Genomic DNA, 115343 nt, shown 5'->3' with positions numbered 1-115343 from the left:
GGTGTCGAGGCCGAAGGTGGCGTCTTCGATATCCGACAGTTCGCCGCCGAGCAGCGTCACGCGGTTGTCGTTGCGGCGGCCGAGCAGCAGCGCGATGCGCCAGTCGTTCGTGTACACCGACAACCGATGCCGGTCGAGCAAGGCACGCGCCACCGCTTGCGTGGTGCTGCCCGAATCGATGATGAGCGATGCGCCGTCCGGCACGAATTCGGCCGCGCGTTCGCCGATTGCCCGCTTGGCGCCGGCGTTGGCGGCTTCGCGCGTATCGAGGTCGGGCTCGCGCCGGTCGCTCGACAGCGCGCCGCCGTGGGTCGTGACCAACAGACCGCGCCCGGCCAGCGCGTTCAGATCGCGGCGGATCGTTTCGCGCGACACGTTCAATTCGCGGACCAGCTCGGCCACTGAGAGCGCGCCGGTTTTGGCAACTTGCGCCAAGATGTATTGGTGACGTTGTTCTGCGAGCATCTATTGAGGGCCGGGAGCCGGCACGCCTAGGTTTCACCACGGTTGAAGAAGGCCGGCGTATTGTATTACGCGTGGCGCGGGGATGCTCCGATTGACGCGCTTCCCTGCTAACCTGAACGCCCTGGCCGCGCGTCGACGTCACGCGGCCGCCAATAGAACTGCCGATGCCGCCACTGTTTCGCCGCTTACTGCTGCTGTTCCACGCGCTGCGTTATGGCGCGCGCCTGATCTGGCTCGCCGCCCCGTCCGATCACAAACTGCACTGGATGATCGAACTGATCAGCCGTGTGCACGCATCCGCGCGCAGCCGCGAAAGCCTGCATGGCCTACTGCCGGCGCTCGGTCCATTGGCGAGCAGCTTCGCACAGACGTTAGCCGAACGTCCCGAACTGGCGACAGGCACCTTGCACGAGGCCATCGACGCGATCGATCACCTCGAAACTCCGCTTCCGCCCAAGGAATCCGAGCAAGCCTTGGCGCGCGCGTTCGGTCGGCCGCTAACCACGATCTTCAGTGCGGTCGATCTGGTGCCGGTGCGCGGCGGCTTTGCCGAACAGACGCATCTTGCGCGGCTCGCCGTGCCGGTCAACGGTCATAGCGAAGTAGCCGTCAAGCTGGTGCGCGCCGATCTGTTGCAACAGATCGGCGACGAACTCGCGCTTTTGCGCTGGGTCGCGCGCTGGCTGGAAAAGTTCTCCGGCACCGCCCGCCGGCTGCAACTGCGCGCGCTAGCCCAATCGTTTTCCGACGACATCCTGCGCCGCTTCGACCTGCGCGCCGAGGCCGCCAACCTGAGCCAGACCGGCCATCATTTCGACGGCGACACGCGCATTGCCGTGCCGGCCGTGATCTGGGACCTGTGCACCAATGAAACGCTGACGATGCAGCGCATCAGCACCTTGCCGGTCAGCGATCTGCCCGGTCTGCATGCGCACCGCGTCAAACTTGCGCCGCTCGCCGCGCATATCGTCGAGGTGGTGACCGAACAGGCTTTCGAGCACGGCTTCTTTCACGCGACCCTCGATTCGCGCCGGGTACGCGTGAGCGTCGAGCCGGACACGCTGGGGCGCCTCGTGCTCGCTGAATTTTCGATCATGTCGAGTCTATCGACCGAGGAGCGCGAGTTCTTCGTACATGGCGCGACCGCCCTGTTCGACCAGGATTACGGCAGGCTTGCCGAACTGCATCGCGATGCCGGGCACGTGCCCCACGACACGCGCGCCGAGATGCTCGAAGCGGAACTGCGCACCCGCGCAGAAGCGCATTTCGCAGCCGCTCCCGAAGACCGCTCGGCAGGTTCGCTGTTTCATCATCTGCTGCACGCGGTGCAACCGTTCGACGGCGCCGTGTCCGGGCGCCTCGCCACCGCGCAGCGCTCGTTCCAGCAGGCGGAAATGCTGGCGCGGGCGCTGCATCCGGGCGTCGATACGTGGAATATCACGCGCAGTGTGCTGGCCGGCATCGCGCGGCGCGACCTCGATCATCGCGGCTGGATCAAGCGCATTTCGCGCGAGCTGCCGCATCTGGCGCAGATGCTGCCGCGCATGCCGCAACTCGCCGTTCGATACCTGCAACACGAGCATGATCGCGCTCGCACGCCGCGGCAGAATACTCAGTTGATGGACGAACTCAGCCGCGAATATCGGCGCACGCGCGTGTTGTTGTGGGCGTGCGCGGTATGCGGCGGCGTGCTCGGCGCGGGTACGGTACTGCTGATGTGGTGAACCTGCGGCGGCAGGTGGCTTAAGCGTACGCCGGCGATTGCAGCTTCGAACAAGACGCGCTTCGCGCGCCTCGGCAAGATGGCGGGCTTTCACATTTCCACCGCCGACGCTCGATGCTCGCTACCTTTACCGCCGCCGTATTCGTCGTGTTGTGGTCGACTGGTTTCGTGGTCGCCCGGGCGATCACGCCGTATGCCGATCCCAATCTGTTTCTGCTTGCGCGCTTTGGCGGCACCGCGTTGCTGTTCGCGCTGGCCGCGTTGCTCGCCCGCGCCGCGTGGCCGACCGGCCGCGCGCTCGGCAAGCATCTGGTGGCGGGCGCGCTGCTGCAAGGCGTCTATCTCGGCGCAGGTTATTGGGCGGTCGCGCAGGGCTTGAGCGCCGGCGCGATGGCCTTGCTCGGCGCGCTACAGCCGCTGGCGACGGCAGCCGTCGCCGCGCCGCTGTTCGGCGAGTGGCTCTCGCGGCGCAGCTGGGCAGGAATGGCGCTCGGGCTCGTCGGGGTCGCGCTGGTCCTCGAACCGAAACTGGCCGCCGCCACGCCGCCGACGCCGCATGGCGACGCGCCGCCCTGGCTGGTGGTGCTCGTCTCGATCCTCGCGGTCGGCGCGATTACCGCGGGCACGCTGTTTCAGAAGACTTCGCTCGCGAAGGCCGACATTCGCAGCGCAAGCGCGGTGCAGAATTTCGGCGCGGCGCTCGTCGCGGTGATTTTTGCGCTCGCGCTCGGCGAGCATCGCTGGATTGCTTCGCCGACACTGTGGACGTCGCTGGCGTGGGGCATCGTGATGCTGTCCGGCATCAGCGTGACTTTGCTGGTGTGGATGGTGAGGCGCGGAGACGCTGCACGCGCCACCGCGCTCGTGTTTCTGGCGCCGCCGCTGGCCGCGCTCGAGGGTTATCTCGGCTTCGGTGAAACGCTGCTGCCGGTACAGATCGCCGGTTTCGCGGTGGCGCTGGCGGGCGTGCTGCTGGCGCGCTCGTGAGCCGTTGAATGACGCACGGGCCGCGTCGCCGTTGGTCGTTCGCCGTTGGTCGCCTCTCGCCCTTGCGCCCTCTCACAAGATCGACTCGTTCGATACTCGCGCGATATCCGCTGATCAGTCAGCCGTGTCCGTGCCGGCCGGCACTTTTGCTCGCGCCTTGGTGCCGGGTGCCGGCGCCCACGCCGGGCGATTTTTGCGCCCCGAATCCACCACGACAACGTAGCGCCCCGCCCACGGCGTCACCTGGCGATCGCTTTTCAACACCCACAGCGATTTGCCGGACGCGACCAGCTCCATATATCCGGCGCCGAAAATACCGTAGTGATCGAGGAACGCGTTGAGCGACGCGGGGATGCGCACGCAGCCCTTCGAATGGCGAATGCCGAGCAGCGGCTCGAGCCGGTCGGGGTCGGTTGCATGCATCTGGAAGCGCATCTGCGACATACCGCCCTTACCCCAGCCGCGCTCGCCTTGCGCCCAGCCGAGATCGAAGATCCGCATATCGCGCTTGCCATAGCCGCGGATGTAGTTCTCGTTCATCGCGCCTTCGGAGCGGAAGTCCATGTTGGCGGGAGTATGTTCGAACACGCCAAGCGGTGTGATGAAGTGATCGTACTCGCCGGGCCGGCCGGTCGCGACCGGCGACGCGCCGATCATCCGCCAGGTATCGGACGGCGTCGCGCGAAAGTAGATGAACAGCGCCTGCACGTTGGCGTTGCGATCGACCAGCACGACATACTCGCCCGACAGGTTGCCGAGGATCTTCTCCCGGAGCGCCGTTTGCAGACGGTCGGCGTACGCGCGCTGCTCCGCGGCCGGCACTTTCAGCCGACGGCTGACCTCTTGAGCGAACACGCCCCTAACAGTAACGCCCGGCGCGGATCGACCACACCTACCGCATCAGACGCGACAACGTCAGACGCGTCGATCAGGAGCGCCGGACGGTCCGCCGGTGCGGGGGCCGCGATTGCGATGCTGCATGACAAGGCGCAGAAGACCGCGCTCACTGCGCGCCTCAGATAGTGCGTCAAATAAGCTGCGCGCGGAGAATGCGACGAACGCGGCGCATAGGCTGAAGCTGGCATACAGACCACTTCGCGCCGACGATCTACCGAAGCGGAAGTAATGCGCTCCGGAACAGGCTGGCCAGGCCGATTAGGGTGGTTCATCGCGAATTTGAGCAAAGCTGCTTATTATTGACTGCCCGCCGGCTCATGCGGCGCATGGATACGCGACGATATTACTAAGCACATTGCAATCTGTCGATGAAGAATCGGCCGGTTTATTAAAATCGCCATAATATTCGCCCATTTTTGATAATTCGCAAACCGATTTAACGGTACATAACAAACTGTATTTAAGGCCGATATTGGCAATAAACCCGATACTGATGTGTCACAGCATGCCGGCTGAACCGGCACGCTTATGGCTGCGCCGCTCGCGCATTTCGCATGCAAGCGCACGTCGTTTGACTTTGACACAACCCTGAATGGAGGAAGGAGAAATCATGGCGCAACCAGACCCAAGCGCACGCCAGACGCGCATCGCCGCGGAAATGCACGTCGGCGCCGACTTCGACGCGGTCCAGGAAATCGAACGCCGCATCGCCTTTCTGGCGAACTATCTGCGCAGCAACGGCCTGAAAACCTATGTGCTCGGAATTAGCGGCGGTGTCGACTCCACGACAACCGGGCGCCTCGCGCAACTCGCGGTCGAACGGCTGCGCGCCGAACATTACGACGCCCGCTTTGTCGCGGTACGCCTGCCCTACGGCATTCAAAAAGATGAGGCCGACGCGCAGCAGGCATTGCAATTCATTCGCGCGGATGAAAATCTCACCGTCGACATCAAACCAGCTGCCGATGCGATGCTTGCCGCGCTGAACACGAGCGGCGTGCTGTTTGCCGACGACTCGCAGCAGGATCTCGTTCACGGCAACATCAAGGCCCGTCAGCGGATGATTGCGCAATACGCGGTGGCGGGCGCACGGGCCGGCGTAGTGATCGGCACCGACCATGCGGCCGAATCGGTCATGGGTTTTTTCACGAAGTTCGGCGACGGCGGCGCCGACGTGCTGCCGCTCGCCGGTCTGAACAAGCGTCGCGTGCGCGCGCTGGCCGGCGCGCTAGGCGCCGCGGAAGCACTGGCGCACAAAGTGCCGACCGCCGACCTCGAAATGTTGCGTCCGCAACGGCCGGACGAAGACGCATATGGCATTCCGTACGACGATATCGATGACTTTCTGGAAGGCAAACCAGTGAGCGACGCCGCGCGCGAGACGATTATGCGTTTTTATGACGTCACACAGCACAAGCGCGCGTTGCCGTACACGCCGTTCGATTGGCCGGCGCAGACAGGCGGGGCATGAGAGAAGGAATGTGACAAACCGGGTGAGATTGTCACGCGCACCTGGTTCGAGAAAGGCGGCAGCGGCTATTCAGTTCGCGGTGGGCGGTTCGTCGCTGAACAGGTCGGCGCTCGCCTCGAGCGCCAGACCGCCCAAATGCTTGCCGTGAATCTGCCGCGCGATCACGTCGCCCACATACGGCACTTGCGCGTCCAGTTCGACAGTGGCGTACGCGCCGGGTTTACCGGCGTCGACCACATCGACATGTTTCGCGTAATGGCCGAGCTCGCGCTTGAGGAACTCCCGTACTTCCTGCTCGCTGCACGATTCCGCGATGTTGCGCACGATCAGGTTCATGCCGGCTACCCTCGGTGCGCGCGACGGTCCGCACCGCGGCCAGCGGTATGCACGCGCACCGGTCGCAGCGCCGCACGCTGTTTTGCCTGAGCGGCGGTGAGTTGACGAATGAATGCAGCGCCAGCGGCACCCAATGCGGCCAACGACAGATAGAAGGCAACCATTTAAATCTCCCCTTCGAATTTCGTCCTGTTTTCAGGATAGCCACAATCGACAGCAAAAGCGATGCGACACAATGTCGTGAAAACGACTTAAAACATCCGTTAATGCACTGTACCTGAATAAGCACCGGCAAAAATACAAAACAAATGCATATTCAGCGGTAGAGGCCCGGCGCAAGTGCCGAACGTCGATACCAGCTGCACAAACCGGGCCGTGCCGCGCGTCGAAACAGCCATCCTGCGGGGGATGGGCGTTGTGCGCAGCGGCGGGCTGATCGCGGGATCAGTCCGCCGATTGCACGTTGGCCGCGCTGACCCACCATGTGTTCTTGCCGTGCGGCACATGGACCAGCACGGCGGACGGATCGTCGACGCCGTCGTCAGCGACTTCACACACCGCAAGACCGTCAGGCAGGTGTTTCACCTCGCCGGCGGCCTGAAACAGCGCGACGCGTTGCGCGTTCAGCGGCCGCAGTTGCCGGTAGACGTCGAAGCTGATGGCCGCGGGCACGTCGCCGCGGATCTGCAACGCGTCGCCGCCGGCGCAGCGCGCCGGTTCGGCGGCCTGCGCGGCAGCGCTGCCGAATAAATTGCCGAGACAACCGGAAATGAGCGCAAGCACAGTGAAGCGTGCGTGAATCATGGTGATTCTCCGAGAATGAATTGGGGCCGCGGGCGGCGAGCGGCGCGGCTGAACGCGTTCGAATGAACGACGAGAACAATGAAAGCGACGGCGCGCCGCCTCATGGCGCGCTTTCGCGTTCGGAGCCGGTGGCGACATCGAGACGGCTCACGTCGCAAGACGTCTGACTGAAGCCCGAATAAACCACGGACCAATTGCCGGCAATCGCGGCTTGCGCTTCCGCGAGGCTCAGTTTGCCCTCGCAGACGCAGCGCTTGAGCATGACCGCCGCGCGCGCCTTGCGGCGTTCGCCCTGCTGGCCGGCCCATGGCAGAAGATCGAGATTGGAAGGCGCGTCCGGCGAGCCGCCGAGGACGATCGGCACGCGCCTATCGAGCGCGAAGGCCACACCGCTGTCGGCATCGATGCCGCGCGCGGCGAGCATTCTGTCCTTGTGCGCCATTAGTTCGTCGAACGGAGGCGCGACGGTATCCGCGTAGCCTGGGCGGCAAATGGTTTCGCCTACCGATTGCTGCGTGACGCGCTCGTCGAGCATCGCGGCATCCTGGGCACGGGCTTCGCCGATTCGCAAAGCGAGTACCGCGGTGAAGCCGAGCACGAGCGCGACCGCCAGGCGCCTTCGGCGTGTAAGACGCGCGGGGCCGCATTGACGCGCGAGCGTCGACGGAATTGCCTCATACGTGCTGTTGGTTACGCCGCTGCGATGGTTGCTGCGACGCCTGTCTGCAATGGCTGCTTTCATTCGTCGGCGCGCCGGGAAACGGCACGCAATAGTTCAATTCGCAGGCCAATTAAAACATACCAATATAAGACTGTGAAAAACGCCCTGCTCGCTCGCACCGTGAAGCGCGCGCTGCAGGGCGTTCAAAGACTCCGCGGCCTGTCCGGCGCGAATGCATTTCACGACACAGCGCCCACGCACCGGATAACGACGACGTATCCGGCGCGAACCACTCACGCGCCGGCCGGCCGGGCAACGCGAGCCTGCAATGCGCGGATGCGGACCAGCGCCTGGGTATTGGACACCGTCGTGTCGTACATTTTCGCGAGATCCGCTTTAAGCGCGGTTCGCGACCCGCCGTCGAGATAGACCATGTGACCCGACGGATAAAAGCGCGCCGACAGGTTTTGCCGGACCTGCTGACTGAGAAGCGGCATCTGCTGCAGGTCCAGCACCGTCTGATAGAACGGCGTGACGAAATCGAAAAAACCGTTCGCCGACAAAACCTTCAGATCGGGATTGAGCGCCATCACCGCGGCGAGGTCGCCGGCGGTGTACAGAATCACGTTGCCGTTCGCGTCGAGCCCCTTCTGCGCGCCGGTCGGGTCGATGTGGCCGAAGTCCCAGAACTTGAACGCCTGATCGTTGAGGTCGGTGAACGACGAATTCGACGTGTATTTCAACTGCTCGTTCAGATACACGTTCCACATGGTCGTGTAGACGCCGGAGACGGCCGTCATGGTCGGATCGTTGCCGCCGGAGTTCGGGTCGATCATGCCGGCGATGCCCGTGTCGATCGCCGTCACCCGCCCGTCATACGCGCCGAGCGCGAGACCTTTCGATTTCAGGAGCGTGGTCAGGAACAGCGAATTGCTGCGGCTGTCGTACGACGCGATATCGAGGCTCCAGGCGAGCAAGGTGGTTGTGTCGATGCCGGTGTATTCGCTGAGCTTTTCGACCGTTGCCGAATCGGTAGTCGGGAACTTGCGCAGTGCCGCCAGATAGTCGGTGCGGGCGAACTGCGCCACTTCTTCGGCGAACGTGCCGAGATCGGCAGGCCGCGGCGCGATGCCGAGCTTCTTGTGATACCACGCGTCCGCGGCAGCAGTGGGCAAGGCGCCGACCGGATTGCCCGACTGCGTGTAATCGAGAATCGACGATTGCAGCGTGATGCCGTTCAGATCGACGCCGTCCTCATGCAGCCGGTACGCCAGCACGCAACTGCGCGCGGTGCCGTACGATTCGCCGAACAGATACTTCGGCGAATTCCAGCGATTGTTCTTCGTCAGAAACCGCTTGATGAACTGTTTGATCGAGTCAGCGTCCTGGTCGACGCCCCAGAAGTCGCGGTTCTTCTTCGGCGCGATGGCCGCCGAGTAGCCGGTGCCGACCGGGTTGATGAAAACGAGGTCGCTCTTGTCGAGCAGGCTGTCCGGGTTGTCCTCCATCGAGTACGGCGCGGGCGGCGTAAAGCTCGGCATCGACGTCTTGATGCGGCGCGGCGCGAACGAGCCCAGCAGCACGAACACTGCCGACGAACCCGGCCCGCCGTTATAGAAGAAAGTCACCGGGCGGGTCTCCTCCTTCTGGTTGTCCTGCGTGAACGCAACGTAGAACATCCTGGCTTCGGGTTGCGAACTGCTCGGATCGACAATCACGAGGTGACCGGCGGTCGCCGTGTAGTTGATCTTGTGTCCGCCGATCGTGACCGAATGGTGCGTGATCGCGGCTGTTTCAGCGGTTTCCGTGACGGAATCGTCCGGCCCGTTGCCATAGGCGACCGGATCGAAAAATGGCTGGTCGCCGGCGTTGGGCGGCGCGCTCGCCGCCGCTGACCCGGGCGCTGCATGAGAGTTGTGTGACGACGGCGGACTAACGGAAGCTGACTCGGTATTTGTCATGATCGCTCCATGGATTCGTTAACGTCGTTAACGTCTTGTGTTGTCTTATCTCGTGTGTCTCTTGAAATGCAAGCGTAGCGCTTGCTGCGCCGACACGGCGCACATCGTTCGTTGTTACCGGGCGTGGAGACGGCTCGCAACCACTTTAGCGGGCCACCACCATGCCACCGCCCGAGCCGAACCGCCGCTCATCAGACTATAGTGCTGCCGCCACCTTCTGACCATTGGGACTGCCGAGTCCCGTGCATGCGTCCCAGCCCACCGACGCGGCAAAACTGCCGTTGTTGCCTTGCGTGATGTCGTTGCAGGCGTTCGTGGCCTTATACAGCTTCGGGTTGACGAAACCGGCCGGCTGCCCTTTCGCCGCATTGATGCGCGCAATCAGCGCCGCCCATAGCGGCGCGACCGCACTCGTGCCGCCGACCACCGTTTGCGTGCCGTCGATCAAGACGCTGTAGCCGGTGGCAGGAGAGGCGTCGCCGGCGACGTCCGGCACGCCGCGCCCGCTAAGCGGCGTCTTGCTGCCGTCAGAACTCGTCGACGATAAGCCTCCTTGCCACACCGGCACCGGAAACGCCTGGCTCACGCCACCGCCGCCCGCACCGCCGGGGCCGTCGTTCCACACCACTTCGCGCGAGATCGACGTGCCCGACGCGGTCACGCTCGTACCGCCGCACGCCAGCACATAAGGGCTCGACGCCGGGAAGTCGACGTGATCGCCGCCGCCCAGGCCGTCGCTCGAGCCGCTGTCGCCCGATGCGGCGCACACGGTCACGCCGAGCGTCGCCGCCGCTTGCAGCACGCTGTTGAAAGCCTGCAGCGACTGGCTGGTCCAATTCGACTCGGGTCCGCCCCAGCTGATCGAGATCACCGAGGGCTTATTGGTCGTGTCGTGCACTGCGCGGCTCACCGCGTCGATGAAACCGGCATCGCTGTTCTGCGTGAAATACACCGCGATCGTCGCGCCCGGCGCAATCGCGCCGACGATTTCGATGTCGAGCGTGACCTCGCCGTCCGGGCCGCTCGGGTCGCCGGTCGGCTGATTGCTGCCCTGGTCGACGCCAACCGGCTTGACCGTCGGCGAGTGGACGCCGAGGCTCGCGAAATAGGTTTTAAGGTCGGAGCTGACGTAGCCACCGCCGAGCTCGATGATGCCGACGCACTCACCGCTGCCGTCGCCTTGTGGAAATTGATAGAGCGACGCGAGCTGCGGCGGCGTAAAGGAAGCCTGCGGCGATCTGGCCGGCTGGAACGGCGGCCGGATGCGAAAGTGCGGCCGCGCCTGTGGCCGGTTGTCGAGACCCAGCACGGCCTCCACCACGCCGTGCAGATCGTCTGGCACGCTGATCGTGCCGGTGCGGCCGCGGAACTGGCCGGCCGAATGATGCTCGTAATGCTGCAGCTGCACACCGAACGCGATCTGGAATTGCGCGATCGTGCCGCTCAGCAATACTGAGCGCGCCACCGGATCTTCTCGCGCCACCGTCAAGCCATGCGCATCTGCGAAGGCTTTCACTTTGGCGATGTCGTCCGGCGCCGCGCCGTAATCCTTTGCAAACGCCTCACGCGACAGCGGTTTGACGCTCGGATCGCCCGCCTCGATCTTGCTCATCAACGCATCGAACTGTGCTTGCTGCTGACGGCGCAGTATCACGAAAACCTCGATCCGTTCAGCGGGATCGCATTGCCCTACGACTTTCGAACCTTGCTCTACCGTGCGCTCGCTGCCCGGCAGCGGATGCTTGTTGGCCATGGTACCGACTCTCCTGTTAGCGTGACGGCGCGGACCGCTGGAAAACCCAGGCAGACCCAGTCACGGCACGCGCCTGCACAATCTCCCCACCTCGAACCTGCGGAGGATTGCTGTTTCAAGAACTCCGTCAAGCCGTCCGACAAATGCATTCGATCACAGTTCCGGCTTGCGCGGCAGTTGTTCGAGTGGCTAACGTCGCGCCTCGTCAATTCGCATCTCGCACCGCTCGCGCTATGATGCTGCAGCGGCAATCCAGCCGTTACATTGCCTCGCGCGCCGCCCGCGCGCACGATCGAAGAATCAGAGGAACATCATGTCCATTTCGATGTATCAAGCATCAGTGCCCGTGCTGGTGCGCGGCCTGACCAACCTGCAAGCCATTCTCGGCAAAGCCGAAGCACACGCTGCCGAGAAACAGATCGACCCGTCCGTGTTCACGAACGCCCGGCTCGCTCCGGACATGCTGCCGCTAGTGCGCCAGGTCTATATCGTCAGCGACACGGCCAAGGGCTGCGCCGCACGTCTCGCGGGCGTTGAAGCGCCGAAGTACGAAGACGTCGAACAGACCTTCGACGAACTGCATGCTCGCCTTCAAAAGACGATTGATTATCTGAAGGAATTCAATGCGGAACAGATCGACGGATCGGAACAACGGGGCGTCACGCTGAAAATGCGCACCGGCCCGATCGAGTTCACAGGGCTTTCGTACCTGCTGGGATTCGTGCTGCCGAACTTCTATTTTCACGTCACGACGGCTTACGACATCCTGCGTCACAACGGCGTCGAACTCGGCAAGCTCGACTATCTGGGCGGCATCAAGTGAGCGGCGTGCGCGCGGTTGCGTGAGCGGTGCGCGATGGGTAAGCGATGGGTAAGCGATGGGCACATGTGCATCGCATGAACGATGTCAAACGCGCGGCTGGAAAGCGATGATCGCCATGCCGGCCAGCGTGAATGCGACGCCGGCCGCATCCCACAGCGTGGGGCGCACTTTGTCGACGCACCATAGCCACACAATCGCCACAGCTACGTAGACACCGCCGTACGCCGCGTAGATGCGGCCTGCGGCGGTGCCGTGCAGCGTCAATAGCCAGGCGAACAATGCGAGGCTGAGCGCGCCGGGCACCAGCAGCCAGACAGAGCCACCGTCTTTCAGCCAGCGCCACGGCAAATAGCAACCGACAATTTCGGCAACGGCGGTTACGGTGTAAAGCAGAAAAGTTTTCATCGATAGACAGGAAGCGAGTGGTTGAGCGGCCGCGTGCGTGCGTATGCGTTTGCGCGTCCATCTATCGGCTTTATTAACACAATCGCTTTGCGCGTGGGCATAGCCCATGCGACAGTCGCCGCAACCATCCCCTATTCACCGCACCTCATGAGCATCGAATCACCCTGTATCGACATCTGCAAGTTCGACGGCAAGACCGGCTTCTGCATCGGCTGTTTGCGCACCCGCGACGAATGCAAAAGCTGGAAGAAGATGAAAGACAAGCATCGCCGGACAATCATTGGGGACCGCTCGCGGCGCGAGCATAAACTGAGCAAGTGAGCCGCGGGGAAGATCAGTCCAGCGACAAGCGCAGCGCGAAGCCGATCAGCGCCGCAGAGAAAGTCCAGCGCTGCAGCGTTTGCGCGAGCGGATGAGCGCGCATCCAGCCGGCGATGCGCGCGGCGCCGATCGCGTACATGACATCGAAGCACACGCCGATGGCGAGCAGCACCAGACCCAGTTCGATCATCTGCAACGCCACCGGTCCGGCCTCCGGACGCACGAACTGCGGCAACAGCACCGAGCAGAACAGCAGCGCTTTCGGGTTCAGCAGATTGGTCAGCAAACCCTTGGTGAAATCGGCACGCAACGGCCGTGACCCGGTGCTCGCCGCGCCGCTTTCAGGCAACGCGAACACCGGCGAGCGAAAGATCTGGATGCCGACCCACGCGAGATAAACCGCGCCGCCGTAGCGCACCACTTCGTATAGCCACGGCGCGCTGCGCAACAGCGCGGCCACACCGCATGCCGAGAGCGTGACGTGCGTCGCGCGCGCCACCCCGAGGCCGCCGGCGGCAGCAAAGCCGCTGCGCACGCCGCGTCCAATACTGGTTTGCAGAACCAGCGCCATGTCCGGTCCGGGCACCGCGTAGACGACGAACAGTGCGGCGATATAGACAATCAGAAGATGTGCGGAAATCATAGGAGCCTCGCGTTTCAAGGCCTCTATGTTGCTATCGTCGACGGAGGGTTTGCTGGCGAATTACATGTTTTGACCCACAACATTTGGAGGAATGCGCTAATATTCGCCTCTTAATCCATGTTTCCCGCTAGTCCACAATCAACGACCAAAAGCGATGACCACCGAGCTCGATAAAACAGACCGCGCGATCCTCGCCGCGCTGCAAAGCGACGGCCGCATGTCGAATGCGCGGCTCGCCGAAACGGTCGGCCTGAGCGAGACGCCGTGCGCGCGCCGTCTCAAGCGGCTGGAGAACGACGGCTATATCGATCAGTACCGCGCGATGCTGTCGCGGTCCGCGCTTGGCTTCGGCGTGGTGGCGTTCGTCTATGTGCGCTTCGCGGTGCACGACCGCGCCGTAGCCACCCGCTTCGAGCGCGAAGTGCAGGCGATTCCGCGCATTCTGGCGTGCCACAACGTGTCGGGCAGCGCGGACTACATCCTGCAGGTCGTCGCGCGCGATCTCGACGACTACGGCACCTTCATGCGCGACGAGATGCGCAGCCTGCCGGGCGTGACGTCGGTGGAGTCGGCGTTGTCGTTGCGCGAAGTGAAAGCCAACGGCGGCTTGCCGCTGTCCTGAATGCCGTCGTGGCATAGTCATCCCTTTTGACACGGCGCGAGCCGACCAGACGAACACGGAGTTTTCATGGATCACGAACAGGCGCGAGCCGAAGAAACCGTAGCGATGGAGCGCGTCTTGACCGCCACCAGGCGGGTGCAGTCCGCATTTGCTTCGCTGCAATCGCAATTCCCGCCTGCCGGCAGCGGCAAGCCTTCGCAGTTCGCGCTACAAACCTTCGACGCCGCGTTGCAGGAACTCGAAGACGCGCAGGCCGCATTCGACGGCCTGCTCGGCGATCTGCTTGACGGCAATCGTTGAGTGGCGTAGCGGGCCCTTCACTGCGTAGCCGCTGCGGGGGACGCGGGCGGCGGTCGTCTCAAGTTTCCGCCTGGCGCGCCGCCGCGTTATTTGGAGGGGCTCGGCGGGCTTGACCGTTAGTTGCGTCTCTATGAAGCAAAGCCGAAACCATCCCACCTTCGCCGGCGAAAAGCACAACGGAGAAATTGTTCATCGCGAGGCCGACTTTTACGCAGGAGCCGTCGGCAAAATACAGTTCTCCCGTAGCGTCACTGCAGACGCACGAATAGCGATCCGCCTCCCCTACATACCCCAGCGCAATCCCGGCGTATGCACCGCACTGTCCCAGTGGCGCTTCATCTCATCGTCGAGGACACACAGCGTTATTGAAGCGCCGGCCATTTCGAGCGAAGTCGTCAATGCGCCGACCTGCGCGCGGCCGATCTTCAGACCGCGCTGCTCCAGCCACACACGCGTGGAGTTGAAGAGCAGATAAAGCTCGCCGAGCGGCGTGCCGCCGAGCCCATTGATGAGCACCAGCAACTCCGCATCAGCCGCCGGTTTCAGGTCTTCAGCGATCGCCGTGAGCAATTCGCCCGCGATCGCGTCGGCGGGCGCGAACTTCGCGCGCCGCCGGCCGGGCTCGCCATGAATGCCGACGCCCACTTCGATTTCGTCGTCGCCGATCTTGAACGTCAGCGTGCCGGCAGCCGGCACCGTGCAACTGGTGAACGCCACGCCCATTGACGCGGTGCGCTTGTTGATCCGGTCGCCGAAGGCCTTGCATTGCTCGAGGTTCGCGCCGCTCTCGGCCATGCTGCCCACCAGCTTTTCGACGATCACCGCGCCCGCGACGCCGCGGCGCCCCGTCGTGTAACTCGAGTTTTCGACGGCCACGTCGTCGTTGATCAACACCATCGCGTTCGGCACCTCGGACATCTCCGACGCCATCTCGAAGTTCATCAGGTCGCCGGAGTAGTTCTTCACGATGAACAGCACACCCGCACCGGTATCGACGGCCCTCGCGGCGGACATCATCTGGTCCGGCGTCGGCGACGTGAATATCTGTCCGGGACAGGCGGCGTCGAGCATCCCATAACCGACAAAGCCCGAATGCAACGGCTCGTGCCCGGAACCGCCGCCAGAAATCAGCGCGACCTTGCCGGGCTTCAACGCCTTGCGGCGCACGAACACGGGTTCATTGTTGAGCACCACCAGATCGCTGTGCGCGGCGGCGAATCCCGCCAGACTCTCGGCGAGAAAATCGTCCACATGGTTGATAAATTTTTTCACGGTCTCTCGCTCCTTCACTCGTTGTGTTGCGCCAGCCGCGCGCATACCGCCGCAATCATGATCTGACTGGAACGTGCGCCGGGATCGATATGTCCGCGCGAACGCTCGCCGAGAAACGACGCGCGTCCCTTGGTCGCCAGCATGTCGCGGGTCGCGAGCATGTTCTCCTCGGCGACCTGCGGCAGCGCCTCGCGCACCGCGCGGGCCGTTGCCCCTTGCGCGGCGAGTTCATCGAAGCGCCTCGCGACCGGGATCAGCACGTCCATCATCGTTTTGCTGCCGACGCCGGTCTTGCCGCGTTGACCGACTGCCTCCACTCCCGCAGCAAAGACATGCGCAAAGCCGGCCACGTCCCACGTATTTCCCGCGGACGCTTTCGCCATGCCGCTCAGCAACGAGAAAAACAAGGGCCCTGACGACCCGCCGACCGTCGACAACACCTTCGACGCCGCGAGTTCGAGCGCGGGACTGAATGCCTCGGCTTCTATATCCGCTCTCACGGCAAGCAGCGCTTCCATGCCTCGCAGCAGATTGAAGATGTGATCGCCATCGCCGATCTGCTGGTCGAGCAACGCGATCTCGTCGGTGTGTTCCTTCAGCGATGCATAGGCGGCGTCGATGCACGCCATGACCGTTTTGCCGTTCATGTCGGGATCCTCCTGCCGTCGGCACGGAAAAATAGAAGACTGCGCGCCGGCAGCGAAACACCGACCGATTGTCCTGGCGAAAAATTGCGCTCCGCAACCGTTGTCGCCACCACGGCAGTTCCGGCGCGATCGAGAATCAGCAGGTGGCGCAGCGGCGAATATTCGAGCACCTTCAGATTCATTGCATCCTGGGCGCCCGCAATGTCGCGCTGATCGTGTATATCCGCCTCATGCAGCACGATGTCCTCAGGGCGGATCGCGACGGTCGCCGTGCCCGCCGGCATATGCGCCGAGTCGAACAGCGCGGGCGGCAGCACGTTGATCGGCGGGGAGCCGAGCCGCTGCGCGGCGCTTAGCGACACTGGATTGCCATACACCTCGCGCGGTGTGCCGAGTTGCACGAGACGCCCATGTTCGAGAATGCCGATGCGATCGGCGAGCGTCGTCGCCTCGACCTGATCATGTGTAACGTAGACGATCGTTGCACCAATCGTGCGATGCAGGCGCTTGAGCTCGACGCGCAACTCCTCACGCAGCTTCGCATCGAGCGACGAAAGCGGCTCGTCCATCAGAAACGCCTTGGGTTGCCGCACGAGCGCGCGCCCTATCGCCACACGCTGCATTTCACCGCCTGACAGATGCGTCGCCATGTTGTCGAGCTTCGATTCCATATGCAACATCTCGGCGACCGCGTGAACTCGCGCGCGCACCTCGGCCTCGCTGCTGCGCCTTCTCGGCGAGCGCAAAGGAAACGCCAGATTGCCGAACACGGTCAGATGCGGATACAGCGAGTACTGCTGGAAGATAAACGCGACATCGCGATCGGATGGATGCACGCCCGTTGCAATCGCGCCGTCGATCAGGACATCGCCGGCATCCGGCCGCTCCAGCCCGGCGATCAGGCGCAGCGTAGTTGTCTTACCCGCGCCGCTCGGTCCGAGCAGCACCACGAACTCGCCGTCCTTCACATCAATCGAAAGATCGTCGACAGCGAGAATGTCGCCAAAGCGTTTCGACACATTGCGCAACTGGATTTCAGCCATGAGCTTCTCCGTGTGCGGGAATCGTGGGAGCGGCGCCCGGCAGCAGGCGGCCCGATTGCGCGTCGTAGAGCAGCGTGCGTTCCTTGCGAAACGACAGACCGACCGGCGATCCGGCAGGCAAACCGTCGTCCTTGCCCGCACGCACACGCACAATACCCAGTGCGGTTTCGATCACCAGCACCTGATGCGAGCCGAGATATTCATCGGCGATAACCTTGCCGCGCAGCGGACCGTGTTCGTCGATGACGACATGCTCCGGGCGGATCCCCAGCATCACGCGGGCAGCGGCCTGCTCGCACCGTGGCACCGGCACCGGTGCGCCATGCAGGCTTACTTCTTCGTGACCCACATCGATACCGCCATCCACCCGCAGGAAATTCATCGGCGGACTGCCGATAAAGTTGCCGACGAACACTGTCGCCGGAAAGTGATAGATCTCATGCGGCGGTCCCGCTTGCAGCACTTCGCCCTTGTTCATCACGACGATGTCGTCGGCCATCGCCATCGCTTCGCTCTGATCGTGCGTGACGTAGACGGTCGTTGCGGCAAGCGCGTTATGCAGCCTGCGCAGTTCGAGACACATCAGCTCACGGAAGTCCGCATCGAGCGTGCCGAGCGGCTCGTCCATCAGAAACGCCTTAGGCTGCCGCACGATCGCGCGGCCGAGCGCCACGCGCTGGCGGTCGCCGCCGGACAGCCCCCCGGTCTTGCGATCGAGAATGCTCTCGATGCGCAGCATGTGCGCGGCCGCATCGACCCGGGTCGCGATCTCCTTGCGCGACACGTGCTCGTTTTTCAGCGGAAACGCGATGTTGTTGCGCACGGTCATGTGCGGATACAACGCGAACATCTGAAAGACGAACGCGATATCGCGCTGACGCGCACGCAACGCCGTCACGTCTTCGCCGTCGATCAGGATTTGCCCGGAGGTGGGCAACTCGAGCCCGGCGATCATCCGCAGCGTGGTGGTCTTGCCGCAACCCGACGGACCGAGCAACACGACAAAGCGCCTCGCGCCGATCGTCAGACTGGTGTCGCGCACTGCGACGAAGTCGTCGAAACGTTTGTGGAGGTTGGCGAGAACGATCGTGGACATATCATCAGTCCGGGAAATGACTGGTGACGACGAACGCGAGCGCGCCCACCAGGACGACCGGAAACGACCACGTGAACAACGCCAGCGAAAACGGCTGCACCAGCATCGCCATGCCGAGACCGATCAGCGCGGTCGACGCGGCTTCGCTGTAGCCACGGCGTAGAAAATGCCTGCGCGGCAACACGGCGTCTCGTTTCATTTGCGCACCGCTCCAAAGGTGATGCCACGCAACAGATGCTTGCGCAGCACGACAGTGAAGATGAGGATCGGCAGCACGAACAGCGTCGTCGCCGCTGCAACGGCCGGCCAATCCTGGCCGCCTTCGCCGATGATGAACGGGATGAACGGCGGCATGGTTTGCGCATCGCCGCTCGTCAGCAGCGACGCGAACGCATACTCGTTCCACGCGAAGATCAGGCAGAAAATCGCGGTCGCGGCGATGCCGGTGATCGCCTGCGGCAGCACCACTTTGACGAAGGCCTGCAAACGCGTATAACCGTCGACCAGCGCCGCCTCTTCGTACTCACGCGGAATCTCGTCCATGAAACCCTTCAGCAGCCACACCGCCAGCGACACGTTCACCGCCGTATACAGCACGATCATGCCGACGTAGCTGTCGCTCAAACCCAATGCGCGGTACATCAGGTAGATCGGAATCGCGACCGCGATCGGCGGCATCATGCGCGTCGACAGGATGAAGAACAGCAGGTCGTCGGCGAGCGGCACCTTGAAACGCGAGAACGCGTAAGCCGCGAGGGTGCCGAGAAACACCGCGAGAAAAGTCGAGCCGAAACCGATCACGAGCGAGTTCATGAAACGGGGCAAAACCTTCGAAGGTCCCGCGATCACCATATTGCGCTTGCGCACATCACGCTCATACCAGGTCCGCGCGGGGGGCAAACTGGCAATGAACTCCGGCGTCTGCCGCGAACGGATCGTGAACAGATTCACATAGCCTTCCATCGACGGCTGAAACAGCACGACGGGCGGATAGGCGATCGCGTCTTCCTGCGTCTTGAAGCTCGTCAGGAAGATCCAGACCATCGGCAAGGTCGCGAGCAATGCATAGGTGATGACGGCCGCCGCGGCGAACCGCTTGCCGCGCGCCGACGACGCCACCACCGAATGTTGGGTAGTAGTCGGTCTCATCGCTGTTTCACCCGGTTGAGCGCCTTGACGTAGATGTTCGCCGCGCCGAACACCGTCACGAACAGGATGATGGCCAGCGCTGACGAATAGCCGGTCTGCCACTTCTCGAACGCGGCGCGCTTTAGCGTAATCGACACGGTTTCCGTTACCGAACCTGGTCCACCCGAGGTCAGCAGATTCACCATGTCGAACATCTTGAAGTTCTCGATGCCGCGAAACAGCACGGCGAGCATCAGGAACGGCAAGGTCATCGGCAGCGTGATCGACCAGAACTGCCGCCACGGCGTGGCGCGATCCACTTCGGCTGCTTCGTAGATGTAGTCGGGAATCGAACGCAAACCTGCGAGGCAGATGAGCATCACGTATGGCGTCCACATCCAGGTGTCGACCATCACGATGGTCCACGGCGCAAGCGACACGTCGCCGATCATCTGGAACGAGCCGGGCGCGATGCCGGTGAAGAAGCCGACGATGTCGTTAAAGAGACCCGTCTGCGGCTGCAACAGAAAGGTCCAGAAATTGCCGACGACTGCCGGCGACAGCATCATCGGAAGCAGGATCAGCGTGGTCCAGAAACTATGGCCGCGAAACTGCCGGTTGATCAGCAGCGCAAGGCCAAAGCCCAGAAGAACTTCGAGTCCGACCGACCAGAACACGAAACGCGCTGTGACCTGCATCGCGTACCAGATGTCTTCGTCGGTGAGAATGTCGACGTAGTTGTCGATACCGACAAAGCGCGCCGGCATGCTCGGCATATTCGATTTGAAGTTCGTGAACGACAAACGTAATGCCCAGATCAACGGAAAGATGTTGATCGCGAGCAGCAACAGGATCGTAGGGAGAATGAACAGCCACGCTATCGTTCTGTCCGATAGGCCGGCCAGGCGCGTGCGCACGCGCGCCGGCGCGCCGGATTCGAGACCCGTCGACGCAAAAGGCTTGTTTGCCAACATGCCTGACTCCTTTAAGCGGACCGGCGGCAATGTGCAAATGCACGAGCAGGCGCCGCCGGTCCAGTCCGGATACACGCTAGTTCTTGCCTTCGGCCTTGAAGACCTTGTTCCAGTCTTTGACCAGCAGATCGAGCGCGTCCTTGGCCGTGCCTTTGTCGGCCACCACATAGTCGTGGATGCGCTTTTGCATATCGAGCAGCAGTTCGGCATAAGCGGGCTCGGCCCAGAAGTCCTTCACGATCGCCATCGACTTCAGGAAAGCCGGTGCAAAAGGTGCGCTCTTTGGAAAGTCCGGCGCATCCACCACGGACTTGGCCGCCGAATAGCCGCCCAGTTGCCACCATTTCTGCTGAACCTCGGGCTGCGCGAACCATTTGATGTACTCGAGCGCGTCGTCCTTATGATCCGAGTATGAGACAACCGAGATGCCCTGCCCGCCCAGCTGCGTGTATTGCTTCGACTCACGCGGATTGACGAAGAAGCCGATCTTGTCGCCGCCGACATTCGGGTCTTTATAGAGTCCGGGGAAGAACGCAAACCAGTTCATCTGCATCGCCACCTGGCCGGACTTGAACGCGTCGAGTCCTTCCTGCATGTAAGCGTTGGTCATGCCCGGCGCCGTGCAGCACTTGTAGAGCGCCTTGTAGAATTCCAGCCCCTTGACCGCGCCCGGTGAATTCACAAAGCCGTCGAGGTGATAAGGCTTCTTGGGGTCCTCGTATTCGAAACCGAAGTTATAGAGCGCATTGGTCACGCCCATCGTGATACCTTCGGAACCACGCTCAGTGAAAATATAGGCGCCGTACACGGTTTTGCCGTCGATCTTGCGGCCCTGGAAGAACTCGGCGGTTTGCTTGAGTTCGTCCAACGTGGTGGGCGGTTCGAGTTCCCGTTTATATTTCTGCTTGAACTCCGCACGCAACTCAGGGCGCGCGAACCAGTCCTTGCGATACGTCCAGCCGACCGCATCGGCCATTGCCGGCAACGCCCAGTAGTTCGGCGTATTCTTCGGCCACTCCGAATAACCGACCACGGTCGCCGGCACGAAGTCGTTCATCGATATCTTGTTCTTCGCGAAGAAATCATTGAGTTTGACGTAGTGCCCATTGACCGCCGCGCCGCCGATCCACTGGCTGTCGCCGATGATCAGGTCGCACAGTTTGCCGTGCGAATTGAGCTCGTTAATGAACCGATCCGCGTAACTGGTCCACGGCACAAACTCGAATTTCATCTTGATGCCGGTCTTGCTCGTGAAATCCTTCGACAGTTCGACGAGTGCGTTGGCCGGGTCCCACGCCGCCCAGCATAAGGTCAACTGCTTGCCCTGTGCTTGCGCGCCCGTAGCCATGCCGAGTCCCAACGATACGATGGCTGCCGCCATTACCCTTGCTGACGTAAGACGAAACATGTGTCTTCTCCTTGTCTTTCCCGGGTCTCCAACCTGATATGGAACAGCGCCCATGCGCCGGGCACCGTGTTTCGGCTCCAGCGGATTCAGACCGCAATCCGCGTGTCGCGAGCGTCAGGCATGCGCATTCTCACGAAGATAAATTCGGGTTTCCGGCGTTGGGATGGCAAGCGCGCCACGCACGTCGTTAAGAAAATTAATTGCCGCGAGACCGGCCCAGTGAACAATGCCGCGCACGTCCTGATCGAGGATCACATCGATCGCGCGCTCGGATAACTGGCTGCGCGTTTCCGCGGTGCACTCATGGCCAATCAGAACGAGGCGGGACTTGTCGCCCGATTCCTGCAACGCCGACGCAATCCCGCAGATGCCGCCACCGGTTGCATAGACGCCGACCAGTTCCGGATGACGCGCAAGCAGGCCCTGCGCGGCGAGACCTGCGCCGTCGTCGTCTTCGGCAAAATCGGGCTCGGCGATCCAGCGCAGGTTGCGGAAATCCTCCTCCAGCACTTGCGAGAAGCCGGTGCGCCGCTCCAGTTGATCGTGCAAGCGCGACGATGCGGACAGCACCGCCACCGTGCCGATCCGAGAACCGAGAAAGCGGCCCATCAACAAACCGGCTGTGCGCCCGGCGATCCGGTTATCGACGCCGACATACGCGGCGCGGCGACTCGCGGGCAGATCGGAGAACACCGTGACGACGGGCACGTTCGCCACGCTCATGTCCTCGATCAGACGTTCGACCCACGGATAGTCGAGCGGCACGAGCACGAGTGCGTCGTAGTCGACCACTTGCTCGGAGAATGCGGCGGTATCGCGCTGGCTTGAGAAATCGCAGCGATAGAACGACGGGATGATCCGGTGTTCGCGAAAGAAGCTCGCGGACAGCGCGATGTTGCGCTCCACATGATCGAGAAAGCGCGAGTTGATTTGAGGAAGCACGAAAGCGACGCGAAACGAACTGAGTTTCGACGGGCGGCCGCGACTCGCGCGTTCGTCGCGCAGCGTCGCCAGCGCGAGGTGAACGCGTTCAGCGGTTTCCGGACGCACGGCCTGATCGTCGCGCAGCACACGATCGACCGTGGCCACGCTAACGCCCGCACGACGCGCAATCATCATACGTGTAGCCGGCATGTGTCTCCTCCGGTGCCGAACCAGAGTCATTTTGTTTAATCAAGGTAGCTTTTTCTGCACGGAATGCAAGTTTTTTTACTTCGATAAATCCATCATTCCTGATGGCATTGTGCGTTGCACACAAGGAGCGCGAAAAGTGACTTGCGAAGTGGGAAAATAGAGGAAATCGGCGGGACTGCGATATTTCTACCAGATGCAGGCGATAGCCGCGAATCAATCGCGGCGGCTGTTGTTGAGTGCTCCCGCCCTATCACACAAAAATCCAAAAAACCGTCACGCACGCGTCAAACCGCATCCGTCTCGATTGTCGGCTCACACAGGATAGGAAAGTTGACCGAATTCGCGATATAGCACTTCTCATGTGCGACATGATGCAAACGCTCGGCCAGGCTGGGATCGCCACCGGCCTGAATGACGACCTGCGGGTGCAGGATTATCTTCGAAAAGCGACCCGCCTTCGGGTCGTCGAGCATCGTGCCTTCGGCGTTGTCGCGATAGCGCAGAACCACGATGCCGGCATCGGCACAAAGATGCAGATACCAAAGCTTGTGGCATGCGCACGCCGAGGCGACCAGCAGATCTTCCGGATTCCAGCGGCTGGCGTCGCCGAGAAATGCCGGGTCCGATGATCCCGGAATGTCGGGCTTGGTCCCCGCGGCGATCACATGATCCCGCGCGTATTCACGGTACCCCGATGTACCGCTTCCGCGGTTACCCGTCCACTCCACCGCTACCTGATATTTGTGCTCGCCGTACGCCATGCCAATCTCCTCGATGTTGAACCGGACGTCACTTCCCCGCACCCGAATTCTATACGCCATCCGCCATTTGGTATACCATTATTCCAAATCACAAGGACACAGGCACATGGAAACCAAACTGGATTCAACGGCCGACGCAGTCGCCATCTCACTACGCGAACTGATCGCGGCGGGTGAACTGGGCGACGGCGCACGGCTAGTCGAACGTGAGCTAGCCGACCGATTTGGCGTGAGCAGGGTTCCGATGCGGGAGGCAATACAAAGGCTGGAGGGCGAAGGACTGGTCGAAATCCTCCGGAACCGCGGTGCGGTCGTGCGAACCCTCACCGAGGCCGACGTGGAGGAGATTTATAGTCTGCGCATGTTGCTCGAGGGAGACGCAATCTACCGCGCGGTGAAACGCATGGACAATGAAACGTTATCGCGTGCGGAACTCGTTCACCGGCTTCTAGGAGAAGCCGATACGGCGCAGAGACAGGGCGAACTCAATCGCGAGTTTCATGAACTGTTGTACCGCTCGTGCGGCAACAGCCGTCAGCTCAAAGCAATTTGGGCGTTGCGCGGTCAGGTTGAGCGCTATGAACGACTGCAAGCCACGCTGCTCGCCGATACGCAAGCCTTCCAGGACGAGCACCTGAAAATTCTCGAGGCGTGTCAGACCGGCAATGCGCGCCTGGCGCGGTCGATGACCGTGGAACATCTCGCGTCTGCAAAGCGGATTGTTCTGCAGCTGGTTGGAGAACTCTGACGAGATATTGACGCCCGCGCACAGCCACACGGTTGAGGTACGGGGCGCGAGTCACTCGGTGTATGAGTCGCGTTCCAAGGAAGTTGCCGCGTTGATCGAGCAGGCGTCTGAACACGCTCAGGATTGACTCGCGCATTCGCCGCTGCGCAACGCGGCGTTAACCGTAATATGTGCGTGGCTAAACAACCGGGTTCGCACGTCGCTGCGCGAACCCGGCAACGGCAAGCCGACTATCGCGGCGGTGCGAACGCGTTTCCCCCGACGTTAGGCGCTCGAGGATCGGGGTTCATATTCAGGCTCGTGCCATTTGCTCTCATGTTGTTGGCCGCAGGCGCGCCCGATCCAGTGCCGACCCCGCCGCCGAACGCTGTCGTGCTGCGCGCCGGCCCTACGCTCGGGCCTGTGCCTGCCACACCGGTTCCCAAGCCCGTTCCTGTGCCGGTTCCATTGGCGCCGCTCATATCACCGGGGGTAGCGCTTCCTGACTGAGCGTAAGCAGCTCCCGACAGGCACACAACCAAAACCGACGCCAAAATACTGTTTGCGATCTTCATAGCCGACTCCATCACGCCGTCGAATTCTCTGCCAGACACACACAACATCGTAATGCTGTTGAGCACATGACGCTCACGAGTGAAGTCGGTCGATGAGTAAGGCGGCGGCACGCCCTGCATTGTTCGCGCATAAAACACATTCGCATCGCTTGTGTCATGCCGCAAGCGATGCGTGGAAACGCGCCGTCCAGTTGTACAAATGCTTACAAAGCAGCGTGCTGGCCAAGTGCACCGCCCGCAGTGTTGCGGCGTTATTGCAGACACCTACCAGCGGAGTCCACAATGAACACGAACCTCACACCCAGCAACCCGCAGCGCAGTCGCATTCATCCTCTGGTCGCCGGCGCGGCGGTGGCGGTTATCCTCGCCAGCGCCACCGGCATCGCGGCGATGACCGGCATTCTGCCGACCTCGCGCGCTGTCACGGCGCCCACGCCGCCGGTCGCAGCAGTCGCGGCACCGGTTGCGAGCGCTCCGCTGGCCGCTAACCCGGCGAACACGGTACAACATACGGCGCAGGAAGCCGCCCCTGCCCGGCCGCGCGTCCATCACACGCACAGCACCACGGCAGGGGACGCGCCGCGCTACTCGAACAATCAGGGATATCAGGCGCCTTCGGAATCTGCGTCGACGAGACCCGTCGCCGACCCGTACGCGGGAGAAGTCGTCGCGATCAACACAGTCGAGGCACCCGAGCCGACGACAGGCCTCGGTGCGGTGGGTGGCGCGGTCGCAGGCGGGCTGATCGGCAATCAGATAGGCGGCGGCCGCGGTAAAGTCCTGGCGACCATTGCTGGGGCAGTGGGTGGCGGCGTGGCCGGTAACGGCATCGAGCACGCGGTGCGCAAGCAGACGAGTTATCAGGTACAGGTGCGCATGCAGGACGGCAGCTACCGGAACTTCAACTATCCGACCCAACCAGCCGTACAGGTTGGCGAGCGCGTCCACGTCTCCGGCGATTCCCTGACGGCTTCGTGACCTGCTTCGTGAGCCCGGGTCGGGCGGCCCGACGGGCAACTTATGGGCGGCGGGCCGTGATGTTACCAGTGGTTACACAAGTGACAATGGTGGCGTACATACCGAGCCTAAGCCGCCCTACAATCCAGCTCGTCCGTCACCGCTCGGCGCCCGCCTGAAGCGAACGGGTCAGGAGAAACACAATGAAACGTCCCATTCTTTTATTCGCAGCAGGCCTCTGCGCTGCGAGCGCATCCAGTGCCGCCATGGCGCACGTGGACGTCGGCGTGTTCCTTGGGGTGCCGGCACCCGTGTATGTCCAGGAGCCCCCAGTCATCTATCAGCCGCCTGTGGTCTATGCACCGGCGCCGGTCTACTATGGTGGTTATGGATATGGCGGCGAGTACCGCGACGAACGCCGCTGGCACGACAACGGCAGGCACCGCGGCTGGGAGCACCATCGTCATGAAGATGACGACGATTGATCCGTGGTTCCGCACGAATGCCATGCACAGCAATCATTGATGAAATTCGTTAGCGCGCGACGCAAATACACGTGCATGGCGTTCGTGCCGTTCCTGCTTCGACTTCGCGGATGGCCGGAGGAGCGGGTAAGCCGTAGCGCAACGGCCTATCGCGCGAGACCTCGATGCCACTTCGCGCCGATGGCCAGTGCGCACAGGATCAGCACACGAAATGCCGCGTCTGCATAGAAAGTCGCCGCGGCGCTAAAGTGGTCCGACAGTCCGCCTGCAACGACACTGGCTACGAGCATCGCTAGCCCGCTCATCAAGTTGAAGAACCCGAACGCAGTGCCTTTCAGGTCGGCCGGCGCTGTATGCGCAACCATCGTGGCGAGCAGTCCTTGCGCGAGTGCAATGTGTCAGCCCCACGGTGCGACGCCGAGTATTACCACCGGCCAGTGACTGCCGTATGCCAGCACGATATCCGACGCAATCGGCACCGCGAGTTCAATCGCCAACAGCCTGGTGTGGCGCATCGAATCGGCCAGTTTTCCGAACGGATACGCCGATACGGAATACACGAGATTCATCGCCACCATGACGAGTGGCACCAGGGCCACCGGCACGCCGCCCCGCATCGCGCGCAGGACGAGGAATGCCTCGCTGAACCGCGCGAGCGTGAAAACCGCGCCGATGAGCACCGCCCACCCAATCAATGTTAGGGCAATGATCCATTGCCTGACCCTGACATGCGCCGATAGTGCCATCCGATCGTGCGCGTTATCATCAACCGTTACGTCAGACCGGTTCATAGCGCACGATGGAACACGCGTACGTCCAACTGTTGCATCTGCTCGCCGGTCACCCGGCATGGACGCTCACGGTCGTTTTCCTTGCAGCGTTCCTTGAGGCCATTGCCGTAATCGGCACCTTCATCCCTGGCAGCACCGCAATGTTCCTCGCCGGCGCACTGGTCGGCACCGGATCGCTGAGCCTTGGCTGGGTGTTCGTATCGGCGATAGCCGGCGCGGTCGCGGGAGACGGCATAAGCTTCTTGCTCGGCAGCCGTTACAAGGACAGGATCGTCCAGGTGTGGCCTTTCCGTAAGCATCCGCAGGTGCTCGATGCAGGCCACCGCTTCTTCGAAAAGCATGGTGCGAAGAGTGTCGTGTTCGCCCGCTTCGTCGCACCGTTGCGGGCGATCGTGCCGGTGGTTGCGGGGATGCTCGGCATGACGCCGATGCGCTTCTACGCCATGAACGTCCTGTCGGCGCTGCTCTGGGCGCCCGCCCATATCCTGCCGGGCGTGGTGTTCGGCGCATCGGTGCTGTTGGCCGGCGCGGTGTCGTTCCGACTCGTCGTCATCATCGCGCTGCTGGTCGGCATCGTATGGCTGAGCTTTCGAGCCGCGCGCTTTCTGCTGTCGCACGCCAATGCGTGGTCGAGCGCGGCGGGCCGCCATCTGGCGAACTGGGCCAGTCGGCACCCGGGCCGAGTCGGCCGTCTCGCCCAGAGCATGCTGGATCCCGATCAGCCGGACGCCGGCAGTATTGTGGCGACCTCGTTCGTTGTGCTGCTTTGCGGCGCGCTCTTCTTCGTCGTTCTCGAAGATGTCATCAGCGGCGATCCGCTGGTGCGCATCGACCTATCCGTCTATCACTTCCTGCAATCGGTGCGCACTCCCTGGAGCGATACCGTCCTCGCGGGTCTCGCCACGCTGGGCAGCGTCGTCACGCTGGCAACACTGGTCGTCACGGTCGCGCTGTGGATGCTGTGGGAACGACGCTGGCGCACCATCGGCTACTGGCTGGCAGCGGTTGCATTTTCCCAGTTGCTGATCTTCGCTCTACAGTTCGCGATGCATCGCGCGCCGCCGGATTCGCTCGTATCCGCCGCCTACGTGTTTCCGAGCAATCACGTCGCCGCTACCGTGATCGTCTATGGCTTTCTGGCATTTCTGCTCGCGCGGCGAGTCGGCATGCTGGAGGGTTTGCTCGTCGCAACCGCGAGTGCGGTCGTCGTGGTCGTCGTCGCGCTGGCGGGACTTTACTTCGGCAGGTTCTGGGTTTCCGATGCGATTGGCGGCGCGGCGCTGGCGTACGTCTGGGTCGCCATCGTTGCGCTGACAGCCATGTGGCGGCATCCGGAACCACCACCGTCACGCAGGTTCCTGCCAGTGGTAATTCTGCTGGTCGTGCTGGTGACCGTGGGCGTGCAGCTTGGCGTCAACCCGCCCGCCGCGCCGCCGGATAGTACGCGCGCCCCGCCACCCGTATTGGTCACGCAATCGCAGTGGACCGTTTCCCTCTGGAAGCGTCTGCCGTGCTATCGCTCCGATATGGGCGGCGACCGCAAGGAACCCCTCACGCTGCAGTGGGTGTCGAACCGCGAGGCGATAAGGGGACGACTCCGCGCTCAGGGGTGGGTCGAAGGCACGGACCTGTCGGCGCGCAGCCTGCTTTCTCTCGCTTCGCCCAACGTCGCGGCCGTGTCGCTGCCGGTGTTGCCGAAGCTGAACAACGGTGTGCCCTCGTCGCTCGTTTTCACGCGTCCCGGTGGCACGCGCGACGAACGCGACGTACTGCGCTTCTGGCCAAGTGGCTACGCAGTGGCAAACGGCACGTCATTCACTCCACTCTGGGTCGGTGCGCTGGCGCATGAACGGCTGTTCCGTCCGTCGTGGCCAATCAATATCCTGCGCGCCGACAGGCAGGCTGCGGCACTCGATGCTCACGGCAACGGGAGCGCAGGCTTCGGAGCCGCTGTAGTGGCAACGGTGAGTTGTCATGGCGTGCCGGTGTCGCTCCTGGCGTCGTCCGAGGAATAAGTGGATTTCCCGCTGTTGATCGGACCATTGAATGCATGCACGACAGCCGACTGAAATAATTCTCCGACGATGGAATAAAGCCGCAACGCCGCACGTTTAGTCACCGCAATGACCAACGGTCAGGTGAGAGGAGTGCGGCCATGAAATCTGTGCTTAACGTATTGAGCATCGTTGCGAGCGGTGCTGCTCTGGTGAGTCTGGTTGCGTGCGGTGGTTCCGACTCGGTCAATGTGCAATCGTACACTGCGACCACGCTGGTTTCTGACGGTGCCGTCGCTGCACCGCACACCGACGCGAATCTGAAAAACGCCTGGGGCATCGCCTTCAATCCGAAGGGTTTCGTGTGGGTCGCGGACAACGCAACCTCGGTCGCCACACTCTACGACGGCAACGGCGTGCCGCAATCGCTCGTCGTCAGTATTCCGGACGGCAGCAGCGGCCCGGCGAATCCGACCGGCATCGTGTTCAACGGCACAACGGACTTCGTGGTCAGCCAGGGCGGCAAATCCGGGGTCGGCGTGTTCATCTTCGACGGCGAGGGCGGCACGATCACCGCATGGTCGCCCACGGTCAACCTGACGTCCGCTGTCGTCATGTACGATGACGGAAGCGGCGGTGCGGTCTACAAGGGGCTCGCGCTCGCGAGCAACGGCGGGGCCAACTTCCTCTATGCCACCGATTTTCACAACAACAAGATCGATGTGTTCGACAGGAACTTCGCGAAGGTAGCGATGCCCGGCAAGTTCCAGGACCTCACCCTGCCGGCAGGCTTCGCGCCGTTCGGCATTCAGGCGATCGGATCGAAACTCTATGTGACCTACGCCAAACAGAACGCGGCGTTGCACGACAATCTCGACGGCCCGGGTCTGGGCTTCGTCGACGTGTTCGACACGGCGGGGAATCTGATGCAGCACTTCGCATCGGCTGGTTCGCTGAACGCGCCGTGGGGTGTCGCACAAGCACCGGCCAACTTCGGCCTGTTCAGCGGCGACGTGCTGATCAGCAATTTCGGCGACGGCACGATCAACGCTTTCGATCCGGCGAGCGGCCAGGCCCTCGGCACCGTCAAGCTGTCGAATGGAACTACGTTCGTGCAGGGAGGTCTATGGGGGATCGCTTTCGGCAACGGACTCGATAATCAGCCGATGAACACGTTGTTCTTTGCCGCGGGGCCTAATGACGAGGTGGACGGTGTCTATGGACGCATCGATCTGAAGATGTGAGGGTCGGTTCCTGATCGTACCGATCTAAGCATTCCCTAAGGTTCGCATACTAAGATCGGTCTGCGAGCGCCCCAAGTGTTCCGGCGGCCGGCGCTCCGGCGGCCGGAGCGGCGCTCGCCGTCGCGCCTATGCTGGTTTGCGCCTCGGCACCCAGTCCACTATTCCTGACACGTCTCTCAAAAAACGCACTGCATGAATACACTTGAAGCGTTCAATCAAGCGCTCTTTCTGATGATCAACGCCACAGCGTCGACGCCGGTTTGGCAAATTAACGCAGCACGGTTTATCGCCGATTACGTGATCTATCTCATTCCGCTGTCGCTGGTAGCGATGTGGCTATCCGGCGACGAGCGTCAGCGCGACACGGCAGTTCGCGTGTGCAGCGTAACCTTGCTCGCCCTCGGCATCAATCAGATCATCGGCCTTGTCTGGCCGCATCCCCGGCCGTTTGTGATCGGGATCGGCCATACGTTTTTGCAACATGCGCCGGACCCGTCGTTCCCAAGCGACCACGGGACGATATTCGCGAGCGTCGCCTTGACCTTGCTGTTGGGGGGCCTGCGACGGTACGGCATGCTCATGCTGCTGTCCGGCGTCGCCGTTGCGTGGGCACGCGTGTTTGTCGGCGTCCATTTCCCGCTCGACATGGTGGGCGCCGTCGCCATCGCATGCATAGCGTTCCTGCTTGTCATGCCGCTTTGGCGGCTAGGCGGAACCATGGTGATGCGCGGGTTGGTCATGTTGTACCGCACGCTGCTCGCGTGGCCGATCAATCGCGGCTGGCTGTCCTCGTGAGCATCGCGTAGACCGAAGGTTTCCGCACAATTTCCGCGGAAACCTTCATCGCCTCGCCGGGGTAGCTACTCCGGCAGCACCGCGACGGATGCTTCGCTCGTCAGCAGCAGGAAGGTCAACGTTTCCTGCAGGTACAGGCGCACCACCTGGTCGGTGTGGCTCAGATACCCGATGCACAGGTCCTGCCCGATGTGCAGGTCGAAGTCGCCGCCACGGGTGGAGAGCACGCTGCCTCCGTCGAGGGCCGGGGCCCAGATGATCTCGCCGTTCACCAGCCGCTTGATATGTTCGAGCACCGGGTAGCCCTGATCGCTCGCCTCGCTCACCGCGGTGTACGCATCGGCGCCCAGCAGGACCGAATACGGACCGTCGACGCCGGCCAGCCGCAACTGCTCGAGCGCCTTGGCGATGACGGTGGGGTAGTCGCTAACGTCAGCCGGCAAGCTCAGCGTGGGATTCGACGACCCTTGCCGAATACCGACGATGTTCGCCGCCTTGTAGCCGTCGAAAATGGCGCGGTCTTCGGCGTAGGCCAATTGTTGTGCTGCATCCTTCGCTGGCTGCCAGTCGGAATCGCTCGCACCGCGTTCCACGTCGTCGATCGCCTCGCGCTGCAACTCGAACGGCACACGCAGTTCGACTAGCGCCCTCACCTCGCGCTGGCGTGCACTCACGCCTTCCTGCGGTGCGGCGATGGTCGACTGGTGACCGGTGCCGACCGCGCTCAAACTGGCGCCGCCGGGACCTTTCACATCGACCACGCGGCGACCGGCCACGGAGCGCTTGAAGGTGCGCGCCACTTCTTCCTCGATCTCCGACCAGGCCGCGGTGGAGATGGGGGCCAGCTCGCGATGCAGATTATTCATACTGAGGCGCTCCTTTGAGAGAGCCGATGCTCAGCGAACCATCGCCGACCGGCTCGATAGCTGTTGGGGAATCCGCAGACTCGACCGCACTCCCGGAGGCAGCCGGGCTGCGATCCGCGAGCGCTTCGAGCAACGGCTCGGATGGCACGAAGAACAGCCCGCCCGTCACCGCGCGGCTGAAATCGAGCAGCCGGTCGTAGTTGCCTGGCGGCCGGCCGACGAACATGTTCTCCAGCATCTGTTCAATCGGCGCCGGTAAACGGGCATAGCCGATGAAATACGTGCCGAATTCGCCTGAGCCGGGTCGCCCGAACGGCATGTTGTCGCGCAGGATTTTGACTTCCTCGCCGTTTTCCTCGAGCACGGTAAGCGAACTGTGCGATGAGCTTGGCTTCACTGCGCCGTCGAGTTCGATGTCGGAGAGTTTGGTGCGGCCGATGATTCGCTCCTGCGTTTCGACCGGCAACGCGTTCCAGCCGGTCATATCGTGCAGATACTTCTGCACGATGACATAGCTGCCTCCCGCGAATTCGGAGTCCTCCTCGCCGACCACGGTAAACGTGACAGCTTCGTTACCGGTCGGGTTCTCGGTTCCGTCGACGAAACCAACCATGCTGCGTTGATCGAAATAACGAAAACCGTGCACTTCGTCGACTGCCGTCACCGCCGTGCCGAGCCGGCCCATCAGATGAGTGGCCAGCTCGAAGCACAGATCCATCTGGTCGGCACGAATGTGCAGCAAGATGTCGCCCGGTGTCGACACTGCCAGGCGCTCGCCCGAGCCGAACTCGCGGAACGGGTGCAGGCCGGCCGGTCGCGGCGCACCGAACAGCGCATCCCAGGCGTCGGAACCGAAACCGCATACGCAAGACAGGCCGCCGTCAGGGTTCCGTTTGCCCACCGCCCGCACCAGTGCCGCGATATCCGCGCACCACGCGCGCACGGTGTCGCGGCTCTCCGCGTCCGGATTGACAGTGGCGACGATGAAGATCGCACTCCGCTTGGCCTGCGTGGACACGGCCTGCGGTTCGGGGGGGACTGCAACTGGGACGGGAGTGTCGGACATCGCTCAATGGCTTCAAGGTAGCTGTTGCTGGGGAACAGCATATATAACCCGAAGCGTGTGGCAACGCCAAGCGCATACGAGATGAAATCAGCCGGTGACACACCCCATCCGTTGCCAGGCCAACGATTCGCGCCTTACCCGACACCCTGCGCCGCCATCGCCAGTAACAACCGCTCCGCGCCAATACCGAAGCCGGCCCCCTCCCGATAGGCGCCGCCGCCGACCACCTGCTGTTGTGCCCCCAACTCGTTGCAACGCACCTCGAAGCCCTGACCGTTCAGGTAATAGCTGAGTCCCCGCCTGGCGCAAAGGTCGATCTCGTAGCGCAGACCAAGCGCATCAAGAAATCCACTCGCAATATCCTGACTGCGCACCAGGGCGCGCTCCGGATCGGAACAAAGGAGCTCGAAGCCGAGCTGCGTGAACTCGCGATATCGCCCTGCTTGAGGGCGTTCGTATCGATAGCAACGCGCCACATAAAACAAGGCACGCTCGGCGCGCCGTTCGAGGAGCACCTTGCTTCGCTCCTGAAATAACGCCGTAGCCTCAGGAATGAGACAACACTGCCTGCCTTTTTTATCCGGGAAGGCCCACATTTGCTCGATCACCTCGCTTCCACCGGCCTTGTCGACAAATGTGTCTTGCGACCAGAGCGCCGGTACGATCGCCTCCTCCGCGCCAGCTTCAATGAAGGTAGCTCCGGAATCGATTCTCCAATGCGCGCACGTCGGCTGCTTCCTGGCCTACGACAAATCGGGTTCCACGGACCATGGTCATGATGATTTTTCCATTCTGGTTCAGAAATAAAAAAAGGCGCCTCAGGCGCCTTGGTCGTTTTTTCACGTGTCAGGAATCTGCAATATTCCTGACACGATGCTATGGACGTAACGAACCACGGCGCAAGTATTTGCAGCCGTGATGATGAAAGAAAAGGGGTACTGTTATCTCGTCCATGTTCTGGATAGTGACATAAGGTCCGCGGCTTCGTCCACCGCTTGTGAAGCCGAAGAATCTTGCTGGCGCCGATGTCCCGCCTGCGCAAGATCCAGCGCGTCGACATCCCGAGCCCGACGATGGCCGACTTCTTCGGCTAGCGCCCATCGGAAGGCGGCGCGCCGACTCACGGCCGCGCCCACGGCGTTATGCCAGTCAGCGCATTAACGCTGCGGCCACAGTTCGCGGCCCCAAAAGGTCAGCGTACGGTCCCACGCCAACTGCGACCAGACGGGATCGAACTGGGTCCTGGCGATACGGCCCGGCCCGACCGCCGTCTCGTTGGCGAACGCATGGTGCGCAAGATAGCGGTGGAACTTCACGTCGACATTCGCCCCGGTCAAGCTGGTTTCGAGCGCATCGACCGTTTCGGCGGGAAAGAACGCGTCTTGTGTGGCCCAGTGACCGAGCACCGGCACCTTGATTTTCGATGCGTCGATGTACTCAAGCGGCGGGAAGCCGTACCACACCACGCCGGCCGACACCTCCGGAATATTGCATAGCGCGAGCAGCGTGAGCGCGCCGCCCATGCAATAGCCGGTTACACCCACCCGCTCCGAATGCTGCTTCAGGTACTGCACGGCGCCGCGAATATCCTGGCTGGCGGCGTCGCCGAAGTCGAGCCCGTCCAGCAGATGGTGCGCCTCCTCCTCTTCCACGGTCGTTTTTCCGCGGAAAAGATCGGGGACCAACGCCAGATAACCGGACTGCGCGAGACGGTCTGCCACGCCGCGAATCTGGTCGTTCAAACCCCACCACTCCTGAATCACGACGATGGCGGGCGCGCCTTCGAGTTTCTGCGGCTTCGCCAGATAACCCTGGATGTCCTGGCCGTCAGGGCGGCGAAAGGTGATCATGGATCCCGATGTGTGTTTCATGAGACGGTCCTCGACTAGACGGATTAGACGGAACCGCTAGCATAGCGCCAGTCGCCCAGGTACGCAGACTGGCAAAGCATGCGACGGCTCTCACCAACCGCCGCAGCAGCGAAAACTCGCGGACTCTCAGGTTCGCTCGGCGCGCCGCTCGACAAAGCGCCTCACATAGTCATCCGCCGGACGCGTGAGAATTTCGTCCGGCGATCCCTCCTGCACCAACTTGCCGTCGCGCAGGATCGCGATGCGATTGCCGATCCGCAGCGCCTCGTCGAGATCGTGCGTGATGAACACAATGGTCTTGTTCAGCGTCGCCTGCAACTGCAATAGCTGGTCTTGCATTTCCGTGCGAATCAGCGGATCGAGCGCGGAGAACGCTTCGTCCATCAGCAGCACGTCGGTATCCGCGGCAAGCGCACGGGCAAGGCCGACACGTTGGCGCATGCCGCCGGACAACTCATCCGGGTAGTGTTCGCCGTAACCGTTCAAGCCCACCTTGCCGAGCCAGACACGCGCCTTCTCATTAGCTTGCGCCTTACTTTCGCCACGCACACGCAGCGCGTAAGCCGTATTGTCGAGCACGGTCTGATGCGGCAGCAGCCCGAAGTTCTGGAACACCATGCTGACCTTGAAGCGCCGCAACTCGCGCAAACCTTGCGCGTTGAGCTTGATGACGTCCGAGCCGTCGATCACGATCTCGCCGGCAGTCGGCTCGATCAGGCGGTTGAAGTGCCGCACCAGTGTCGACTTACCCGAGCCCGACAGTCCCATGATGACGAAAATTTCGCCTGCGCCGATATTCAGGCTCACGTCGTTCAAACCGACATTGCAACCGGTCTGCGCAAGAATGTCGGCTTTACCCTTTCCGCCTCTCAGCAGATCGAGCACCCGCGCATGCCCGGTCTGCGGGCCGAAAAGCTTGTACACATGTCTGACTTCTATCGCTGCCATATCGCTCTCCGGTTACTTCGCCGTGCGGGTTTCGAGGGCGCCTTCGCCAGCGTGCGTCTCGTTCGTCTGCGCGCTGTTCACGCGGTAAGGAATGCGCGAAGCCGCTTTTGCTTTCCTGCGTTGCGAGAAAAGGCGCCGCGTGCGGCGATCCTGGCCGTACCCCTGGCTGATCCGGTCGATCACGATGGCCAGTATCACGATGGCGATGCCCGCCTGCGTGCCCTTGCCCACATCGAGCGTCTGAATACCGGCGAGCACATCCTCACCGAGCCCACGCGAGCCGATCATCGATGCGATCACCACCATCGAAAGCGCCATCATCGTCGTCTGGTTGATGCCGGCCATGATGCTGGGCCGCGCCAGCGGCAACTGCACGTTCACCAGCAATTGCCAGCGCGTCGTGCCGAATGCACGGGCAGCCTCGACCACATCGCCGTCCACATGACGGATGCCGAGATCGGTCAGGCGAATCAGCGGCGGCAACGCATAAATGATCGTCGCGAGGATCGCGGGTACCTTGCCGAGACCGAACAGCATCAGCACCGGAATCAGGTAGACGAAGCTCGGCAGCGTCTGCATGACGTCGAGTGTCGGCAACAACATACGCCGCAGCCACGCGCTGCGCGACGTGAAAATGCCGAGCGGCACGCCGAGTGAGACCGACAGCACGGTTGCCACCAGCATCAGTGCAAGGGTCTGCATCAGCTTTTCCCACAGGCCGAAGCAGCCGATCGCGTAGAGCAGCAGCACAAAGAAGCCGGCAATGCCCAGACGCCGCGTCGCGTTCCACGTCATCGCGCCGACCGCCAGCAGAATCAGCCATGGCGGCATGGCGCGCAGCGCGCCTTCGAGCGGCACCAGGACGTAGCGCAATAGCGCGATGCTGAACTGGTGGAAGCTGTCGCCGTGGCGGGCGACGAACGACTGCAGGGCATCGTTCACCCAGTCGGCAATCGAAAGATGCAGAAAAAACGAATTCATGATCAACCCTCCACTGCACGTGGACAGCAGACGTGGGACATCCGTTGTCCAACACCGAACCGCAAAGCGCGACGACGCCATAAGCTCATGACGCCGCCGGCGATCAGGCGCCCGCCAGGCCCGCCTGCACCTTCGACGCCACATCGGCCGGCACCCATTGTTTCCACATCTCCGGATGCTCACGCAAGAATTGCGTGGCCATGGCGCTCCCGTCGAGTTTCTTCGTGCTCATTTCGAGGATCGTGCTGTTGAGGAAGTCCATTGGGAACTTCACCTTGCCGAGCATCGACATGAGTTGCGGGTCCGCGTCGTAGAACGGCGAGGACACACCGACCGTGACATGCGAAACCATGTAAGACGATGCGCATTGCGACGTGCTGCTCTCGTCACGCAAGGTCTTCCAGCAGGCGTCGTTATAGGCCGGCATCTTCAACTCGACGAACTTGTACTTCGCCATCAATGCGGCCGGTCCCCAGTAATAGAAGACGATCGGCGCGCCGCGCTGATACGCGGATGCGATTGCCGCGTCGAGCGCAGCCCCGGTTCCCGGATGGAAATTGGTGTAGGCCGAGTCGAGCTTCAGCACTTTGAGCAGACGCGTGTTGACGCGCTCGCAATCCCACCCCGTCGGGCAGTTGAGGAAGCGGCCCTTATCCGGTTCCTCGTCGTCCGCGAACACGCTCTTGTACTTCGGCAGGTCGGCAACCGAAACAAGGCCCGGCGCGACCGGCTTGATACCGCGCGTCGGATCGCCCTTCACCACATATTCCGGCACGAACCAGCCTTCCTTCGTGCCGCCCGGCAAGGTGTCGCCGACCAGCTTGACGCTGCCCGAGGCCACGGCTTTCGCAGTGATCTCGCTACGCCCGGTCCATTGTTCGGCCCACACCTGCACGTCGTTGTGTGCGAGCGCGGTTTCGGTGGCCGCCGTACTGCCGGGCACGACATCCGTCTTGCAGCCGTAGCCCTTTTCCAGAATCTGCCGCAGCACCTCGGTTGCGAAGGAGCCGCTTTCCCATGTAATGCCCGCGAAATGCACGGTCTTGCCTTGCGCGCACCAACTGTCCGCGGCATGCGCGCTCGCGCCCGTGAGGGCCAGCGCGGCGGCGCACAAGGCCGCCCGGAATTGTCTGAGTTGCATCGTCGATTACCCTTGGAGCGTTGAATTGCGTTGAGTTCGATTGCGGAAAATCCGAGTGCTGGGCGAATGCCGGGGCAGCCGCCTCGCACACTCAGGCAAGCAGGCGCTTCTCGAACGGATAGTCGGACAGCAGTTCAACCTGGCCGTCGTCGCGTACGTACACCTGTTCTTCCAGCTTGACGCCTTCACCACCGTCTTCATCGCCGATATAGCTTTCGATGCAGAGCGTCATGCCGGGCTCGATCACGCCGTCATAGCCCTTCGCTTCGTTGTCCTCGCGATGGACGATGTACGGATATTCGCCGGTCATGCCCACGCCGTGCGCAAGCGCGAAATAGCGGCGCGCCTGATACGGCCCGGGAATCTTCCAGGCACGGGCGATGAACGCCTGGAACGTCGTGCCGGCACGCACGTTTTCCATATTCGAATGCACCTGTTCGTACGCCAGGCGGTACAGGTTCTGCTGGGCCGCCGTAGCCGGACCGTCGCCGCACAGGAAGGTGCGCGAGAAGTCGGCGTAATAGCCGAACCGCCCCACCACGTCGGTATCGAGCCCGACCAGTTCACCTGCCTGAATCTTGCGCGGACTGCTCTCCTGAAACCACGGGTTGGTGCGCGGCCCCGAACTGATCAGACGCGTTTCCACGTAATCGCCGTCGGTTTCGATGATGTGCTTATGCAGATGCGACCACAGTTCGTTTTCGCTGATGCCGGGCACGAGCGCCGCTTCCAGCTTGCGCACGCCCTCTTCGGCGGCACGCAGCGACGAGCGGATCATCTTGATCTCGTTGGGCACCTTGATCGCACGTGCGCGTTCGAGCGGCTCCTGCGCGTCGGATATCTGATAGCCTCGTGCCTGCAGTGCAAACGCCGCAGCCGAAGTCGCGCTCTCGATCGCGATGCGCTTGCCACCGCCGCTCTGCTTCACCAGTTCGTCGATTTCATCGGCCCAGCGTTCGGTGACGCGACCCAGCATGTCATCGCAGAAGTAATAGGAAATCGCCGTGGCCGGCCGCACTTCGTCGACGGTGTCGAGCCCGTCGGCAAGAAAATCGCAGCCCGCGTATTCGAACAGCACGACCTTTCCTTCAGCCGGCACGAACAGATAGCGCGCGGGATTGCGCATCGAATACACCTGCATGTTGCGCGAGCCGGTCGCATAGCGCATATGCGTCGGGTCGAACAGGATCGCCGCGGTGAGGTCGCGCTTTTTCAGTTCACGGCGTACACGGCCAAGCCGGTCCCGTTGAATCTGCGCGATTTCTTCAGCGGTCGGTTCACAATCTTCCGGGCGGTGAGTCGGGCGAATAATCATCGTGTTTAGAAGGGGACGTGGTGGTTATGGGAAAACAGCTTCAATCGACCAGATTGTCGGCACGCACGAGCCGCTGCTCGGCTTCCAGATGCATTTCGGACACGCGTCCATACAACTGCCGGGTGCGTTCGAGCCGGCCGATCACGCCGGACGTCTTCGAGTACGCGAAGATCGCGGTATGACGATCGATCCCGCCCTGCACCTGCGTGACGCGGTGCAGCGAAAAACGCCCCTTGAACAATTGCAGATCGCCGGGTTGCAAAGTGATGACGTTGATCGGCGCACGTGTTTCGCCACGTACCACCCTGCCCACGTCGCCATAGTTCTCGCCTTCGGGCGAGCGGATATTCGGGCAATACTCGAAATCGCCGCCCGCCTCCGGCTGCTGGGTCATCATCGAGACGATGAATTCATTGGTGTCGTAGTGCCAGGGCTGTTCGGTGCCTGGCGGCATGACGTTCTGCACCAGTCCCGCATACGGGTCCGCGTATTCCCACACGCGCGCCTCGCCGAGACACGCGGCGACGAAACGCTTCATCGCTTGCGCCACGTAGATGCGGTGCACAATCGCATCGGCCGGAATCACATCGCGCGTCACAAAGCCGCTGGTGCGGTCCATAAAGACGCGGCGCGGATCGTCGGTGGGCAGCGACGGATCGTCGGCGGTGAAATAGGCGTTGACCTTACGGGTCGAAAAATAGGTTTTGGCTGCCAGCGCCACGCCCTCGGCGCGCGCCCTGGCAAGCGCTTCAGGCCGCAGGAAACCGTGCAGCACCGCGCTGCCGTTGCCCGCCAGGTGAGCACGGCAGGTCGCAATCAGCTCGCGCATGCGCGGGTGGTCCGGATCGTGCAGCGGATAGCGCCCGGTATCGACGATGTCGCTCAGATCGTTGCATTCGGCATCGGCAAGAGAAAGACTGACTGACACGGCAGTGCTCCAGATTAAGGGTTCGGACTGATTTGTGACGCGAATTTTTTTCGACAACAATCACCTGTCTAGTGCCCTCATCTTTTGATCGTCAAATTTCTTTGGAAAGCGAGTAATTCCGATGGCTGCCATCAGCGGACCCGATTGGTCGAAACTCAGCTCTCTGGACCCCGAACTGGTGCGCGCCTTCGTCGCCGTGGTCGATAGCGGCGGCTTTACCGCCGCGGCGAAGCAGTTGCACCGTACCCAGTCGACCGTCAGCCTGCGGATTCGCACGCTCGAGGAGCGGCTGGATACGCATATGTTCTTGCGCAATAGCCGGCGCCTTGCCTTATCGCGGGACGGCGAGAATTTCCTGATTCACGCCCGCCGCATTATTCAGGTGCAGAACGAAGCGATCGCCGCACTGAACCGGAGCAACAGTGACGGCGTGATCCGTTTTGGCTTACCGGAGGACTACGCCGAGCTCTGGCTGCCTGAGTTGCTCAAGAAGTTCTATGCACTGCGGCCGGGCGCACGGCCCCATATCCATTGCCGGATGTCGCTCGAATTGCTCGAACGGCTGCAGGCGGGGGAACTGGATCTGGCTTTGGTGGTGCGGCATGGCTCGCAGACCAGCGGTAGGCATCTGGGACGTGAGGAGGTGGTGTGGGCGGCGCATCGCAGCTTCGTGCTGGACCGGCAGGCGTCGGTGCCGCTCGCGCTTTTTCCGGAGACTTGTTGTTATCGGCAGCGCGGGCTTGAAGCGCTGGCCGCGCTGCAGCGGCAGTATCAGGTGGTCTATACGAGTCAGAGTCCTACTGGGATCAAGGTTGCTGTGAATCATGGTGCGGCCGTGACTATCATCGATCGCTGTACGCTGCCGGAGAACTGGCGTGTGCTGGGTGTCGAGGAAGGGTTGCCGCCTTTGCCGCCGGCCGATCTCGAGCTGCACCGGTCGGCGGTGAATCGCGATCCGGCAGTGGATGATCTTGCTGCGTTGATTGAGGCGATGGTTGAGGAAAGGCGCAGTTCTGCGGTTGGTCTTGCTGCTTAGGTTGTTGTACGCCTACGGCGTTGGCCTTTCCTTGTTTTGTTATTGGTTTATTAGCGTTGCCCCTGTGCGGGGCGGCACCTACTTTTCTTTGCCTGCCGCAAAGAAAAGTAGGCAAAAGAAAGCGGCTTCAAACCGCTAGTTCTTAAGCGGGTCCCTCGCGCAGTCACGGTAGTGGAGCATCTGGAATCGGTGTTCTCGCGCACTCCGCGCTTGTGACAAGGCAGTCATTCTTCCGGCGGCGCTGCGCGCGCCGCAGCGGTACTTCAAAAACCACCGGTTTACTTCGCGCCTGGCTTGGCCGCCCTCCCTTCTTCGAACTTCTCCTGCCGGTTGACAAATAATTCGGATAGCAAACGTTCCATAGGAGCGTGCTTCTTCCTTTTCTCGCTCCATCGGCGTTTCCGATTGCTGCCATCAGAATTCCTCGCTTTGCAAAAAGTATTGGCCAGAAAATCATGCGTCGGCCAATTGCCAATAAATTCTGGAGATCTTATGAAAAAGAAAGTCATCGCCCTAGCCGTACTCGGCGCTGTTGCCGCCCCGGTGTTCGCGCAAAGCAGCGTGACCCTGTACGGCGTGATCGACGAAGGCATCGACTACACCAACAACGTCGGGCACGGTAGCGTCGTTGAACTCGCGAGCGGCTATGCGCAAGGCAGCCGCTGGGGCCTGAAAGGCGCCGAAGACCTGGGCGGCGGAATGAAAGCCATCTTCCAGCTCGAAAACGGCTTCGATCTGAACTCGGGGCGGCTCAATCAGGGCGGGCGCATGTTCGGCCGTCAGGCTTATGCAGGTATCAGCAGCGATCGATTCGGCACGGTCACGCTCGGGCGTCAGTATGACTCGGTGGTCGACTACCTCGCGCAAACCACGGCCAACGGCAACTGGGCCGGTTATCTGTTCGCGCACCCGTACGACAACGACAACACCGACAACTCGTTCCGCGTCGACAACACCATCAAATACGCAAGCCCGGAGATGGCAGGGTTCCAGTTCGGCGGCACCTATAGCTTCAGCAACGACACGAACTTCGCCAACAACCGCCAGTACAGCTTCGGCGCTCAATATGCGAACGGCGGCCTGCTGGTCGCCGCAGCCTACCTGCAGGCGAACAATCCGGGCGTGGGTTCGAACGGTGCGATCACCGCGAACGACGCCAGCTTTATCGCCGGCCGCATGCGCGTGTTCGGCGGCGGCATCAACTACACGTTCGGTCCGGCCACCGTCGGCTTCGCCTACACCAACTCGAACTACAAGAACCCCACCGGCAATGGCTATATCGGCATCCCGCTCGCCGCGACCGGCGTCACGCTGAATACGCTGAAATACCAGAACTTCGAAGTGAACGGTAAGTATCAGGTCACCCCCGCATTCTTCGTCGGCGCGCAGTACGTCTATTCGATGGAAACTTATGATGCTTCCACGGGCAGCGTAAAGCCGAAGATCCACTCCGTCGGTCTGATGGCGGACTACAACCTGTCCAAACGAACCGACGTCTACGTTCAGGGCGAGTATCAGAAAGTCACCGGTAGCTCGACCAACTCGATTCTCGATGATGCATTCATCCCGGGCACGCAATCGCCTTCGTCGACAGCGAATCAGGTGGTTGCGCGCATCGCGCTGCGCCACAAGTTCTAAAGCCGCACGCCGTCGCGCGAGGCCATCTCGACGGCCTCGCGCGTCGAACTCAGGATGCCTGACGCCGGCTTGTCCTGCTCGGTGGCCGCTGAGGCCGTGTACGGTCCCCATTAACTTTCTGAGTTCGATTAACTAAAATGAATTCATGGCCGTGTCCTGATCGGGAGGCGCCATGAGTGAATTTACTAGCGTTGTTATGAAGCTCCTGGGATCGGCGGTCCATGTCCAGTCCTCTGTATCTGTCGACGATCTCCTCGGCATCCTCTGTGGGCTGGCTGGTCTCGTCCTTCTGGTCGTGGTTCTGCTCATGCATGACGGAGTGGAAACTGCCCGGAAATGGAAATCGGGCTGGCACACTGACCGGCATCATTTACATGTTGGCTGGCCGGGTCATCGCAAGCATTGACGCCGCATTGTCGCGCTGACAACCCCACAGCGCTTAGCGCGACAATCGCGTGCGTCAATCACGCTGTCGATATGAGGCGGCTGAACGGCCGGTTGACGCCCGCCGCACAATAATGCGGCCGCCAGAATCTGTCCTTCCCCACGTCGGCACGGCTCCTCGCGATGCGAAGCGAGTCGTCCGTCGCGTCAAACCTCGGTGTGCCAGGGTTTTCCTCGATGCGGCCGTGTCAAACGCCGCTACCCGCGATCAATCGAAGCAACCTCGCCGCTCCACCGAACCGTGACTACGTGATCTCGCGCGTGAGCGCTGCAATCGACCGTGCTAGGCTACGCGCAGATGTCGGCCGGCACGATGAACCCGGCGTCATAAAAAACATCGAAAGTTCACGTTGCCTGAATATCCGCGTCCGCTCCCTCGTTTAGGCTAAACGCAGGCGATATAAGGTGGATCGATGATCGACGTTAACCCGCGTTTTGTCTGGCGGCGGCGCCTGTGCGCCGCGCTTTGCGGCTGTGCAGCACTGGCAGGCTGCAAGGTCGGGCCGGACTATCGCTCGCCCCCGGCCCCCCCTACCGACACCTACACCACCACCCCATTGCCCGAACAGACGGCCTCCGCGCCAGGCGCCGCCGGCGTGCCGCAGCGCTTTGCGCCGGGCCAGGACATTCCCGCCGCCTGGTGGGCACTCTTTCATTGCGAGCCGCTCGATACGCTGATCCGCGACGCTTTCGCCAACAGCCCGAACGTCGCCGCGGCGCAGGCCGCATTGCGGCAGGCGCGCGAAAACTTCTCGGCGCAAGCCGGCACGCTGCTGCCCAGCGTGGACGCGCAACTTGGCGCCACGCGCGAAAAATTGAACGGGATCGCGTTCGGCCGGCCCGGACTCACCGAGGAGTTCAGTCTCTACAACGCGTCGGTCAACGTGTCGTACAAGCTCGACGTATTCGGCGGCACGCGGCGCGAACTCGAAGCGCTGCACGCGCAGGTCGACTACCAGCGCTACCAGTTGCAGGCCGCCTATCTCGCGATGTCGGCCAACATTGTGACGGCAGCGGTCAAGGAAGCATCGCTGCGCGCCCAGATCGAAGCCTCCGAACGCATCGCCGCCGAGGAGGATGAACAACTGGGCGTGCTCAGCAAGCAGTTCGAGCTGGGCGGCGTCGGTCGCACGGCGGTGCTCGCGCAGCAGACGCTGCTCGCGCAAACCCGCGCGACGCTGCCGCCCCTGCAGCAACAGCTCGACCAGGTGCGGCACCTGCTCGCCGTGCTGGCCGGCAAGCTGCCCAGCGACGCCACGCTGCCCGAATTCCGGCTCGACATGTTTTCATTGCCGCAGACGCTGCCGGTGAGCCTGCCGTCAGCGCTGGTGAGGCAGCGGCCCGACATCCTTGCCGCAGATGCCGTGCTGCATCAGGCAAGCGCGCAAATCGGCGTGGCAACGGCCGCGATGTACCCGCAGATCACGCTGTCCGCGAGCTACGGCGCCGAGGCATTGACGCCGGCCCAGGTGTTCAAGGCCGGCAGCACGATCTGGAGCGTGGGCGCGAACCTGTTGCAACCGCTCTTCCACGGCGGCCAACTCACTGCGCAGAAGCGCGCGGCCGAAGCGGCGTACGAGCAGGCCGACGCGCAATACCGAGAAACGGTACTACTCGCGTTCCAGAACGTCGCGGACTCGTTGCGCGCGCTCGATCACGATGCCACCGGCCTGAAAGCGCAAACGGACGCCTGGCATGCCGCGAGCGACTCGCTCGACCTCGCGCGCGGACAGTATCGGATCGGCGGCGTGAGCTACCTTTCGCTTCTCGACGCCCAACGTCAGTACCAGCAAACAGTGGTGAGCCTCGCACAGGCGCAGGCGTCGCGCTACGCCGACACCGCGGCGCTGTTTCAGGCGCTCGGCGGCGGCTGGTGGAACGCCTCTGCCGCGCCCACCGCTCCCGCAACGCAATGACCCGACCCGAAAGGACACTCGCCGTACCGCACTTTGCAACAAGCGCTTTGAAACACGCTCTGTCAGAAATATAAGGTTGGGCGCTTCGTTCGATGCCGAAGAAGGACATGACGATGACTGAAAAACCAGGGATGACCAGGCGGATGACGATCATGCTGATCTGTGTCGGCCTGCTGCTGGCGGCGCTCGTCGGCTTCAACCAGTTCAGGACGTATATGTTCGCGAAGTTCATGGCAGGCAATTCCGCGCCGCCCGCCACCGTCTCGGCGGTCATCGCCAGCTATCAGTCGTGGCAACCTCAGCTCGCTGCGGTAGGCAGCCTGCGCGCCGTGCGCGGCGTCGACGTGACCACCGAAGTCGCCGGCCTCGTGCGCGAAGTCGCGTTCAGTTCGGGTCAGGAAGCGAAAGCGGGACAAGTCCTGGTCAGGCTCAACGACGACACCGACGTGGCGCTGCTCCATTCGTTACAGGCAGCGGCAGAACTCGCGCAAACCGTCTATCAGCGCGATCAGGCGCAGTACGACATCAAGGCGATTGCCAAGGCCCAGCTCGACGCGGACGCCGCCGACCTGAAGGGCAAGAAGGCGCAAGTCGCGGGACAGGCCGCACTGGTCGACAAGAAGACCATCCGCGCGCCGTTTACGGGGCGTCTCGGCATCACCACGGTCAATCCGGGGCAGTACATCAATCCGGGCGATGCGATCGTGACGCTGCAAGCGATCGACCCGATCTACGCCGACTTCTACCTGCCGCAACAGCAACTCGGTCAGCTCGCGATCGGCCAGACCGTGGTGGTCGACACCAGCGCGTTCAACGGGCAAACGTTCACCGGCAAGATCCAGTCGCTCAACCCGAAAATCGACAGCGCGACGCGCAACGTGCAGATCGAAGCGAGTGTGGACAACCACGAGCGCAAGCTGCTGCCCGGCATGTATGCGAACGTGAAGATCGACGCGGGCGTCGCGCAGCGCTATCTGACGTTGCCGCAAACGGCCATCACCTACAACCCGTATGGCGCTACCGTGTTCATCGTCAAACCGGGCACGCAACCGAACGCGCAAGGTAAGACGTTGCCCGTCGCGCAGCAGGTGTTCATCACGCCCGGCCCGACGCGCGGCGATCAGGTGGCGATCCTGAAGGGCGTCGCCGAAGGCACGCAGGTGGTGACGAGCGGGCAACTCAAACTCAAGAACGGCGTGCCGCTCGTTATCGACAACCGCGTGCAACCGGCCGACAACCCGAACCCGACGCCTCAGGAACAATAGAGAGGCCGCGATGAAATTCACCGATCTCTTCATCCAGCGGCCCGTGCTGGCTTCCGTGGTCAGCCTGCTGATTCTCGTGCTCGGGCTGCGCTCGCTCGAAGCCCTGAAAGTACGCCAGTATCCGCAGACCGAAAACGCGGTCGTGACGATCAGTACCGCCTACTACGGCGCGAACGCCGACACCGTCGCCGGCTTTATCACACAGCCGCTCGAGGCGGCGATCGCCCAGGCGCAAGGTATCGACTACCTGTCCTCGTCGAGCAGCACCGGCGTGTCGACCATCATCGCGACGCTGCGCCTGAACTATGACGCGAACCGGGCACTGACCGAAATCAATACGCAGATCCAGTCGGTGCGCAACCAATTGCCGCCGCAAGCGCAGCAGCCGGTGTTGAAGGTACAGGTCGGGCAAACCACCGACGCGATGTACATGGGTTTTTACAGCGACGTGCTGCCGAGCAACAACGTCACCGACTATCTACTGCGCGTGGTCAAGCCGAAGCTCGACTCGATCGAAGGCGTGCAGACGGCCGAGATCCTGGGCGGCCGGCAGTTCGCGTTGCGTGCATGGCTCGATTCGACGCGCCTCGCCGCGCACGGCGTGACGGCGGCCGACGTCTATACGGCGCTCGGCAACAACAACTACCTCGCGACGCTCGGCACCACCAAGGGACAAATGGTCAGCGTCGACCTGAACGCGGGCACCGACCTGCATACGGTCAACGACTTCAAGCAACTCGTCGTCAAGCAGAAGAACGGCGCGATCGTGCGCCTCGAAGACGTGGCGAACGTCGTGCTCGGCGCCGACAGCTACGACTTCAACGTCGCCTTCAGCGGCAAGCGTTCAGTCTTCATCGGCATCAAGGTCGCGCCGGACGCGAATATCCTCGACGTGGCCAGGCGCGTGCGCGCCGTGTTTCCATCGCTGCAGAAGCAGTTCCCGGTCGGCATGACGGGGGAGATCGTTTATGACGCCACCGATTTCGTCAACACGGCGATCACCGAAGTCATCAAGACCCTGGTCGAGGCGCTGCTGATCGTCACCGCGGTTATCTTTCTGTTCCTCGGCAGTTTCCGCGCGGTCATCGTGCCGGTGATCGCGATGCCGTTGTCGCTGATCGGCACGTTCTTCGTGATGCAATTGCTCGGCTATTCGATCAATCTGCTGACGCTGCTCGCGCTCGTGCTGGCGATCGGGCTGGTCGTCGACGACGCGATCATCGTCGTCGAAAACGTCGATCGTCATATGAAGGAGGAAGGCAAGGCGCCCTTTGATGCCGCGCTGATCGCCGCACGCGAACTCGGTGGACCGATCCTCGCGATGACCGTCGTGCTGGTCGCCGTGTATGTGCCGATCGGCTTTCAGGGTGGCCTGACGGGCGCCCTCTTCACCGAGTTCGCGTTCTCGCTCGCGGGTGCGGTGACGGTGTCCGGCGTGATTGCGCTGACGTTGTCGCCGATGATGTGCTCGCGCTTCTTCCGCGCAGACCAGGAGTCCGGGCGCTTCGCGCGCTTCGTCGACCGCCAGTTCGAACGCGTGCATCGCGGCTACGGCCGGCTGTTGCATGCGACGCTCGACACCTGGCCGGTATTCACCGTGATGGGCGCGCTGCTGCTCGGCGGTGCGGTCTACCTGTTCATGACATCGAAATCGGAGCTCGCGCCGCAGGAAGATCAGGGCATCGTGCTGTCGCAGATCCAGGGGCCGCCGAACGCGACGATCCAGCAGATGCAGATGTATGCGGACCAGGTGTTCGATATCTCCAAACGGCTTCCCGAATATGCGCAGATGTTCCAGCTCACCGGCGCGCCGACCCTCAACCAGGGGATCGGCGGCGTGCTGTTCAAGACATGGGACAAGCGCAGCAAGGGCGCGACGCAGTTGCAGCAGGAACTGCAGCAGAAATGGAATGAGATTGCCGGTGCACGCGTCGCGGCGTTCCAGTTTCCGCCGCTGCCCGGTTCGCAAGGGTTGCCGGTGCAGTTCGTCATCAGCACGACCGAGCCTTTCGAGAATCTCAACGAGGTATCGCAGGCCGTCCTGCAAAAAGCGCGCGCGAGCGGGATGTTCTTCTTCGTCGACAGCGATCTCAAGCTCGACAAGCCGGAAGCCACGCTCGTCGTCGACCGCGACAAGGTGGCCTCGCTCGGGCTCTCGCAGAGCGACATCGGGCAAGCGCTCGGTTCGGCGCTCGGGGGCGGTTACGTCAACTACTTTTCGATTGCCGGACGATCGTACAAGGTGATTCCGCAGGTGTTGCAGACCGACCGGCTGAATCCTTCGCAAGTGCTCGATTACTACCTGCGCACGCCGGACGGCAGTGTCATTCCCGCATCGACGATTGCTCATATCGAGCACAACGTCGTGCCGGAGTCTATCAACCACTTCCAGCAGCTCAACTCCGCGACGATCTCGGGCGTGATCGTGCCGGGCGTGTCGCAAGGCGAGGTGCTCGATTTCCTGCGCAAGGCGACCGCACAGGTTGCGCCCGCGGGATATGCGGCGGATTACTCGGGCCTGTCGCGGCAGTTCGTGCAGGAATCCGGCGGCTTCGTCATCACGCTGATGTTCGCGACGATCATCGTGTTTCTCGCGCTGGCCGCACAATTCGAAAGTTTCCGCGACCCTGTCGTGATTCTGATTTCGGTGCCGATGGCGCTGTTCGGTGCGCTTATCTTCATCAACATCGGCTTGACGACGCTCAACATCTATACGCAGGTCGGGCTCGTCACGCTGATGGGGCTCGTCAGCAAGCACGGCATCCTGATCGTCCAGTTTGCCAACGAGTTGCAGCGCGCGGGCCGATCGAAGCGCGAAGCCCTGGAGGAAGCAGCAGGCGTGCGGCTACGCCCGATCCTGATGACGACGGCCGCGATGGTGCTCGGCGTGGTGCCGCTCGTGATCGCCTCGGGAGCCGGCGCCGCCGGCCGCAATGCGATGGGGCTCGTCATCTTCACGGGGCTGTCGATCGGCACCCTTTTTACCTTGTTTGTGGTGCCCGCCATGTATATGTTCCTCGCCGCGGATCACCATCACGAAACCAGGGCGCAGCACGCCGGTTAGTGCGTCCGGCGACAGGCGCTGGGTCTGGACAAGCCGGCACCTATCGTGAACACACAATTAGGTTATGTCGCGATAAGGCGGGCGGGACGAGCAAGTCCCAATATGATTTGGATTGCTTACATAACCAGCGAATAGAATTGATCGGCTGCGGTTTTGGCGAAGCCATCATCGTGCATCTGCCCCTTGCGGATCATGTGCATCAGTTCGATGCCGGCCAGGATGATGCGAGCACACCGGAAATCCTTGAAGCTCATCATTGGTTTGATGATGCGTTTGATGGCGCGGTGATCCTGCTCCACAATGTTATTCAGGTACTTGTTCTGGCGGACCTTGATCGGTGTCGACCGCTCGGCGTTGAGCGCTTCGAGCGCGGCCAGATTGGCGCCGCTCTTATCCACGATAATCGTTTCGGGCTCACCGTTCTGGTCAATCGCCTTCTCGAAGTAGCGGCGCGCAGCGGCCTTGTCACGATGGGCGCGCAACAAGAAATCAACCGTGTTGCCCTGCTTGTCGACGGCGCGGTACAGGTACTTCCATTGGCCTTTGACCTTGACGTAGGTTTCGTCCATCCTCCAGCTCTTGCCAACCGGTCGCTTGTGCCGTCGAAACGCCTTTTCGAACAACGGCACGAGCTTGATGACCCAGCGGTGCACGCTCGAATGATCCACCTCAATGCCCCGTTCGGCCATCATCTCTTCGAGGTTGCGCAGGCTCAGCGAGTACGCCACATACCAGCGCACGCAAAGAACGATGACATCCAGCGGATGATGAAGCCGCTTGAGCACCTTGCCAATGCCAGCAGGCAGCGTCTTGCGCGGCGCATCCTTCGTCTTGGGCATCTTGTTCGTCACTGGTGATCGAATGCAAATTCTAATCCAGCGCCTTAGCGCGACAAAACCTCAACGTCACACCGCCGCCTGCGGACTTGCCGTCGTATACGCAAACCGTGATCCCGTTTGCGCTGACGCCGTATGCGGCAGCGCTCGCGGCCTTTCCGGCTGCCGACGCCGCGACCGTGCAGACGCTCAGCAATATCATCGGTATCGCGCCCGTGGTGCTCGATAGCTGGAGCCTGAATGTCGCCGTGCAAAACGCCATCGGCACTACGGCGTTCCTGGTGTCGCTGCTGCAAACCGAAGGTCTCGCACTGGGTGCCTACGACGGCCGGGTGACCGGAATCGAGACGGGCATCGCCGCGGTGATCAACCCAAACTCAGGCGGCAATGACCCGACGATGAACGCGGTCAGCGGCGTGTACACAGCGATGTGGAACACCTATCTGAACGACACGCTCAAGTTCACGTCGGTATCGCCCTTCACCGACCTGAACGACCAGGCGTTCGCCAACTGGGACTTCGGTCACATCGACCCGACGGGCGCGCAGAAAGGCAAGGACGTGAACGGCAACATCGTGCTGTACACCGCCGGCGATCTCGCAGCGACGATGGAGTTGAACGTCGATCTGAAAGTGCTGTCCGCGAACGGTTACTACGATGCGGTCACGCCGTTCTACCAGACCACGATGGACTTGCAGAACATGCCGATGCAGGACGCTGCGGTGCGCAAGAACCTGACCGTCAAATACTATCCGTCGGGCCATATGATCTACCTCGACGGCGGCTCGCGCACCGCACTGAAAGCCGATCTGGCCGCACTGTACGACAACACGACAGCCGATCATGCGGCGATGGCGCGCGTGCTGCTCCGGCAGTCGAAGAAAAGGGCCGCCATGCAATCCAAACAGTAAGGGAGGTGGTTTCGGGCGAAGCCGGACTATCCCGGCTTCGCCGTCTTGGTTGCCTTGGTCGCCAGCGACCGGAAGGCGTGATGCGTTGAATGTATCACGCGGGCTTTGTCACATTGCCGGAGCTGTCGCGCAAGATCGTGTGATGAAGGATTCGAAATCGCTTTATCACGGTCACTGCTTTCCCGCTCCCGTCATCAGTTGCGCTGTGCGCTGGTATTTTCGCTTTCAGTTGAGCCTGCGCGACATTGAAGAGTTGCCGTTTGAGCACGGCGTGATTGTCAGTTACGAAACGATCCGGCGCTGAGGCGACAAGCTCGAGGTTTGCGGTATCCCATTCCAGGGTGGAATTCATTGGGTTCACAATAATTGCGGTGACACGCCCACGCCTGCGGACCCGAACGGATGGGTCAAAAAGTTAGTAGCAGACGGAAGTGTGGGTCCGAACCTCGAGGATGGTCAGAAGTACTGCTACCTGTGGCCACGCAACTGAAAGCGATATTGGCGGCCCGCAATGCGTGCACTCGTACGCCGCGTTTGCGTTCGAACCAGGGCTGGAAGGAATTCTGTTCCTTGAAAAGGTGATGATCAACTCATAGAATCAGTGAAGTTACTTCGACTCATCCAGAACGGCTGCGCCTGAGAATACGCGCCGTTTTAACGTCGCGAAAGTCTGCCCGTCTTGAATTACGCGAACGAAGCTTCCTATCGAGGGTAAGTCCGATTCATGTACGCACACCCGTGAGGTTGCGACAAACCGTACGTGGAGGGGCAGCATGGCTTGCGAAGTTCCCGTTACCCGCCGGACTTTCCTCAAGGTCATGGGTGGTGGCGTTGTCACCATCTCGGTGAGCAGCCTTCCAGCCTTGATGAGCGGCTGTGCCACACCCCGTCCCCAGGGTCAGTCATCCCCGAAATCCGCAGCAAGCTCCCTCTCAGCATCCGAAGGCCTGAACGACGCGCACGACTGGGCGCCCGATCCGGGCAAAGCACGCTGGCGAATCGACGGCGTTCTCAAGGTGACGGGATCCAAGATCTATGCACGCGACTACAAGGCAAGCGACTTCAGTGGGTGGCCAAAGCAGGAAAACTGGCTATACGTGCTGAGATGCAATTGCGTCGATAAAAGGGTCGAGGGTTTCGACCTCAGCGTATTGCCGAGGCGACTCCAGCCAATCGCAGTGGTATCCAACGAAACACTGAAAGGCAAACACATTGGCCTTGCTCAAGAAGAGAATCCCGTAGCGAATCAGGATATTTTCCTGTTTGCCCAAGAGGGACAACCGGCAGATTGCTATGGTCAGCCCGTTGCACTGCTTATCTTCGAAGACTTCAATACGTATCGCCATGCACGAAAGTTACTCGACTTCAACAGCAATGTAATTCGCTACGGCGAAATGGTGCACCGGGATACCTCTAACCCGCGTAGTTTTCCGACACCCAAAATCTACGTCCGGAACGATGAAAAATCGTTCTGGAATACCAACATGGTGACGGACGCAAGGGGCAGTCCGACGACCGAATTCAAGCAGCACTGCGACAGGATGCGCGACAATATCTGTGCATTGGCTAGGCAAAAGGTGAAGCAAAAGGCCTGGTTTGAGTTCGGCACGTCAACGGGCCCCCATTTTGTGACGCCTGCGATAGATCCAGCTTTCATGGAACCGGAGGCAGGACTCGCCTGGTACCAGCCGGATACCGGCTTTCTGCAACTCGTCCTCGGAACGCAGTCGGCACGCGATGACGGCATCGCGGCCAGCAATCTGTTTTCCGGCAGCGACATCAACATCCGCCAGGTGCATGTCATTGCGTGTTACCCCGGCGGTGGTTTTGGAGGTCGCGACAAATCCTGGTTCCCGCTCTATCTTGCTTTGGCGGCGCCATTCGCCAATGGCGCACTACGCTGGCAACAGTCACGCTATGAGCAATTCCAGGTCGGCTTGAAACGCTCGGAAACTGAATTTGAGGAGTCGATATGGGTCGACGCCGAAGGGAAGATTCAGGCGCTCGACAGCCAGTTCATCATGAATGGAGGGGGCAAGAGAAATCTCTCGCCGGCTGTCGCTGACCTTGCTGCAATGAGCGCAATGAGTTGCTATGACATCCCTCGCGCTGCCGCGCGAGCGCACGCGAACTATACGCCCGAAGTGTTTGGCGGCTCACAACGCGGCTTCGGCGGTCCGCAAGCCTTCATGGCCATCGAGACCTTGATGGATGAGGCCGCTCACGCTTTACACAAGAGTCCATTCGAAATTCGGCGCGCCAATCTGCTTCGTATGGGCCATGGCAGGACCATTACGGGAGCGCCCGTTCTCTTCGATCTCCAGTTGAACGAATTGCTTGGCCGGCTCGAATCCCACGCCTTATGGGCGAACAGGGAAAAGACACGCGCTGAACGACGAAAGAACGGGCTGAAATATGGCGTCGGACTCGCGATGTCCAACCAGGCCTACGGAACCGGTAAGGATGCTGTGTTTGCCGTGGTGGAAATCCAGTCCAACGCAAAGCTGCGCGTGCTGACGCACTACACAGATATGGGTAATGGCGCGGCGACCACGCTTGGCCTCGCGCCCGCCAATCATCTCGGCCAGAACGCGCAACACATCGTGATGAGCGAGGTCGACGCATTTGCTTCAATCAAAGAATTCAGTTACCAGGCTCTGGGAAAGTGGGACGACTCACGCAGCCTCGCCATAGCAGCGCCTTTTGGCTCTTCGAGTGCCTGCCTTGGGGCATTCCATCATTTTCAGGCCGTCGATCGCGCAGCAAAGGCGTTGCTGCTGCAGAGCGTGCTGCCAGCGGCGCGCGAGCTTTTGAGTGCCCCTCAGCTCCAGCAGCAAGACCTCAGTTGGGTCAAGGGAAAGCTCACGACACCGGGCCATTCAGCCCTCAGTTGGCCGAAGTTACTCGACAAGGTCAACGAGAGGCATCTGGATACCGTGGCCGCGGTCCACGTCACCTATGCCGGTGAGTTCTGGAAAGGCCAATACGTCTTCTGTTCCGGATGCTTCGAAATGGACTGCGATTTTGTGGCGGTCGGCCGGGATGTGCAAACGCTGACAGCCTTGAAGTGTAAAAAAATGACAGCTCCCCCCGACGCTGTTGGATATGGCCGGACCAACTATGCCCCCGCCGCAGCGCTCGTCGCCGTGTCGGTCAACCACAAAAGTGGGCAGGTCAATGTCGAGCACGTTGTGACGACCCTGAGTGCTGGACTCCTGATATGCCCGGAGATTGTCCAGGGACAATCGCAAGGCGCGGTCGCAATGGCGATAAGTAATGTGCTGAGCGAGACCTGTCCGCTCGGTCCTGACGGCCCTGGAAATGGCAGGTGGAACCTCGACCGTTATCTGATAACGCGCATGAGCGATATACCCCGGCAAGAGTTGATCCCTTTAGCGCCGCCTGCCGACAAGTACCGCAAATGCGCGCGCGGCATCGGAGAGGCCGTCATGTGCCCCATTGCGCCGGCAATACTCAACGCTCTGGCGATGGCGACAGGACACCGCTTCAGGCAGACGCCCGTTACGCCAGCAATCATCCGGGCGGCGCTAAAGTGAGCGACTCCGACATAACGATCCACGTGAACGGAAAGCCGGTAACGGTTCCTGCCGCCGATGCAGACATGAGCCTCGCCGAGTTCCTTCACGAGCGCATGGACCTGACGGGCACCAAGGTCTGCTGCAGCATCGGCGTTTGCCATGCTTGCACGGTAGGCATGCGCAACCGGAAGGGCGCGCTGATGGAGAAAACCCTGGCGTGCACGACGACAGTCAGCGCCATCGCGAATCAGCACATCTACACAGTTGAGAGCCTTGCGGACGGAAGCAATCTCTCACCGCTACAGCAAAGCTTTCTTGAGTCGTTCGCCTTCCAATGTGGCTACTGCACGCCCGGTTTTTTGATGGCGGCCACAGCCATGCTCGATCATCTGAAGACGTATCACATCGGAGCCGACGAACTTGAGGCGACGATCCAAACATGGGTGGGCGGAAATCTTTGCCGCTGCACCGGCTATGTCAAATACCTCGACGCGATTCGCAAAGTCGCACGTGCGCAAATCAACGGCGGAGCCTGACGATGAAGACCATGTTCAGACTGCTCGCGCTATACCTCATCATGTCCGGCCCGCTGCTCGCCGAAAAGCATGAGCAGACAGTGCTTGAATACGGTGCGCAATGCGTTAGAGAAATTGGGCACATTCCTGACTTTGATTGCAATAGCGGGACGAACATACCCATCACGATCAACGGGAAACCCCCTGCAGAAAAAGAAACGCCGAGTCAGTGCGACAGGCCGTCATTGCTTTTCCCCACTTCGGAAGTGCAAGGGCAATGCGCACCGTACTCCAAAATACTCAACCTGTCGGATGGAAATACGCAAATATCGGCGTACTGTCGCCGGAACACGTGGCGTGAGGACAAAAACATCCGCTATGACGAAGTGAATATCGTGCTTCACAGCTCTGCCAATGGCAAAACCTGCTGGTTCCAGTCAAAGTCAGCTACAAATGGCATCGACGCTTCACGTGTACCGCCGCCGGATGAGAAGTTGCCCCCGCATGGTAAAGTTTCGGCGGTCCAATTCTGGAAGACGCCAAGCGAACTCGCCGCCCAGAAGATCAACTGCATATCGTGCCACGATGCCGGACCGTTCATCCTCAGTCCATATATCGCTCAGGTCTGGGACAAGGTACCGACCGATCCTTGGGGAAAGTACTCAAGTATCGGCCCGGCGTTCGAATCGCATCATCTCAGGGTCGTCAGCACACCGGGTAACACCTGCATTGGTTGCCATCGAATCGGCAGTGAGCAAAGTTGCGAGGTCTATCTCAGGCTTTCAACGGGCAAGCCCGCGCTTAGAACCGGCAAGCCTCCGCCAGGTAATAACCAGCTAGCGAACAGCTATCCGTTGAGCCACTGGATGCCAACGGACAACAACATGAGCCTCACGGAGTGGGACGCTGCCAATATCAGGTCGGTCGACGCCCTTCTGTCCTGCTGCCAGAACAAGAATCGCAAGGATCCAAACTGCACCTTGACACCGATCGCGACCAGCGATCAGACTAAGTGACGACAACCGCCCGATTTGGATTCGGCTCATTTGCTGCTTGAGACTATGAGCGGCCCTTACGTTCAGCGGCTTACTACGACCAGTCGAAATCCGCGTCTGACAGGTTTCTCACGTTTTCGCCCACGGCATCGGTCGCCTTCATTGTCGATCGAATGGACAACGCTCTTCCACCCGCGAGACGCACTCTCCGTCGACGTGACATAGTCAGTCGGCCGGATCCAATTGGCGTCGCTGCTTTTCAGTTCCAGGCTGGCGGCCAACAGATATCGACCCGCTTGAGGGTGGTCTTTGTTGAACTGGTACGCCAAGTTGTATTTCTGAATCGCTCCGCGCAGGTCGCCTTTGCAGTCAAGCGCACGCCCCCAGTCGACGTACGAGGGTACGTGACCCGGATCGAGCGCCACTGCGTGTGAAAATTTTTCCGTTGCCTCGTCAACGTCGCCAACCTGTAAAAGTGCCTCGCCCCAATCGTGAAGGTTGTCACTGAAGTCAGACCTTAACCGGTTTGCTTCAGCGAATGCATGAAGCGCTTCGCGATACTTGTCTGGTTCCTCCGCGTGCATCAGGACATCGCCGAAAACCCGCCATGTATCGGCTGTTGCTGATCGCAGTCTTACGCTGTAACGAAGTTCTGCAATCGCCTCGTCAATGCGATCGAGACCTTCCAGTGCGACAGCGTGGATCTGATGCAACGCCGCCGAGTCGTTGTATATGACGAGCTGGTCTGCACTAAACTTTTCTGCTTCTTTCCATCTAGCCTGGATTATCAGGATGTCACCATTTCCAGCTAGCGCTTGCGCAGCAGAGTCGAGCGCTGGGGACTTGATCACTTCACTGTAGATCTGCACGACGCTCTCAAAATTGCATTTCGCTACGCTACAGTGCTTGCCTTCAATCTCCTTGACTAGGTGACTCGCAAGGACGTTAGGCTGTGCGAGCCGCATCGCGCTATTGCCGGTGTCTCTAATGAATTTGTCGACGTCAATTTTCGAGCCTCGTCCTTCGGTCACAACAAGGGACTCGCGCTGATCGAACGCCCCCCCGTCGATGCGTAGATGTGCGATCAAGGCCGAATCATTTCCTTCAACAACGTCGATACGGACGGCAACGTCTGGTCGGCCGAACCTCTGCTTAAGAAAATCGACGATCGCCTGGTATGTGACATCTTGCCCTGGAATCCGGATGTTCAGTTTGGAATCGGCCACGCCAGTAATCACTTCGTGTGGGATGGTTATCTTGGCCCCTATACTCATTTTTGCATCTCGGTCGTAACCTGTTTGGCCACGGATTCCGGTGTATAACCGCGTTTCTGCAGTGATGGAGGTATTTCGATCGGCGGCACAGATAGCTGGCGCGTGTACCAACCAAAAGCTACCAACCCAATAAAATACAGGGTGATAAAAAAGCAGATCCAGCTGAGCAGCCAGGCCTGCCACTTGGCAGGCCTGAGCAAGAATAGCTTCCATGCTCGCTTCAATCCCAAACGGTTTGCGTTGTCGGATCTCAAACGAATGACGATCGAGATGCGCGGGAAACGCGATCTCCGCATGTCACGGTGAATGGCTGGCATGACGCGCCTCGCTTCGATTGGATCGACGGGTGTTGCTGTGGATCTCTGTGCGAGCATCTTTACGCATCGACTATGCCAGTTTGCCGAAACCCTTGTGCAGCGGCCAGTATGGACAAATTGCCGTGCCGGGTGAGCGGAGGATGTTGTCCTGCACGCGACAATCTTGATGACTGGCTGTTGGGTTAGCAGCGACTCTCAACTATCGGCGGAAGTGGCGCGACCATCCAGCAGCCGACCGGAATTGAAGCACACTGGAAGCGCTTTCTTTATAGGCTGCGAGCGTCACGACCGATGCCCATCGTCATAGCCGGTCGTGCTAACGCAGAGGATTTTTAGCGAGGCCGTCGCATCCTTGCGCGCGTAGTCGGCGTATTTGGCAAGTTCGGCGCTGTTCCCGAGCTGGTCGAGGGTAATTGCACGGTCGCCGAAATAGCGGCTCTTGAAAAGCGTGTTATCAAGCACCTTGATGTCGAGATCGCCCAATTGACCCTTAAGTTCGCTATATGTGTAGTTTTTTTCCGGACCTATCAACTCCGGTCAGTGTTCAAAAGCTGCAGACGACCAACACTATGAAAACTATGAGATAACGGTCGGCCCATCGTCCGCGAGCAGTTTCTGCGGCACTTGGCTAAACGTGTATTTACCGGTATCCGCTTGCAGATCGAATACCCATACCACATCGAATCGATCGTCTGGCCATTTCGGAGGCACGGGACCGTTTGAAAGCGGGATGCTGGCAGCGATCGCGGGAATATCCTCGTGCTGCCAGCAGATCAAAACCGTGTCCCGGCTCGCGAGCGCCGCGTGGGCGACACCGACTTCCTGCCCTTTCGTGTACTGGCCATTGGCGTTGATCTCGATGGAAATCCGCGCGCTCAACGGCGTGATCGTTTCCATCGGACGCTCACTTTTGTCGCCCGGCGTGACCGTTGCAGCGAAAAGGACATTCGGAACCGCAAGTTCTACGCTCTGCAACGGGCCACGGGCGGGGCCGAAGAGCGAGACAAGCGCGCCAGCCCGTTGCCAGCCGCGGGGAATAAGGCTCTCCGTGTCCTCTACTCCGTTGACGTCCACACCATAGGGCTCGCCCTTGCCATCGGGCTTTTCGGCATGACGAATGATCATAATCTTCGTGGCGGTCGGCGCGGCCATGACAGCGGCCCCCTACGTTTGAGGTTTTCGTTAGCGGACAACAGCGCGCTACACACTACATGTGCATCCAGTTATATAGTGATAGCAACCGGAATGATCCAATGCAAGGTCGACCCAACACTTCATTGCGGACTCCCGAGGTCGGCGCCGCCGCGTTGGCGCTCGACGGCCCGCATGCCGTTTTAAGACATTCACCATGAACATCGATAACGCCATATCGAGAACCGGACCTAACCTGGCAAATTCTTTCCAGCGCTCCCAACCAGATAAGGTCAATACCCGTCGAATGTTAGGAATGACACATTCGACTAAAAATTACAGACAAACAGTATCTAACTGAAAGTTAAGTGTCCTAGAATTCCGTCGCAGCACAATTCTCTGCGCTTTCTAAAAAGTCCTCTCTCGTCAACGGCACACACGAAAGAGCCCGGCCAAATGTTCATGGCCTGTCTACCGGCTACAGTGCCGGAGAGCGCGGCGTTTGCGCGGCACCCCATGCGATGTTCTTTGCGACGGCTTCCGCTTGTTGCACAGCCAATCCTTTCGCGATGCTCACTCGCCACAGTGCTGCATCGAGGCTGGATCAGCTACGTGCACCGAACACACGGAGATTGCCATGCCCTTGCCTGTATACGGAATTCTCTACGGTACTGTCGTCACTGTTCGCCCGCCGCGGGTGAAAGAAACCCACTGGCTGCTCGTAGTGCAGCCGCTTGACCCAAAACATCCCGCCTATCGGGTAGCGATTCAAATCGTAGATTCCAAGATCGGTATCGAAGCTCAATGGTGCGACCTCAGCAAGGGCAGGCGGGCGGCACAAGATGTCGCCGAGGGGCTACTCGGCACTTACGCCCATGCCAATGCCCCAAGGAATTTTCTGACAGCGCAGGATTGCAGCGACGGTCAGACGGTTCCTGGCCTCGACTACGTCCGATCGGGTGTCGTGCCTCTAGAAGCTTTCAAGGCCACGAGCAACGCCGAAGACAACCCGATCGTGACAACGTTCTCACAGCGCGTTCGTCCGGGAACTGAGATCGTAATATGCGGCACTGGGTTACCCATCAACCCTCTAACATCCAGCGCACCCAACACCGGTTTCACTGGAATAGGCAACGTGCATATGAACCAGGGCACGCGCACCTGGATTTGCAATAATGGCCATCACGATGAAAACGGAGCCAATCAAGATGGCGCGCTGTTTTTGCTCAATGGCTCCAGCGTCATGGGCTTGTTTCTGAAATATGCTAACCAGTCACTGAATACAGACTCCAACGGCAATCCCCGAGATAGCGGCGTTGCGTCGATTGATAATGTGCGCGACCAGGCACGGCCCGTCGTCAGAAAATATCTCCAGGCTCGAGCCACGGAAGACGCCGCGGCAAACGTTTCGGCGGCCCAAGCAGTCACCGGCAATCCCAGGCGGGCGGCAACGGGCTTTCTTTTCCAGGATCCTGCCGGCTCCACTCTGAATGATCCGTTTATTGCCGACGACGATAGCACCGTCATTAACAACCCAGTCGCGCAAGCCTACGCACAAGGGAAAACGCGAGCGCCCGAATACATCAAGGGTAATCAACCCCTGGTAATGCGGCTTGAAGACGTACGCGGACAAACCTTCGTCGATAGCATCGGCAATAGCATCGTCTTTGATTTCATCGGGGATACCGGCGCGGCAACTGCGTCTACCTATCCGGGTGAACAGGAGGTCACCTCGCAGCTATGCGCGCTCGCCATGAATGCGCCTGAGCCGCCGGCGTTTTGCTTTCACGTTGGCGACGTGGTCTATTTCTATGGTGAGGCGAACTACTTCCCGTGCCAATTCGGCGTACCCTTCAAGAACTATCCAGCACCGATTTTTGCCATCCCTGGCAATCATGACGCTTGTGTTTACGACGACCAGCACACGCCATTGCAAGCGTTCATTGAAGTCTTTTGTGCTGACAATCCTGGCAGCACTGGAGTCCTCGGCGGCGTCTCGCGTACGACCATGACTCAGCCGGGTGTCTACTTCACCCTCGATGCGCCTTTAGTGAGCATCGTGGGCTTGTTTTCCGGGGCCGCTGAGTCCCAACGCTACATGAGTGCGCAGCAGATTCAGCACTTCTACTCAGAACTGCTGCGGCTAAAGCAACTGCGGGAACAAGGGGACAAGCGGGCGGTCATTTTGTCGGTGCACCACTTGCCGCAGTTCTATGCCAGCAGACCTGATGCAGTGAGTACCGGCCTAGATGCCGCTTGTAAGCGGGCGGACATTTGGCCGGACGCCGTCGTTGTCGGCCATGCGCACTTGTATCAGCGCTTTGTTCGTGCGGTGGGGGACCAGCAAATTCCCTATATTGTCGCCGGCAATGGCGGCTATCGCATCTCGCCCGGACAAGATGCTAAAGTCAATGGTCACCCCCAGGTCAATAACAACTTTGTCCGGGATGTTCTTGGGTTTGTCCGCGCGAACTGTGATGGCCAATCGCTTTCTTTCCGGGCGATAGACAAAAACGGGCAGAATATAGATCAACTCAGCGTTGACCTGACGGCGAAGACGGTCCGTATCGGGGCCTGAGGGACCGTTGCCGCACCCGCTATGTGGATAAATCTGTAGGCGCGGAAAACTGACTCTTCGTTTGCGCGCGCTGCCAACGGGACACGAACGACCGCAATTGGCAGGTTCGAAGGTCCTTTGTGGTGCTCCGCACGTGGCAGCAACCTGCCGCAGCCCCCGGATCGGGAATCCGGATCGGCTGAATTCGTGACAGTTCCCGCCAGACGGCCTTCCTGGGCGTGCGCGGTGACCCGTCTACCCGTGGTCAAGCCGCGGCAGGTCCGCAAGCGTCCGGCCGGGACCGGACTCCACGGCCACCGTCTCGATCCCTTCGCGACCCGCCTCATCCACGACGCGCCGGACCTGCGGACCCGCGACGCGTTGTCCATCCAGCGGAAAGACGGTCACCACGGTATCGCCTCTGGCGAGCGCGTCGACCACCTCAATCATCGGCGATTCGTGCGGCGCGACCTCAAACTGTTCGCCGCTCACGGAAACCTGCCCCCAGAGTACGTGGTTGCCCTTTGCGAATCCTGCTCAAGCCGGACCGCGGTAATAGCGTGCACTGTCATTTGCACTTCCTCACTGGCTGGAGAAATCCTGGGATGAAGGAACACCCGCTGCTTTCCAGCGACGCTGTGATTCACGCCTGGCGCGATGCCTGGCCGATGGCACCGCCGTCCCGCCTGCGCGGGCTGGCAGGCTTGGACCCCGGCGCGCGCGGCATCCGCATCTGGCGGGGCCGGTGCCGGGGCTGCCGGAATCAGCCCTGATCGTCATCCGCGGCGTAATACTGCGCGGCCGCCTCGAGCATGCGCTGCTGCTCGGCGCGCACATAGATCGACGTCGTCTGCAGCGACGCGTGGCCGAGAATCGCCTGCACCACGTCGACCGGCATGTCGCGTGCGACCGCGCGCGTGCCGAAGGTGTGGCGCCTATGTCTTCAGAGACATAGGCGGCATACCTTTGCTGTCCGGCGCTTGATGCTCTGGCATGCCCAAGGCACCGACATCGACCAGATGATGCTCGCGCTGTCGACGATCCATTCTGACGACCATCACCCAACAACAGCGGGCCATAACCGCCCCCTGTTGTTGATGCTTTTACTCAACCTTGCGCCGCCATCTAGTGGCGCTTTTACACCGCCGCTAACACCGCCTATCGCGATAGCTTCGTGCTCTTCCTTGAGTTCGCCGAAGCGCGTCTGGGCAAGTCGCCAGCCATGATGGCACTGGCGGATATGACGCCGGAACTGATCATGGCCTTCCTCGATCATCTGGAACGACAGCGGCACAATTGCGTGCGCAGTCGCAATGCGCGACTAGCGGCGCTGCGGTCGTTTCTGAAGTTCGCGGCACACCGCGATGTGGCGTCGCTACAGGTGATCGAACGCGCCCTGGGTGTTCCAGTCAAGCGCTTCGAGCGCCCGATGTTTAGCTATCTGTCGCGCGAGGAGACGCTGGCCGTGATTGGTACACCGGACGATTCCTGGTTGAGCCATCGGGATCATGTTCTGTTCCTGCTGATGTACAACACTGGAGCGCGCGTCTCGGAAATCATTGGGGTCAAGGTTGACGATGTGATCCAGGACGAAGGCTCCGCCTGCATTCATTTACGCGGTAAGGGGCGAAAGCAGCGCAGTATGCCGCTTTGGCGGTCCACTGCGAAGACGATACGTGCATGGTTGAGAGTGAATCCGGAATTCCAGGCAACATCGCCGCTGCTTCCGAATCGGAATGGTCACGCAATGACGAGAGCCAATGTTGCATTGAGGCTAACATTGGCTGCCAAAAAAGCAACCGGATCCTGCCCCAGTCTTGCAAACCGGCGTGTATCTCCTCATACCATCCGTAACGCCACTGCGATGCATTTGTTGCGGGCTGGCGTCGACATCAGCGTCATCGTGTGGCTCGGGCATGAGAGCCCCGTCACGACTCATCACTATGTCGAAGCCGATCTGAACATGAAGGAACGTGCCCTGGCGAAGCTTCACGAACCGCAGGCTACGATCCAGCGCTATCGGGCACCTGACTCGCTGATCAACTTCCTGAAGGCGCTGTGATTATGCAAAGGCCGGAGCTCGAGCTTGCCGCTACCCACCAGCTCTCCCCCGGGTTCCGACCAACTACTTTCCATAATCAACAACTTGGCATAATCGGCCGAAGCAGACTGCCGTTCTTTCTCCGTCGCGGCCATCCCGCCATAACCGGTGACGGGCGCGGCGAAAGCACACGTTGGATCCCGGCGGCTCGGTCGGTGGCGTTGCTGCGATGGTCCGCTAGTTGGCTTTCGCCGGCACACCTGTTCCTGCGTTTGTGGTCCATTGGTAACTGGCACCATGATGCCCGCCAGCCTTCGACTGGTCGCATCAACATCCTCGCACGCGTGCGAGAACACGCACCGTGCTCGAAATATGGATGGATAGTTCCCGATTGGCTAACTTGACGACGTTGATCGCGATCATGCTCGGGACGTCGCAATGAGCGCGACAACCAGCGCGTCGGCAAATCAGGCACGGGGCTTAAGTCTCACAGGCATTTTGTTCGGCACCATCGTGAAGGCAGAAACCTCTTCAATCTCGGCCGGGTCGATTGCCAGTTCGATCTTGAAGTGCCTCATCAACATCGATATAACCAGCCTCATCTCGACCGCTGCAAGGTAACGACCCGGACACACTCTCGGCCCCGCACCGAATGTCAGGTACGCCTTCTGTTCATGCACACCTTCCGATGGGTCTCGCGGATGCCTCCAACGGTCAGGGTCAAACGTTTCTGGATGCACGAAATTCTGCGGGTCCAGCATGCTTGGACGCGTGAGAAATAGCATGCGTGTTCTTGCCGGTATAGCAACACCTCCCAGGCACACGTCAGTCAGTGGCTCGAACGTCTGTATTGCAGCAACTGGCCGCAGTCGGAGTGCCTCACTGCATACCGCCTCGCATAGGTCGAGGTGCTTTAATGCGTCGTAGTCCGGGCAGACCCTGGACTCACCGAGTGCCGCACGCGACTGTTCGAATAGCCGGTTCTGCAGATGCGAATCCGCGGCAATGTACATAAGCCCCCAGGCAATTGCATTAGCCGTCGTATCCTCTCCTGCGACCAGAAGCGTCAGGACGTTCGCCGAGACCTGTTCGTCAGTAACCGTTGAATCGGGCTCGTTGCGCGCGGCAAGCATCGCTTCGAGCAAGTTGTGCGGTGGCGCATCAGGCGATTGGCGCATGCGCTCACGCGCCCGTTCAATCATTTTCTGAATGTAGCTGTGCACCTCAACCATTGCCCGCGCGAGTCGCCGGTCCTGGGGAAGAGTGACGTAGTGCCAGTAGGGAAAGAGGGCAGTGACACGCCTCATGAGCGCCGGCGGTATGAGGGCAAGCTGTTCCTGGATTACGCCCCGTTCCTGTTCGAGCGTATGCGGGTCCTCGCCGAAGGCGAGCGTACTCGTCACGTCAACGGTGTAGCGCTTAAGTTCTTCTGTCATTTCGAGCGTTCTATGCTCCTTTGCCGCCTCTTGCAGGCGAACGAGAAGACGCTCGGTAATGGCCGCCAGAGTCGGATAAAAGGCCTTAATGTTGGAAAAGGACAGCGCGCGCATGACGAGCCGACGCTGCGGTTCCCAAGCCGTGCCTTCGGCAGAGAATAGTCCGTTTCCGCCAAGCTCCGCCATAACGGATTCCATTGGCGCAAAACGTCGATACAGATGCGGACGCTCGCGCATGACAGTCTGGAACAGTTCCGCCTGCGTCCACACTGTGACCGGAATCGTGCCGAGTTGAACCCTGAATGGCGAACCAAATCGCTTCGCCCATTGCTCCAAAGTCAGGTGAAGTCTCGCCGGTGCCATCTGGAACAGATTTCCCAAGAGGGGCAAACCTTGCGGGCACGGTAGATCTGCGACAGTGCGCAAAATCTCGTTGGCGTCGAGTTGAAGGTCCGCCATACTCTCCTCCGCTTCGCATGCCGCAATGCGAGGACAATGGTCGTGAAGAACGCTCTTGTAGAGGATAGGTCATGGCTTGCAAATCGAAGTCGTTAGTCGCAAATGCAACCGCTGAAATATTCGTCGTTGGCCGCGTGGCACTAAGTTTGGGCGCGTAATTCTGGTAAATGCTTGCATAGATGCCGCTGCCGACATTGGTCCTCCACTTGACTCAGATGGACTGCCATTCCCCTGCGCGAGCGACCGCTCCGGCCGACTGAACGCGACGAAGGTCGCCCGCGCGCGATTGTCTCCCGTCTGGGACGGAGCGGACATTCGAACGTCCGAGCGAACGAGCCAATGACCGCTCCTGGCCGAACCTTGCCGATCGTCAGGCGATGAAACAGGGCAAGTGACAGGTAACTCCCTACGCACGTTCTGCCAAATACCCGCGTCACGCAATCACACCGCGGCTCAAGGCCTCAGGCACCATCTTCGCGCTCCTGGAGCAGCCTCCATTGCACCTTTCCGCTGCCCGTGCGCGGCAACGCGGAGATGAATTCGACGATCGTTGGCACCTTGTACGACGCCATGTGATCGTGAGCCCATGCAATGATTTGCTGTGCCGACACGTCGGCGCCGACGCGTAAGACCACGAAGGCCTTCACTGTCTCCCCCCTACGCGCGTCGTGTGCTGCGACGACACACGCTTCCTGAATCGCAGGGTGTTCAAAGAGTAGAGTCTCGACTTCGGCGGGCCGTACCTTGTATCCAGAAGCGTTGATCATCCGCTTTAACCGGTCGACGAAGAAGAAATAGCCGTCTTCATCGATATAGCCGAGGTCGCCCGTGCGCAGATAACGCTTCCCGGAAACTTCGACGAAGGCATCGCGCGTGGCCTCAGGACGTCCCCAATAGCCCGTGAACACTTGCGGGCCGCTGACCAGAATTTCACCCGTTGAACGCGTATCGAGGACCTCGAACGTTGTGGGATCGACCACAATCGATTCCGTGTCCTGAATCGGAATACCCAAACACTGCTGCTTGCAGCGCTGTGGAGGGTTGAGATGGGTCGCACCAATGGTCTCGGACAACCCATAGCCCTCCACATAGGGAACGGCCAAACGGGCTGCCATGCGCTGCGCCAGTGCCTTAGGCATTGCAGCGCCACCGCCACCCACGATCTCGATGGAACTTAGGTCGAAACGGTCGAGATCGGACACGCTCATGAAGTCAATCATCATCGTCGAAATGGCGCTCCAATAGCTTATGCGGTAGCGCTCAATCAGTTGCGCGGCACAGTGACTGTCCCAACGTGTCATCACGACCATGGTCGCCCCGACGAAGATGGCCACATTCATGGTGTGTTGCATCCCGGTGACATGAAACATCGGCATGGAGCATAAGATGACTGAGTCCGACGACAAATGACACCATTGCACAGACGCGGCGACCACATGATTTGCGCTTCGATGCTTATGCATGCATCCTTTCGGGACGCCGGTGGTACCCGAGGTGTAGGGAATTACCGCGAGGTCCTCGGGCGATGCGACATACGCCGATGGCTGCTGAGCGGCCGCGATTGCAGCATGCCAGCGCACGGCTTTCGGTGGGACAGTTGCCGAGAATTCGGGGCGTGCGTCAAGTTCGGGGGCGACCTGGGTCAGCATAGCGGGGAGCGGCAGGTCGGTCGCATCGTCGATGTAGTCCGCGTAGCGCGCCACGATCATATGGTCGAGCGCCTCCCCGAGAAGTGAGCGAGTATTCTCGAAGAGTTCCTCGCCCAGCAGAGCGACTTTCGCACCGCAGTCTTCGATAATCTGTCGAAGTTCGGCAGCCGTATCCATCGGATTTACCGGCACCACGACAGCATTGGCTCTCAAGATTGCGACGTACCCGATCACATATTGCGGGCTGTTCTGCATGTACAGCGCAACGCGATCGCCACACGCGACGCCGCATTGATGCTGAAGGAAGCCGGCCAGCGCATCCACTTCTTTCCGCAATTGCGCATAACTCATCGCGCGACCGTAGAAGTGAATCGCCGTCTTCCCCGGTTCATGCCGTCTTTTCGGCATCTGTGCCATCGTCAGGTGCGCCCAACCATGGCGCCGCCTTTCCTGCGCTTCGATGTCAGCATTTCATTCCAACCCGGCGGTGTACAAGGGACATCATGTCGGCTACTGTCTTTGCGAGCGCATCTCTGCGGAAAGACACATCGTGGCCGGCGATGCTGCCATAACGCGCCCGGGCTTCAGTAGCTGTTTCACCCCACTGGACTCGTTGCCTTGAAGTCGGGCAACCGCAGAGCAGACCGTGGCGAAAGACCGCAAATGGCCGAACTCGATCCGATGCGCGACGTGCTCGATCGATTGCCGGAGGCCGCTAAACCTTCTTGGGTGATTGGCAGAGACCGCTAGGTCGTCCGATCCTGCGACGTTCACGAAAACAGCGGCAAGGATTCGACGGCGGATTGGCGTCGACGTCGCGAAGGCGTGGTTCGACCGGTCCGCGCAGCAGCTTTCTCGTTGGTCGATCCGAGCCGGCGGTTCAGATCCGACAGCGCTCCGCAGACCGAAATGCGGGCTGGCACCTCGGTCAATACCAGTTCAAGCCGGTCCAGCAGTTCCGGCAGACTCACTTCACTCGCCCTCTTCCGTGCGAACTTCCGCTTCTGCATAAGGCCGCTCCCGTGTATCTGTCGACCACACGCGCTGGCGTCGACGTCACGCCAAATCGTCAGGATCCAGCGACATCTGTTTCCTCGTGTTTGCGTAAGCAGCACCGTCGGAGGAATCGCCCTTTGGCAACGGTGGCTCCAGCACATCGGGATGGAAAACCACATCCACACCGATCCGGACAAATCCATCATTCTCCCGCTTCGGGCCCTCGGCGCTTTTCGGAATAGCGATGCTGCCCACGACCTCCTCCGCCACCCTGTTCACGCTGCGTCAGCCAGCATCGAGTGACGACAGTCCGCCGCGGCGCACCGACACGCGTACTGCGCCCGAACGTCTTCATCCAGAGGATCGTCTGTCGCCAACAAATATTCAATAAACAGTTGTTCACCGGCCTCGATAGGCCAGAGTGTGTGGATGAAGATGCGACCAGCGTCTTCGATCGTCTCGCAGTTCGGTGCGCAGGCGTGATTCAGCCAGCGTGCACTGTTGCCACCGCGGCTCCCGTCAATCACGGACCCATCCGACAGCCCAAAAAGAAACGTATGGCCTTCGACGCCTTCGCGCTGGTGACGGCGCACCGCATTGCACCACAACGTGATTTCACCTTTGTACTGCAGCACGCGCTCGCCCGCCGCGAGCGGTTTCGTTGCGAACACGCCCTTGCCGTGAACTGGCGATCGCCGGACGATCACACGCCTCATGGTGTTCCCGCGACTGTTATGCACGTCAGTACAGAGGAGGCATAAAGCCGCATCCACACTGACGTGGATGCGTTATCCGCGTCAAGGTTGTGGCGACCGTACTGCATCGCAACTGGAAGTTCGTTTTGGCGCAATCAGCTGGAGGTTCGGAACCCAGTCGACTGAAGGCAGCGCCGGACTAGAAAAGCTGGGCGCCGAGCTCCCGCAGACTGTTCCACTTGACGGAGCTGACAAAGGTCCTGCCCGTCGTATCGAGAGACTCGATCATCGCGCGCTGTCCGCGCGCTTCGGCGATCACGCGCACGATGCGCGTGCGGTAGCGCAACAGCGCACCGATCGGTGGACACAGAGGATCCCGCCTGATCCGCGATCGTTTCTTTTCCATACGGGTATCTATATAGAAGTGCAGCGAATCGCAGGGGCCGCGGCACGTCGCGGCATCTCGCCACCGATGCTACCAGGCCGACTTGCCCAGGTCCAGGCTCGATGCACAATCACGTCCACTCCCTGTCGCCGGCCGACGGTAGGGGCGATGTGGCCGGCTGAGTACGGCCGGCAGGAACCCGGCCGACGGCTTGTGAACGGTCTCAGCCGCCGTTCACCGCATCCTTGAATGCCTTGCCCGCCGTGAACTTGACGGTCCTCGCCGCAGGGATCTGGATCTCGGCGCCGGTGGCCGGGTTGCGGCCGACCCGCGCGGCGCGCGCACCGGTGGAAAACGAGCCGAAGCCGATCAGTTGCACCGTCTTTCCCTTCGTCACCTCGCCAGTGATTGCCGCGATCACCGCGTCAACCGTCTCACCCGTCGCGGCCTTGCTTTCTCCGGTCGCCGCAGCGACTGCATCCACCAGTTCCTGTTTGTTCATTGATTGTTTCCTCGTTGAGTGAATGATGATGCCGACACCCTACCCGATCGGCGCGCCTCCGCGCAATCGGCACGCGACTGCAGGGGTTTCACGCCCCCGGTCCGCCTCCCGATGGCGGCCCGTCGCCGCCTGTCGCACCGGGCGCGCGCCTGTTGAAGGCGCCTGAGGACATTGGCACATGCAAGGTCAGGGACGCCGACCGCGAAAGGTCAACGGCCTGGGCTCTGCGCCGGAAGCCCGGCGTTCCCCGGGGATCGGCCGGCCGCGACCCTCGACCACGCCTCGGTCTGCCCCACGCCTTCTGTTGCTTGCGCCCGCGTCCCCCGCGGCTCCGGTTACTGCCGTCAATCCGGCCGCGCATCTGCCTGAAATGAGGGCCCGTGTCCGCAAACGAAGGGTCGGATAGCTCTGACTATCCGGGCCTTCATTTACACCATTTTTTGCGCTTCTCGATTCCTTATGCTCCGCAAGTCCTCGTCCTGGAACGGGTGGGGGCGGTGCCCGCCCGTGGCGCGGCGCGGCTGAAAAAACCCGCCGCGTGCCGGTGCAGTGACTATGATGTAGATGTGGTCCGTGCTAGCGACACGCGACCGCAAAACGGGGCAAGGCGGGGCTGGCGGGAGACTGGCCGCCCGTCCTTGCTCCGCCAGAACCGGGTCCGCTAAGGTGCGGGCCATTTTTTTGCGCCCTTCCAACCCTGATAACTCCACGCATCAGGATCGCGTTTAATGGCGAAAAGGCGAGATCCGCAGCTACTCGTCACGGTGCCTCCCCGTGCCCGAGGTCCAATTGCAATGGTGATAGTCGTAGTATCACCATTGCGTTTAATAGGCTGATCGGCGAGGTAACTAGTCGGCTCGTGCTTCAAAACTTTTTGGCAACGCGCCGAGAGACGGATGAACCTGCCTCGGTGCGGACAATAGCGGAGTGGCACTCTATAGCGTTCAGGTCAGAGTCCAGCCTACCTGCAGGCGTCTGACACCCTCGACTGGGTTTGGAGGCCGCTCAATCGGAATAACTCTGTGCATAGCGACACGTTTGCGCCTGACGCGGCCGACTCCTCAACCGCAAGAATTTGCGAACGCAGCGCTTTTTGAGCGATCGTCTTCTATAGTGTCCTCGTAAATCCCGTAGCCACGACTTCAGCGAGGTCACAGCTTCATTGTGCGTTACGTCTGCTCTGCTCACGATGCCCACATCGATCCCGCCAGCGGAAAACAAACGTCCAGACCGCTTCAGAATTGGGATTCAAGCGCGATCGCGCGTGCAAAACGTGCTGATTGACCGCAAGAAACGAAGGCAAAATGAAATCATCGTGAACTAGCCTGTCCAGCTTGCCAAGTGCAGACTTAAATATAGGATTCCGAATTTAATTTGGTATTGGAATCGAGCTTTTTCGCGCTGCCCCCTCCCTAGAACCAAAATTCTTGCTGTCTACCGCCTAGGCCCATCTGCAGCAGATCTTCGGGCGCAATTTCACACTGTGAAATATGAGCTGCGTTCTTTTTTGTGCGAAATGTGGTCCGTGTCGAAACTGCAGGCTTATTTGTGCGCCTACACCTATCGACCCCATAGAGAGTAGTGCCTTCAAACATATCGTCAAATTCCGATATATGATTCGTCTTGTAGCGATGCAGATGCGTGAACCGACCGGCGCCACATCTGTTTGTTGTTCATGATTTGAAACCACCCAGATGACGCTCGACATCGACGCGATCCACAAAGCGCTTGCCAACCCCGTGCGCCGGGAGATTCTCAGTTGGCTGCGGGAGCCGTACGCGCATTTCGCCGACCAGGAACTGCCGCTCGATCACGGCGTGTGCGCCGGCAAGATCGACGCGCACTGCGGCCTGTCGCAGTCGACCGTGTCGGCGCACCTCGCCGCTTTACAGCGCGCGGGCCTCGTCACGTCGAAGCGAGTCGGTCAATGGGTGTTTTTCAAACGCAATGAGGCCGTCATTCAGGCGTTTCTCGAGCATATGAACGCCGATCTCTAAGCGCCCATCCGCGTCGCCGAGCTTCTTTCATCATGTTGTTTTTTAAGGCCCGGGCCATGCGCCCGCCAGCAAAGGTGAACTCATATGCCGACTCTTTTTGACCCGCTCCAGATTGGCGACATCACGTTGTCGAACCGCATCATCATGGCGCCGCTCACGCGTCAACGCGCCGGCGAAGTCCGCGTACCGAACGAATTGATGGCGAAGTACTACGCCGAGCGTGCAACGGCCGGGCTGATCATCAGCGAAGCCACCTCGGTGACGCCGCAAGGCGTGGGTTACGCCGAAACGCCGGGCATCTGGTCGCAGGAACAGGTCGAAGGCTGGAAAATCGTCACGAGCGCCGTGCACGCCGCCGGCGGCAAGATTTTCCTGCAACTGTGGCACGTCGGCCGTATTTCGGACCCGTTGTTCCTGAACGGCGAGCTGCCGGTCGCGCCGAGCGCGATCCCCGCCCAGGGCCACGTGAGCCTCGTGCGTCCGGAGCGCGCCTATGTGACGCCGCGCGCGCTGGAACTCGATGAAATCGCCGGCGTGGTCGACGCGTTCCGCAAGGGCGCCGAGAACGCGAAACAAGCCGGTTTCGACGGCGTCGAAATCCACGGCGCGAACGGTTATCTGCTCGACCAGTTCCTGCAGGACAGCACCAACAAGCGCACCGACGCCTACGGCGGCCCGATCGAAAACCGCGCCCGCCTGCTGCTCGAAATCACCGACGCATGTATCGACGTATGGGGCGCCAACCGTGTCGGCGTGCACCTCGCACCGCGCCGCGACGTGCATACGATGGGCGATTCCGATCCGGCCGGCACCTTTGGCTACGTGGCTCGCGAACTCGGCAAGCGCAAGATCGCGTTCATCGCCGCACGCGAAGCGCTCGGCGAAGACCGCCTCGGCCCGCAACTGAAGAAGGTGTTCGGCGGCCCGTACATCGCCAACGAAAAGTTCACCAGGGAAACCGCGCAGCAAGTGCTCGACGCGGGTGAAGCAGACGCGGTGGCGTGGGGTCAACTGTTCATCGCGAATCCGGATCTGGTGCGCCGCTTCGCAACGAATGCACCGTTGAACAAGCCGAATCCGGCAACGTACTATGCGCGCGGCGAAACCGGCTACGTCGATTATCCGGCGCTGGAAACGGTGGAGTAAAAGCGGTGGAGTAACAGCGGTGAAGTAAGTTGCGGAGTCAGCAGAGGCATAGGCCGCTGCATTAACGCGGCTGGTTAGTGGAAGTACGCTGCAAAGACGCGCGGCGGGTGCGACCGGAGTGACATCCGGTGGCGCCCGCCGCGTTTTTTATGCGCTACCCGATGCAAACTCCGCGCGCACCGCCAGCTTCAAGCAAGATCGCGCCGCATGAACACACGTTTCGATTCGTCGAGTCCGCGGGCGACATGCGCGTCGCGCCGCTCGATCAACGCCGCGTCGAGTTCAGCTTCTTCGATATCGCGAAAGCCGAGCCGCCGATAGTACGGCGCGTTCCACGGCACCTCGCGAAACGTCGACAACGTGAGTTGCGTCAGCTGTTGCGCACGCGCGAGTTGCGCGACCTGCTCGATCAGCGCCGCACCGATGCGCTGCCCGGCATACGCCGTGAGTACATCGAGTTCCTGGACGTAGAGCCGCGTGGCCTGCGGCTCGAACATCACGAACCCGACGCATGTCTCGTCGGCTGCCACGGCGACGACGATCTGCTGCGCGGCGATCTTGCGGTTGACGAGGTCCACCTGCATCGGCCGCGCATCGGCGATACCGGCCATGCCGACGCTGACGAAGCGCTGGCCGGCGTCGAATTCGATCGTACGGACAGCGTATGCATCGTGCGGCGCGGCAAACCGGAAGGTGACGCTGGAAGCCTGTTGCATGGGCGTTTCGTGCGAACTTCTCTGAAGGACACGCGTCGATATTGACATCATCGCGGTGAAATAAACAAGTGCCCGCGCCGCCACGGGACTACACTCCTGAACACCTGAATTCCCCTTCGACTCAAGATGGATCTGATGCATCTGCTGCAGGTCGCCCTGCACTTCGACCAGCACCTCAGCGGCTTGATCGTGCAATACGGCGCCGCCGTCTACGCGATGCTGTTTCTCGTGGTGTTCGTCGAGATCGGCTTCCTGCCGCTATTCTTTTTGCCGGGCGACCCGCTGATTTTCATCTGCGGCGGCCTTGCCGCGACCGGCGCACTGAATGTCTGGATCGTGACCCCGGTGCTGTTCGCCGCGACCGTGGCCGGCAGCATCGTCGATTATGCGTTCGGCCGCGCGATCGGTGAGAAAGTCTATACCGCCGACTATCGCTGGGTCGACAAGAACGCGCTGCGTAAAGCGCACGCATTCTACGAAGCACGCGGCGGCCTGACCTTCCTCCTGTCGCCGTTCATTGCAGTGGTGCGCACCTTCGCGCCGTTCGTCGCCGGCGTCTCGCGCATGACGTTCGCACGTTTCGTGTCGTTCGTCACGGCCGGCGCGGCGCTATGGATCGTGTCGCTGGTGGCGGCAGGTTATCTTTTCGGCAACGTGCCGCTGGTGCGCGATCATATGAGTTCGATCGTGCTGCTGGGCGTGGGGCTCGGTGTCGGATCGTTGCTGGTGAGCGCACTGTGGCGTTTCGTCAACCGGCGGCTGCGCGCCGACTCAAAATCACGGAGATATCCATGACGCTTTCCGCTTTGCTCGTCTTTGCGCTGGCGCTGATCATCGCCGCCGGCACGCCCGGTCCCAGCATCGCCGCGCTGGTCGCGCGCGTGCTGACCAACGGCTTTCGCGACGTGTTGCCGTTTCTGGCCGCGATGTGGCTAGGCGAAGCACTGTGGCTGACCTGCGCGGTGGCCGGCCTCGCGGTGATCGCGCGCAGCTTCGGCACGGTGTTCATCGTGCTGAAATTCATCGGCGTCGGCTATCTGCTGTTCCTTGCGTGGAAGATGTGGCGCGCGCCGACCGACGTGAAAGGCAGCGAATTGCCGAGCGGTCAGTCGCCGTGGCGCATGTTCGTCGCCGGCATGTTCGTGACGCTCGGCAATCCGAAGATCATGATGTTCTATCTCGCCTTGCTGCCGACCATCATCGATCTGTCGCGCATCGGCACCGTCGCGTGGTTCGAACTCACGCTCACCATGTTGATCGTGCTGATGGCGGTCGATTTCGGTTGGGCGCTGCTCGCCACGCGTGCGCGCAAACTGCTGACCACGCGCGGCGCGGTCCGGCTCACCAACCGCGCCAGCGCCACGGTCATGGCGGGCGTGGCCGCCGCCATTGCGACGCGCTGACGCTCAATCGGGCGGCGCTGGCGGTGTAGCGGTTTGCGATACCGCCGCACGCAACGACGCCAGCAACGCCTGCCACCATTCGCCGTGCCGCAGCAGAAATACACGATCGGGGAAATGGTGGCGCGCCACGTGGTCTTGCGGCACCGTATCCCAACCGCGATGCTCGACTGTCACGCGCGTTTCGTCGCCGATTGCTTCGAAACGCACCTCGACATGCGTGTGCTGCGCGTCGGTAAAGCTGGCCTGACGCCAGCCGAACGCCAGACGCTGGCCCGGCTCCCAAACCGTGACGCGGCCGATCTCGAACACGCTGCCATCCGGCTGCGTTTCGACCAGGCGGCCATGCTCGCCGGATTCCAAAGGCAGTTCAAACGACAGCACGCCCGCGCCTTGCGGCGTGAACTGAAACAGCCCGTTCGGCCGCCACCACGCGCCGATCTCGCGCGTGAACACGTCGAACGCGCGCGGCGGCGACGCCGCCACGCGTAACGAGACCTGCACGCGCGCACTCATGCTTGCCGCTCCACATGCGCCTTGAGCGACAGCAATTGCGCGGACCACATCGCTTCGGTCTGTTCGAGCCATGCCTTCAGTTCGCTCATCGGCGCCGAGCGCAACACATAGAGGCGCACGCGCGCGTCGACGCCGTCATGCGATTCTTCGATCAACTCACTCGAACGCAGGACCCGCAAATGCCGGCTCATTGCTTGCGGGCTCAGGCCGGTGGCATGTGCGAGTTCACCGGCGCGCATTGGCTGCTGGCTGAGCAGATCGACCACCTGACGCCGGTTCGGATCGGCTAGCGCAGCCAGGGTGCGATCGAGCGATACGCTAACAGGCAGTCCCATGCGCTCACATCCATCCTTCGATCTTCAGGCCGCTCACCTGCTCGGCTTCCTCGCGCGACACCTTGCGCACGGTTTGGCCGAAGCTCCAGACGTGCCCTTCCGGGTCGCGCGCCGCGTACACACGGTCGCCGTAGAACTGATCCGCCGGCTCGCGCGTGATGACGGCGCCCGCGGCGCGCGCCCGTGCGCAATGCTCGTCGATGCCTTCGTGCAGTTGAACATGCACCGACTGCGTGTTCTTGCCGCCGATCGAGGCCGGACTCGCCGCGTCTTCCGACCACTCACGGCAGATCATCACGTAGCTGTCGCCGAAACGCATTTCCGAGTGACCCAACTGGCCGTCGCTATCCGTGACGACCAGCTGACGCTCGAAACCGAAGGCTTTTTCGAGCCAGTCGAGCGCGGCAAACGGGTCTTTGTAGTACACCGACGACCCCAGCGAAGGACGGTGAAGCGGATCGCTCATGACAGGCTCCTTTTATAAACCTCTCGGTTGATATTTAACATAATAGTTAAACAAATGAGCAAAGCAAGGAGGATGGCATCGCCAACTGTTCCTTCACAATAAAGATGAAAACAGAAGCAGCAAAGTTGCAAACATCTAGGACGTGGTAAACAAAAAACATCAAAATACGAAAGCAGATAGTAAGTTTTATCTCGAACGATGCCCGAACGCAGTTTGCCGCGATAACCCAGAGGATTGTTAGTGGAACGGGAACGGCGCAATGCGTTGGTCGCAGGCACGGCGAACGGGCCGTTCCCGTTCCGCTAACAATCCTCTGGGTTATCGCGGCCATCCGTCAGGCCCGTCAGGGTGCGAAAAACTGAGCGCATTCAGCCCGGCCTGTCAGGCGTCGAGCGGCCGAGAGTGCCCCTTCTCGGTCGATGCCTGACGTTGTGCGAACGCCCTCTAACCGGCGGGAACTGCCGTCGGCTCGACAACGCATTCGTGCTGGCGAGGCAGTGCGTGTCCAGTCACGTAGAGTGAGTTCAGTGGTGATCCCAGCGGCTGCGGTAGGCAAACTCTGACAAGGGTTTCAATGTCCGCGCACAACGAGACTATCGCCTTGCCGCTGTAACTCCACTTCATCTCCACATTTCCATCCCATTTTGCGAATCACCTCCTCCGGTAGCGAAAGCTGGGGGCTTCCGCCGAAGTCACCCGCAGTCAGCGTCGCGATATAGCCTATCGCGTGAAGCTCACATGCCGGCCAATGCTTCAAAAGCAACGCTACCAAATCGTCATCGGACTCCGGAAGCAGTAACCAACTGGCGCATACGCTTTCCGAATACTCGGACCACGCCCAGACCACTTGCTCATCCGTCGCGACACGCCCTGCTGCCCTCAAGCAGGCCTTCATGCGCTTGATTGCATCGGGAAACTCCGCAGCCAGACTCCGCATTTCCATCAATGACCGTCCCATCTGCGCCTCCACTCTCGCAGTCGCAATTGCAACATCGTCGCATATAACGGAATGCCGCAGCGTCACAAGCTCAGCACCGTTCTATTGCTCGCGCCCGATCACTGCTGCCCTGTCGCCCTGCCTTGCGTGCCTTTCCTCGACTGCCGCGCCGATACCGCCTGCCGCGTCGGCCGCGGAACGTGATGCGTTGCGTCGCGGCGGGCGTGTTTCAACAACAACGCGACCACGAACCGGATTGCGTGCCGTGCCTGCGATCATCGCAGTGCGCCGCTTCCGCTTCGCTAAAAATCCTCTGCATTATCGAGCACAATCTTATTCATCGTTCGCAAAACGGCTATTTCAGCTTTGATCATCAGTTGGTGGCAGGCGCTCTCACCGCTCCTTTGCTTTCAAGGAACTGGCGAAAATATATCAACCGCCTGGAAGATACCCTTTCTGATGATGCATGGGCGTTTGCGGCTCGGATGGTGTCACCGGATGATGTGAGCGATAAAGACATGTTGGTGTCCCGATGTCCTCCAGATGGCCCTTAAATTTGTCGCTGATGTAGACGAGTGGTCGGAGTACGATTCCCAATTCTTTTTGGGAATTTTCACGACAGGTTGCGCGAAGAGTCCGCGAGAACGATTGTGCAGCGATTGAGGATGCGCTTCGTTGGCAAAGACCGAGTTTGCAAAGAGAATTCTGCTTTTGTGGCGAGCTCAGACGCTTGGGGGGGCGAATCGGTCTGTCGTCTCTGGCGTCATCAAGTTCAGCGTGATCAGCCGATCGCGGTTCCACTGAAACGAGCCACGCCGCCCATGTTCGACACCGTATCGATAGTCGAGCTGCACGGCAGTCGACGGGAGTCGGCCCGCTAGGTTTCGAGTGCTGTAAAGCCAGAGTTCGGATCGGTACCCAAAATGGCCGGGCGAAGTGAACACGGGATAGGCCCGGCTCGCGGCACTCCTGCATGCGCCGCCTCCAGGCCCTCGACGAATCGGGGCGGCCAAAGTAGCGTGCACCGCCGGAGCGGACTCGACGACTTCCAGTACGGAGAGGTATAGATTGTCAACTAGAACCACCGCGATCACACGCCGCTGTTACTGTCACTTTTCTCCGAAGATTTCCAGTAACTGTGTGCGCAGAACATTCGTCACCCGATCGATATCTTTCGGAGTGAATCGGTCCATGTAGGCAACGGTCAACAATGTAAGCGGGTGGATTCCAAGCACTCCCGCTAACTTCTCGCCTTCATGCGCCATGCTATCGTTGCTCGTACTTGGCCTCCTTCTCGTCGAGAAGGGATCGTCGGGGCGCGATGACTGTTCCTTGTGACTGCGGAAATCATAGACCGAAGATTATGGAAACTGTCGCGTTTATCTCGACTGAGAACGGGGACGACTTGATTGTGTCCTTTGCGGTCATCGACCCAGCGGATCCGACTGAGATCGAAAGTCTCACCCTTCTGCGCACGCCGAAATACGAACACCTGCTGGCAGATTGGGAGCGAGGAGTGAGCGTTTCGTTTGAACGGTACGTGGAAGACGATGAGGAATTGCTGGAAGAACTCCACCTTGATAGAAAATCAGCCGTAGTTCGCCTGACAACCAGTCTGCGGAACTATGAGCTGGATCTTCGAAAGGTCGACGAGAGAGAGGTGAAGGCTATGCGAAAGGTGCTCGCCCGGATGAACTATGACCGCCGGATTAGGCTATTGGGCATCTAACGAGTTCTTCGATCAGACGACCGCAAGCCGGAAGTTTCGCCGTCCTTTCGCGCGGTCAATGACAGCGAGCGTCCAACATAGCTCATAGAGTTCCGTGGCGCGTCGTCACGCGGTCGCCAAGGACGCGAAACAAAGATCTATCTCCCTGTACAGGCAAGCGAGTACTCAATATCGCTCTCGCCACAGTCTTCTATCGCGTGTCGCCCGAGCGGCGCGCGCACCCCGGCGTCGATCGCCGGATGCGCGCAGGCGAACATAACTTCTCAGGCGGTCGTCGGGAATCTCAGCCGCGTGTCGAGCTGATGCCCGTCTGCTTTCCCGATTCCGGGCTTCTGCTTCGGTCCGAAGCGAAGGCTTCGGGTCGGCGGGGACCATTCGAGTTTCTCGGACGGCCGTTTACGGGGCGGAGCCGACGTCTGAACGTCCGAGCGACGCCACGGGCGATTGGCGCTTCATGGCCGAACCTTGCCGATCGTCTAGCGATCGAACGGTGTTTGCCGGGAGCGGCAGCACGCGGACACATTGCCTCCGTTCGGACCAACGTCACTACCCGTCCGCTTAAGCAGCGAACCGGCCTGAATCTTTTGACGCCCCTCTCCTGGTGCTGGGCCGACAAGTGCCCTGGTACGGCACGGTCTGTCAAGATGCGCACCGCCCCATCGAAGCGTTTGTGGTGAAAACACACACCGCATTTTTTGCCCTGAATACTCCGCAAACGATTACTTATACTCTGTGCACCTCTTTCTCCGAGGCGCATCGTATGCGGCAGGAATGGCTTGAATATCTCCAGCGACCTGGCTGGAACACTCCGATGATTTTGGCGCTTGCGTCAGGGGCAGTCGGCTCTATCATAACGCTCGCGTGGATCTCAGCAAGGGATGCCAGGGAGCGCAGGCGTCAGCGACGCGACACTGCATTGGAACTTGCGTTATCGCTGGAAAGCTACGCTCGAACCTGTCGGACAATGATGCATAAGGCCGCCTGGGCGGCATCGGAGCCGGTCGGCCCTATGAGCCGCGAAACCAGCAAGGGCGTGTCCATCCCCGTCTTTGCCTATCCGGACAAGCTTCAGTGGCACGTCCTGAGCCGCAAAGTTATCTCCGAGCTGCGCGAGTACCCGGCAACGGTGTACGCGGCTCGGGAGTATGTGGAAGCGTTCCGCGAATTCGGTGAGCCGATCGACCTTTGTGGCCAGGTTGAATACGAATGTGCAAAGGCTGCGATGGCAGCGTTAGCACTTGCTCGGACCACGCGTCGGCGGCACGGCGCCGCGACGTGGAAGCCGGGCGCCAAAGATTCAGCGATGGAGCGCGAACTGTCCGACTTCATCGCGAACGCTGAAGAAAAGCGCAAGGCGTCGCTCGAGCGTCGAACGGGGTCCACAGTTGGTCGGCGGGCTGACGTACAACCGTTCAATCAGGCGCTAAGCGCCTGAAACCTGGACCAGACAAGCGGATATCCCGAAAGCCTTTCAGGTTCTGGCCGGCCTCGCAATGGGGTGCCGTCAATAAACGGACGAAAACGTACGATAGCCGCAGCGCACAAGGCATTCGACAATGTGTCCTTTTCAGCCCAGTATGGCGCCCGACACGCAGTTGCGGCCGATCGCCTTGGCCTGATAGAGCGCCTCATCGGCGGCCTTCACCACCGAGGCAACACTGTCCGCCATCAGCCCTTGCCAGCTCGCCGCGCCGATGCTGACGGTAACCGCGCCTTGCTCGCTTGCTGCATGTTCGATATTCAGCGAGGCAATCGCGCGGCGGATGGTTTCGGCCATCGCCAATGCGCCCACGCTGTCGATACCCGGCAGCACCACGACAAATTCCTCACCGCCATAGCGCGCGGCGAGGTCGCCCGACCGGTGAAGCTGTTCGGCGATACATTGCCCCACTTTCGCTAGTACCTCATCGCCGGCCTGATGACCATAAAAATCGTTATAAGCCTTGAAGCGGTCAAGATCGACGAACAGCAGGGAAAGTGGGTGCAGCGTGCGCAGCGCACGACGCCACTCACGATCGAGCCGCTCGTCCAGGGTCCGGCGATTGGGAAGCCCCGTGAGGCTATCGGTACTTGCAAGTGCCTTCAGCGCCGATTCGGCCCGTGTTTTTTTGCCTAGGGAAGAAGCGAGCAATGCCGCCAGTCCGACAAAGACAATGCCGAACACGAGCATGACGACAGCAACCTTGACGGCGCGCGCGCGCCACTTCGCATAGATGTCTGTCTCGGCCGGGGCCACTTCCATAATCAATGGAAGTCCGGGCAGATGTTTGAATTGATAGAGGCGGCGGACGCCATCGATCGAGGCCGTGTCCGCAAACGAGCCTTCCGGCTGGGCCATCATTTTCGTGAATGGCCCTGTTCCTCTGAGGTCGCGACCGATCAGTTTGGGATTGTAAGGGCCACGCATGACGAGGAAACCGTCGGTGTGAATGAGCGCCATCGTGCCGTGCGGTCCAAGCTCCAGGCCCGACAGCAGCTGGTGAAAGTATTCGGTGCTGACCGCGCCGATCACGATGCCAAGGAACGATCCATCCGTATCCGTGATGCGTCGGCTGAGCGTGATTACTATGTCGCCATTCAGCATTCGCGATGCGTGCGGAGGACTGACGTAGAGGCCCCAGGCCGGATGATCGCGTTGCACCTTGAAATAATCCTGTTCGGCCACACTGGCTTTCGACGGGCGGTCCGTGCGCGAGTCCATCACGATATTGCCGGCCGCGTCGGTCACAAAGATGGCCCCCAGGTACGGCGCACTCGCCGAACGATCAAAGAGCACCTCCCGCCTGAGCGGCGCTGGCGCGGCCATCACGTCCGGCCGCTGCACGCCATCGACCACCGCCTGCAGCGACAGGTCATATAACTCGACATTGCGGGCGATGTCCCGCTCGATCACCAGGAGCGTGTTGCGCGACGAATCGGATGCATGTTCCATCGCATCCTGGCGACCGCCAAACAAAATGGCGGCGCAAACGGTCAGCATGGCGATGGCCACGACGATGCCGCTGCCGATCACGATGCGCGGCGAGCTGACCAGGGCAGACAGACGATGTTCAGCATCACCTGCGGACAGCGGGTCCTCTCCGGCAGCTCTTCCCGCCCCGGGGACTGAGCCGAGGACAGCGGCATGAAGCCGTGCCGGAATGCCGGTCAGCAGCTTCAACACCCGCCCCGCACTTTCCGTCATGGTCGGCCCTTCTTCCGCGATCAGTGAATCGATTCGACTGGCGTGCGCCCCAGCGAACAGCCAGCGTAATGCGCCTGAATTGTAATACCATTTGTTCGCCACCAACGTCTGTGGCACGACAGCAGGAGATTAGCAGCCGATACTGCTGAATAACGTGCCCATTCCGACACAATTCGACACCCCACTGCCGGCCGGATGGTGCGCTGCGGCTATCGTCCGTAATGTGATGGTCACCCCCGCCCCGCGAGTGCGCTAGGCTTGCGACGTCAATTCTGGACTGGAGACCATCATGCAAGACGTGACACTGGTTGGCATCGATCTGGGCAAGCACAGTTTTCATCTGCATGGACAAGACGGGAAAGGAAAGGCGGTGTTTCGCAAGAAGCTGGGGCGCAAGCAGCTGATCGAATTTTTCGCCACGTTCCACTCATGCATGGTGGTGATGGAAGCCTGCGCGGGTTCGCATCACATGGCACGCAAGCTGGCTTCGTTCGGCCATCAGGTCAAACTCATTTCGCCCCAGTTCGTGCGGCCCTTCGTCAAGAGCAACAAGAACGATTTCGTGGATGCCGAAGCGATCTGCGAAGCGGCTTCCCGCCCTGCCATGCGGTTTGTGACGCCGAAGACGGAATCGCAGCAAACCCTGTCGGCTTTGCATCGCGTCCGTGACTCGATGGTGCGGGACCGCACGAAGACCAGCAACCAGATGCACGGCTTCCTGCTGGAGTTCGGTATTAGTCTGCCGGTCGGGCAGGCCGTCATCAGGCGCCTGCCGGCTGTTCTGGCCGAGCACCCGCTACCGCCGCATCTGGTTGCAATCCTTGAGCGTCTGCACGCGCACTTCAAGTACCTCAGCGAACAGATCAGCGAGATCGACAAGGAGATGGCCCGCCAGCTGGCCGACGACGATCTCGGCCAGCGCCTGCTGACAATCCCGGGAGTCGGCCCGATCACAGCAAGCGTGCTGGCAGCGGAAATAGGCGACGGCAAGCAGTACGGCTGCGGCCGTGACTTTGCGGCGTCAGTCGGGCTCGTACCTCGGCAATACAGCACTGGCGGGAAAGCTAATTTGCTGGGCATTAGCAGGCGCGGTGACAAGAACATCCGGCGCCTGCTGGTTTTATGTGCGCGAGCTTACATGCGACAGGTTGATAAGCGCACCGGACGCCTGGCCGAGTGGGTCCGCGCGATGCTGACGCGACGGCATTCAAACGTCGTTGCCTGCGCGCTGGCCAATAAACTGGCCCGAACGGCGTGGGCGATCACGGCCCGCAATACCGTGTTTCACGCTGGGTCGGCTGACTCTCCGGCTTGACCGAGCGGCCTTACTTTCACTTTTACGAATCACCCAACTGGTTTTGCGACGACTGAAAATTGATGACGTGAACGGCACAGTGGCCTGGCGGCAAACCTGATCAAGAAACAAGTCTTCGAGACTGTGTCCGTTTTTAGGACCGTCAGGCGCAAATCTCATCGTGGCGCGGGGAAGCTATCCCCAAAACGACGCCGAATAGATTTACGCAAGCCAACAACGACATCGACAAGCAGTCTTGCAAAAATGGGGGTGACCATAGATTTCTTGAGCGCACCCCTAATCGGACGCACTATCCGTTGCTTCCAGCGTTTGGTGTCCAGAGCCCTCAACGCCGTTCAAACCGCGCCTGCCCCCCATGCGAGGAATCCACCGTCCACCGGAAGCACGATCCCGTTCGTATATCCAGCTTCCTCCGACGCCAAGTAGCAGACGGCCGCGGCGATTTCCGACGTCGTGCCGTAGCGCTTCATGGGAATCGCATTTGAGTATTCGGCACGGAACTCTTCGCTGTGGAGTGCCTTAGTCATCGGCGTATCAACTGGACCCGGGGCGATTGCGTTAGCGGTGATGCCGTAGTCACAGAGCTCCACCGCCATCTGGCGCGTTAAAGCGATGACAGCCCCTTTCGACGTGCCGTAGGCCGTGCGTCCCTTACCGACCGCTCGCATGCCTGCCACCGAAGCTATATTGATTATGCGGCCCCAGCGGTTCTTAAGCATCAGACGCGCGGCGTGTTGGGAGCATAGAAACGCGCCAGTTACATTGACCTGCATGGTTTTGAGAAACGTGTCGAGGGGATAGTCTATGAATGGCACCAGCTTGGCAATGCCGGCGCCGTTCACCAACACGTCGCAACGCCCGTGCGTCCTGTCGATCGCATCGAACGCAGCGGCAATCGATTCGGCGCTTGAGACGTCCATCTCCGTAGCCGACACTGACAGGCCTGCGCGCCGGAAGCTTGACGCCGCTTCCTCAGCGGCGTTTTTGTTGATATCGGCAAGAACGACGTGATAACCACGTTTTGCAAGCTGTTCTGCCGAATCTGCACCGATGCCCATTGCGCCGCCCGTGACCACTGCGACGCGACTTGCGTCTTTTTGCTCCATCTGCTCCACCTTGTCCCCTTTTGATGTAAGACGCTATGCGGCATCGACTGCGATGCCCGGAAGCGTCGAACGACGGCGCTGCGCGCCATCCCGTGTGGAGATTATTGGAGCCTAAGCGGACAAGGTCAAAGGATAATAAGGCTGCAGATTGTGAAAAAAAGTCACACTCGGTACATGGATCGCGGCAAGAAAGCATGCTAATGAGGCTTCATCCCTCCATTTGCTGTAACTCGTTCCTCAGCCATTCCACCAAGGCGACGGTTTTCGACTGACTCTCCGCATGAGGAGCAACCCACAGCACGAGGCTTACAGGGCCTGGGACAAAGCCAAACGGCGCGACAAGACCAGCTGAGTCCAGTTCGTCTCGGACAAGCATTCTCGGCACTGCAGCGACTCCCAATCCGCACTTAGCGGCCTGAATCTGAAGATAGAAATGATCGAACGATTCAGCGATTTCGGGCGGGTTTTCCAGCACAGTCGAGGTCGCCTTGTACCAGTCGGCCCACGCGGACGGTCGCGTATTGGTTGCTAGAAGCCGCACACGCTGCAGGTCGCTCGGTTTTTTGATCCGGTGTGTGCGCATGTACTCGGGCGAGCACACTGCGCCGATCCATTCCTCAATCAACGGAACCGGGGTGACGCCTTTCGGTACCGGGATGGAGGAAAGCCGTATCGCCACCGTTATCTTGTCTCGGGTAAAGTCGATTTCGCCGTGACCTGTGTTGAAACTCAGCTCGAGCGATGGGATCGCATTTTTCAGCTTTGAGAGGCGCGGCAGCAGCCAGTACATCATGATCGAAGCCGAGCACGAGAGCGTCAACGGACCCGGCTTGAGCTGATCGACGGTCTTTTGGATAAGGTTGAACGCCACACTCAGGCCTTCGGCCATCTGCGCGCCTTCGGGCGTCGGCTCCGTCGAGTGTGCATTGCGTGACAGCAGCAGGACACCCAGTTGGTCTTCAAGCGCACGGATATGTCTGCTCACCGCACCGTGAGTCACGCTGAGTTCTTCAGCGGCAGCGCCGAAACTTCGTAGGCGCGCCGTGGCTTCAAAAGCTCGCAGCGCATTCAATGAAAGACGAGGCACATGGGCTCCTATTGGGCCCGAAGCCCACTGCTTGCGGAAGCGGCCTATTGTGAGTTTTTCGCTCGGAGTCGAGAAATCATATCGTTTGATGTCGCAACACGTCAAATCTATATTCTGGTCATCCCCCGGCTAAAGCGCATGCCGCCACGGCAGGTCCATGCGCCCGGTTTCAGCTCGAATACCCAGGACGAAGAGTCAAACATGGTCGAAATCTCCCATCAAAGAGCGGAATTCACTGCGCGCTATTTCGTCGAAAGCGCAGTGCCGATTGCAAAAGCCGCAGAAGTCATTGCGGGCGAACAGTCTAGCGGAACGTTTCTGTCGCTCCCGGGAGAGACTGATGCCCTGAAAAATCGTGCCCGTGCTCGCGTAGTGAAGGTGGATTCGCACCCCCCTGTTCTCGAGCCGTCGCTGCGCAGTGCTCACGTCGAACGGAAGGGGGCGCCGAGTGTATATTATCGAGGCGAAATCGAGATCGCCTTTCCGGTGGACAACATTGGCGCCAATCTGCCCACCCTTTTATCCACTGTAGCTGGCAACCTGTTTGAGTTAGGGGAAGTGACAGGGCTGCGCCTGCTTGACGTCGATCTGCCAGCGACGTACGCGGCGCGGTTCCCGGGCCCTCAATTCGGTATTGGCGGAACCCGTGACTTCGCCAAGGTCTACGACAGACCAATGATCGGAACGATCATCAAGCCGAGCATTGGTTTGCTTCCGGAGCAGACGGCTGAAATCGTCGATAGTCTTTGTGCCGCAGACATCGACTTCATCAAGGATGACGAGCTGCTCGCTGACCCAACATACGCGAGCTTCGATGAACGTCTCGCAGCCGTCATGCCGGTCTTGCATCGACACGCCGACCGCATGGGTCGCATGCCGATGTACGCGATCAACATCTCCGGCACAATCGACGAGATGCTCCACCGACACGATGCGGTTCTACAGGCCGGCGGTACGTGCGTGATGGTTTCCATTAATTGGGTTGGTTTTGCTGGCGTCGAGCATCTTCGAACGCATGCCCAATTACCTATCCACGGCCACCGCAACGGCTGGGGTGCGTTCACGCGCTGCCCGCAACTCGGGTTCTCCTTCAAGGCGTTTCAGAAGCTGTGGCGACTTGCTGGAGTGGATCAGTTGCACGTTAACGGCATTCGCAGCAAGTTTTGGGAGCCAGATGCATCCGTCATCGATTCGGCCAGTGCCTGCCTGGCACCGTTCGCGGGTGTGCAGCCGTTGATGCCAGTTTTTTCATCGGGCCAGTGGGCGTCTCAAGCCCCTGACCTGTACGCTCAGCTGGGCTCCGTGGACCTGATGCATCTGGCCGGCGGCGGAATCATCGGACATCCGCATGGAATCGCCGCGGGTGTTGCCAGTATGCGAGAAGGGTGGGAAGCAGCAGTCGAAGGAGTAGATCTGAAAACCTTCGCGGAGTCCCGACCTGCGCTGCGTGCTGCGCTGTCTCACTTCCAATCGGCGTAATCCAGGATGAGTGCAAAAGCTGAACAATCCGACGCGGCATTGCGTCTGGCTTTCTACGGCGACGACTTTACCGGCTCGACTGACGCTCTGGAAGTCCTGGCTTTCGCGGGGCTGCGGTGCGCCCTTTTCTTGACAGCGCCTTCGTCCGAAAGACTGTCGCAACTCGGCGGATTTGACGCTATCGGTGTCGCAGGTGACAGTCGAGGGATGAGTCTGTCCGAAATGGACGCGTCGCTTCCATCGGTATTCGGGGCTCTGCGCGCCCTGAATGCTCCGATCCTGCACTACAAAGTCTGTTCAACTTTCGATAGTGGCCCAGCGATCGGAAGCATCGGAAAAGCTCTGGAGATAGCCCGCGCTGGAATCACCAGTACGCCAGTTCCGATTGTTGCCGGTACTCCAGCATTAAAACGCTACTGCGCCTTTGGCAACCTGTTTGCCCGATCCGGTACCGATAACAAGACTTATCGAATCGATCGCCATCCGATCATGAGCGTCCACCCGGTCACACCGATGGTCGAGGGGGACCTTTTGCGTCATCTGGCGCTGCAGACAGATTTGCCTCTGTCCGGCATCTTCCTGCCCAGTCTGGAAGGCGCTCGCGAAGAAGTGGACCGGGCGTGGTCGGAAGCAACTTCGAGGGGCGACGCGGGAATCTTGCTCGATTCAGTCACGGAACGTCATCTGACCGAAGTCGGTCGCATCCTTGACGGCTACGCTTCAACGGTCGGTCCCATATTTACCATTGGCTCGTCCGGGGTCGAGTATGCGCTGACCCAATGGTGGCGTGAACTCGGGAAGCTTCCCAATACGCAGCGATCTTACGACCATATCGCGCCCACGAGTCAAATTCTTGCCATCTCTGGCAGTGCGTCACCGCTGTCTTCCGCACAGATTGACACGGCGATCGCCGCAGGCTTCGCCGAGATTGCCATCGATGCAAAAGCGCTTGTTCGAGAAGACTGTTGGCAGCAAACAGCTCAAGATATCGTCGGCCGTACGATTGCACTGCTCAGCTACGGGCGCAGTGTCATTATGCACACTGCCCGCGGGCCACGCGATACACGCATCGCCGAAATGCTTGAGTACTTCACCGCCGACGGACTGACCCAAGACGACGCTCGTCATCAAGGCGGTCGATTGTTAGGCCAACGGCTTGGCGCGGTCGCGAATGCTGTTCTCGAGGCCACTCATTTGCGCCGCCTGGTTCTTTCAGGCGGCGATACGTCGAGTCAAGTCACACAAGTTCTTGGGCCCGACGCGCTTGAGATTGACGGCCGCCTCGCCGCAGGCGCGCCATTGTGCCGGGTGCTTTCCGATAAGTCTCATTTGCGAAACCTACAGCTTGCACTCAAGGGCGGCCAAATGGGCGACGAGAACTTCTTTGTCATCGCCCGGGACGGCACCACAAGATAATCGCCGCGTCCCGCGGCGCAGCCACACTTCTTCACGTCGCAAAGTAGATGCTAACGGGAACCGCGACTTAAGGCGCGTTCCCGTTGGTCAATCAAGAAGTCGGAGAACGGCCCGACGCTTAGGCGATTGCCAACAGGATGGACTTGGCACGGAGCCGCGCGCAGCAAGTCTCTATCGCATAGGTTCCCTGTACAGATCGAGACCGACCGCAATGTCGTCACATCCGAACACGGTAGTTGCTCATTTCCCTAAGCGTCGTCATCTCGGGCCCGCTTCGATTCCTCATCTCTTCCGCACATAGTCTTCCGCAACCTGAAACTTTTCATCGATGAACAGAAACCGCTCCACGAAAATCCTTGCGACGCTCGGACCTTCAAGTTCCGCCGAGAGCCTGATTGAGAGCCTGTATGTCTCCGGCGCCGACGTTTTCAGGTTGAACATGAGCCACGGCAGTCATGCGGAACAGGCTCAGCGACTGCAAGCAATTCGCCGTATCGAGGCCCGACATGGTCGTCCGATCGGCGTGCTGCTTGATCTGCAAGGGCCGAAGCTGCGTGTGGCGCGGTTCAAAGATGGGAAGGTCGATCTGCGGCCAGGACAGACCTTCAGCTTTGACCTTGATAGCGCGCCCGGTGACGAGTCGAGGGTCTGTCTCCCTCACCCGGAAATCTTCGCAGTCGCGGCGATCGGCGATACCTTGCTCGCCAACGACGGCCTGCTGAAGTTCAAGATTGTCGATTCGTCGCTTACCCGCATCACAACCGAAGTTGTCATCGGCGGCATCCTTTCGGACCGAAAGGGCGTCAACGTCCCGAGCGTGGTCCTCCCCATTCCAGCACTGACCGATAAGGACAAGCAAGACCTCCAATTTGGCCTGGAACAAGGCGTAGAGTGGATCGCACTGTCTTTTGTGCAGCGGGCAGAGGATGTGCGCGACGCGCGTAATCTGATCAAAGGCCGGGCTAAGATTATCGCCAAGATCGAGAAGCCGTCCGCCGTTGATTCGATCGAGGAAATCATCGAGGCTTCTGGTGGAATCATGATTGCGCGTGGCGATATGGGTGTTGAACTGCCACCCGAGGAAGTCCCGGTAATCCAGAAGCGAATCGTAGGTTTATGTCGAGAGGCCGGAAAGCCTGTCGTTGTAGCAACGCAGATGCTGGAGTCGATGGTGAACTCTGCCGTGCCCACGCGAGCAGAGACGTCCGACGTAGCGACGGCCGTTTTTGACGGCGCCGATGCCGTTATGCTGTCCGCGGAGTCCGCGTCAGGTGCCTTCCCCGTCCAAGCGGTTTCGATGATGAATAGGATTATCGAGCACACAGAGAATGCGCCCTCGTATCGCCAACTGCTCAAAGCAGTCAGGCCGCCCGCCTCTGCTGACGCACCGGAGGCGATTAGCGCAGCGATCTTTACCATTACCTCAATGTTGTCGGTCGCAGCAATCGTCGCCTACACCACTTCCGGCGCGACTGCCGCGCGGATTGCTCGCGAACGGCCAACCTCCCGCATCCTGTCGCTCACTCCTGATGAAGCCGTTGCGCGTCAACTTACGTTGACCTGGGGTGCCTGTCCTTTGCATGTCGACGATGCGGAGAACGTTGAAGATATGGTCACGAAGGCCACGGCGGCAGCGCATCGGATCGGTGTCGACCGCCGCAAACCGCTCCTGATCGCAGCAGGTGTCCCGTTTGGCACGCCCGGCATCAGTAATCTGCTGAGAATCGTCTACCCTTCCTGATCTTTCATTCATACGTCAGGGCATGGGGGCGCGCTGCGCGGGCCCCCATGAGTTTCGGCAAGGCGCTGGTATCCGCCATGGTAACGAAAGCACGGAATCTCAAAAAACCACGACGCGGACCGGCGCTGTCAAAACAGATGCTTCTTCCGCTTCTCTTGCCGCTTATCAAAGACCTGTCTTTAGTCTCGCACCTCGCCCTTGCTTCGTTTCAATCCGGCCACGGCAGCCAGCATCTGCTATATCAACTCATCCGAACAACATATCTGTCATATTTGATGTGGAAAGAGGGGCTGGGCGCCGGCACCTATCAGCTTTACTGCGACGCTGAGCGCGAGATAGAGGCCATCGCGGCTGTTCGCGCAGGCGGCGGGCCGTGGACACTCAGTGAGGACGCTAGCTCTATACTCGAGAAGATCGTATGTATCTACGACGTCCAGCTTAGCGGCATATCCGGGGGGCTTTTCACACGATGCCACGCTAAGTTGGAACAGCTCCTTGGCATGTTGGTAGTCCGATCCGGGGAAGCCTTGCTGCAGTGCGATCACACCGGATGCGCCGATAGAACTACCAGGGACTGATCGTCCATCGAGCGTGTTGTATCGGCACAGGCGAGCTTGTTGCACCGCACCCGCTGTGGTTCTCCAGTTGATACCGGCGGCAGCGCCACTGAAGCCGTGTCCAGATCCGCGCTGGCGATAGTTTCTTCGCAGCATCTAATCGCATTATCAACTTATCAACATCGCCAACGATCGCCTGAAACGACTTCCAAACAAAGAGGCTGGACGTGCGTCCAGCCTCTTCGATCTCTGCCTGTACTCGCCTCTTAGCTTTTCAGAAAGCCGGTTGAAATCCATGGTACCGCTGCGATCACCACGATTCCAATGAACAGTGCTGCCATATAACCCATGATCGGACGAATGCCCGAGTTCGGCGAGATCTTGCTGACTGCACACGCGCCGTAATAGCCGACCCCGAACGGCGGCGAGAACAGCCCCAAACCCATCGAAAGAATGACAACCATCGCGTATTGAACTTCATGGATGCCGACAGCCCGGGCAATGGGGAAAAGTAGCGGCCCGAAGAGCACGATGGCTGGTATTCCCTCGAGGACGCTGCCCAGGATGATGAACATAAAGATTGACACAACCATGAAGGTGAACGCGCCCCCTGGCAGGTGCTGCATGAAATCCGCCAGTCCGTGAGAGAAGCCGGACTGTGTGAGCGCCCACGCCATCGCTGTTGCCGTACCGATGATGATCAGTATCGCACCGGAAAGAGCGGCCGTCTCAACGAGCATGGGGCCAACACGCTTCCAATCAAAGCATCGATACACCATAAGCCCGGCGACAACAGAATACGCGATGCCGACTGTCGAAACTTCCGTTGCCGTGGCCACGCCTTCCACCACAGCCATGCGGATGACAACCGGAAGGGCCAACGCCGGGATCGATACCACAAACGCCTTTCCGACCAACGACCAAGCGGCCCTCGTGGAGGACGTGGGCTCAAATTTTCGGGCCCGCCACCAGACAAGCATGCACAACATGAACGCCAGTACGAGCCCCGGCAAGAGACCGCCGGTAAAAAGCGCAGAGATTGATACGCCAGTAACTGATCCGATCGTGATGAGCACGATGCTTGGCGGGACCGTTTCGGTCTGTGCGCCGGTTGCTGATAGCAGTGCGACGAGCTCGCCGGGATTCTCGCCACGCTTTTTCATCTCAGGGAACAGAATCGGAGCAACGGCCGCCATATCGGCCGCCTTTGACCCCGAAATCCCGGAAATCAGGTACATCGCGCCGACCAAAACATATGAAAGGCCACCCCTAACGTGACCCAGCAACGATGCCAGGAAGTTGATCATCGCCCGTGCCATTCCTGTCATCTCAATGAGAAGCCCAAGGAAAATAAACATCGGCACAGCCAACAGAAGGATCTGAGACATTCCCTCGTCCATGCGGCTAACGACAATTTCCAACGGCATGGACGTTGACATTGAAAGATAAGCAAACACGGAAAGGCCAAAGGAGAATGCGATAGGCATTCCACTCAAGACGGTGAAACCGACCACACCAACGAAGAAAATCACTAAGTTCAGGTTTCCAAGCGATTGCAAAACCGGTCCGGCATGTTCCAGAGCAAACACAGTCACTAGCGACACCGCAATCCCAGTGATAGCAGTCTTCCAACCGATTGCTAACAACTTGACCACGCAGATCAGCAGCATCGACACAATCCCGAAGATGATAGCCGCGACGCGTAGGCCGTCATTGATCTCCATTGTCGGGGTCAGAATGTCCCACTGCTGCTTGATGTAAGCGATCGACGGAACAAGTACGAGTCCGAGAAAAAGCATGCTTGCCACCATCGAAACGGTGTCCCAGAAGGGATCCCAGTGCTCGCCCATGCGGTTGACCAGTGCCGTCATGCGCATGTGGCTTCCTCGATGCAACGCGGTAGCGGCACCTGTCATTGCGAGCCAGAGAAAGAGGATGGCAGCGAGTTCGTCGCTCCAGATTAGTGGGTGGTGCAGGACATAACGAGCAACAACACCGCTGAAGAGCAGGATAACTTCTGCTAGCACCAGCAGTGCCGCCGGCACAGAGACGATCAGGCCTAGCGCAAAGTCCACATGGGACAGCCAGCGGGGCATCGTCTTCGTCGTCTGGTGGACGGTTGAGCTGCTCTGTTGCTCGAGTGCGTCGTCCACGTCTTTCAGCGTTTGCGTTCTCATGCCAGCTTCCCCGTGTACTTCTCCATAAGACCCCATTCTTCGTCGCCGAAGAATTGCTTCTGCTCCGTGTAGAAGTTCGCAGATTTCAGGGCCTGGCGGAACGCGTTCGCGTCAGCGGTGTTAAACGCAAGCCCTTTTCCCTCAAGCGTCTTTTGCAGGGAGGCGTTCAAGTGAATCACGTCTTGTCGTTGTTTCAATGCCCCCGCATTAAGGTGCTTTGAGACGATGTCACGGACGGTGGGTGGCATCTTTTCCCACGCTGTCTTGTTACCCAACAACCAGTAGCCGTCCCACATGTGGTTCGTCATCGAGCAGTATTTCTGGACTTCATAAAGCTTCGCGGCGTCTACTACAGCCAGCGCGTTCTCCTGCCCGTCGACGACCTTTGTCTGCAACGAAGAATAGACTTCGTTGAAGCTGATCGACGCCGGGGCTGCGGAAAGCGACTTGAACAGCGAGATCCAGAGACGACCACCCGGCACCCGAATTTTCATCCCCTGCAGGTCGGCAGGGGTCTTGATGGGCTTTGTACTGGTAGTGATCTGCCGGAACCCGTTGTTCCATATCTTTTCCTGCACGATCAGATTCGCCTTTCCAATAAGCCCGCGAATATGGGCGCCAAGGTCGCCATCGAATGCTGCGAATACTTGGTCATAGTCTTTATATGCGAAGCCGACGCCAGAGATGGATGCCTTCGGAACCAGAGTCGAAAGGGTATTAGCGCCCGAGACCGTATAAAATTCCAGTGCCCCAGCCCGCAACTGCGAGAACATGTCCGGGTCGCCACCGAGCTGATTATTTGGAAACACCCGAAGGTCGACTCGACCGTCTGTCTCCTTTTTGATCGCATCCGATGCCTCTTGAATACGAACATTCAGCGGGTGATTTGCCGGCAGGTTCGTCCCGACCTTATAGGAGAATTCTGCCGCGTTGGCGCGCCGAACCCACGGACCATCCAGGAGGCCTGTCGCAGCGACAACGGCTGCTCCGGTTCCGGTGATGAGAAAGTTTCTACGATTGAATCCCATGTTTGTCTCCAACGATTTGAATAATCGTCCGTCAAGGACTTGCGCTTTATATGCTTACCCGCCCTTCCCCGACGCGATGGGACGAAGGAGCGTTTTGGTGCGCTTTTGATTTGACGCGCCTGTCAGATCGGTGCGTGCATTTAGAGTAGCGGACGCGCCGCCCCTCAACAAACGACTTTATCTCGACCTACGGTGAGAAAAAATCGCTGACTCGAACTCGAGAGGCGACGGCTTCAACAGACACCGCCGCGCGAACGTGTGGTCACTGCGCCTAGGGGAATCCCGCTCCCCTTCGCCCGCAGCGCGGCGGGCCCGGACGCGCGACCTTCTCCACTCCGCGAACTGTACTCGCAACCGGTCGCGGTCACCAACGTTGCGGACTACGCCGGATTTCGCGATCTGCCTGAAGGCCTTCTCGGTGAAAAAAAATCGTCTCTTGGACGGAGGCTCTCGTCGGCGTGATGCGCCGCGCTGGACGCACCGGATCTTAACTGTGGGGCAAGCTACTGTCCGGCGAAACAGGCTGCATCGACATCGGAGGCGCAGTGTTCATTGCGTGCTTGTTACGACCGAGGAAGGGTAGTCCGTCCACTGCCCTTAACCTTGGTTAATGGCTGCACCAGCTTTGTCCTGGTAGCCTGCTCAGCTGGCGGGCTGCGAATGCAAGCCGGCCATTGGAATGTCGGCTTTGTGCATTGCGCGAGCGGCAGCTAGTGGCCCAGAGTGTGTCAAAACACCTTTTTGAATTGCTAAAATATCTCGTCCGATAGCGGAGGCGAGCGAGATGAAGCGGTTCGTTCAAGGCGACAATCGTACTCAAACAATCCTTCTTCCTGAATCGCTCGACGACTATGTAGCGGATACCAATCCGGTCCGCGTAGTCGACGTCTTTGTCGATGAGCTGGATCTTCATCAGCTTGGATTTGAGGGCGTCGAACCAGCGCTTACCGGACGACCTGCGTATCACCCGGATGTGATGCTTAAGATCTACATCTACGGCTACCTGAACCGAATTCAATCCAGTCGACGGCTTGAGCGCGAGGCACAGCGCAACGTCGAATTGATGTGGCTCACGGGTCGTCTGGTGACCGACTTCAAGACCATTGCGAGGTTCCGCAAAGATAATGGCAAGGCGATCCGCAGCGTCTGTCGCCAGTTCGTTGTGCTGTGCCAACGCCTGAACCTGTTCTCCGAGGCGCTCGTTGCGATAGACGGCAGCAAGTTTAAGGCTGTGAACCATCGCGATCGCAACTTCACGAGCGCGAAACTAAAAAAAACTCACGGCAGTTGCCGACCGCGGTTACTACAAGAGCGAAGAGATACTCGCATGCCACGAGGCCGGCATCACGGTGTTTGTTCCTAAGACAAAGACCTCGGGCGCGACCGCTGACGGCCGCTTCAGCAAAGACGATTTTATCTACGATGCCGAGAAGAACGAGTATCGATGTCCGGCAGGCGAGCGTCTCGTATGGCGCTATACGACAACCGAACGTAGCCTGAAGTTTGATCGCTACTGGAGTTCGCAGTGCCAACAGTGCTCGTTGAAAGACAAATGCACTCCGAGCACCGAACGCCGGGTAACGCGCTGGGAGCACGAAGGATTGCTCGAAGAGATGCAGGCCCGGTTTGATCTCGCCCCCGACATGATGCGTATCCGACGATAGACCGTCGAGCATCCCTTCGGCACGATCAAGGGCTGGATGGGAGCGACTCATTTCCTGACCCGTACTATCGGACGGGTGAGCACGGAGATGAGCTTGCACGTGCTCGCCTACAACATGAAGCGGGTAATCAAGGTACTCGGTTCAGAAACGCTTATGAAGGCGATGCGGGTGTGAGGCCCGCACGCGGCTCCAGGTCCTTGCGATTCGTTCGGCGCTGAATTGACGTTGATCGTGCCGCAATCGATAAGCCTCAATGTGCCACCGAGACAGCGTGTCGCCAAATTTCCGCAGACGACGCGTTTTGACACACTCTGGGCCGCGTACCGCCCGACGACCGAGCGCGGCGATCGCCCCAGGCGCGGCCTTCATGCAACTGGCATAAAGCGACCCGTTTCCGTCAGTCAGGTCATTGCACTAGTTGTGGCTGTTCTCGAATTACCAACGGTCACTTGCCCGTCGTGCGCAATGCGCATCTGCAGGCGCCGAAAACAGAATCCCGAGCCTGACTATCGGAGGAAGCCTCTGCAAACGAAAGGGCCGACTGCAGCCGGCCCAGGGGCGGTGGTCCTATCGGCTTGCAACGGCCTCAGGACCGGCGGGTTGCCACCCCCCGCCGAGCGCCTTGAATGCGGCGACCGCTGCGCGCGCCGACTCCGTTTGCGCCTGCACCCGCTCGTCGGATGCGCGCAGCAAGTTTTGATCGGCCTGCAGGACCTCGATCAGGCTGACGACGCCTTTCTGGTAGGCCGCAAACGAGGCGGCTCGCGCCCGGCCGAGCGAGCTCACACCCTGCGCGAGAACGGCGGCCTGCTCCTCGCGCTTCACGAGTGCCGAGAAAGAATTCTCGACGTCCTCCGTTGCGTGCAATGCGGCAAGCCGGTACGCGGCGAGCATCTCGGCGTCCTGGCCTTTGGCCTCATTGATCTGCGCATTGATGCGGCCGAAATCGAACAGACGCCAGCGCAGCCCCAGCACGCCAGCGGCCTGACTGGCGCCGCTACTGAACAGGTTGCCGCTGGCCACTGAGGTGGCGCTCCCAATCAGTCCACTGAGTGACAGCTTGGGGTAATACTCAGCGACTGCCACGCCGATACGCGCGTTCGATGCAGCAAGGCGACGCTCGGCCACGATCAGATCGGGCCGACGCCTGAGCAACTCGCCAGGCGATCCGGTGCCTGCGATTCGCGGGGCGGCCGGGATATCGCCGCCCTCGAGCAGTTCCGCCCGATGCGTGCCGGGCTGTGCACCCAGCATCACGTCCAGCGCGTTCATCGCCGCATCCAGGCCGGCCTCCAGGACCGGGATGGATGCATGCACCTGGGCCAGCGCACCTTCGGCCTGGCTCACCTGAAGGTCGGCCGCCAACCCTTTGCCATAGAGGAGGTTGATGGTCGAGAGCAGATCTCGCTGCGTCTGCAACTGCTTGCGGGCCACCTGCAGACGAGCCTGCAATCCACGAATGGTGATGTAGATGTCCGCGGTCTGTGCTGCCACAGCCAGGCGCGTGGCCACCGCACCGGCCTCTGAAGCCTGATAGTCGGCAAGTGCGGCTTCCCGCCCGCGACGCAGGCCACCAAACACATCCAGTTCCCAGCTCGCGCTGAAATTGGCCTCGTAGTCGTTGCCGTAGCGATCGAAACCGGGCGTTGAATTCAGGACACGTCCCAGCGGCGTTTCAACCGACTGGTAGACCCGGGCCGCCTGGCCGCTGACATTGCCGGAAGGCAGCAGCGCGGCATTCGCTGCCCCGAGCCCCGCGCGCGCCTGCGAGACGCGCGCCGCGGCCTGCGCGAGGTCCAGGTTCTGCTCCAGCGCGAGCGTAACGAATCGTGTCAGTTGCGGATCGCCGAAACCCGTCCACCACGTGACCAGATCTGCACTCGCCGCCGCCTGCCGGTGATCTACCGCGGCCCGACCCTGGAAATGGTCCGGCATGGCGACATCGGGCCGGACATAGTCGGGGCCTACAGCGCAGCCCGCCGATAGGCTGGCAGCAATGACCGCGGCAAGGAGGTGTTTGGGTAGCATGAGCGTCTTCGCGAGTTTCCGGGTGTGACTATAATACTAAATAGTCACCGGTTGTCCATTGCTATATGCTATACCCATGAAAAACACCACCACTCCCTCCGCCCCCGCGCGCGGCCCGGCCGATCACGAGGTACGGGACCAGATCGTTGCCGCCGCCACCGAGCACTTCAGCCGGTATGGCTACGCGAAAACGACGGTCTCCGACCTTGCCAAGGCGATCGGGTTTTCCAAGGCCTACATCTACAAGTTCTTCGAATCCAAGCAGGCCATTGGCGAGATGATCTGCGTCAACTGCCTGCGCGAGATCGAAAACGAGGTCACGACAGCCGTCGCGGAGACGGATCTGCCGCCGGAGAAGTTGCGACGGATCTTCAAGGTCTTTACCGATGCGAGCCTCAGGCTGTTTTTCCGGGACCGCAAGCTGTACGACATCGCAGCATCGGCCGCCACGGAAAACTGGCAGGCGGTTCAGGCTTATGAAGCACGTGTTCAGAAGCTGCTCCAGGAAGTCCTGCAGGCAGGCCGGCAAAGCGGAGACTTCGAGCGCAAGACGCCACTGGACGAAACCGCGATGGCGATCTATCTGGTGCTGCGCCCCTACCTCAATCCGCTACTCCTGCAGTACAACCGCGATACCACCGACGTTGCGCCTGCGCAGCTGTCCAGCCTGGTACTTCGAAGTCTGTCGCCCTGACCAGACCCCATTAGTGACGCTTGACTGTATTGGTCACTAGAACCATAATGGAAACCATCATCACTTCATCGATGGGACTTTCATGTTCTCGCGTCGCCTCGCCACCTCCGCACTCGCCTGTGCGCTGCCGCTTGCGCTAGCGGCCTGCGGCGAAAAAGCACCGTCCGATCCGCGCACCGAGGTGCCGCTGGTGCGCACGGCCATCGCCCAGCGCGCCGTCCCCGCGTCCCGCTCGTTTACAGGGACTGTCGCGGCTCGCGTGCAAAGCGACCTGGGTTTCCGTGTTTCCGGCAAGGTGCTGGAACGGCTTGTGGATACCGGCCAGACCGTCAAACGCGGCCAGCTGCTGATGCGCCTCGACCCCATCGATCTCAAGCTTGCCGCGCAGGCCCGGCAGGACGCGGTCACTGCTGCGCGGGCGCGCGCGCAGCAGACCGCGCAGGATGAGGAACGCTATCGCGACCTGCGCGGCACGGGTGCGATCTCGGCTTCGGCCTACGACCAGGCCAAGGCGGCCGCCGATGCCGCCAGGGCGCAGCTCAGCGCGGCGGAAGCCGACGCCGACGTGGCGCGCAATGCGACGGGCTATGCCGATCTGGTCGCGGACGGCGATGGCGTCGTGATGGAAACACTGGCCGAACCGGGCCAGGTCGTCAGCGCCGGACAGCCGGTGGTGCGCCTGGCCCACGCCGGGCGCCGCGAGGCTGTGATCCAGCTACCGGAAACCCTGCGCCCCGCCATCGGTTCGGTCGCCCAGGCCACCCTGTTCGGCAACAGCGGCGTCAGCGTGCCAGCCATGCTGCGCCAGCTCTCGGATACGGCGGATCCGCGTACCCGCACCTTCGAAGCGCGTTATGTGCTGCAGGGTGCGCTGGCCGACGCGCCGCTGGGCGCAACCGTCACGATCGAGATACCGGACGCACGCGTGGCGCTCCAGGGCGGCCTGCAGGTGCCGATCGGCGCGGTGCTCGACGCGGGCAAAGGGTCCGGCGTGTGGGTCGTCAACGGCGAGCCGGCCAGGGTTGCATGGCGGCCGGTGACGGTCCTTCACCTGGACGACGACAGCGCGCGCGTGTCCGGTACGTTGAAGCAAGGCGATCGCGTCATTGCGCTCGGTGCCCAGTTGCTGCGCGAAGGCGAACAGGTCCGGGTGCCCGGCCAGGCCGTCGCGGTGGCGAACGAAGGAGCACGTCCGTGAGCGAAGGCCGATTCAATCTGTCGGCGCTCGCCGTGCGCGAGCGCTCCATCACCCTGTTCCTGATCTGCCTGATCTCGCTGGCCGGGCTCCTGTCGTTCTTCAGGCTGGGTCGCGCCGAAGACCCGGCGTTCACAATCAAGGTGATGACCATCATCACCGCGTGGCCTGGCGCCACCGCGCAGGAGATGCACGATCAGGTTGCCGAGAAAATCGAAAAGCGCATGCAGGAGCTGCGCTGGTACGACCGAACCGAAACCTACACACGACCTGGCCTGGCCTTCACGACCTTGACGTTGCTCGACAGCACGCCGCCGTCGGAAGTGCAGGAGCAGTTCTACCAGGCACGGAAAAAAATCGGCGACGAGGCGAGCAACCTTCCGGCCGGCGTAATCGGGCCGATGGTCAATGACGAATATGCGGACGTCACCTTTGCACTGTTCGCGCTGAAGGCGAAGGGCGAACCGCAGCGCCTGCTGGTGCGCGATGCGGAAACGCTGCGCCAACGGCTGCTGCATGTGCGGGGCGTGAAGAAGGTCAATATCATCGGCGAGCAGGCCGAGCGCATCTATGTCCAGTTATCGCACGACCGGCTCGCGACGCTGGGCGTCAGCCCGCAGGACGTGTTCGCCGCACTCAACGGCCAGAACGCGCTGACGCCGGCCGGCTCCGTGGAGACCAAAGGTCCGGAGGTGTTCATTCGCCTGGACGGCGCCTTTGACAACCTGCAGAAAATCCGCGACACGCCGGTCGTCGTGCAGGGTCGCACGCTGAAGCTGTCGGACATTGCCACTGTCGAGCGCGGTTATGAAGATCCGGCGACATTCATGATCCGCAACAACGGCGAGCCGGCGCTGCTGCTGGGCATCGTGATGCGCGACGGCTGGAACGGGCTCGACCTGGGCAAGGCGCTGGACAGCGAGGTCGGCGCAATCAACGCCGGGTTGCCGCTGGGCATGAGCCTGACCAAGGTCACCGATCAGGCCGTCAACATTCATTCGGCGGTCGACGAGTTCATGCTCAAGTTTTTCGTCGCCCTGCTGGTGGTCATGCTCGTGAGCTTCGTGAGCATGGGCTGGCGCGCAGGCCTGGTGGTCGCCGCCGCTGTTCCGTTGACGCTGGCCATCGTGTTCGTGGTGATGGCCGCGACCGGCAAGAACTTCGACCGCATCACCCTGGGATCCCTGATCCTGGCTCTGGGCCTGCTGGTGGACGACGCGATCATCGCCATTGAAATGATGGTGGTGAAAATGGAGGAAGGCTACAGCCGTGTGGCCGCCTCTGCCTATGCCTGGAGCCATACTGCCGCACCCATGCTCTCGGGCACGCTGGTGACGGCGGTTGGCTTCATGCCCAACGGCTTCGCAAGGTCCACCGCCGGTGAATACACCAGCAACATGTTCTGGATCGTTGGCATTGCCCTGATCGCATCGTGGGTCGTCGCCGTGGTCTTCACGCCGTACCTCGGCGTGAAGATGCTGCCCGACTTCAAGAAGGTCGAAGGCGGGCACGACGCGATCTATGACACGCCGCGCTACAACCGCTTCCGCCAGTTGCTGACGCGCGTGATCGCGCGCAAATGGCTGGTCGCCGGTTCAGTCGTTGCCCTCTTCGCCCTGGCCATCCTCGGCATGGGCGTGGTCAAGAAGCAGTTCTTCCCCATCTCCGACCGTCCCGAAGTGCTGGTCGAGGTGCAGATGCCCTATGGCACGTCGATTTCACAGACCAGCGCCGCCACGCAAAAGGTGGAGGCATGGTTGGCTAGACAGAAGGAGGCCAGCATCGTCACCGCGTACGTCGGCCAGGGTGCACCGCGCTTTTTCCTGGCGATGGGACCGGAACTGCCCGATCCGTCGTTCGCCAAGATCGTGATCTGCACGGACAGTCAGGAGGAACGCGATGCATTGAAGGCGCGACTGCGGCGAGCTATCGGCGACGGTCTTGTGCCCGAAGCGCGCGTACGCGTCACGCAACTCGTGTTCGGGCCATATTCGCCGTTCCCGGTCGCCTATCGCGCCACCGGTCCCGACCCGGACAAGCTGCGTGGAATCGCGGCTCAAGTTCAGCAGGTGATGGAGGCCAGTCCGATGATGCGCACGGTCAACGCCGACTGGGGCACGCGCTCACCGACGCTGCACTTCACCTTGCAGCAGGATCGCTTGCAGGCGGTGGGATTGACGTCCAGCGCCGTCGCGCAACAACTGCAGTTCCTGCTCACCGGCGTGCCTGTCACCGCCGTGCGTGAGGATATTCGAAGCGTGCAGGTGATCGCGCGTTCGGCCGGCGATGTGCGTCTCGACCCTGCCCGGCTCGGCGACTTCACGCTGGCCGGCGCCAACGGGCAACGCGTTCCGCTGTCGCAGGTGGGCAAGGTCGATGTGCGCATGGAGGAGCCGATCATGCGCTGGCGCGACCGCGTGCCGACGATCACGGTACGTGGCGACATTGCCGACAACCTGCAGCCACCAGACGTATCAACGGCAATCACCAGCCAGCTTCAGCCGATCATCGCGAAGCTGCCCAGTGGCTATCGCATCGAGCAGGCGGGCTCCATCGAGGAATCGGCCAAGGCGACGACCGCCATGTTGCCGCTGTTTCCGATCATGCTGGCGATCACGCTGATCATCATCATCTTTCAGGTGCGTTCGATCTCCGCGATGGTGATGGTGTTCATGACCAGCCCGCTCGGCCTGATCGGCGTGGTGCCGACGCTGATCCTGTTCGGGCAGCCGTTCGGCATCAATGCGCTGGTCGGTCTCATCGCGCTGTCGGGCATCCTGATGCGCAACACGCTGATCCTGATCGGGCAGATTCACCAGAACGAACATGCCGGGCTGGATCCGTTCCATGCGGTCGTCGAAGCCACTGTGCAGCGGGCGCGCCCGGTGATCCTCACGGCCATGGCGGCGATCCTGGCCTTCATCCCGCTGACGCATTCGGTGTTCTGGGGAACGCTCGCCTACACGCTGATCGGCGGCACCTTCGCCGGGACGATTCTCACGCTGGTGTTCCTGCCGGCCATGTACGCGATCTGGTTCAGGATTCGGCCGGGCAACCCCGCAGTTTTGCACAAGGGCCGCCACGAGCACGCCTTTCCTCCCGAACCGACGCTGCAGGACGCGCTCGACGCGCGCAGTTAAAGCGCAATCAATTTACTGTATCGAAGGAAACTGCCATGCCCAATTCCAAAGTGGTCGTTGTGACCGGCGTGTCATCGGGTATCGGACGCGCGACCGCAGAGCAGTTCGCGAAGCGCGGGTGCCGCGTATTTGGCACCGTGCGCAGCATTGCAAAAACGGCGCCGTTGGCCGGCGTTGAGTTGGTCGAAATGGATGTGCGCGACGATGCCTCCGTTCGAAGCGCGATTCATACGATCTTCGATCGCGCCGGGCGCATTGACGTGCTCGTCAACAATGCTGGCACGACGCTGATCGGAGCGGTGGAGGAAACGTCGGTCACCGAAGCCGTCGCGCTTTTCGACACCAACGTATTTAGCATTTTGCGTACGGTCCATGCAGTGCTTCCGCAAATGCGCGCGCAACAACGCGGACGGATCGTCAATATCAGTTCGGTACTCGGCTTCTTGCCGGCACCGTACATGGGACTCTATGCGGCGTCCAAGCATGCCGTCGAGGGGTTGACCGAGACGCTGGATCACGAGATGCGCCAGTTCGGCATCCGCGCAACGCTGATCGAGCCGTCCTTTACCCGAACCAATCTCGACGTCAATGCGCCTCAGGTGAGTTCGAAAATCGCTGCCTATGACCGCGAGCGTGCGCTTGCATCGAGCGCAGTCGTCAACAGTATCGAAGGTGCCCCCGCGCCCGATGGCGTGGCAAACACAATTGTTGAAGCCGCGCTTGGCAGCTGGCGTATGCGTCGCACACCGGCCGGCGAAGCATCCCTGTTGCGCAAATTGCGGCGCTTCATGCCCTCCGGCCCCGTCGATGCAAGCTTGAGGAAAACATTCGGACTCGCCTGAAATCCTCTCTCTCCCGCCGCAACGTGATCTGCGCATCACGTTCGCGGGCCCGCCCTGCGCCGACGAGTGATCAGCTTCAGGCGTCCATGGTCATGACAACTTCGGCGCCTCGCAACGACCGCCCGCGACAGCACGGAACTCTTTGCAATCGAGCCCGTACGCACCCGGAACCGCAGATATGGAAAGTCAGAATTGCGAGTCGTCGATGCTCGCAATCGGAGAAATCTCCGCTCTCGCGCTCAACCATTTTTTCGCCCAGCGCGCAATGCGCGCTTTCTGGGCTCATTTCGACGAAGCACTACGGCATACGGACGTCAACGCATCCCAGTTTTGCATGCTCGCCTTGCTACATCTACGCGAACCACTCGTTTTCGGCGACATGGCAGCAGAACTGGAAATGGACCGATCGAATCTGTCGGCCAATCTGGCACCATTGTTCCGCCGCAGGCTCATCTCAACGATCTCCCACGAAGGAGATCGACGGAAACGCCAGCTCGTCGTGACGACCGAAGGCCGAAAAGCTGTGGCTTCAGCAATGATCCCCTGGATGCGTGCCTATCAGGATACCTTTGTGTTTGTGAGACTGATTGATCTCGAGTCAATGCGTGATCTTTTCCACGTGATCCGGGATATGAAAAGGCTCGACGACCTGAACGACGCCAGCGGCGCTCCTGCTCGCCCGGAATCTCGACTGCTGCGACGCAATGACTAGCCTGGTGAACTACAAGACGGCCCGACAGCCCGGAGGATCATCGTGACTGACATACGTCGGCCGCGTCGATCCAGTTCGGAGCACGGGGGAATCGGCGCGAAGGGGTAGTCGCGTGACCATCAGCTCGAAGAGACCTACCGGGCTTCCGGAGCTACCTGCACCGTTACCGGGTTGAGGCATCTCCCAGTATTTGCCGCCGCATTTCGGCCCATTCGATGAGCGCCTCGATGAGGGTCCGAGCGCAATTCCCATTTTGCTCAGCGTGTATTCGACCTTCGGAGGAACTTGGGATACCGGCTTTTCCGAGCCCGGATCGCGACAGAGGTAGACGAGACGCTGTCCAGCTGGCGCGAGCCGGTGGAAGCGCGCATTGTCGGCCCGAGTCTTCCAGCAACACCTGTCGAACGGCCGGTTGCTGGTGTGGAGCGGTCGCCCTGATGTCCAATCGACGCTGCCGGCGAATGACTCTTGGTGGCCGGTCACTGCCCGCCAGCGATTGGCGGCACGCGACCCCAAGCAGACTTGCAAACCGCCGAGTGTCGAGCGGCAGATGTCCGATGCATAGCAGCCTTCAATTGCAGTTGCTCGCATAGACGCGCCTCCTTAGGAACGGCTGCGGGGCAAATCACCACCTGCTTATCAGCACAGAGACCGTCGAACGTTATTGATCTGCGCTCACATGATTGCGCTAATCTGCCAAGGTACGAATTCCTGCTGTCCGTACCCGTGCCGCTCACTACGTGAACGGGTCCCCGAGGCGACATCTAGCAGCAATTCGAAGAGCACTGCGCCCAGTTGCTCGATCGTCGTCCTCCCTTCCAACACCTCTCCGCAGTTCAGGTCCATATCGTCGGACTGTCGTTGCCAAAGTGCTGTGTTCGTCGCAAGTTTGACGGACGGCGCGGGGGCGCAGCCGTATGCTGAACCACGTCCCGTCGTGAAACAGATAAGATTCGCACCGCCGGCTACCTGGCCGGTAGCCGACACCGGGTCGTAGCCGGGCGTGTCCATAAAAACAAGTCCGCGCGCCGTGATCGGCTGGGCATATTCGTACACTTCGACCAGATTGGTAGAGCCGGCTTTCGCAATGCCTCCCAGTGATTTTTCAAGGACGGTAGTCAAGCCACCGGCCTTGTTGCCCGCAGACGGATTGTTGTTCATTTGCGCCCCTTGCCGATGCGCGTAGGCTTCCCACCACTTGATGCGATCAATCAGCTTCCGACCCACCTCGGGCGTTGCGGCGCGGCGCGTCAGTAAGTGCTCCGCGCCATAGATTTCGGGCGTCTCAGAGAGGATCGCGGTGCCCCCGTACTGCACCAGCAGATCAACGGCCGCGCCGAGCACCGGATTGGCCGTAATGCCGGAATATCCGTCCGATCCCCCGCATTGAAGACCGACCGTGAGATGGCTTGCGCTGACCGGCTCCCGCCTCACGTTATTCGCTTCCGGCAACATGCCTCGAACCAGTTCAATACCCTTCGCAATCGTCAGTTTGGTGCCACCGCTGTCCTGGATCGTGAATGCTCGCAAGCGGTCGTGTTGCCGGAGTCCCTGCGTCTCAAGTAATCGCGGGATCTGATTCGTTTCACACCCCAGACCGACGACCAGCACGCTTGCGAAGTTCGGATGGCATGCATAACCGCCAATCGTGCGCTGCAGGATCGCGAGACCATCACCTTCAGAGTCGATGGCGCAACCGGAACCATGTGTGAGTGCGACGACGCCATCGACATTCGGGAACGCAGCCAGTTCTTCAGGATGGATGTCGCGCCGGAACTGATCAGCAATGGCCCGCGCAACCGTGGCCGAACAATTCACGGAGGTGAGGATCCCGATGTAGTTGCGTGTGGCGACACGGCCGTCGGCGCGGACAATGCCTCGGAATGTTGCGGGCTGGTTCGAGCGTACAGTCGGACGTGCAGCCTGAGCAAACGCGTAGTCGCGCGCAAAGTCGCCCATCGCGAGATTATGTGTGTGGACATGCTGCCCCGCGCGAATGGGCTGACTCGCAAAGCCGATCAACTGGCCGTAGCGGTGCACCGCCTCACCCGGAGCGATGTCACGTGTCGCCAGCTTGTGCCCGGGCGGAATCAGTCCCGAGACTGTCACCGCTTCCTTGTCGATAACCGTACCGGACACAAGCTGTTCAAGTGCGATAATGACATCATCGGCAGGATTGAGCCGTACGACGCGAGCCGACTTCGACGCGGTGGTTTGGGCGGACGTGTCGGCGATATTCAACGACATGGCACTACTCCTACGTTTCTCAGGGTGTACGCCGGTCGCGCGTGGCCACGTTGGATTCGCGCGAAGGGCCGTGAAGCGGTGATCGACGACGCTTAACCGCTTAGCCAGCGCTCCAGGGTGTTTTGCAGCGCGTGTACTCAAGTTGGTAGAGCGTCGTGTCCGGTGCCGTCGCGCCAGCCTCAGGTAATGCCGCGAGTCCCGAAACAAAACGGTCCACCGCAGAACGGACATAGTCTGCCCGGCACCCTTCGACTAACACTATCCATGTGGGTACCTGCGTGCCCTCTGAACGCGCCTTCTTTTCCGCCGTTTCCACTTTGCTGATTGCTTCGTCTGCAAGGCACAGGTGCACGCCGGTGATCCCTGGCAGATCCGCGAGGGGCGGCAGCACGCGCTGACGCAAACCCTTCACGACGTCTGCACGAGCATCCGAAGGCACGTCGAAGCGCACAGTCACAAGATAGGCACCTTGCCCAACGCCGTCCGAATAGGCGACGTGACAGATTGAGCGCGCGACGCTCCGGAAAGAGGCGACAACCTGCCTGGTCCACGGCGTCGGCGTATTCAACCGGGTAAGGTAGTCTTGCGCGCCAAGCACCTCAACGGTGTCGGCCTCGTACAGATTGAAGTACTCGGGCCCTGCATCCAGTGCTATGAAGCGCCGACCGCGCCTGAACCCGGGGATGCCGGCGCGTTCCGGCATGTGCTCGCGGTTATGCCACTCGTAAAATTCATCCTTCGCTTCCGGCAGCAGGTCGTGCCAGATTGCGACTACGCCCGTTCCAGCAAGGCTCATATCTCCTCCCGTTGACAAATCGGATCGTCTTAAAGTGCCGATGGATACTCGCCGCGGCCCCAGGCTGCGCCAAGAGTGTTCACGTACTGCACAACCTTTTGTGTCTGCTCGCCGAGTCCGCTGCCGCCGAGCGTCATGGTGTCGCCTGCTTTCAGGAAGACTGGCGGTTTCTGACCGAGGCCTACGCCAGGAGGCGTGCCCGTAATAATCACGTCGCCCGCCATTAAAGGCATGAAGCGGCTGAGATACGCCACGATGTGCGCGACGTTGAAAATCATCGTGCGTGTGTTGCCCGTCTGACGGCGCGTACCGTTCACGTCCAGCCAAAGGTCGAGCACCTGCGGATCGGGAACTTCGTCGCGTGTCAGCAGCCACGGACCAAGCGGAGCGAACGAAAATCCGCTTTTGCCCTTGGTCCACTGGCCTTCGCGTTCGAGCTGATACGCTCGTTCGGAGACATCATTCGCAAGGCAGTAACCCGCCACATGGTCCAGCGCGTTGGCTTCGTCGATCTGCCAGGCGGGTTTGCCGATCACCACGCCGAGTTCCACCTCCCAATCGAGCTTTTGCGCGTCTGCGGGCAAGACGACCGGGTCGTTCGGGCCGCTGATGGCGCCCGTATGCTTGTTGAACACCACCGGTTCCCGTGGAATCGGCGTGTCGGTTTCAGCAGCATGATCGGAGTAGTTCAGACCAATGCACACGAGATTACGGACATTGCCGATGCAGGCGCCGAGACGCGTGCCCGCTTCAACGACGGGCAGACGACCGAGAGCGAGTTCGCTCAGCTTGGAAAGGGCGACTGGCGTGATAGTCGTTCCATCAATGTCGTTCACGATGCCGGTCAGATCACGGATCGCGCCGCTCGAATCGATAATACCGGGGTGCTCATGGCCGGGCTGGCCGAAACGGACGAGACGCATGTAGTACTCCTATCAAGACAAAAGAGTGATGGGCAATGTGCCGAGATTGCCGAAGCCGATACGCAAGTCGCGACCGACCTGCAACTCCAGAACGCCCGCGTAAGACCCGGTGATCACAGCCTGGCCGGCATGCAGCCCTAGGCCGCGGACGCGAAGGAAATTGGCGAGCCACACAATCGGCGCGAGCGCGCCCCGGTCAGGGTGGCGTCCCGCACACATGACTGCTTTTTCGCCGACGCTGGCTACACTGACGTCGAATTCGACGGGGAGATCGGCCAGCGTCGCGCCCTCCATCGATTTAACGCGGGGTCCGATGACAAGGCCGGCATTGAACAGGCCGTCTGCAAGTAGTTCAGGGAACGACAGCCTTTCGGGATGCGAGTAACGACTGCCTAGCAATTCGAGCGCGAGGTGCGTGTGCCCGAGAGCGTCGAGCACTTCAGCTTCGCTATAAGCTTCGCGCCGTGGCGGCAGGTCGCGGTCCAGTAGACAGGCCAGTTCCGGCTCCGCCCTCACAGAGGCACGCGGAGGCCCACTCATGCGACATACATCGCCTCGATGGATATCAGCGTCATAGATCGGCGCGGCGATGACTTTGCCCGGCTGCGGAAGCGCACATTTCCATGCGACAATCCGCCGACCTAGCTTATGGCTGACCTCTTGCTGGATTGCGAAACCGTCGTCCAGATTCACAGGCAGCACTTCGACGGGGAGACGCTCTACGAGCACGCCTTTTTGGCGCGCTGTTACAAGAATACTTGCTGCCTGTTCACGCCGACTGGCGATGGCCTCGGTGGCCTGCGTCGCGGCTGTCATATTCACGCCGCCTCACTTACGTTCGCACCAACGCTTTGACGCGGCCATACCGCACCTAGCTTCGAAGCTGCTTCTTTCAATAGCGCGTAGAAGTCGTCGTAGCGCTCCGGCTGAACTCGCATCACCGGTCCAGCAATGCTCATCGTGCCGACCACCGTATCGTCGGTCAGCGATCGCACCGGCACCGCCAAAGCGGCAACGCCCGGCTCTGCCTCTTCTACAACAAGCCCATAGCCGCGCTGTCTGGTCAGCTCCAACTCGGGAATCAACTGCTCGATGCTGGTGATTGCTTTGGGCCCACATGCGCTGGCGGCGGCTTTTCCGAGTCCACCACGCAATGCACATTCGACCGCCCGGTCGTTCGGCATCGACGCCAGCCACACCTTCCCGTTCGCCGTTGCATGCAAGGTAATAGGGCTATCCATGGACGGCGAATACATAAGGCCCGGTGCCGCGCCTTGCGAGGACGCCAGCCACGCGAGCGTGCCTTCACTTGCGACGGTCAGCCGAACCAGCTCGCGGCAATGCGCCGCCACGTCATCAAGGATCGGCTGCACCAGGCCCGGCAGGCCAAGTCCATGCAAGTACCGCTGACCCAACAAGGAAAGCTTCAGGGTAAGACGGTATTGAGAAGTGTTTTCGTCCTGTTCAGCCCAGCCCTGCTCGCACAACTGCGCGAGTACACGATGCGCGGGGCCTTTTTCCAACTCGAGTTCGGCGGCGATGTCAGACATACGCATCCAGCGCGCCTCACGTGCGAGCAACTCGATCGCCTGGAGCGACCGGTCAACTGCTCCCTTGACAACTCTCATAATTTGAGTAACATCATTCCTATTGGAACGGTGTTACAACAATAGACGAATGGCACCGAAAAGTCAATTACCACGGAGACAGCATGAACGCAAAAGCACCGGCTAAGCCCCACGGCAAGCGCCAGTCGAAGATCGCAGCAGCCAGTGGTTGGATCGGCTCAGCGCTCGAGTATTACGATTTTTTCATCTACGCGACCGCCGCGTCATTGTTGTTCCCCCAACTCTTCTTTCCCTCACACAATCCAACGGTAGGCATCGTCGCTTCACTGGCGACGTTCGGCGTCGGCTATGTCGCCCGACCGGTAGGGGCCATGGTGCTTGGGCACCTCGGCGACCGCCACGGCCGAAAGACGGTGCTGATCTTCTGCATGCTCCTGATGGGGGCCGCAACGATGTGTGTGGGCCTCTTGCCGACCTACCAGCAGATCGGCATCTGGGCGCCAGTGCTGCTCGTCATCCTGCGGCTCATTCAGGGATTCGCGGTCGCGGGAGAGATGTCCGGCGCCAGTTCCATGATTCTCGAACATGCGCCGTTCGGACGGCGTGGGTACTTTGCAAGCTTTACCCTCCAAGGCGTGCAGGCAGGGCAACTCCTGGCGGCAGGCATCTTCTTGCCGCTCGCGCACTTCATGCCGAAGGATCAGTTTGCTTCCTGGGGCTGGCGCATTCCGTTCCTGCTGAGCATCGTCGTGATCATCGCGGGTTACATCATTCGGCGCGAGGTCGATGAGACCCCAGCTTTCTCTGAGGAGCAGGCACACGGGGAAGTTGCTGCGTCTCCGGTCATCGAGGTCCTGCGCGAGAGTTGGGGCGATGTCTTGCGCGTTGTTGGCATGGCACTTGCTGCGGTCACTGCGCTCCTGGCGAGTGTTTTCGGCGCGACCTATGCAGTCCAGCCCGCGTACGGTATTGGGTTTCCTGCCGGCGTCTTTCTGTGGGTTCCGGTCCTCGGCAACCTTTGCTCCGTCATACTGATCCCCCTCGTCGGCAACCTCTCGGACAAGATCGGTCGCAGGCCCCCCGTTATCGTCGGCGTTGTGAGCTCCGGAATCTTCGCTTTCGGCTACCTGTACGCCATCAGCATCCACAGTATCGGGCTCTCACTGCTCTTCTCGTTGCTCATGTGGGGCGTCGCTTACCAAGGCTTCAACGGTGTGTTCCCGAGTCTCTTCCCCGAACTGTTCCGCACGCGCGTGCGTGTCTCAGGCATGGCGATCGGACAAAACGTAGGGACGACTTTGTGTGCCTTGCTGCCGTCGCTTTTCGTCGCGGTCGCGCCCCCGGGGTCCACCAACATCCCGTTGAAGATCGGCTTTCTCACATTCGGCATTTGTCTGCTTGCCGCGTTTGCCGCGTTCACCACTCGGGAAACGTACCGTATACGCCTTGACGATCTCGGAGACCGCAACGCTACTCCTGTACCTAAGGCCGAATATGAACGCCTGCGCAGTGAAGCGATGGCCGCGACGAGCAAGGATGCCGCTGAACCGGAGTTTGCCAATGAAGTGCGGTCTTAAGCCGCCGCCGGCCGCCTACTCGGCATAATCGCCGCGTGGGCGCGACGCAAATGGGACTTCGCATGCAAACGTGCACTTCAGAGCCGTACGCCGCTTCGAATGTGCACGAATTGACCTTCGTTTTACATTAAGACGCAATGCAACCACATATCTCAGGCACAACGCGGCTCTACGGTTTGGTAGGCGACCCGCTGAGCGCGGCGAAGTCGCCACGATTGTTGAACCAACTGTTTATCGAACAGCGCGCCGACGCAGTTTGCGTTCCTTTCTGTGTCAAGTCAGATGACTTGCCGGCTTTCGTTGCGGGTGCAAGAGCGTTGGGCAATCTGTCCGGCATGCTGGTCACGATGCCTCATAAGCAACGGATGCTCGCGCTTGTCGACGAGCTAGATTCGACTGCTCGTCAGGTCGGCGCGCTCAACGTCATTCGCTGCGAAGCAGATGGTCGCTGGGTCGGCACGATAACCGATGGCATTGGCTGCGTTCTTGGAATGCAGTGGGAAGGCAACAGTCCGGCGAATAAGTCGGTGCTCCTCGTCGGCGCGGGAGGCGCAGGTAGAGCGATCGCATTTGCCATCGCTTCCGCAGGCGCTAGCAAGCTGACCATCTCCGATGTCGACGAGCACCGCGCCAAGGATCTTGCGGCCTCTGTTGCGGCTGAAACGGCTTGTACTGCGCGTTCGGGACCACCAGATCCTCGAGATTTCGACGTCGTAATTAACGCCACGCCGCTCGGCATGAAAGCGAACGATCCGATGCCAGTTGATCCGCAGCGGCTCGCCTCTGGCGCCATCGTCGTAGACATCGTTAATTCGGCGGAGCCGACGCCGCTTCTGCGAGCCGCACAGGAACGTGGATGCCGTATCCAGGACGGCGGTCCAATGCATCAAGGACAGGCGCTGTACGCGCTGCGCTTCCTGGGGTTCGATTATCGCCCCGATGGCCGCACGACAAGGGACGAAAGCTTGAAATGAGCAGCGAGGCAAAAGCGCACGGTGGCGCCAGAATATGCCCGAAGCCACCGGCTATTACGACTCGGAATTACAAAATTCGGGAATATGACGAAGGAGAACATGAATGAAAATTGCCTTGCTGGAAGCCAGCCATTGGCATGTCCCGCTGTATCTTGATGCCCTCGAAGCGCCCGGGATCGAGCTGGTTGCCGTCTCTGACGCGGAGCAAGTGAAGGGCGAGGCGATCGCCGCACGATTCGGAAGCAGGTTGTACCCGTCGGCCTACGAGTTGCTTGAGCGCGAGGAAGTCGATTTCGCGTTTGTGTTCGGGCGGCATTCCGAAATGCCGGCGCTCGCCGAGGCCGTGATCGCGCGGAACATTCCATTCGCGTTAGAAAAGCCGTGCGGCGTCAATATGTCACAAGTCACCCGGCTTCGCACACTGACCGAGCAAGCGAAGCTTTATTGCGCGGTGCCGTTAATCTTCCGGATGAGCGATTTGCTGGGCTCACTTGAAGAAGCGGAGGGGCGCATACCATCAGACTTTAACTACATGTCGTTTCGTTTCATCGCCGGGCCGCCCAGTCGATACCAAGCGGCAGGCTCCGGTTGGGCAATCGAACACGAATATTCCGGCGGCGGATGCACAATCAACCTGGCAACCCACTTCATCGACTTGTTCAGATTGCTCACAGGCAAGGAGGTTGCCCGTGTCTCCGCCGTCATGAACTCAAGAACGCATGGAGGTGCCGTAGAAGACTATTCGCTGGTGACCATGCAAACTGAAGACGGCGTGATCGGCTCGGTGGAGACGGGATACAGCTTTCCAAGTACCGCCGACGAGCAGCGCGAATTTTCTTTCACTCTAGCTTCGAAGCGCATGTACGCGAAGTCTGGCCCGGACCGAATCGAGACCCGCGACAGAAATAATCTTTCCGCCGGCACGCGCAGCCGCCGCCTGCAGCTTGAGACCGACGCCTACTATCCCTTGTTCGTCAAGCGCGTTCTCGCTGAAAGTCAGACTGGCGCAAAGCCGATCGCATCGTTGCGCGATGCGGAGCGGATGATGCAAGTCATGGACGCGGCCTACGCCTCGGCCCAACAGGGCGGAATGTCTCTTGATCTGAATCCCGCTGCCTAGTCAGAAAGCTATAGCGTAAAAAAATACGGGACAGCCGACCTGCATGCGCCGAGGATCGTTATCAATAGGCGCAGCATGGGTAGCTGCTCACAACAATCAATCGATCTCATCAACTAGGAAATTTCGCAGCATTAGTTGTGCGGCTTCGCCTGAAATTTGCGCATCCCATCGCTAATCTAGTACACCTAATTTAAATGAAGCGAACTGGCCGACCAGTTCAGCTCCATGCAACCGCGAAGAAACCGACGATCCATATGAGAGCGCTTGCTGCGCTCGTATCGATCCCATAGAAAAGAATGCTATTTGGCATATCTACATAGAGGAGAATCCATGAAGAATTTCAATATGATAACCAAGGCCGCACTCGCAGCAACGGCGTTCGCAGCCGCTGCGCCGGCGTTCGCTCAAAGCAGCGTGACGCTGTACGGTATCGTCGATGATTCGATCGTCTATCAAAGCAGCCAAACCTCACTCGGTTCGACAAGCGGCGGCCGTTCGAACATTAAGACGGCATCGGGCATCTGGGCGGGCAGCCGCTTCGGCCTGAAGGGCGCTGAAGATCTCGGGGGCAGCACCAAGGCCATTTTCCAGTTGGAGTCGGGCTTCAACATGAACAACGGCGCGCAGCAATACGCGAACGCGATGTTCGGCCGTCAAGCCTGGGTCGGTCTGACGAACCAGACATTCGGTACGCTGACATTGGGTCGCCAATACATGTCTTACTACACACTGATGGCGCCGTACAGCCCGACGACCTGGTTGACCGGCTACTTCGGCGCGCACCCGGGCGATCTGGACGCGTTGGACACGATCTACCGCGCGAACAACTCGATCGTCTATACGTCGCCGAAGCTCTACGGCGTGACGCTCAGCGGCTCATACTCGCTCGCAGGCGTGCCGGACAGCATCTATCGCGGCTCAACGTGGTCGGCCGCAATCCAGTATCAGCAAGGCCCCATCGGCGGTACTGTCGCGTTCTCGCGCATCAACAACTCGACCGTCGGCGGCGGCGTCTACGGTGCGGATTCGACGACGAACACGGCTGGCCAGTCGGGCGTGTCGGCGGTGACGAATGGCTATCAGGGCGCGCAGGCGCAGAATCGCTTCGCGGTCGGCCTCGGCTACGTGTTCAACAGCGCGTGGGATATCACGGCGACGTACACTAATGTTCAGTATATTCCGGGCGTGGCGTCGAAGTTCACGGACGAGCAGGTCTTTAACACCGCTGGTACGGTGCTGCACTGGAAGGCTACAACAGCATGGGACTTCGCTGCCGGTTACAGCTACACGTGGGCAAGCAAGGCGAACGGTATCAACGATGCAGCGTCGTACCACCAGTTCAACTTGTCCCAATACTATGCGCTGTCCAAACGTACTGGCTTCTATGCACTGGAGGCATTCCAACGTGCGAACGGCCGTACCCTTGGCACGCCGACGTTCCCGGGCGGCGCTACGAACCGTCAGATCGATGCGACCGCATCCATCGGCGATGGGTTCCAATCGACTCCCTCGTCCTCGCGCAGCATGTTCGCAGCAGGCGTGGGTATCGTCCACCGCTTCTAGCACAGCGTTTTATCCCTGTTGCGATTACGATCGCCAGCACTTTCAATG

The 115343-nt window shown here is 60.6% G+C and carries 100 protein-coding genes and 7 pseudogenes (1 of these 107 cut by a window edge); 49 read left to right on the top strand and 58 right to left on the bottom strand.

Going from position 1 to position 115343, the window contains the following annotated elements; all coding sequences use genetic code 11:
• Positions 1 to 465 carry the 5' portion of a DeoR/GlpR family DNA-binding transcription regulator gene (locus AC3WOG_RS28640; protein ID WP_492581196.1) on the bottom strand. Its footprint begins 291 nt before the window's first position, so the window shows 465 of its 756 coding nt (coding positions 1-465); it begins with the start codon at positions 463 to 465; its stop codon lies off the left edge, out of view.
• A gap of 164 nt (positions 466 to 629) precedes the next feature.
• On the opposite strand from AC3WOG_RS28640, the gene AC3WOG_RS28635 reads away from it, so the two are divergent.
• Complete coding sequence (locus AC3WOG_RS28635; RefSeq protein ID WP_492581195.1) at positions 630 to 2189, top strand: ABC1 kinase family protein; 1560 nt, start codon at positions 630 to 632, stop codon at positions 2187 to 2189.
• Positions 2190 to 2302: 113 nt separating this feature from the next.
• Positions 2303 to 3175: a DMT family transporter gene (locus tag AC3WOG_RS28630; protein WP_492581194.1), complete on the top strand. Its 873-nt coding sequence runs from the start codon at positions 2303 to 2305 to the stop codon at positions 3173 to 3175.
• A 114-nt stretch (positions 3176 to 3289) separates the two neighbouring features.
• On the opposite strand, the pseudogene AC3WOG_RS28625 reads toward AC3WOG_RS28630, so the two are convergent.
• Positions 3290 to 4344: pseudogene (locus AC3WOG_RS28625) on the bottom strand (L,D-transpeptidase).
• 338 nt (positions 4345 to 4682) lie between these two features.
• On the opposite strand from AC3WOG_RS28625, the gene nadE reads away from it, so the two are divergent.
• On the top strand, positions 4683 to 5543 hold the full coding sequence (gene nadE / locus AC3WOG_RS28620; RefSeq protein ID WP_492581193.1) for an NAD(+) synthase: 861 nt from the start codon (positions 4683 to 4685) through the stop codon (positions 5541 to 5543).
• Between the two features lie 69 nt (positions 5544 to 5612).
• Here nadE and AC3WOG_RS28615 read toward each other — a convergent pair whose 3' ends face one another.
• From AC3WOG_RS28615 to AC3WOG_RS28595, 5 genes are all read right to left on the bottom strand, one after another.
• Positions 5613 to 5879 (bottom strand): RNA-binding protein, encoded by a 267-nt coding sequence (locus tag AC3WOG_RS28615; RefSeq protein ID WP_492581192.1) that lies wholly within the window; start codon positions 5877 to 5879, stop codon positions 5613 to 5615.
• Positions 5880 to 6323: 444 nt separating this feature from the next.
• Entirely contained in the window at positions 6324 to 6683 is a 360-nt protein-coding gene (locus AC3WOG_RS28610) for a hypothetical protein (RefSeq protein ID WP_492581191.1), read from the bottom strand.
• Positions 6684 to 6783: 100 nt separating this feature from the next.
• Positions 6784 to 7425 carry a hypothetical protein gene (locus AC3WOG_RS28605; RefSeq protein WP_492581190.1) on the bottom strand — a complete coding sequence of 214 codons (642 nt, stop codon included), beginning with the start codon at positions 7423 to 7425 and terminating at the stop codon, positions 6784 to 6786.
• 212 nt (positions 7426 to 7637) lie between these two features.
• Positions 7638 to 9305: a S10 family peptidase gene (locus tag AC3WOG_RS28600; RefSeq protein ID WP_492581189.1), complete on the bottom strand. Its 1668-nt coding sequence runs from the start codon at positions 9303 to 9305 to the stop codon at positions 7638 to 7640.
• A gap of 196 nt (positions 9306 to 9501) precedes the next feature.
• Entirely contained in the window at positions 9502 to 11058 is a 1557-nt protein-coding gene (locus AC3WOG_RS28595) for a S53 family peptidase (protein WP_492581188.1), read from the bottom strand.
• A 313-nt stretch (positions 11059 to 11371) separates the two neighbouring features.
• Between AC3WOG_RS28595 and AC3WOG_RS28590 the strand changes: the two genes are divergently transcribed.
• Positions 11372 to 11881, top strand: a complete 510-nt coding sequence (locus AC3WOG_RS28590; protein ID WP_492581187.1) for a DUF1993 domain-containing protein — start codon at positions 11372 to 11374, stop codon at positions 11879 to 11881.
• Positions 11882 to 11965: 84 nt separating this feature from the next.
• Here AC3WOG_RS28590 and AC3WOG_RS28585 read toward each other — a convergent pair whose 3' ends face one another.
• Complete coding sequence (locus AC3WOG_RS28585; RefSeq protein WP_492581186.1) at positions 11966 to 12286, bottom strand: YnfA family protein; 321 nt, start codon at positions 12284 to 12286, stop codon at positions 11966 to 11968.
• A 147-nt stretch (positions 12287 to 12433) separates the two neighbouring features.
• Here AC3WOG_RS28585 and AC3WOG_RS28580 point away from each other — a divergent pair, with 147 nt between their 5' ends.
• Complete coding sequence (locus AC3WOG_RS28580; RefSeq protein ID WP_492582479.1) at positions 12434 to 12607, top strand: DUF1289 domain-containing protein; 174 nt, start codon at positions 12434 to 12436, stop codon at positions 12605 to 12607.
• Positions 12608 to 12620: 13 nt separating this feature from the next.
• Here the strand turns inward: AC3WOG_RS28580 and AC3WOG_RS28575 are convergent, their stop codons facing one another.
• Complete coding sequence (locus AC3WOG_RS28575; protein WP_492581185.1) at positions 12621 to 13250, bottom strand: LysE family translocator; 630 nt, start codon at positions 13248 to 13250, stop codon at positions 12621 to 12623.
• A gap of 154 nt (positions 13251 to 13404) precedes the next feature.
• Here AC3WOG_RS28575 and AC3WOG_RS28570 point away from each other — a divergent pair, with 154 nt between their 5' ends.
• Both AC3WOG_RS28570 and AC3WOG_RS28565 read left to right on the top strand, forming a co-directional pair.
• Positions 13405 to 13872: an Lrp/AsnC family transcriptional regulator gene (locus AC3WOG_RS28570; RefSeq protein ID WP_341316068.1), complete on the top strand. Its 468-nt coding sequence runs from the start codon at positions 13405 to 13407 to the stop codon at positions 13870 to 13872.
• Between the two features lie 66 nt (positions 13873 to 13938).
• Entirely contained in the window at positions 13939 to 14172 is a 234-nt protein-coding gene (locus AC3WOG_RS28565; protein ID WP_492581184.1) for a hypothetical protein, read from the top strand.
• Between the two features lie 282 nt (positions 14173 to 14454).
• On the opposite strand, the gene dhaK is transcribed toward AC3WOG_RS28565, so the two are convergent.
• The 10 genes from dhaK to AC3WOG_RS28515 all read right to left on the bottom strand — a co-directional run bounded on the left by dhaK (position 14455) and on the right by AC3WOG_RS28515 (position 23635).
• Entirely contained in the window at positions 14455 to 15444 is a 990-nt protein-coding gene (gene dhaK, locus AC3WOG_RS28560) for a dihydroxyacetone kinase subunit DhaK (RefSeq protein WP_492581183.1), read from the bottom strand.
• A 14-nt stretch (positions 15445 to 15458) separates the two neighbouring features.
• A complete protein-coding gene (gene dhaL, locus AC3WOG_RS28555; RefSeq protein ID WP_492581182.1) occupies positions 15459 to 16091 on the bottom strand; it encodes a dihydroxyacetone kinase subunit DhaL in 633 nt (210 codons plus the stop codon).
• Entirely contained in the window at positions 16088 to 17134 is a 1047-nt protein-coding gene (locus AC3WOG_RS28550) for an ABC transporter ATP-binding protein (protein ID WP_492581181.1), read from the bottom strand. The genes dhaL and AC3WOG_RS28550 overlap by 4 nt, the downstream gene beginning before the upstream one ends.
• Complete coding sequence (locus AC3WOG_RS28545; RefSeq protein ID WP_492581180.1) at positions 17127 to 18230, bottom strand: ABC transporter ATP-binding protein; 1104 nt, start codon at positions 18228 to 18230, stop codon at positions 17127 to 17129. Before AC3WOG_RS28545 ends, AC3WOG_RS28550 begins: the two co-directional genes overlap by 8 nt.
• A 4-nt stretch (positions 18231 to 18234) precedes the next feature.
• Positions 18235 to 18429 (bottom strand): hypothetical protein, encoded by a 195-nt coding sequence (locus AC3WOG_RS28540; protein WP_492581179.1) that lies wholly within the window; start codon positions 18427 to 18429, stop codon positions 18235 to 18237.
• Positions 18426 to 19379, bottom strand: coding sequence for a carbohydrate ABC transporter permease (locus AC3WOG_RS28535; RefSeq protein ID WP_492581178.1), 954 nt, complete (start codon positions 19377 to 19379; stop codon positions 18426 to 18428). The genes AC3WOG_RS28540 and AC3WOG_RS28535 overlap by 4 nt, the downstream gene beginning before the upstream one ends.
• Positions 19376 to 20332, bottom strand: a complete 957-nt coding sequence (locus AC3WOG_RS28530; RefSeq protein ID WP_492581177.1) for a carbohydrate ABC transporter permease — start codon at positions 20330 to 20332, stop codon at positions 19376 to 19378. The genes AC3WOG_RS28535 and AC3WOG_RS28530 overlap by 4 nt, the downstream gene beginning before the upstream one ends.
• 76 nt (positions 20333 to 20408) lie before the next feature.
• Entirely contained in the window at positions 20409 to 21740 is a 1332-nt protein-coding gene (locus AC3WOG_RS28525) for an ABC transporter substrate-binding protein (RefSeq protein WP_492581176.1), read from the bottom strand.
• A 114-nt stretch (positions 21741 to 21854) separates the two neighbouring features.
• Positions 21855 to 22874 carry a LacI family DNA-binding transcriptional regulator gene (locus tag AC3WOG_RS28520; protein WP_492581175.1) on the bottom strand — a complete coding sequence of 340 codons (1020 nt, stop codon included), beginning with the start codon at positions 22872 to 22874 and terminating at the stop codon, positions 21855 to 21857.
• Between the two features lie 284 nt (positions 22875 to 23158).
• Positions 23159 to 23635: an OsmC family protein gene (locus AC3WOG_RS28515; RefSeq protein ID WP_492581174.1), complete on the bottom strand. Its 477-nt coding sequence runs from the start codon at positions 23633 to 23635 to the stop codon at positions 23159 to 23161.
• Between the two features lie 106 nt (positions 23636 to 23741).
• On the opposite strand from AC3WOG_RS28515, the gene AC3WOG_RS28510 reads away from it, so the two are divergent.
• The 4 genes and pseudogenes from AC3WOG_RS28510 (at position 23742) to AC3WOG_RS28495 (ending at position 26379) form a co-directional block, all read left to right on the top strand.
• Entirely contained in the window at positions 23742 to 24383 is a 642-nt protein-coding gene (locus AC3WOG_RS28510; RefSeq protein ID WP_492581173.1) for a GntR family transcriptional regulator, read from the top strand.
• Positions 24379 to 24510 (top strand): annotated as a pseudogene (locus AC3WOG_RS28505) (alpha/beta hydrolase); the annotation flags it as partial. The gene AC3WOG_RS28510 and the pseudogene AC3WOG_RS28505, both read left to right, overlap by 5 nt.
• Before the next feature lie 709 nt (positions 24511 to 25219).
• A complete protein-coding gene (locus tag AC3WOG_RS28500) occupies positions 25220 to 25915 on the top strand; it encodes a glycine zipper 2TM domain-containing protein (protein ID WP_492581172.1) in 696 nt (231 codons plus the stop codon).
• A gap of 182 nt (positions 25916 to 26097) precedes the next feature.
• A complete protein-coding gene (locus tag AC3WOG_RS28495; RefSeq protein ID WP_492581171.1) occupies positions 26098 to 26379 on the top strand; it encodes a hypothetical protein in 282 nt (93 codons plus the stop codon).
• A 146-nt stretch (positions 26380 to 26525) separates the two neighbouring features.
• Here AC3WOG_RS28495 and AC3WOG_RS28490 read toward each other — a convergent pair.
• A pseudogene (locus AC3WOG_RS28490) lies at positions 26526 to 27065 on the bottom strand (MFS transporter); the annotation flags it as partial.
• Positions 27066 to 27178: 113 nt separating this feature from the next.
• Here AC3WOG_RS28490 and AC3WOG_RS28485 point away from each other — a divergent pair.
• The 3 genes from AC3WOG_RS28485 to AC3WOG_RS28475 all read left to right on the top strand — a co-directional run bounded on the left by AC3WOG_RS28485 (position 27179) and on the right by AC3WOG_RS28475 (position 31203).
• Positions 27179 to 29185: a bifunctional DedA family/phosphatase PAP2 family protein gene (locus AC3WOG_RS28485; RefSeq protein WP_492581170.1), complete on the top strand. Its 2007-nt coding sequence runs from the start codon at positions 27179 to 27181 to the stop codon at positions 29183 to 29185.
• Positions 29186 to 29325: 140 nt separating this feature from the next.
• Entirely contained in the window at positions 29326 to 30408 is a 1083-nt protein-coding gene (locus tag AC3WOG_RS28480) for a TIGR03118 family protein (RefSeq protein WP_492581169.1), read from the top strand.
• A gap of 192 nt (positions 30409 to 30600) precedes the next feature.
• Positions 30601 to 31203: a phosphatase PAP2 family protein gene (locus AC3WOG_RS28475; protein ID WP_492581168.1), complete on the top strand. Its 603-nt coding sequence runs from the start codon at positions 30601 to 30603 to the stop codon at positions 31201 to 31203.
• 65 nt (positions 31204 to 31268) lie between these two features.
• On the opposite strand, the gene AC3WOG_RS28470 is transcribed toward AC3WOG_RS28475, so the two are convergent.
• From AC3WOG_RS28470 to AC3WOG_RS28430, 9 genes are all read right to left on the bottom strand, one after another.
• Entirely contained in the window at positions 31269 to 32069 is an 801-nt protein-coding gene (locus AC3WOG_RS28470) for a family 1 encapsulin nanocompartment shell protein (protein WP_492581167.1), read from the bottom strand.
• Positions 32062 to 33135 carry a Dyp-type peroxidase gene (locus tag AC3WOG_RS28465; RefSeq protein ID WP_492581166.1) on the bottom strand — a complete coding sequence of 358 codons (1074 nt, stop codon included), beginning with the start codon at positions 33133 to 33135 and terminating at the stop codon, positions 32062 to 32064. Before AC3WOG_RS28465 ends, AC3WOG_RS28470 begins: the two co-directional genes overlap by 8 nt.
• A gap of 134 nt (positions 33136 to 33269) precedes the next feature.
• A complete protein-coding gene (locus AC3WOG_RS28460; protein WP_492582478.1) occupies positions 33270 to 33824 on the bottom strand; it encodes an ATP phosphoribosyltransferase regulatory subunit in 555 nt (184 codons plus the stop codon).
• 468 nt (positions 33825 to 34292) lie between these two features.
• On the bottom strand, positions 34293 to 35006 hold the full coding sequence (locus tag AC3WOG_RS28455; protein ID WP_492581165.1) for a dienelactone hydrolase family protein: 714 nt from the start codon (positions 35004 to 35006) through the stop codon (positions 34293 to 34295).
• 126 nt (positions 35007 to 35132) lie between these two features.
• Positions 35133 to 35954, bottom strand: coding sequence for a quaternary amine ABC transporter ATP-binding protein (locus AC3WOG_RS28450; protein WP_492581164.1), 822 nt, complete (start codon positions 35952 to 35954; stop codon positions 35133 to 35135).
• A 12-nt stretch (positions 35955 to 35966) separates the two neighbouring features.
• A complete protein-coding gene (locus AC3WOG_RS28445) occupies positions 35967 to 36935 on the bottom strand; it encodes an ABC transporter permease (RefSeq protein ID WP_492581163.1) in 969 nt (322 codons plus the stop codon).
• Positions 36936 to 37038: 103 nt separating this feature from the next.
• The gene (locus AC3WOG_RS28440; protein WP_492581162.1) at positions 37039 to 38076 is read right to left on the bottom strand and encodes an ABC transporter substrate-binding protein; all 1038 of its coding nucleotides are present in this window, start codon (positions 38074 to 38076) and stop codon (positions 37039 to 37041) included.
• Between the two features lie 91 nt (positions 38077 to 38167).
• Positions 38168 to 39391 (bottom strand): M24 family metallopeptidase, encoded by a 1224-nt coding sequence (locus tag AC3WOG_RS28435; protein WP_492581161.1) that lies wholly within the window; start codon positions 39389 to 39391, stop codon positions 38168 to 38170.
• A 40-nt stretch (positions 39392 to 39431) separates the two neighbouring features.
• Positions 39432 to 40319: a HalD/BesD family halogenase gene (locus tag AC3WOG_RS28430; protein ID WP_492581160.1), complete on the bottom strand. Its 888-nt coding sequence runs from the start codon at positions 40317 to 40319 to the stop codon at positions 39432 to 39434.
• 121 nt (positions 40320 to 40440) lie between these two features.
• Here AC3WOG_RS28430 and AC3WOG_RS28425 point away from each other — a divergent pair, with 121 nt between their 5' ends.
• The 6 genes from AC3WOG_RS28425 to AC3WOG_RS28400 all read left to right on the top strand — a co-directional run bounded on the left by AC3WOG_RS28425 (position 40441) and on the right by AC3WOG_RS28400 (position 49682).
• Entirely contained in the window at positions 40441 to 41355 is a 915-nt protein-coding gene (locus tag AC3WOG_RS28425) for a LysR substrate-binding domain-containing protein (protein WP_492581159.1), read from the top strand.
• Between the two features lie 492 nt (positions 41356 to 41847).
• A complete protein-coding gene (locus AC3WOG_RS28420) occupies positions 41848 to 42993 on the top strand; it encodes a porin (protein ID WP_492581158.1) in 1146 nt (381 codons plus the stop codon).
• Between the two features lie 172 nt (positions 42994 to 43165).
• Entirely contained in the window at positions 43166 to 43399 is a 234-nt protein-coding gene (locus AC3WOG_RS28415; RefSeq protein WP_492581157.1) for a hypothetical protein, read from the top strand.
• 451 nt (positions 43400 to 43850) lie between these two features.
• Positions 43851 to 45353, top strand: a complete 1503-nt coding sequence (locus tag AC3WOG_RS28410) for an efflux transporter outer membrane subunit (RefSeq protein ID WP_492581156.1) — start codon at positions 43851 to 43853, stop codon at positions 45351 to 45353.
• A 113-nt stretch (positions 45354 to 45466) separates the two neighbouring features.
• Entirely contained in the window at positions 45467 to 46618 is a 1152-nt protein-coding gene (locus tag AC3WOG_RS28405; protein ID WP_492581155.1) for an efflux RND transporter periplasmic adaptor subunit, read from the top strand.
• Positions 46619 to 46628: 10 nt separating this feature from the next.
• Complete coding sequence (locus AC3WOG_RS28400) at positions 46629 to 49682, top strand: efflux RND transporter permease subunit (RefSeq protein ID WP_492581154.1); 3054 nt, start codon at positions 46629 to 46631, stop codon at positions 49680 to 49682.
• 116 nt (positions 49683 to 49798) lie between these two features.
• On the opposite strand, the gene AC3WOG_RS28395 is transcribed toward AC3WOG_RS28400, so the two are convergent.
• On the bottom strand, positions 49799 to 50521 hold the full coding sequence (locus AC3WOG_RS28395; protein WP_492581153.1) for an IS6 family transposase: 723 nt from the start codon (positions 50519 to 50521) through the stop codon (positions 49799 to 49801).
• Positions 50522 to 50556: 35 nt separating this feature from the next.
• Between AC3WOG_RS28395 and AC3WOG_RS28390 the strand changes: the two are divergent.
• The 5 genes and pseudogenes from AC3WOG_RS28390 to AC3WOG_RS28370 all read left to right on the top strand — a co-directional run.
• Positions 50557 to 51429: pseudogene (locus tag AC3WOG_RS28390) on the top strand (peptidase S1); the annotation flags it as partial.
• Positions 51430 to 51571: 142 nt separating this feature from the next.
• Positions 51572 to 51730 (top strand): annotated as a pseudogene (locus AC3WOG_RS28385) (IS6 family transposase); the annotation flags it as partial.
• Between the two features lie 472 nt (positions 51731 to 52202).
• Positions 52203 to 54986 (top strand): xanthine dehydrogenase family protein molybdopterin-binding subunit, encoded by a 2784-nt coding sequence (locus AC3WOG_RS28380; protein WP_492581152.1) that lies wholly within the window; start codon positions 52203 to 52205, stop codon positions 54984 to 54986.
• On the top strand, positions 54983 to 55504 hold the full coding sequence (locus AC3WOG_RS28375; protein ID WP_492581151.1) for a (2Fe-2S)-binding protein: 522 nt from the start codon (positions 54983 to 54985) through the stop codon (positions 55502 to 55504). The genes AC3WOG_RS28380 and AC3WOG_RS28375 overlap by 4 nt, the downstream gene beginning before the upstream one ends.
• A gap of 2 nt (positions 55505 to 55506) precedes the next feature.
• Entirely contained in the window at positions 55507 to 56499 is a 993-nt protein-coding gene (locus tag AC3WOG_RS28370) for a hypothetical protein (RefSeq protein ID WP_492581150.1), read from the top strand.
• Between the two features lie 62 nt (positions 56500 to 56561).
• Here the strand turns inward: AC3WOG_RS28370 and AC3WOG_RS28365 are convergent, their stop codons facing one another.
• The 3 genes from AC3WOG_RS28365 to AC3WOG_RS28355 all read right to left on the bottom strand — a co-directional run bounded on the left by AC3WOG_RS28365 (position 56562) and on the right by AC3WOG_RS28355 (position 59221).
• Entirely contained in the window at positions 56562 to 57965 is a 1404-nt protein-coding gene (locus AC3WOG_RS28365) for a tetratricopeptide repeat protein (RefSeq protein ID WP_492581149.1), read from the bottom strand.
• Between the two features lie 386 nt (positions 57966 to 58351).
• Entirely contained in the window at positions 58352 to 58552 is a 201-nt protein-coding gene (locus tag AC3WOG_RS28360) for a hypothetical protein (RefSeq protein WP_492581148.1), read from the bottom strand.
• 93 nt (positions 58553 to 58645) lie between these two features.
• Positions 58646 to 59221 (bottom strand): hypothetical protein, encoded by a 576-nt coding sequence (locus tag AC3WOG_RS28355; protein ID WP_492581147.1) that lies wholly within the window; start codon positions 59219 to 59221, stop codon positions 58646 to 58648.
• Between the two features lie 616 nt (positions 59222 to 59837).
• Between AC3WOG_RS28355 and AC3WOG_RS28350 the strand changes: the two genes are divergently transcribed.
• Positions 59838 to 61778: a DUF2278 family protein gene (locus tag AC3WOG_RS28350; RefSeq protein ID WP_492581146.1), complete on the top strand. Its 1941-nt coding sequence runs from the start codon at positions 59838 to 59840 to the stop codon at positions 61776 to 61778.
• 234 nt (positions 61779 to 62012) lie between these two features.
• Here AC3WOG_RS28350 and AC3WOG_RS28345 read toward each other — a convergent pair whose 3' ends face one another.
• A complete protein-coding gene (locus tag AC3WOG_RS28345) occupies positions 62013 to 62249 on the bottom strand; it encodes a hypothetical protein (RefSeq protein ID WP_492581145.1) in 237 nt (78 codons plus the stop codon).
• Between the two features lie 271 nt (positions 62250 to 62520).
• Positions 62521 to 62679 (bottom strand): annotated as a pseudogene (locus tag AC3WOG_RS28340) (hypothetical protein); the annotation flags it as partial.
• Between the two features lie 252 nt (positions 62680 to 62931).
• Between AC3WOG_RS28340 and AC3WOG_RS28335 the strand changes: the two are divergent.
• Positions 62932 to 63819 carry a tyrosine-type recombinase/integrase gene (locus tag AC3WOG_RS28335; RefSeq protein WP_492581144.1) on the top strand — a complete coding sequence of 296 codons (888 nt, stop codon included), beginning with the start codon at positions 62932 to 62934 and terminating at the stop codon, positions 63817 to 63819.
• A gap of 446 nt (positions 63820 to 64265) precedes the next feature.
• Here AC3WOG_RS28335 and AC3WOG_RS28330 read toward each other — a convergent pair whose 3' ends face one another.
• The 7 genes from AC3WOG_RS28330 to AC3WOG_RS28300 all read right to left on the bottom strand — a co-directional run bounded on the left by AC3WOG_RS28330 (position 64266) and on the right by AC3WOG_RS28300 (position 69944).
• On the bottom strand, positions 64266 to 65693 hold the full coding sequence (locus AC3WOG_RS28330) for a cytochrome P450 (RefSeq protein ID WP_492581143.1): 1428 nt from the start codon (positions 65691 to 65693) through the stop codon (positions 64266 to 64268).
• Between the two features lie 461 nt (positions 65694 to 66154).
• Positions 66155 to 67759: a long-chain-fatty-acid--CoA ligase gene (locus tag AC3WOG_RS28325; RefSeq protein WP_492581142.1), complete on the bottom strand. Its 1605-nt coding sequence runs from the start codon at positions 67757 to 67759 to the stop codon at positions 66155 to 66157.
• A 353-nt stretch (positions 67760 to 68112) separates the two neighbouring features.
• Positions 68113 to 68352 (bottom strand): hypothetical protein, encoded by a 240-nt coding sequence (locus AC3WOG_RS28320; protein WP_492581141.1) that lies wholly within the window; start codon positions 68350 to 68352, stop codon positions 68113 to 68115.
• 46 nt (positions 68353 to 68398) lie between these two features.
• Positions 68399 to 68593 (bottom strand): hypothetical protein, encoded by a 195-nt coding sequence (locus AC3WOG_RS28315; RefSeq protein WP_492581140.1) that lies wholly within the window; start codon positions 68591 to 68593, stop codon positions 68399 to 68401.
• Positions 68594 to 68613: 20 nt separating this feature from the next.
• Positions 68614 to 69054, bottom strand: coding sequence for an SET domain-containing protein (locus AC3WOG_RS28310; protein ID WP_492582477.1), 441 nt, complete (start codon positions 69052 to 69054; stop codon positions 68614 to 68616).
• A gap of 178 nt (positions 69055 to 69232) precedes the next feature.
• A complete protein-coding gene (locus AC3WOG_RS28305; RefSeq protein ID WP_492581139.1) occupies positions 69233 to 69439 on the bottom strand; it encodes a hypothetical protein in 207 nt (68 codons plus the stop codon).
• A 202-nt stretch (positions 69440 to 69641) separates the two neighbouring features.
• A complete protein-coding gene (locus AC3WOG_RS28300) occupies positions 69642 to 69944 on the bottom strand; it encodes an HU family DNA-binding protein (protein ID WP_492582476.1) in 303 nt (100 codons plus the stop codon).
• 1670 nt (positions 69945 to 71614) lie between these two features.
• On the opposite strand from AC3WOG_RS28300, the gene AC3WOG_RS28295 reads away from it, so the two are divergent.
• Together AC3WOG_RS28295 and AC3WOG_RS28290 are read left to right on the top strand one after the other, a co-directional pair.
• On the top strand, positions 71615 to 71917 hold the full coding sequence (locus AC3WOG_RS28295) for an ArsR/SmtB family transcription factor (protein ID WP_492581138.1): 303 nt from the start codon (positions 71615 to 71617) through the stop codon (positions 71915 to 71917).
• An 84-nt stretch (positions 71918 to 72001) separates the two neighbouring features.
• On the top strand, positions 72002 to 73063 hold the full coding sequence (locus AC3WOG_RS28290) for an alkene reductase (RefSeq protein WP_492581137.1): 1062 nt from the start codon (positions 72002 to 72004) through the stop codon (positions 73061 to 73063).
• Between the two features lie 188 nt (positions 73064 to 73251).
• Here AC3WOG_RS28290 and AC3WOG_RS28285 read toward each other — a convergent pair whose 3' ends face one another.
• Positions 73252 to 73779, bottom strand: a complete 528-nt coding sequence (locus tag AC3WOG_RS28285) for a GNAT family N-acetyltransferase (RefSeq protein WP_492581136.1) — start codon at positions 73777 to 73779, stop codon at positions 73252 to 73254.
• Positions 73780 to 73905: 126 nt separating this feature from the next.
• Here AC3WOG_RS28285 and AC3WOG_RS28280 point away from each other — a divergent pair, with 126 nt between their 5' ends.
• Together AC3WOG_RS28280 and AC3WOG_RS28275 are read left to right on the top strand one after the other, a co-directional pair.
• Positions 73906 to 74574 carry a VTT domain-containing protein gene (locus tag AC3WOG_RS28280; RefSeq protein ID WP_492581135.1) on the top strand — a complete coding sequence of 223 codons (669 nt, stop codon included), beginning with the start codon at positions 73906 to 73908 and terminating at the stop codon, positions 74572 to 74574.
• Positions 74571 to 75182, top strand: a complete 612-nt coding sequence (locus tag AC3WOG_RS28275; RefSeq protein WP_492581134.1) for a LysE family translocator — start codon at positions 74571 to 74573, stop codon at positions 75180 to 75182. The genes AC3WOG_RS28280 and AC3WOG_RS28275 overlap by 4 nt, the downstream gene beginning before the upstream one ends.
• Positions 75183 to 75185: 3 nt before the next feature.
• Here AC3WOG_RS28275 and AC3WOG_RS28270 read toward each other — a convergent pair whose 3' ends face one another.
• The 4 genes from AC3WOG_RS28270 to AC3WOG_RS28255 form a co-directional block, all read right to left on the bottom strand.
• Positions 75186 to 75695 carry an SRPBCC family protein gene (locus tag AC3WOG_RS28270; protein WP_492581133.1) on the bottom strand — a complete coding sequence of 170 codons (510 nt, stop codon included), beginning with the start codon at positions 75693 to 75695 and terminating at the stop codon, positions 75186 to 75188.
• Entirely contained in the window at positions 75692 to 76030 is a 339-nt protein-coding gene (locus tag AC3WOG_RS28265) for an ArsR/SmtB family transcription factor (RefSeq protein WP_492581132.1), read from the bottom strand. Before AC3WOG_RS28265 ends, AC3WOG_RS28270 begins: the two co-directional genes overlap by 4 nt.
• 4 nt (positions 76031 to 76034) lie before the next feature.
• On the bottom strand, positions 76035 to 76496 hold the full coding sequence (locus AC3WOG_RS28260; protein WP_492581131.1) for a VOC family protein: 462 nt from the start codon (positions 76494 to 76496) through the stop codon (positions 76035 to 76037).
• Between the two features lie 571 nt (positions 76497 to 77067).
• Complete coding sequence (locus AC3WOG_RS28255) at positions 77068 to 77454, bottom strand: AbrB/MazE/SpoVT family DNA-binding domain-containing protein (RefSeq protein WP_492581130.1); 387 nt, start codon at positions 77452 to 77454, stop codon at positions 77068 to 77070.
• A gap of 203 nt (positions 77455 to 77657) precedes the next feature.
• Here AC3WOG_RS28255 and AC3WOG_RS28250 point away from each other — a divergent pair, with 203 nt between their 5' ends.
• The 3 genes from AC3WOG_RS28250 to AC3WOG_RS28240 all read left to right on the top strand — a co-directional run bounded on the left by AC3WOG_RS28250 (position 77658) and on the right by AC3WOG_RS28240 (position 80597).
• Complete coding sequence (locus AC3WOG_RS28250) at positions 77658 to 77987, top strand: hypothetical protein (protein WP_492581129.1); 330 nt, start codon at positions 77658 to 77660, stop codon at positions 77985 to 77987.
• Positions 77988 to 78796: 809 nt separating this feature from the next.
• Positions 78797 to 79162, top strand: a complete 366-nt coding sequence (locus AC3WOG_RS28245; protein ID WP_492581128.1) for a hypothetical protein — start codon at positions 78797 to 78799, stop codon at positions 79160 to 79162.
• A gap of 673 nt (positions 79163 to 79835) precedes the next feature.
• On the top strand, positions 79836 to 80597 hold the full coding sequence (locus AC3WOG_RS28240; protein WP_492581127.1) for a hypothetical protein: 762 nt from the start codon (positions 79836 to 79838) through the stop codon (positions 80595 to 80597).
• Positions 80598 to 80729: 132 nt separating this feature from the next.
• On the opposite strand, the gene AC3WOG_RS28235 is transcribed toward AC3WOG_RS28240, so the two are convergent.
• Positions 80730 to 82205 carry a GGDEF domain-containing protein gene (locus AC3WOG_RS28235; RefSeq protein WP_492582475.1) on the bottom strand — a complete coding sequence of 492 codons (1476 nt, stop codon included), beginning with the start codon at positions 82203 to 82205 and terminating at the stop codon, positions 80730 to 80732.
• Between the two features lie 430 nt (positions 82206 to 82635).
• On the opposite strand from AC3WOG_RS28235, the gene AC3WOG_RS28230 reads away from it, so the two are divergent.
• Positions 82636 to 83661 (top strand): IS110 family RNA-guided transposase, encoded by a 1026-nt coding sequence (locus tag AC3WOG_RS28230; RefSeq protein WP_492581126.1) that lies wholly within the window; start codon positions 82636 to 82638, stop codon positions 83659 to 83661.
• Between the two features lie 335 nt (positions 83662 to 83996).
• On the opposite strand, the gene AC3WOG_RS28225 is transcribed toward AC3WOG_RS28230, so the two are convergent.
• Positions 83997 to 84767 (bottom strand): SDR family NAD(P)-dependent oxidoreductase, encoded by a 771-nt coding sequence (locus AC3WOG_RS28225; RefSeq protein ID WP_492581125.1) that lies wholly within the window; start codon positions 84765 to 84767, stop codon positions 83997 to 83999.
• A 208-nt stretch (positions 84768 to 84975) separates the two neighbouring features.
• Positions 84976 to 85854: a LysR substrate-binding domain-containing protein gene (locus AC3WOG_RS28220; RefSeq protein ID WP_492581124.1), complete on the bottom strand. Its 879-nt coding sequence runs from the start codon at positions 85852 to 85854 to the stop codon at positions 84976 to 84978.
• Between the two features lie 201 nt (positions 85855 to 86055).
• On the opposite strand from AC3WOG_RS28220, the gene AC3WOG_RS28215 reads away from it, so the two are divergent.
• From AC3WOG_RS28215 to AC3WOG_RS28200, 4 genes are all read left to right on the top strand, one after another.
• Positions 86056 to 87333: a ribulose-bisphosphate carboxylase large subunit family protein gene (locus AC3WOG_RS28215; RefSeq protein WP_492581123.1), complete on the top strand. Its 1278-nt coding sequence runs from the start codon at positions 86056 to 86058 to the stop codon at positions 87331 to 87333.
• A 6-nt stretch (positions 87334 to 87339) separates the two neighbouring features.
• Positions 87340 to 88749 carry a four-carbon acid sugar kinase family protein gene (locus AC3WOG_RS28210; protein ID WP_492581122.1) on the top strand — a complete coding sequence of 470 codons (1410 nt, stop codon included), beginning with the start codon at positions 87340 to 87342 and terminating at the stop codon, positions 88747 to 88749.
• Between the two features lie 328 nt (positions 88750 to 89077).
• Positions 89078 to 90490, top strand: a complete 1413-nt coding sequence (gene pyk, locus AC3WOG_RS28205) for a pyruvate kinase (protein ID WP_492581121.1) — start codon at positions 89078 to 89080, stop codon at positions 90488 to 90490.
• Positions 90491 to 90537: 47 nt separating this feature from the next.
• The gene (locus tag AC3WOG_RS28200; RefSeq protein WP_492581120.1) at positions 90538 to 91068 is read left to right on the top strand and encodes a hypothetical protein; all 531 of its coding nucleotides are present in this window, start codon (positions 90538 to 90540) and stop codon (positions 91066 to 91068) included.
• A gap of 245 nt (positions 91069 to 91313) precedes the next feature.
• Here the strand turns inward: AC3WOG_RS28200 and AC3WOG_RS28195 are convergent, their stop codons facing one another.
• Together AC3WOG_RS28195 and AC3WOG_RS28190 are read right to left on the bottom strand one after the other, a co-directional pair.
• Positions 91314 to 93224 carry a TRAP transporter large permease gene (locus AC3WOG_RS28195; protein ID WP_492581119.1) on the bottom strand — a complete coding sequence of 637 codons (1911 nt, stop codon included), beginning with the start codon at positions 93222 to 93224 and terminating at the stop codon, positions 91314 to 91316.
• The gene (locus AC3WOG_RS28190; RefSeq protein WP_492581118.1) at positions 93221 to 94252 is read right to left on the bottom strand and encodes a TRAP transporter substrate-binding protein; all 1032 of its coding nucleotides are present in this window, start codon (positions 94250 to 94252) and stop codon (positions 93221 to 93223) included. Before AC3WOG_RS28190 ends, AC3WOG_RS28195 begins: the two co-directional genes overlap by 4 nt.
• A 784-nt stretch (positions 94253 to 95036) precedes the next feature.
• On the opposite strand from AC3WOG_RS28190, the pseudogene AC3WOG_RS28185 reads away from it, so the two are divergent.
• A pseudogene (locus AC3WOG_RS28185) lies at positions 95037 to 96090 on the top strand (transposase).
• A gap of 393 nt (positions 96091 to 96483) precedes the next feature.
• Here AC3WOG_RS28185 and AC3WOG_RS28180 read toward each other — a convergent pair.
• Positions 96484 to 97944, bottom strand: coding sequence for an efflux transporter outer membrane subunit (locus tag AC3WOG_RS28180; RefSeq protein ID WP_492581117.1), 1461 nt, complete (start codon positions 97942 to 97944; stop codon positions 96484 to 96486).
• Positions 97945 to 98020: 76 nt separating this feature from the next.
• On the opposite strand from AC3WOG_RS28180, the gene AC3WOG_RS28175 reads away from it, so the two are divergent.
• The 5 genes from AC3WOG_RS28175 to AC3WOG_RS28155 all read left to right on the top strand — a co-directional run bounded on the left by AC3WOG_RS28175 (position 98021) and on the right by AC3WOG_RS28155 (position 104527).
• Positions 98021 to 98638, top strand: coding sequence for a TetR/AcrR family transcriptional regulator (locus AC3WOG_RS28175; RefSeq protein ID WP_492581116.1), 618 nt, complete (start codon positions 98021 to 98023; stop codon positions 98636 to 98638).
• An 82-nt stretch (positions 98639 to 98720) separates the two neighbouring features.
• Positions 98721 to 99836 carry an efflux RND transporter periplasmic adaptor subunit gene (locus AC3WOG_RS28170; protein WP_492581115.1) on the top strand — a complete coding sequence of 372 codons (1116 nt, stop codon included), beginning with the start codon at positions 98721 to 98723 and terminating at the stop codon, positions 99834 to 99836.
• Positions 99833 to 102973 carry an efflux RND transporter permease subunit gene (locus AC3WOG_RS28165; protein ID WP_492582474.1) on the top strand — a complete coding sequence of 1047 codons (3141 nt, stop codon included), beginning with the start codon at positions 99833 to 99835 and terminating at the stop codon, positions 102971 to 102973. Before AC3WOG_RS28170 ends, AC3WOG_RS28165 begins: the two co-directional genes overlap by 4 nt.
• Before the next feature lie 35 nt (positions 102974 to 103008).
• The gene (locus AC3WOG_RS28160) at positions 103009 to 103815 is read left to right on the top strand and encodes an oxidoreductase (RefSeq protein ID WP_492581114.1); all 807 of its coding nucleotides are present in this window, start codon (positions 103009 to 103011) and stop codon (positions 103813 to 103815) included.
• Between the two features lie 178 nt (positions 103816 to 103993).
• A complete protein-coding gene (locus tag AC3WOG_RS28155; RefSeq protein WP_492581113.1) occupies positions 103994 to 104527 on the top strand; it encodes a MarR family winged helix-turn-helix transcriptional regulator in 534 nt (177 codons plus the stop codon).
• Positions 104528 to 105202: 675 nt separating this feature from the next.
• On the opposite strand, the gene AC3WOG_RS28150 is transcribed toward AC3WOG_RS28155, so the two are convergent.
• The 5 genes from AC3WOG_RS28150 to AC3WOG_RS28130 form a co-directional block, all read right to left on the bottom strand.
• A complete protein-coding gene (locus tag AC3WOG_RS28150; protein WP_492581112.1) occupies positions 105203 to 106774 on the bottom strand; it encodes a UxaA family hydrolase in 1572 nt (523 codons plus the stop codon).
• Between the two features lie 100 nt (positions 106775 to 106874).
• Positions 106875 to 107570, bottom strand: a complete 696-nt coding sequence (locus AC3WOG_RS28145; RefSeq protein ID WP_492581111.1) for a hypothetical protein — start codon at positions 107568 to 107570, stop codon at positions 106875 to 106877.
• A gap of 29 nt (positions 107571 to 107599) precedes the next feature.
• Positions 107600 to 108493 carry a fumarylacetoacetate hydrolase family protein gene (locus AC3WOG_RS28140; protein ID WP_492581110.1) on the bottom strand — a complete coding sequence of 298 codons (894 nt, stop codon included), beginning with the start codon at positions 108491 to 108493 and terminating at the stop codon, positions 107600 to 107602.
• A 12-nt stretch (positions 108494 to 108505) separates the two neighbouring features.
• Positions 108506 to 109309 carry a 2-keto-4-pentenoate hydratase gene (locus AC3WOG_RS28135; RefSeq protein ID WP_492582473.1) on the bottom strand — a complete coding sequence of 268 codons (804 nt, stop codon included), beginning with the start codon at positions 109307 to 109309 and terminating at the stop codon, positions 108506 to 108508.
• 2 nt (positions 109310 to 109311) lie between these two features.
• A complete protein-coding gene (locus AC3WOG_RS28130; RefSeq protein ID WP_492581109.1) occupies positions 109312 to 110121 on the bottom strand; it encodes an IclR family transcriptional regulator in 810 nt (269 codons plus the stop codon).
• A gap of 83 nt (positions 110122 to 110204) precedes the next feature.
• On the opposite strand from AC3WOG_RS28130, the gene AC3WOG_RS28125 reads away from it, so the two are divergent.
• The 4 genes from AC3WOG_RS28125 to AC3WOG_RS28110 all read left to right on the top strand — a co-directional run bounded on the left by AC3WOG_RS28125 (position 110205) and on the right by AC3WOG_RS28110 (position 115295).
• On the top strand, positions 110205 to 111638 hold the full coding sequence (locus AC3WOG_RS28125) for an MFS transporter (protein WP_492581108.1): 1434 nt from the start codon (positions 110205 to 110207) through the stop codon (positions 111636 to 111638).
• A 137-nt stretch (positions 111639 to 111775) separates the two neighbouring features.
• On the top strand, positions 111776 to 112612 hold the full coding sequence (locus tag AC3WOG_RS28120) for a shikimate dehydrogenase family protein (RefSeq protein ID WP_492581107.1): 837 nt from the start codon (positions 111776 to 111778) through the stop codon (positions 112610 to 112612).
• 103 nt (positions 112613 to 112715) lie between these two features.
• Entirely contained in the window at positions 112716 to 113732 is a 1017-nt protein-coding gene (locus tag AC3WOG_RS28115) for a Gfo/Idh/MocA family protein (RefSeq protein ID WP_492581106.1), read from the top strand.
• 330 nt (positions 113733 to 114062) lie between these two features.
• Positions 114063 to 115295: a porin gene (locus tag AC3WOG_RS28110; RefSeq protein ID WP_492581105.1), complete on the top strand. Its 1233-nt coding sequence runs from the start codon at positions 114063 to 114065 to the stop codon at positions 115293 to 115295.
• The last annotated feature ends 48 nt before the right edge of the window (positions 115296 to 115343 follow it).

The organism is Paraburkholderia sp. FW306-02-B (assembly GCF_058782725.1).
The sequence above is the reverse complement of the archived record's forward strand: the minus strand, read 5'-3'. Positions and strand labels throughout refer to the sequence as shown.

Bases quoted from the DNA above. Each gene is read 5' to 3' on its own strand.
- AC3WOG_RS28635 (WP_492581195.1), top strand. From the start codon at position 630: ATGCCGCCACTGTTTCGCCGCTTACTGCTGCTGTTCCACGCGCTGCGT.
- AC3WOG_RS28630 (WP_492581194.1), top strand. From the start codon at position 2,303: ATGCTCGCTACCTTTACCGCCGCCGTATTCGTCGTGTTGTGGTCGACT.
- nadE (WP_492581193.1), top strand. From the start codon at position 4,683: ATGGCGCAACCAGACCCAAGCGCACGCCAGACGCGCATCGCCGCGGAA.
- AC3WOG_RS28615 (WP_492581192.1), bottom strand. From the start codon at position 5,879: ATGAACCTGATCGTGCGCAACATCGCGGAATCGTGCAGCGAGCAGGAA.
- AC3WOG_RS28610 (WP_492581191.1), bottom strand. From the start codon at position 6,683: ATGATTCACGCACGCTTCACTGTGCTTGCGCTCATTTCCGGTTGTCTC.
- AC3WOG_RS28605 (WP_492581190.1), bottom strand. From the start codon at position 7,425: ATGAAAGCAGCCATTGCAGACAGGCGTCGCAGCAACCATCGCAGCGGC.
- AC3WOG_RS28600 (WP_492581189.1), bottom strand. From the start codon at position 9,305: ATGACAAATACCGAGTCAGCTTCCGTTAGTCCGCCGTCGTCACACAAC.
- AC3WOG_RS28595 (WP_492581188.1), bottom strand. From the start codon at position 11,058: ATGGCCAACAAGCATCCGCTGCCGGGCAGCGAGCGCACGGTAGAGCAA.
- AC3WOG_RS28590 (WP_492581187.1), top strand. From the start codon at position 11,372: ATGTCCATTTCGATGTATCAAGCATCAGTGCCCGTGCTGGTGCGCGGC.
- AC3WOG_RS28585 (WP_492581186.1), bottom strand. From the start codon at position 12,286: ATGAAAACTTTTCTGCTTTACACCGTAACCGCCGTTGCCGAAATTGTC.
- AC3WOG_RS28580 (WP_492582479.1), top strand. From the start codon at position 12,434: ATGAGCATCGAATCACCCTGTATCGACATCTGCAAGTTCGACGGCAAG.
- AC3WOG_RS28575 (WP_492581185.1), bottom strand. From the start codon at position 13,250: ATGATTTCCGCACATCTTCTGATTGTCTATATCGCCGCACTGTTCGTC.
- AC3WOG_RS28570 (WP_341316068.1), top strand. From the start codon at position 13,405: ATGACCACCGAGCTCGATAAAACAGACCGCGCGATCCTCGCCGCGCTG.
- AC3WOG_RS28565 (WP_492581184.1), top strand. From the start codon at position 13,939: ATGGATCACGAACAGGCGCGAGCCGAAGAAACCGTAGCGATGGAGCGC.
- dhaL (WP_492581182.1), bottom strand. From the start codon at position 16,091: ATGAACGGCAAAACGGTCATGGCGTGCATCGACGCCGCCTATGCATCG.
- AC3WOG_RS28550 (WP_492581181.1), bottom strand. From the start codon at position 17,134: ATGGCTGAAATCCAGTTGCGCAATGTGTCGAAACGCTTTGGCGACATT.
- AC3WOG_RS28545 (WP_492581180.1), bottom strand. From the start codon at position 18,230: ATGTCCACGATCGTTCTCGCCAACCTCCACAAACGTTTCGACGACTTC.
- AC3WOG_RS28540 (WP_492581179.1), bottom strand. From the start codon at position 18,429: ATGAAACGAGACGCCGTGTTGCCGCGCAGGCATTTTCTACGCCGTGGC.
- AC3WOG_RS28535 (WP_492581178.1), bottom strand. From the start codon at position 19,379: ATGAGACCGACTACTACCCAACATTCGGTGGTGGCGTCGTCGGCGCGC.
- AC3WOG_RS28530 (WP_492581177.1), bottom strand. From the start codon at position 20,332: ATGTTGGCAAACAAGCCTTTTGCGTCGACGGGTCTCGAATCCGGCGCG.
- AC3WOG_RS28525 (WP_492581176.1), bottom strand. From the start codon at position 21,740: ATGTTTCGTCTTACGTCAGCAAGGGTAATGGCGGCAGCCATCGTATCG.
- AC3WOG_RS28520 (WP_492581175.1), bottom strand. From the start codon at position 22,874: ATGCCGGCTACACGTATGATGATTGCGCGTCGTGCGGGCGTTAGCGTG.
- AC3WOG_RS28515 (WP_492581174.1), bottom strand. From the start codon at position 23,635: ATGGCGTACGGCGAGCACAAATATCAGGTAGCGGTGGAGTGGACGGGT.
- AC3WOG_RS28510 (WP_492581173.1), top strand. From the start codon at position 23,742: ATGGAAACCAAACTGGATTCAACGGCCGACGCAGTCGCCATCTCACTA.
- AC3WOG_RS28500 (WP_492581172.1), top strand. From the start codon at position 25,220: ATGAACACGAACCTCACACCCAGCAACCCGCAGCGCAGTCGCATTCAT.
- AC3WOG_RS28495 (WP_492581171.1), top strand. From the start codon at position 26,098: ATGAAACGTCCCATTCTTTTATTCGCAGCAGGCCTCTGCGCTGCGAGC.
- AC3WOG_RS28485 (WP_492581170.1), top strand. From the start codon at position 27,179: ATGGAACACGCGTACGTCCAACTGTTGCATCTGCTCGCCGGTCACCCG.
- AC3WOG_RS28480 (WP_492581169.1), top strand. From the start codon at position 29,326: ATGAAATCTGTGCTTAACGTATTGAGCATCGTTGCGAGCGGTGCTGCT.
- AC3WOG_RS28475 (WP_492581168.1), top strand. From the start codon at position 30,601: ATGAATACACTTGAAGCGTTCAATCAAGCGCTCTTTCTGATGATCAAC.
- AC3WOG_RS28470 (WP_492581167.1), bottom strand. From the start codon at position 32,069: ATGAATAATCTGCATCGCGAGCTGGCCCCCATCTCCACCGCGGCCTGG.
- AC3WOG_RS28465 (WP_492581166.1), bottom strand. From the start codon at position 33,135: ATGTCCGACACTCCCGTCCCAGTTGCAGTCCCCCCCGAACCGCAGGCC.
- AC3WOG_RS28455 (WP_492581165.1), bottom strand. From the start codon at position 35,006: ATGAAACACACATCGGGATCCATGATCACCTTTCGCCGCCCTGACGGC.
- AC3WOG_RS28450 (WP_492581164.1), bottom strand. From the start codon at position 35,954: ATGGCAGCGATAGAAGTCAGACATGTGTACAAGCTTTTCGGCCCGCAG.
- AC3WOG_RS28445 (WP_492581163.1), bottom strand. From the start codon at position 36,935: ATGAATTCGTTTTTTCTGCATCTTTCGATTGCCGACTGGGTGAACGAT.
- AC3WOG_RS28440 (WP_492581162.1), bottom strand. From the start codon at position 38,076: ATGCAACTCAGACAATTCCGGGCGGCCTTGTGCGCCGCCGCGCTGGCC.
- AC3WOG_RS28435 (WP_492581161.1), bottom strand. From the start codon at position 39,391: ATGATTATTCGCCCGACTCACCGCCCGGAAGATTGTGAACCGACCGCT.
- AC3WOG_RS28425 (WP_492581159.1), top strand. From the start codon at position 40,441: ATGGCTGCCATCAGCGGACCCGATTGGTCGAAACTCAGCTCTCTGGAC.
- AC3WOG_RS28420 (WP_492581158.1), top strand. From the start codon at position 41,848: ATGAAAAAGAAAGTCATCGCCCTAGCCGTACTCGGCGCTGTTGCCGCC.
- AC3WOG_RS28415 (WP_492581157.1), top strand. From the start codon at position 43,166: ATGAGTGAATTTACTAGCGTTGTTATGAAGCTCCTGGGATCGGCGGTC.
- AC3WOG_RS28410 (WP_492581156.1), top strand. From the start codon at position 43,851: ATGATCGACGTTAACCCGCGTTTTGTCTGGCGGCGGCGCCTGTGCGCC.
- AC3WOG_RS28405 (WP_492581155.1), top strand. From the start codon at position 45,467: ATGACTGAAAAACCAGGGATGACCAGGCGGATGACGATCATGCTGATC.
- AC3WOG_RS28400 (WP_492581154.1), top strand. From the start codon at position 46,629: ATGAAATTCACCGATCTCTTCATCCAGCGGCCCGTGCTGGCTTCCGTG.
- AC3WOG_RS28395 (WP_492581153.1), bottom strand. From the start codon at position 50,521: ATGCCCAAGACGAAGGATGCGCCGCGCAAGACGCTGCCTGCTGGCATT.
- AC3WOG_RS28380 (WP_492581152.1), top strand. From the start codon at position 52,203: ATGGCTTGCGAAGTTCCCGTTACCCGCCGGACTTTCCTCAAGGTCATG.
- AC3WOG_RS28370 (WP_492581150.1), top strand. From the start codon at position 55,507: ATGAAGACCATGTTCAGACTGCTCGCGCTATACCTCATCATGTCCGGC.
- AC3WOG_RS28365 (WP_492581149.1), bottom strand. From the start codon at position 57,965: ATGGAAGCTATTCTTGCTCAGGCCTGCCAAGTGGCAGGCCTGGCTGCT.
- AC3WOG_RS28355 (WP_492581147.1), bottom strand. From the start codon at position 59,221: ATGGCCGCGCCGACCGCCACGAAGATTATGATCATTCGTCATGCCGAA.
- AC3WOG_RS28350 (WP_492581146.1), top strand. From the start codon at position 59,838: ATGCCCTTGCCTGTATACGGAATTCTCTACGGTACTGTCGTCACTGTT.
- AC3WOG_RS28330 (WP_492581143.1), bottom strand. From the start codon at position 65,693: ATGGCGGACCTTCAACTCGACGCCAACGAGATTTTGCGCACTGTCGCA.
- AC3WOG_RS28325 (WP_492581142.1), bottom strand. From the start codon at position 67,759: ATGGCACAGATGCCGAAAAGACGGCATGAACCGGGGAAGACGGCGATT.
- AC3WOG_RS28320 (WP_492581141.1), bottom strand. From the start codon at position 68,352: ATGCAGAAGCGGAAGTTCGCACGGAAGAGGGCGAGTGAAGTGAGTCTG.
- AC3WOG_RS28310 (WP_492582477.1), bottom strand. From the start codon at position 69,054: ATGAGGCGTGTGATCGTCCGGCGATCGCCAGTTCACGGCAAGGGCGTG.
- AC3WOG_RS28305 (WP_492581139.1), bottom strand. From the start codon at position 69,439: ATGGAAAAGAAACGATCGCGGATCAGGCGGGATCCTCTGTGTCCACCG.
- AC3WOG_RS28295 (WP_492581138.1), top strand. From the start codon at position 71,615: ATGACGCTCGACATCGACGCGATCCACAAAGCGCTTGCCAACCCCGTG.
- AC3WOG_RS28290 (WP_492581137.1), top strand. From the start codon at position 72,002: ATGCCGACTCTTTTTGACCCGCTCCAGATTGGCGACATCACGTTGTCG.
- AC3WOG_RS28285 (WP_492581136.1), bottom strand. From the start codon at position 73,779: ATGCAACAGGCTTCCAGCGTCACCTTCCGGTTTGCCGCGCCGCACGAT.
- AC3WOG_RS28280 (WP_492581135.1), top strand. From the start codon at position 73,906: ATGGATCTGATGCATCTGCTGCAGGTCGCCCTGCACTTCGACCAGCAC.
- AC3WOG_RS28275 (WP_492581134.1), top strand. From the start codon at position 74,571: ATGACGCTTTCCGCTTTGCTCGTCTTTGCGCTGGCGCTGATCATCGCC.
- AC3WOG_RS28270 (WP_492581133.1), bottom strand. From the start codon at position 75,695: ATGAGTGCGCGCGTGCAGGTCTCGTTACGCGTGGCGGCGTCGCCGCCG.
- AC3WOG_RS28265 (WP_492581132.1), bottom strand. From the start codon at position 76,030: ATGGGACTGCCTGTTAGCGTATCGCTCGATCGCACCCTGGCTGCGCTA.
- AC3WOG_RS28260 (WP_492581131.1), bottom strand. From the start codon at position 76,496: ATGAGCGATCCGCTTCACCGTCCTTCGCTGGGGTCGTCGGTGTACTAC.
- AC3WOG_RS28255 (WP_492581130.1), bottom strand. From the start codon at position 77,454: ATGGGACGGTCATTGATGGAAATGCGGAGTCTGGCTGCGGAGTTTCCC.
- AC3WOG_RS28245 (WP_492581128.1), top strand. From the start codon at position 78,797: ATGGAAACTGTCGCGTTTATCTCGACTGAGAACGGGGACGACTTGATT.
- AC3WOG_RS28230 (WP_492581126.1), top strand. From the start codon at position 82,636: ATGCAAGACGTGACACTGGTTGGCATCGATCTGGGCAAGCACAGTTTT.
- AC3WOG_RS28225 (WP_492581125.1), bottom strand. From the start codon at position 84,767: ATGGAGCAAAAAGACGCAAGTCGCGTCGCAGTGGTCACGGGCGGCGCA.
- AC3WOG_RS28215 (WP_492581123.1), top strand. From the start codon at position 86,056: ATGGTCGAAATCTCCCATCAAAGAGCGGAATTCACTGCGCGCTATTTC.
- AC3WOG_RS28210 (WP_492581122.1), top strand. From the start codon at position 87,340: ATGAGTGCAAAAGCTGAACAATCCGACGCGGCATTGCGTCTGGCTTTC.
- pyk (WP_492581121.1), top strand. From the start codon at position 89,078: ATGAACAGAAACCGCTCCACGAAAATCCTTGCGACGCTCGGACCTTCA.
- AC3WOG_RS28200 (WP_492581120.1), top strand. From the start codon at position 90,538: ATGAGTTTCGGCAAGGCGCTGGTATCCGCCATGGTAACGAAAGCACGG.
- AC3WOG_RS28195 (WP_492581119.1), bottom strand. From the start codon at position 93,224: ATGAGAACGCAAACGCTGAAAGACGTGGACGACGCACTCGAGCAACAG.
- AC3WOG_RS28190 (WP_492581118.1), bottom strand. From the start codon at position 94,252: ATGGGATTCAATCGTAGAAACTTTCTCATCACCGGAACCGGAGCAGCC.
- AC3WOG_RS28180 (WP_492581117.1), bottom strand. From the start codon at position 97,944: ATGCTACCCAAACACCTCCTTGCCGCGGTCATTGCTGCCAGCCTATCG.
- AC3WOG_RS28175 (WP_492581116.1), top strand. From the start codon at position 98,021: ATGAAAAACACCACCACTCCCTCCGCCCCCGCGCGCGGCCCGGCCGAT.
- AC3WOG_RS28170 (WP_492581115.1), top strand. From the start codon at position 98,721: ATGTTCTCGCGTCGCCTCGCCACCTCCGCACTCGCCTGTGCGCTGCCG.
- AC3WOG_RS28160 (WP_492581114.1), top strand. From the start codon at position 103,009: ATGCCCAATTCCAAAGTGGTCGTTGTGACCGGCGTGTCATCGGGTATC.
- AC3WOG_RS28155 (WP_492581113.1), top strand. From the start codon at position 103,994: ATGGAAAGTCAGAATTGCGAGTCGTCGATGCTCGCAATCGGAGAAATC.
- AC3WOG_RS28150 (WP_492581112.1), bottom strand. From the start codon at position 106,774: ATGTCGTTGAATATCGCCGACACGTCCGCCCAAACCACCGCGTCGAAG.
- AC3WOG_RS28145 (WP_492581111.1), bottom strand. From the start codon at position 107,570: ATGAGCCTTGCTGGAACGGGCGTAGTCGCAATCTGGCACGACCTGCTG.
- AC3WOG_RS28140 (WP_492581110.1), bottom strand. From the start codon at position 108,493: ATGCGTCTCGTCCGTTTCGGCCAGCCCGGCCATGAGCACCCCGGTATT.
- AC3WOG_RS28135 (WP_492582473.1), bottom strand. From the start codon at position 109,309: ATGACAGCCGCGACGCAGGCCACCGAGGCCATCGCCAGTCGGCGTGAA.
- AC3WOG_RS28130 (WP_492581109.1), bottom strand. From the start codon at position 110,121: ATGAGAGTTGTCAAGGGAGCAGTTGACCGGTCGCTCCAGGCGATCGAG.
- AC3WOG_RS28125 (WP_492581108.1), top strand. From the start codon at position 110,205: ATGAACGCAAAAGCACCGGCTAAGCCCCACGGCAAGCGCCAGTCGAAG.
- AC3WOG_RS28120 (WP_492581107.1), top strand. From the start codon at position 111,776: ATGCAACCACATATCTCAGGCACAACGCGGCTCTACGGTTTGGTAGGC.
- AC3WOG_RS28115 (WP_492581106.1), top strand. From the start codon at position 112,716: ATGAAAATTGCCTTGCTGGAAGCCAGCCATTGGCATGTCCCGCTGTAT.
- AC3WOG_RS28110 (WP_492581105.1), top strand. From the start codon at position 114,063: ATGAAGAATTTCAATATGATAACCAAGGCCGCACTCGCAGCAACGGCG.